This window comes from Streptomyces sp. NPDC045899, from assembly GCF_056431485.1.
Window position 1 is genome coordinate 103255 of record NZ_JBWKKP010000006.1, and the last position, 115343, is coordinate 218597.

A 115343-nucleotide genomic window follows, 5' to 3' on the forward strand; every position below is an offset into this window, starting at 1 on the left:
GGAACAGCAGGAGCAGCTTCAGAAACAGCAGCAGGAGCAGCAGGAGCAGCTGGCACAGCAGCAGGCCCAGCAGATCAAGGAACAGACGCAGGCGCAGGAGGAGGCGCAGGAGCAGCAGGAGCAGTTGGCGAAGGAGCAGCAGAGGCAGCAGGAGCAGCTTCAGCAGCAGCAGTTGAAGCAGCAGCGGCAGATGCAGCAACAACAGCAGGAACAGCAGGAGCAGCTTCAGAAACAGCAGCAGGAGCAGCAGGAGCAGCTGGCACAGCAGCAGGCCCAGCAGATCAAGGAACAGACGCAGGCGCAGAAGGAGGCGCAGGAGCAGCAGGAGCAGTTGGCGAAGGAGCAGCAGATGCAGCAAGCGCAGCTGCAGCAGCAGCAGTTGGCGGCCCAGCAGCAAATGGAGAAGCAGCGGCGGAAGCAGCAGAAGGAGGTTCAGCAGCAGGTTGAGCAACAGCAGGAGCAGGCTGAGAAGCAGGCCCAGCAGATCGCCGCCCAGCAGGAGCAGCAGGCCGAACAGCTACAGAACCAGCTGGATCACCAGCGGCCACAGACAGAGAGCCCGTTCCCGGAGCAGCAGAACCAGTTGGAGCAACAGCAGGAGCAGCTGGAGCAGCAGGCACAGCAGCAGCAGAAGGAGCTCGAACAGCAGCAGAAAGAGGTGCAGCAGCAGGCCGAGGAGCAGCAGGAGCAGCTGGAGCAACAGCAACAGGAGGTCGAGCAGCAGGCGCAGCAGCAGGCGGAACAACAGCAGGAGCAGCTGGAACAGCAACAGCAGCAGATCCAGCAGCAGGCCGAGCAGCAACAGCAGCAGCTGGAACAACAGCAACAGCAGCAACAAGAGCAGTTGGAAGAGCAGCAACAGCAATTGGTCGATCAGGCGCAGCAGCAGGCCGAGCAGATCGGCATCGACGGCGGTGACGACGGACTGCCCGACCCGAACAGCGGCACGACCACGTTCAACCCCGACGGATCGGTCACCACCGACTTCCCGGACGGCAGCTCCACCACCGTCGATCTGCCCGGTGGCGACGTCACCACGACCCACCCCGACGGCACGACCGACCTCGCCAGCCTGAACCCCGGCGAGCCGATCACCAATGGCGACGGCAGCATCACGACCTTGAACCAGGACGGCACCCTCACCACCGAGTTCCCCGACGGCAGCAGCAGCGTCCTGGACCCGGACAACGGCACCGTTACCTATCACCAGCCGGACGGCAGCACCCTCACCACACCGATCGAGCAGGGCCAGGCCGTACCCAATGAACTCGGCGGTGGGTCGGGAGGCGGGGACCCCTCCAGCCACGGCGGCTCGCAGTACTCGCCCGAGTACACCCCCGGGAGCGAGGAGGAAGAGCTGTACGACCAGAACCCGGGTTCCGGAGACTCGACCGGATCCGGTTCGGGCCACGGTTCGGGCAGCGGGATGCCGATGCTGCCCCAGGGCACCCGCATCAACGGCATGACCTCGGGCGGTGGTTCGAACGACGGCGAGCGCGTCCGCGCCGTGATGGACGACGGCCAGAGCACCTCTCGTATGCCCGCCGCGCGCAGGAGCAACGGCTCCGGATACCAGGACGAGGAAGAGCGGATCCCCGTCGCCCGGCCCGGCGGTGCGACCACCGCCAGTGGAATGCCCTTCATGACGCCGATGGGCGGCGCCGGGGGAGGGGGGCAGCAGCAGACCCAGAGTGCCGACCGTGAACGCGCCTCCTGGATGGGCGACGACGAGGACGTCTGGGGCACGGACGAGGGCGGCGCGCCGGCCGTGATCGGGCGTTGAGCGACACGAGGGGAGTCGAGCGATGAGTGATCAGCACATGGGAAGCCCCGGCATGGGAAGCCCCGGCAAGCGGGAAGCGATCGGCGAAAGGCTGGCCAAGGCGAGGGCCGACCTGGAGGAGACACAGAAGGCCGCGGCCCGTGCACAAGAACAGCTGAGCACGGCATCGGCCACGGCCCGGTCCCGGGACGGCAGTGTGGAGATCCTGGTCAACGCCCAGGGGCAGCTCGGCGAGGTGAAGTTCCTCGGTGGCAAGTACCGCACGATGGGTGCCGCTCAGCTGTCGGCGTCGCTGCTGGAAGCCGCCGGACACGCCTATGCGCAGATGGCTCGACTGGTACTGGACACCTTCCAGCCGCTGGCCGACAAGACCCAGGACGGCAGGCCCGCCATGGAGGGTGTGGATATCGACTGGGACAGGATCTTCGGTCCGCTGGTCAGCACGGTGGAGCGGGGTACGGCGACTCGTCGCAAGGCGGGCGACGGGCTGCGTGACGAGATCCACGAGGATGAGGAAAGGAGGTAGCGGCGGTGGCCTTCAACTACCGTAGGGATCGGCTTGAAGCATTCAAGTCCGATATGGAAGCCGCATCCGACGAGATCTCCTCCATCCTCGACGACTTTCTCGGCTCCATCACCAACTGGTATGGGTTCACGGATGACTTCGCAGAAACCGTGGGTCCACAGTGGCAGAGTTCCATCGGTGACATTCAGGGATTGCTGGGATCCGTTTCAGAGGCACTGTACGGAATCGTTGGGGGACGGACCCAGGAACAGCAGCACGTGGACAAGACGCAGTCAGGCATCATGGACGACATCCGAGCGGGGCAGGCGGCGACGGACCAGGGCTTCGACGGCGGGATCTCTACGTAATGCAGTTGCCGGACTTTGTTTCGTTCACTGAGGAAGAACGTGCTCTGAACTGGGTGCTGACGGGTGAGTGGCCGCTTGAGGCCTCGTCGGACCTCGCGTACGAGATGAACCTCCGGCTGAATGACCTGGCCGACCAGATATATGGCGTCCGTGACTGGTTGTTCGATCTGGCGTACCAGGCGCAGGACGCATTGCCCACCACGGTCGCGGAGCGGTCCGGGCAGGTCATAGAGGGCCTCGCCGACATGCTGACCGAGCTGGGCGACACGCTGACGACCGAGCACGCGGCGAATCAGACCAAGCACGCCTCGAATATCGGGGTGGCCAAGGTCGAGAGCATGTTTGAACTCGCCTTGCTGATCGCGCAGCTCGCCATCATCAGCGCCATGTCCTTCTTCACCGGCGGTCTGTCCCTCAGCGAGGCTGCCGTGGCGAAGGCCCGCACCACGGTGGCGTTGCTGACGATCGCCGGGCGGCTGTTCGGGTCAACCCCGCTGGCGCCTCTCACGGAGGCACTGGAGGAGGCGCTGACGAGCATCGCGGCGCAGCTGACATATATGGGTATCACCGACGGCGGCCGCCGCCCGTCGGGTATCAACTGGTCGGATGTCGGCCGGGCCGCCCTGGTCGGTGCCCTGGCCGGACTCTTCGCCGGGGGCCTTTCCGACGTCATCGGGAAGGCATTCAAGAGCGCCTTCAAGAACCTCGGCGACAATAAGTGGCGGGAATTCGGCGAGGATCTGTTCCGGGCCTTCACCAGTGAGGGGCTGGGCGAGGGCAGTGCGGTCGTCCTCACCAATGGCCTTCTGGACGGCAACTGGCAAGTCGATTGGAATGACTTTGTGGGTGCCGGTGTCAGCGCCGTCTCGGAAGAGGTGCTGGGCAAGGGCGGCCAAGGGATCGGAAAGGGTCTGAACAAGGGCTTCCTTGGCGGTGGGGGCGGGGTCAACGTCTTCAACTCGCTGTCCGACCCCGACTCGCCGCGGGGCGGCAGCGGCAACTCCGCGGACTCCACCGGGACATCCGGCCCGTCCGAGGGCACGGGATCGCCCGTCCCTCCTCCGCCCGTGGACGTGGGCCCGGAGGGGCTCCCAGTGAGCACCCCGCCCCCGGTCACCGGAGGTACGGGCCCCACACCTTTCACCCTCCCCACATCGACACCACCCACCACAACGCCCCGCACCTCGACCCCGAACCTCTCCTCGACACCGCCTCCGCTGGCGGGTCCCCCGACGACCGTCGGCCTCTCGACCCCGGATACTCCCGACGCCCCGTCCACGCGCAGCACCCCGCCCCCCGCCCCCATGCCTGTTCCGGCCCCTCCGACCACGCCCATCACGGCCGTCCCGCCGCCCGTCTCCGGCACCCCCCTTCCCGTTCCGTACGCCGACCCGAACACCGATCACTCGGATGTCGCGGACATCAGAGATCTATCGGACTTGGGGCCGGACGAGGAGACCGGGCAGAACACACACATCAACTCCGACGGGACACCGCTGTCCACGCCCAAGTCCGGCGGTTTCGATCCCCTCTCACTGCCCACGCCTTCTCCCATCCCAGGGATCAGTCCGTTCCAGGACGCGGACACGGAGCACATCGCTCCCGATGTGGTTGATCAGAACACCACCGGGACACCGCACGTGTCACCGCAGACCGGCCCGCTGCCCCAGCTCCCCAAGGCGTCGGCACTGCCGGACCTGGACACCACTCCGTTGCCGGAGTGGGGGGCCGAGACCCTCCAGGCCGCCCAGGACCAACAGACAGCCGCCCACATCCCCTCCAGCCATGTCACCACCCCTTCCTCCGGCAGCGTTGACCCCGCGGCCGGGCCGCACACCCGGGCCACCGTGGCCCCCGGCCCGGAGCCCGCAACCGTCCCCTCGGAGGGGGCAGCGCACACCCCGCCGGAGGCCGCCACCGCCCCGCCCCGGTCCGCCGACCAGGCGGCACCGCCCGTCGCGCACCACCTGCCGACGGCAGAGCCGGTCCGGGATCCCGTCCACCCCGAACGGTGGCTGCCCCAGCGGCAGCACACACCCCCGATATCGGTCCATGCGCAGCTCCCTGCCGCGCCCAACCCGGTTCAGCACACCCCGGACGGCACACCCACACCCCAGCCCCAGCAGGACACGGTGGTCCGCACCGAGGTCCGGTACCTCCCCACCGACGACGGCCGTGCGGTGCGGGACCTGTCCCTGGACCTGCCGGTGCGGTTCGGTGAGGGGTTCTCCGCCGACCAGCTCCCGGGGCTCCAGGAACGGATACACGGTCTGCTGGACAGCCAGGTCAACCATGGGCTCTGGCTGCCGGGTTCCAACGACCAGCTCCACATCGGTCTGAACCTCGTGCACGACCCCGGCCACCCCGAGTCGGTCGAGCTGACCGCCATCGCGTCGGCCAACCCTGTCCCATCGGATCAGTTCCATATCCGGCTGACCTCCGAGGACCCGGCGCTGGGCGCGCCCGAGCGGAACCGTCGCCAGGCCCGGAACGATGCCACCGCCCTGCGTCAGATACTGCGTTACGCGGGGATCGACGTGGACCCCGAGGCCGTGAACGGCCCACTCCTGTCGCCGGAACACCTCCGGACCATCGAGGGACTGACCGACACCGACCCCCGCACCACCCCGCCCACCGCGGTCACGACCACATCGGCGGACCCCACCTCCAGCACTCCGGATCCGCGGACCACCGACCCCACGCCGTCCCCGGAGCAGCACACCCTGGCCTCCGGGGATCCGGACCAGCCGTCCCCGCCCCCCGGGAATGTCCCGGCACAGTCCCCGGCCGTCCCCCCGGCGGCCACCACCTCGGCCGCGCCCCAGCCCTCCGCCGCGTTGCCGGGCGTCGGACCCTCCGACGCACCGAAGCTGGAGGTGGGCCGGCGGTTCAGCGCGCTCATGCGGGACCTCGGCCATCCCGTGGTCCTCGCCGGCCGGGCGCGGGGCAAGGTTCAGTTCATGAACCCGCGTGCCCTCGACCGCATGGACTTCCACCTGCCGACGCCCGCCGGGCGGTACGCCGACACCATCAACGCCGCCATCGCCCAGGGGTTCCCCGGAACGCAGGATGGGGCTCTGCGCGCGGGCCCGGACGGCCGGGTGCTGACCGGGATGATCCAGGGGGTGGAGATCACCGTCGGCACCGCGGTCGCCCCCTATGTCACCACGACCGACGTCCATGGCTTCACCGTCCCCGGCCGTACCGAGTCGCTGGCGGACACCGCCTATTCACTGGCCCTGGGCACCGGTCCGGAGCAGCGCGAGGCGGACCTGTTCGACTTGGTCTGGGGTCTGTCGGAAACACCGCTCACCGATGAACTTCCGGTCGATGAGCTGGAGATGCTGCGCGGCGAGGCGTACCGGCAGGTGGCCTCGCCCGGAGACGTACCGTGGCTCAGCGCCCGGATCCACCAGATCGTGAGCGAGCTGACGGGGGACCCGGACCTTCTGGAGGCGCACCAGGAGGCGTGGGAGGACGTGTTCGGCGTCGAGGACTACGAAGTCGACGAGCTGGACGCCGCCCTCACCAGGCTGAACGGTTCCTTGAACGCGGCCCGGCCGTTCGGGACCGACCCGCTCAGGGCACTGGCATGGCGACTGCCCGCCATGACACCCGCTGACCGGACCCTGGAACTGTCCCACGTGTCATCCGCCGAACGTGAGCGGCTCGCGTCCAACCGTGCGCTGGTGGATGTGTTGCGCGAGACGCTGCCCTCCGCGGAGTTCGCCGAGACCGCCGCTCAGCTGATGGTGCAGCTGCCGGTCGGGGTGAACCAGCCGGTTGCGGCGCGTTCCGAGGTGCTGGCGCGGGTGGCGCGGATGCTGAGCGACCCGGAGGTGGCGGCCAAGCTGCTCAAGGGCGGATCGCGGGTGGTGGTCGTGCCCAAGGACGAGGCGATGACCTCCCTGGACGCCTTCCGCACGATGAAGGGGGCGGTGACCAGCCTCGACGGCCGGTCGTGGGACAAGGTCCGGGGCAGTGGGGGCCGGAAGACGGCCGTCACCGAGGAGAACCTCATCGGTGAGGTCACCAGCGTGGCCAGTGACACTTCCGCGTATCCGGACGGGTACTCCACGACCACCCACGAGTTCGCGCACACCATCCACAGGTACGGGCTGGGCGAGGCGGACGAGCGGCTCATCGAGGCGGCGTATCGGGCCAACGTGGCGAAGGGTGCCCAGGGAATCTGGCCTGACGGCCCGTTGTACGGCTTCGATGCCAACGGCGATCGCACGGGAGCCAATTACTCGTCCAGCGACGTACGGGAGTTCTTCGCTCAGCTCACCAACACTTATCTGGGGACGAACCGGGGGAGGGACGCGTACACAAAGCAGCCGCGGAACAACGGGGCGGACTGGGTTCGCAGGAACGAGCCGGAGCTGCTGCCGCTCCTTGAGCGGTTGTACGGCGGCGACCCACGGGCCGAGCACACCGGGCAGGCCAACCCGGTCGAGGCCATCCGGGGGGAGAACGAGATCTACGAGGGCTTCCGGGCGCTGTGGGACCGGGCGGAACGTGTCCACATCCCTCAACCGCACACTCCCGCCCCTTTCATGACGTCCGTCGCACCCACGGACACGGCGGGGCTCCTGTCCTCGCTGCTGGAGCCGCAGCCCGGCGCCGGGGGCCCGAGGGAAACCGGGAACTCGCTGGGGCAGATGCTCCACCAGGCTTGGACCGGGAGCCCGTCCCACCGTGACGCGACGGGCCGAGACTCTGCCCCGCCTGCCCCACTCCCCGCCCCGCCGCCTCCCGGTCAGTGGCCCGGATCCCTTCGGGCGCGTCTGGAGGCAGTGTTGCGTCAGGCGTTCGGTCCCGATGTGGAACGCCAGCCGACCTACGAACCCATGCTTCAGTCGCTCGCGGTGCTGGAAACGGCGCGCGTGGGTGACCCCCGATTCGGTTCGGGGCCGATGGACCTGGAGGGGATCGCTCGCTGGATGCTGCATCTGGATCCCTCGGCGTCGCTGACGCCCGAGCTGTACTTCAACGCGCTGTCGGTGGTGGGGAGCGCCGCGCGCCGTGGCCGGGCGGGAAACCTGGCGAAGGTCGCGGCGTACGGGTTGCAGATCGGGGGCGCGGTGTCGGACCCGACGGCGTTGCGCAGTTCGGCCGATGACCGGTTCATGGGCCGGAACTGGACGGCTCGGACGGGTGTGGACCTGCTGGTGGACCGGCTGGCGGTGGCGGGAGCGAGTGAGCTGCCGCCCGCGCCCTGGGGTGCGGAGCCGTATGTGGTGCTGGCGGAGCGGGCGGAATCGGGCCGGATCGTGGTCCGTGATGGCCACGGGAATCCGGTGGAGGTGGACGACGAGGAGTTCGCGGAACTGGTCGCCCATGACCCCGAGCGTCCGGCACGTGCTCATGTGCTGTTGCTCGTCCCGGGTTCGGGCCAGGGGACGGAACCGAGGCTGGTGGCGGACCGGGCCGGGGTGAGGGTGTGGGCCACCGACGGTGAGTTCAGGTTGAATCCGATGCCCGATGGCAGTGGCAGGCGCGCGCTGTTCTTGACGGAGAGCCGTCATCCGGGCTCGGTCCCGAACGGAACCTGGATTCCGAGCGATCCGGGTCTGGTCGCGGATGATCCCTCGGCTGAGGTGACGGCGAATGACGGAGTGGTGTTCCCGGATGCGGATGTCCAGTCGTTCACGCTGCTCACGGCTGATGGCCGGGAGCTGACGGGGCGGGCCTTCCTGAACGAGGTGGACATGGCCATCCGGGAGGATGACCTGCGTCCGTTGTCGGCGGTGGAGTTCTACTCCGACCTGTATGAGGGGCTGCCAGGGGTCGACCGCAACCGTGAGAGTCCGCTGCGGCCGTTGCCGCGACCGCTCCGCGACGCCTATCTGATTGTTGGCCACGGTCAGCATGGGCGTGCCGTGCTGCCGCGGAGGAGCACGGGCCTCAATCAGACGGTGCGGCCCAAGGAGATCGGCCGGATGCTCGCGCGGCGCAAGAGTCTTCGGCGTATGCGGCGGGAGGCGCCGGTCTGGGCGCTCTGGTGTGAGCTGGGCGGACTGGCCCCGGGGAAGGACCCGTTCGAGGCGGTTCCCGGTGCACAGGACATCGCGAACGAGACGGGTCGTACGGTGTTCTCGACCGATGCTGAGCAGGGGTCGAGCAAGGCGGAGGGCCAGTGGCCGCCGCGGTTGATCAAGTTTGACGACCCGGACCGGCCGGCGTTCCGCTGGCTGGAGTTCCGTCCCGAGCCGCGGGCGGAGGTACTCACCGCACTGGCCGATATGGCGGGGCTGCCCCCGCAGCTGGAGCGCAGGACCACCCGGGTGCTGCGATGGGTGCGCGCGCTGCGGCAGACCCATGGCGTCGACATCGACACCAACCCCGACCGGGCAGCACAGTTCCAGGAGCTGATACGAGGGTTCGCGGCTCTGGAGCGGCTGCGGTTGACCGCTCCGGGGAACCCGGACACGGGACCGCTGACCAGGCGGGTGCTGGAGCCGCTCGTGGGTGCATTCGCCCGGCAGCGGGGCTGGGACCCGACGGTGTCCGAGAACTCGTTGGGACAGGTGCTCCACGCCGCGCGGACCGGGGATCTGTCCCACGATGGTGTGACCGTGGACGAACCGGCCTCGCCACCCCCGCCCGGCGCGGCGAAGGACCACCCGCCCGGTGGGCGCTGGCACAACGGTGTGCGGCTCCCCGACGATCCCTCCACCGACAACCAGGACCAGGACCAGGATCGGGATCGGGATCGGGATCGGGAAGAGCTGACCACGGCGCCGCCGTTGTCGGAGTTCATCAAGACCTACGGCGCGTGCCACGACGGACACATCGGCCTGGTCCGGACCGAGCCCACCCCCGACTCCGTCCTGGAGGGGCTGTACCGACAGATCATCGAGTCCCTCGGGGCCGACGTGGACAGCGAGGGCGGCCGGTCCCTGCGGACCCAGCTCGACGATGTTCTCAGCGCGGCCGACATCGAGTTGAACCGGCCGTATCTGCGCAGCAGCCAGGGACACCGGATCACCGTGCGGCACGCGGGCCGCACCCGGACCGTCGACGTGCGGCTGACCTTCGCGAACGGTCAGAGGTCGGCGAAGTACCCGCCGGACGCGGTGGGGTTCCCCGAGGTGCAGATGGAGCACCGTCCCGCCGGAAGCCAGTCGTTCTCGGCCAGTGACGGGTCATCGAATGTGCGCAGTGTCGCCGTGCCATGGACGCTGATCAAGCTGAGGAACGATCCGGGGACCGTGCGCTGGGGCGATGTCACGGTCGTGGTGTCCGCGACGCACAATCAGCTGTCCCGGTCCACTTCCGTCGGTGAGACGCTTACGGTCACGGGGTGGCAGCATGCCCAGGATCCGGCGCACCCGGTGGACTTCGAGGGGCGATGGCAGGTCCGGGTGGACGCCCCCCGCGAGGACCACGGCAACTGGCTGCCGGAGCGGTCACACGGCCCGGTCACGGTGTGGGTGCCGGAACACCTGGCCCTCGACGACGGCACCGACCCGGCCGATCTGCCCGAGTCGGCGGACGTGGACGACGACGTCCCGCTGTGGGGCGTGGAGAGCGTGGGGGAGCCGCGGCGGCTGCTGACCGAGCTCCTCGCGCATGAGGACTTCAGCCCGCTGGCCAGGCTCGGCACCGGCTCGGCACAGGAGCTGGAGGAGTTCCTGTCCGAGCAGATGCTGCGTGGCGCCGCGCAGCTCCAGGCCGGTGGCGGGGTGTTCTCGCCGACCCTGACGGATGCCGGCGGCGACGCGATCGGCGTGCTCGAACTCGCCGTGGACATCGAGCAGGACCTTCCGACGTCGAAGACCCCGGAGGGCAGGTTCAGCCTGGGAACGTGGCCGTCGCGTGGCGTGGACGTGGGCCAGTCGGCGGAGTACACCAGCGGGATCGATGTCACCGGCTCGGGCGGGCCGGCGTTCACCGTCGACCACCGCGAGGGCCACCCGGATGCCACGGCCAGGTTCGGCGGCAACCTCTTCGGTGAGGTGGGCATCAGCCGGTGGATGACCGACGGGCTGAGCGGATCGAGCAGCGCCGCGCTGATGCAGGGCATCTACACCGACAGCAGCAGCCTGCGCACGCCGGGCCGGGTCACGTACCAGGTGACCCTCCACCTCGCCGGGGGCGGGAGGACCAGCGGCAGCTTCGGGCCCTGGGACGACGGCCTGCGCCTGCTGGCGGCTCAGCGCGAGACCGTGCGGGGCCACCGGCCGCGCCCCGATGAACTGCGGGAACTGCCCGACCATCTGGAGACCCTGACCGCCATCGGACACGGCGAGACGCCCCTGAGGATCGAAGGCGCCGATCCGCTCTTCGACGAGGCGACACAGTGGCTGCGGGCGGAGGGCTTCCTGCCGCCCGCCGAGCACCGTGCGCCGTCTTTCCCCATCCGGCTCGACGAGCGACTGCGCAAGGCGCAGTTGGCGAATCTGCGGAAGCTGGGGACCTTGCGTACCCGGTTCGGCCTGGCCACCTCGTTGCCGGACGCCTCGGACGGGAAGCGTTCCCTCTGGCTGGAGAAGCCCAGCACCATCACCGGAAGGGTCCGGCGGTTGCGGCTGGTCTTCTCGGTCGCCCGTGACACGGACCAGCCGTCCGAGCACACCCGTGTGCTGCCGGAGGTCAACACCATGAGCTACAGCTCGGCCGGGGCCGGTGGCAGCAGGCAGCACGGTACGTCATGGGGCGGTGGCGGCGGAGCCGGTGGTGGCTTCACCATTCCCGCCCCGGACGACACCACGGTGAATGTCGGCCCTGGCTTCGGGGGTTCGGGCCAGAAGTCGTCCAGTGAGACGGCTGGTACGGCGGTCGGCCTCGACGAACTCATCATCGCGAATGGCGGCAGCGGGCTCTGGACCGTGCCGGCCCGGTACTCCCTGACCGCCTACGAGGGCGTGCCCCGTCCCGACGACCGTACGGACGACGGTCAGGCACCCCCGGACACGAGCACTGACACGGACGCCGACACGGAGGTCGGGACCGGCACCGCCAGGGTGCTGTGGAATCCGGCCGGCGCCCCGCTCACCGCGCGCGGCACCGTCAAGCTCCTCGTTCCGCTCTACCGCACCCGGACACCCGACCCGGACCGGACACCTGTCGCGCCCGCGCCCAGGCATGTGATCCGCCCGGCGGCGGAGGACGACTTCCGCAAGCTGGGCCTGGTCGACGAGGACGGCCGCCCACTGCCGGGGGTGACCCGGCTGCCGGAAGGCGCGACGGTGGACACCTTCCGGGCCAGGGAGGCGCTGGTCGACGCGCTGGAGCAGGTCTACACGGGTACCCATCCGGGCGCCCCGGGGCCTGGAGCGCTCACCCGGACCGCACGTGGTGCCGCGGGCCTGATCGCCAGTGGCACCCAACGGACCGCGGCCGCGGCCAAGAGTGTCGTCCCCGGGGCATTCGCCGGTGCCCTGAACCGGGCCGGGGTGTTCGCCCATGGAGCGGGCGGCCCTGTGGCACGTGCCGCACGCCGGCCATACACCTGGATGGCCACTGCCTACAAGTGGAGTTCGACGTTTGTCGCGGGCGCGTCGCCCAACGACCCGAAGACTCTCGCTCCCGAGGTGCAGGACGCCGGGTTCAGCCCGGCCCAGCTCGTCTCCTGGGCGTGGGACATGTTCCGCGGGGGCAGGAGGGTCATCGAGGGTCTGCCGCTGTCCGGCATGCTGGCGGACCAGATCGTGAAGATCGACATGCGGGGCTATCTGGCAAACCCGGCGCTTGTGGTCGACGACCCCGTCAGCATCTACACCGACCGCTTCGTGAGCCCGGCGGACACCTCGAGCCGGCAACGGCAGGTGGGCCGTACCGGGCAGGCCGGCTTCAACGTCACCGCGCTGCAATGGCAGCCCAACGAGTCTGGCTACCAGGCGAATCCGAGCGGACAGCGCGTCTATCGGCGGCGTACGGACAGCTCTGGCACCAACGCCGCCGGTACGAAGATCACCCATGTCAGCTACCACGACGGGGACCACTTCGTGGTGACCGCCGATGGCGTGCTGGTGGTCGACGTCCACCGTGGCTCGGGCAATCTGTTCCTCAACTCGCTCGGACTGGGCGGCCACAAGCCGGTGACGCTCGCGATCGACCTGCCCGGTGCGGTGACCTACCTGGTCCCTGTCGAGTCGCTGGCCCGTAACGCCCAGTGGTACCGGAACATGGCGGGCCTGCCGCCCCTGACACTGCCGGAGCTGAGCGTTCCGCCGCCCGACCGGTTCGCCCGCACCCGCGAACTCGGCGTCGGCAGTGTGCTGTCGGTCCGTCAGTTCAGCGACCCGGCCAAGCTCCGGGAGCAGCCGGACCGGCTGCACGAGGAGCTCACCGCGCTGGTGGAGAGGGAGGCGCCGGGTGCCACCCGGCCCGGACACCGTTCGTACCTGCCCGGAGTGGCGTCCGAGATCGCCCGACTCACCAACCCCACGACGCTGTACGCGCTGCCCGGACGTGGCGCGGGCGGTTTCACCTTCCACTTCCTGCATGTCGCCGACGGCGGTGCGCGGCTTGTCGAGGTGACCGTGCGGGCCGAACTCACGATGCACCCCGAAGCATTGCGCCGGATGCGAGGCCGCCAGACCACCGACGGTGGTCTGGAAATGATCCATGAGCGCACCAACACGCGGTCGACGGCCCTCACCCGCAGACGGACACATCAGACGGCGGTCAACCCCAACTCCCGGTACACCCGCCCTTCGGCCCCCGGTACGGACCAACAGGGCCTGCGGCTGATGTGGACCGATGAGCAGGCCGTCTCGGGCAAGTCCAGCCACACCGTCGGCGATGTCTCCCGGATCAAGGCGGGGAGCGCCGCCGACTTCGACAACGTCGACTACGACCTGGTCGCCTCGGCCACCTCCGCGCTGAGCACCGACTGGCCCATGAACGCCCCCGGCGGGCTCATCCAGGCCGGGTTGCTCAACCTGTCCGGTCTGGAGGGTAATCCGGCCGAGCGGCTGACCGGCTGGATACGCCGTGTCCTGCACGGCCGGCCGCAGAGTTCGGCCACCGTGCCGGCCACGATGGAGTTGCGGTTCTCCGGTTCCGAGTCCGTCGAACCGCAGCCGTACGACCCTCCTCGTCCACCCGCGCTGCTCACCCGGGACCCCTTGGCGATATCACCCCACGAAGCGGCAGAGCAGGGCATTCCGCCGTTCCCCGGCGGTCCGCGTCTGATGCCGACGGGGACGACACTGGTCTACGACTTCAATGCCTTCCCTCAGCTCACACAGGCCCTGCACAGGGTCGCCCCCGGCCTGGCCTCGCTCTGGGGGCTGCCCGCCAACGCCTCCGCGGAGGCGGTCGCCGCCCGACTGGGCGAGCTGATCCGGACTGGTGACATCAGTGTGGGCGAATCGTCCGCGGAGGCGGATGCCATTCTCCGGATGCCCGGCGGCTGGCCGGAGAAGACCGTCGGTCCCGTACCCACTCTGGGAATCCGGCTGTACAACCCGCGGCCGGTCACGCAGGGCGATGACCACGCCATGCATCATCTGCGTACGGCTGCCAACAGCGCGTCCTCGTCCTCCGAAGCAGGCACGTCCTTCTCCGTGGAGGAGCGGGACATCCACAGCCTTGATGCCGAGAACCTGAATCGGCTCGGCCTGAACTTCCCCCTGGGTGTCCTCCAGTCGCACCCCTCCGCCCCCGTCGGCAGCGTGGCGGGCTCCCGGTACGACCGTATGCGGTGGGGCAGTACGGACACCTCCGAGACGCTTGTCGACGTGGTCTTCCCGGTCACCGGCGCCAAGGGGACCGTGTATGTCACCGGCACCGTGACCATGCGGCTGGGAATGCGGGACCTGCTCGGCTTCGGAGCCACCGCGGCGCGGCCGAAGTCCGGTGTGTACGACATGCCGTCGATGCTTTCCGGACAGGACGCGGACGACTTGCGCGACTGGGCGCGGCACCCGGTCACGGATCTGCCGGAGGTGCTGACGGACGGCATCGACAACGAGGACACCTCGGCGCAACTGTGGCTCGCCCTCGGTTCCGACCCGGACGGGACGCGGCTGGCCCGCGCGCTGTTCGTGGCTTCCCGTATCGCCGCCCGGGCGGGGAAGCCGGTGGAGCTGGTGGTGCGCACGGACGAGGGGCAGGTGCGCCACTGGCCCTTCACCGCTGACGGCGAACCGGCGGACGCCACGGACGCCACCGGCGAGACGTGGCGGATATTCGCGGAGACGGCCCAGGCGTATACGACGGCGCTGGCGGCCGAGGCACAGGCGGTCGCGACCGAGCAGGATCTGCGGGCGGACCATGCCGTGGCGGAGTATTCCCTCGGTGAGTCGAGGGCCGCGGCGGCGGCTGCCACCGTCGACCACCAGTCGGCTGAGACGGCCCACCACGAGGCCGTACGGCAGGCCGAGCTGGCGCGCGAGGGGGCGAACACCGCGGTTGGCGTGGCCCAGGCGGAACTCGCCCGGGTCGAAGGGGCCATCCGTGAGGCCGAAACCGCTCTGCCGGCCGAGGGGCAGGTGCGCCAGGCACAGCTGGTATGGCGGCAGGCGCACGGCGAGGTCCAGGGCATCGAGCGGATGGCCGCGGTCAACGGGGCCCAGCCGGACCTGACGGCCGCCCAGGAGCGGGCCACGGCCGCTGAGGCGCGGTGCAACGACCTCCAGCGGCGGTACACCGACGGCGAAGCGGCACTGAGCACCGCACGGGCCGCCCTGCTTCCGGCACGGAACGCGGTGGGCGTGGCGCACGAGGAGCAAGCCCGGGTTGGGCTGGAGACCGGCCGTAGCGTGGCCGAGGCCCGGCAGGTGGAACGAGACGCGGCCGGTGTGCTGACGCAGCGGACCAGGTTCCGTGATCTCGACCTCACCCGGCTGCGGGATGTCGAGCAGTCCCTCCAGCGTGTCCTGGCGGAGCGGCAGAACCATAGACACGCCCGTACCCGCGCCTGGCACAGATTGACCGAGCTGACCGCCACCCTCGACACCCTGCGCCGTGCGGAGGACACCACCCAGTCCGGGTCGCTTCAGGGCTCCCGGGTCTCGGCGCCCGCCGGGATCCCAGGGGGCACGGGCGCGCGCCCGGTCACGGAGAGGGTCGGCCCGGCGTTCGGCCCGCTGGCGCCGCGGGGGCCGCTTCCGGTGCTGAGCCGGGCGCGGTTGGAGCGGCTGGTGGATGAGGTGGCCGGTCGTGGTCCGGCGGTGGATGTGCCGGTGGAGCGGTGTCTCGAGCTGTTGGCGGATCTGCGGAGCGAGTGGTATCCGCAGGGCGTTGGTGCGGCGGTCGCGCTGGATGCCGAGGAGGGTGGCCGCTCGTCAGCCGCGCCTTCGCTGGCGGCGGGGCCGGGGTGGCGTGGGGTGCGGTCGTGGGATGCGGTTGCGGAGGCGGTGGAGCAGGCGGGGCCGGGTGCTTCGGCTTTCGTGCTGGCGCGGCGTCAGGGTGGTGTGCTGGGGCATGCGTGGGCGGCGTACCACCTGGATGGGGCGGGTGTGGTGTGGGTGGATGCGTCGAAGCCCGCTGGGAGCCGGGTGTCGGACTTTGCGCCGGACGAGGCGCCCTCCGATGCGCGGGCGGTGGTGATCGGTCCATCGGGCCAGGTGGTGGCAGACGCGCTGCCGGAGTTCACGCAGTCGTCCTCCACGGCGCACGCGGTGGCCGACGCGGCGACCGAGCACCGCTACGGCGCGCCTGCCGGGACCGGCTCGGAGGAGGGAGAGTCCTCTTCCGCTCCGTCGTGGCCGCCCGAGACCTTGATGGCCGGTCCGTCCGGTGCGCCGCGTGGGCGCAACCTGACGGGGGAGAAGGTGCGGCGGCTGCGGGTCGGACAGGTGCGCGTCTTCGAGGAACGGCCGGGTGTGCCGTTGAACGAGGTACCGGGCTCGGAGGAGAAGGCGCCGTGGGGTGACACGGCGTATGTGGTGTGGGCCGGTCGTGATGATGAGCGAATGCTGGACACCGAGTGGCTGGCGACCGAGTTGGCGGCGGACCCGGAGCTGGCCAGGCTGCCGAAGGATGTGCCGGTGGTGCTGGCGGTGCCGGACACGGCACTGGTGGGATACCTGGATCTGATGAGGGTGGTGGGGAACCGTCTGGGGCGGACGGTGTGGGCTCCCAGTGGCGAAGCACGGCTGGTGCGTAACAAGCGCGGTGATCACACACTTGCGATGATCGACCGTGATCCCGAGGAGCCGGTGGGTCTGTGGGTGCCGTTCGTGCCGAGGACGTCGACGACGTCAACGACGACGGTGTCGCCCGCTGAGCACACTGACCGTGAGTGGACGGCGCTGGACGGCACGACGTTCCGGGACAGCGATGTGGCCACTCGGCCTCTGGTCTCCACGGGGCATGAGCGCTTCGGCCGGATGTCGCTCGGGGAGGACGTACGCGACCGGGAACGTGTCCTGCGGACTCACCTCCATGCCCGGAAGCTGGTGCACCTGATGGCTTCGGGCGACCGGACGGTGCTGGTCAGCGAGGGGGAGCGGGCCGCGGATCCGGCGGTCTACCACTTCGTCGCACACGGCCTGCCGGGAGGGCTGCAGCTTGTCCTGCGGGACGGGCGGACGGTGTGGCTGGGTGCCGAGGACGGTGGACAGTACATCGGTGGCCTGCCCGAGGTGCGTGAGCTGCCCGTGGGGGCGAAGGGGCACAAGATTGGCCTGGAGGTCTGCTGGGGCGGCTCGGCGGGCAATCCGACGCGGCCGCAGCTGGACAACAGGACGGCGCCTCCGGGGCAGGACCCCCTGGATGAGGTGTCCCTCGGCCAGGCCACGGCGAACGCGAGCCGACGCCGGGTGAAGGCGTCGTCCATGAGCAGGGGATACGACGTCGACACACACATCCTCTGGGACACACCCGGTGGTGTGGCCGGGGTCGAGGAGGAGTTCGTCCCTGAGCCGCTGGACGAGGAGTTGGACCAGCTGGCCCGGGATGCGGGTCTGCACACGGAGCCGGGTGAGGCGCCGGCGGAGGTACGGAAGGTCACGCTGCGGCTGGTGCGGGCGCTGCGGCAGGTATACGGCACCGCCATCGAGGACGAGGGCCGCCGCACCGAGCGCGGACAACTTCTGGCGAGCATAGGTGCGTTGGAGCGCTACCGGGCGAACGATCCGGCACTGAGCCGGCTGACGCCGTTCCGGATGGAGCTGTGGACCGCCTTCGCGCAGCGCTTCGGGAACATGCGGCCGGGCGAGGCCGAGTACCGCAAGGCGCTGGACTTCGCGGTGGCGCGGCTGAAGCAGGACCCGGACGCCCGGCTGAGCGAGGACATCAAGGACCCGCAGATCCAGCATGCGATGACTCAGCTCAACCGGATTGGTGAGGCACTGGTGCGGCAGGTGCTGAGGCTGCCGCCGGGCATGCCGGTGGGTGAGCGAGAGCAGGCGCGGACTCTGTGGGCGCTGGTCGCCGCCGGCCGGAGGCTGGCCGGTATGAACCCGGATTTCCAGGCCAGGATGGGGCGCACGGTGCTCCACATGTCTCCCGAGCGGGAGTGGACCCCGACGGAGAAGATGGAGCTGCTGGGCCGGGTGGCGCAGGTTGTCGCGGCGGGGCTGGATCCATCGGACTATGCGACGCTGGCCGCCTTCGACCTCATGACCAAGGGAGCGTTCGGGCCGGCGCATCTGCTGCGCGAAGGGAACACGGTCCGTGGCTACAACTGGAGCGGTATTCCGGCGACTGACGGTGTGGACCTGCGCGTGGTGGAGCGGCAGGTGGAGGGACCCGACGGAGACTCCTCTCAGCAGTCCCCCGCGAGATGGACGGCCGATGGTGAGCCCGAGAACGTCATGGCGGTGGCGACCGACACCGACGGACACGGCTTCGTGGTCATGCACCTGGCCGGGCTGCATCCGATCCGGGTAGCCGATCTGGAGTTCCTGGCGCTGCTGGACCTCGCCCCGCTGCTGCGTGCCACCCCTCTCGGTATCCCGTTGCTGTTCCTGACGTCCGGGCTGGCGGACACGGGACGGAAGGTGCAGGTGCCGCAGCTCTTCTCCAATCGAACGAGCCGGCACAGCTGGTCCTACAGCGCGTCCTTGTCCCTGGCCCCGACCACCCCGGCGCCGGGTGCCACGTCCGCCCCGCTGCGGATCGTCACCAGGCCCCACCCGGGCACCCGGGCCACCTGGCGCAAGACGGCGCTGGAGGTTCCGAACCCCGCCACCTCCTCGGGACACAAGTCCGCACCCGGGTACCCGGTGTTCTCTCCGGAGGAGGCTGCCGGGTCGTATACGGCCGCGCACGTCGGCGAGTGGCACCCCGCCCCACCCGCCACGCGAACGGACCTCAAGGGTCATTGCGTCTCCGGCTATCTGCGTACGGGCCCGGCCACCGCGCGGCTCCATGGCACAGCCTTCGGTCTCCATACCGTCGAGGCCGCCGGAAACGGGGAGGCACTGGCGCATGCCCTGGAGGGAGCCGGGGTGCAGCTGCCGGTGGCCCCCGGCGAGCTGCGTGGCTGGGCGCTTGCGAGGGTGACCGAGACAGATCTTCCGGACACCCTGCCGCCACTGGGGGGCGACCGGCGGGTCCCGGTCGGGCAACTGGACAAGGCCGGTGTCGAGCTGAGCGCTGACCAGCGTGTCGAGGCGGCGCTGCTCGGTGGAGATGAACTGCTGCTTGAACGCTTCGAGTTCACCCCGGTGCAGCACTTCCGGTTGGCGGCCGGGCTCGGTGAGCTCCCGGAGACGGTCGACGCGGTGGTCGCGGCCGTCATCGCCCGGGAACTGGGCGTCGCACTCACCGTCGTCGGCCGTGACGGAACGCCGAACGGTCACGGCTCGCCCACCGGCCCCACCGTGCTGGTGGTCCACGACGGCGACGACAGCGACCGGTATCTGGCCGGGTGGCGGAGGCGATGAGCGACGTCATGGAGCCCAACGTCGATCCGGGCGCCCGGAGCGCGCCCGACCACTGGTTCGGCATGGTCGACCCGAGGTGGCACGGCGAGGATCCGCCCCCGGTGGGCCGTCGTCGGCCAGTGGCGGTCGGGCCGGAAACGGCGGTGTTCGCCACCTTCGACAGTGCTTCGCTGGCCGCCACCGCGGCGGACGGCCCGACCGCGGTCGCGCCGCGTTCACCTCGCAGGTCCCTCTGCACACCGCGGGCCGGCCGGCGTTCGAGCTGATGTCCGTTGCGGAGGTGGTCGACCGGCCGGCGGTCGTGCATCCGCACATCCCACCCACACACCAATGGAGTTGCCTCCTATGACGCGTTCATCCGGAACTCCGGACGACAGCCCCGAGAACACCGCTGAGGAGGAAGCCGGCGACCAGCAGGCCGGTGAGGTCGCGGACGCTTCCCGGATCCAGGGTGGCCCGTCCGCCGTACTGAAGGGCGAGCCCGGTTTCCGCGAGCCGCCCGAGGACTTCGTCTCGGCGGCCCAAGTGGCACCACGCCAGTGGCTGTCGGTGATCGACCGGCATTGGGAGGGTGAAGAGGGCGAACCCCCGCCGTGCTGGGCGATACTCGGACGCTGGCGCAGCGACGAGCACGGGGAGATCGTCGAATGGGAGGAGAACACCGAGTACCGGCCCTCACCGGACGCGTACGGCTGGGCCGCGCCGGTCAGCCCCAGCGACGCCGCGGTACGCCTCGTCGCCACCGGCTACGGCTCACAAGAGCTGTTCGCCCTGGTCCTCGCGGACGCCGAAGTGGCCGTGTGTGTCGACGACGGCGGAGAGCCGACAGTCACCGAGGCCCCCGACGGCTCGTCCGCCGTACCCGTCTTCTCTCCGGCACCGAATCTGGAGGGGAACAAGCTGCCTCCGCACGAGGTGATGTTCGTCCCCGACCTCCTGGACCGGTTGCCTGAGGGAAAGGAGGTGCTGTTCCTCAGCTCCTCCGCTCCGGTGGGACAGCTCATCACGATGAGCGATCTGCGGTCGGCCATGGCCGACCTGAAGCGCTACGAAGCGGAGGGCGAGGGGGAGCGGCCCCCACCGGATCTGCTCGGCATCGGAGCACCGAAGTCCGGTGGTGCGCAGAGCTGTCTGTGAAGCGTCGGGGACGCGACACCGTTCGGGGCCGCCAGATCCGCAGCGGCCCCGAACGGGAGGTGGACACAGAAGATTCGCGGGTGAAGTCCACGCGGCGGCCTGGTCGCGTCCGTGGACGGCATCGCCCCCGGGCACCGAGCCGGGCGACTACTGCAACGAACCCTTCGCCGAGTTCCCTCACCACCCCCCGCATCCACCTCGCCGGGGGATCAGCGATCAGCCTCGACTCGCGAAGCGCAACAGGGTCACCGAATGCGCCTTGAAGGCCCAGTCCAATGTCTTTCCCTTTACCTTGGCCTGTGACTTCTCGATCTTGACGGCGTCCGGTCGCTGCTCACTGTTGAAGTCGTAGTACGTCCTCCCGGCGACCACGGACACGTCGACCGTTTCGGCAGGTGTGAAGTCATCCGGAGCGATGTGTGCCGTGACGTCCTTGTCCGGTGAGCGATTCACCACCAGGACGTTGAGGGCCCCGTCCCGGTCGATGGTGGCAGTTGTCACCAGCGCCTCGTAGGCGGAGCCCAGCGGGGTCTCGCGCGTGGCCACGCCGACGTTGTCGTTCACCTTGCTGTCAACGACCTTGCCGCCCCCCTGGAAGACATCCTTGAGCTGCTCGCGCAGCACGGCTTCCGGCATACGCGCGAATTCCGGAGCACCTCCGAAGATGGTGCGCGATGGGCCCGGCTTATGGCTGATCAGGTCATTGCTTGCCGTCCAGGGCACACCGACGTTGCTGAATCGCGCCCACTGAGATGCGATGTAGAGGACATGCGACATCGCATACGGATACTCGGGGTAGCCTTCCGTGCTGCGTTCCTCGCCGAAGAAGAGCGCACCGCATTCGGAGACCGCCACATATGCCTTCTTCTTGCCGTACTTGTGCACCTCATGGATGAGGTCGGTGACCATCTTTCCGGCGGCCGCCTCTCCCAGCATCTGGTAGTCGTGGCCGGCTCGCTTGTCGGGGAAGCTGGTGACATGAAGGTCCCGCGAGAAATTCGTGTAGGGATGAATGGTCATACCGTCGTAGTCGTCGGCATGGCCGTGCTCGGCCATGAGTCGAGGGAAGCTCATCTTTCCGGTCACGAGTTTTCCGTCATCGATGGGCGCCCAGACGGCCAGTACGTCGATCGTGGGGTCGACGGCCTTCATCGCCCTGTAGTAGTCGACGAAACCGGCATGCGGCCCGGAGACATAGTCGGCGGTGATCTTCGCCCCTTTCGGGGGGACTGCGCCGTGCCGGCCGTTGCCGAACCGGATCGTGCCGCTCTTCGGCTCGAACGTGTAGACCTCGGCTTTCGCGTCCGCTGAGGACAAGTCGCTGACCTCACGCCACTTGGCGCCGGCGACATGGATCGCCTGGCTCCTGGGTACCACGGGCGGATACCACACGGTGAAGGTCTGGCTCGGTCGGCCGCTGCTGACCGAGGCTGCGGAACTGTGATCAGTCGGTTGTCCGACGCGCTGACCTCGCTGCCGCTGCTTACCACCGAACGCGTACTGTTTGATGGCCTTCTCGTCATTTGAGCTCATCCAGTAGCGCTGGTGCTTCCCGAAGAGTTCGTTGCCGATCTCCCAGCGACGCACACCGTAGGGCTCGGGATGACCGTTCGCCGCCCGCACCTTCCCCCACTTGGTTCCTTGCGGGGCATTCATGTACGCCACCCAGTCGGCGATTTCCTGGGGGGTCGAATTCGCGAACGGCGCCATGATCTGCGGCGTACCGTCGATCTCCTTGATGACGGACATGTACTCGTCCGGGCCGTACCTGCTGTCCACCTGCTCCCCGTGCTGCCCCTCGACCTGGTGGGTCCGGCCCGATTGGGGCCCCACGGCCCCCTTCCAGTGGTACAGGTTGGACGAGGTTCCGCCCGGATACCGTACGAGGGTGATACCACTCTCCTTCATCTTCTTGACGGCATCCGGTACGGGAGCGTCGGCCTCTGGATCCCACAGGCCGTAGGCGTTCCTGTACCACTTGGCGCCGTTGACCCCGGTCATCAGCCGACTCACCTCGGAGAGGACGTGCTGAGTGCTGACGGCGATGACCGGACCGGCACTGTCCGGTCCGTTGCCCTCATCCGGGGAGCCGTCCGGGTCGCATCCCGCGAGGGCGACGCCGACCGAGAGGGCCGCCGCACCGTGCAGGAAGTCGCGCCGATTGACTCCGTTCATGTATGCCTCCTGAGGAATCGCCAAGGTCCTGCGCCGTCACTTCTGGACACGGGCCGCGGCCTGGCAGCTCTTCGCGCCCTTGCAGTTCTTGAGCGCGGTGAGGGTCTTGTGCAGGGAAGCGCGCTTCTCGGCCGGAAGGGACGCCTCCAGGTTCTTGAGCTGGTACGGGTCGGACCGGGTGTCGTAGTACTCCCGCTCCCCGTCGCCGTATTCGACGTAGAGGGCGTCCGCGGTCCTGATGGCCTCGTAGCTGGGCGGGTTGCCGGCGTCGTCCGGGCCCGCGTCCGGGTCGTTCTTCTTGGACTTCGTGTGGTGGTGTTCGATGAGCACGGCATCGCGCCAGTCATCCGTCCGCCGGCCGTGCAGCAGCCCGCTGAGGCTCCGTCCGTCGACGGTCGACGGCGGCTTCACTCCGGCGAGTTCCAGGAAGGTGGGGTTGAGGTCGATGTTCTCGGCCAGTTGGGAGACGCGCCCCCCGGCCGGCACGCCGGGTCCCGTGACCACCATCGGCACCCTGATGTCCGTGTCGTAGGGGGTCTGCTTGCCCGGGCGGAGCCGGTGCTCACCCATGTGGAAGCCGTTGTCCGATCCGAACACCAGATAGGTGTTGTCCGCCAGGCCCTTCTCCTTGAGCCGGCTCTTCAGACGGCCGATCATCTCGTCCACCGCCTGCACGGAGCGCACCCGCTGGCGGAACTTCCGGTCGATCTGCTTTTCGTCCTTGACCGTCAGGGGCTTGAGGGTGCGCTGCCATCCCGGCGGCGACTGGGAGATCTTGTCGTAGGCGGGTGTGCGGGGGGCCTTGAGGGTGGGGAACGTGTCGGCGTGGCGCGGTGCCGGGGTGGCGGGGGCGTGGGGAGCGAACGTCGCCACCGTCAGCATGAACGGCTTGTCCGCCTTCGCGGAGGAGTCGACGAAGGACGTCGCCTTCTTCGCGAGCACATCCGTCAGATAGTCCTGGGGGTCCTCCCCGTAGGACCTGACGTGGCCGTTCTCATTCAGTTCGTAGTCGTAGTTGCGGTAGCCGTCGCCGGCGACGTCCCACTCGTCCCAGCCGGGCGGGACGTACTTGTCCTTCGGCCGGTAGCCGTTCAGGTACTTCCCCATGAATCCGGTCCGATAGCCGACGTGTTGCAGAGCGGGAGCGAAGCACTTGTCTTCGTTGCCGTTCTTCATGAAGGCGCCGTAGCCGCCGTCATCGCCGTTGTTGGTGAAGACACCGGTGTTGTGCGGGTGCTGACCGGTGAAGATGGACGAGCGTGACGGGCAGCACAATGAGTCGGTGGTGAAGAGATTGGGGAACGAGGTACCGCTCTTCTCCATCTCCTTCACATGCGGCATGTACTGCATGAGGTTGGATGAGAGGTCGTCGGCGAGCACATAGACGATGTTGGGCTTGTGCGCCGCGGACGTGGTGCTGTCGGCTGCCGCATGGCTGCTGCCGGTCTGAGCGGTGTCCGCCCTTCCCAGGCACGATGTCAGCAATGTGGCGATCACTGCCATGCACAATCCGGCTGTGGCCGTACGGCGGTGTCGGATGCCGCGCATGAGTAGTCCTCCTCGGGATCTGGTATCGCCGGAAACGGTAGGACCCGACTTTGTGGAATGCTTGTGGCCCATCTGCGGACGCCCATATTCCGTTCTGCCGAGCACGATTGAATGGGCGGCGGCAGCCCGGAGTGCAGTAATTCGTTCGGCACTGGAAAGATGATGTGCGGCCAGGCCGATCCCGCGCGTTGGCGTGGGCGACTCATGGGCGTGTGGAGTAGGTGGTCCGTCCGTAGTGGACCTCGATGCGCATGGCCGCCCGGAAGGCGGTGGCATAGGACATCAGGCGGAGCACCCGAGCGTGCAGGGTCGGTCTGCTGAGAGGACGTTCCGCGGATCCCAACAGCACGCGCAGTTCGTGACAGCACCAGGGGCCGGTGCCGCTCAGGAGCATTCTGAGGAGCAGCTTCTGTGAGTCGCGATGCGGTGGCGACAGGGGAGAAAGGCGAACGCGCTCTGGTGTTGAAGTGGCCGCCGCTGTCCCCAGCCGGCGCCGGTCGGCGGCGAGTCTGGCGGCCAATTCCCTCGCCGGGAGGCCGCGGTCGAGGACGTTGTGAGCGTTGGCGCCGAAGAGGGGCAGGGTGTTGGTGCCCGCCGGCACCAGGACGCTGACCGGTGCGAGTCGGCTCAGAGCACGAACACGGCGCTCCAGGTCTACGGTCGACCGTGCGCTGGGGACGTCCAGGACCGCCATGGGGCATCCGCTGTCCAGCAGGCGTACGTAGGCCGGCACCGAGCCCCAGCGGTGCAGCTGTGCCGGGAAGGGCCGTGCGCTCCGCAGCCCGCCCAGCAAGGGCGCGGTGGCGGTGTGGTTCAGCGAAAGGACCGTCGGTGCCACAGCCGGGGTGTGTGTGACGAGGTGTTCCATGACGAGCGATCCAGAGGAGAGGGACATGCGTTGACCAGCGCTTGGTTGAGGTATGACCGTCACCGTCAGGTGGGGAGGTCGTCCCTGCCCTGGGCAGGTGCCCGGTGGTGAGCGGTATGTGTCCTGTGCGTTGGTGTACGGCGGATCGCGGAGCCCTCGACCATGGGGAGCCGCAGTTGGAGCGTGTGCTCGCGCCTCTGTCCATATGGCGACACATCAGAAGACCGCATACGCAGCGTGTGCTCGAGGTTCTGACGTGGTGGCAGCGTGGCTTGGAACACCGGTACCACGGCCGGTGGTGGCGGAGATCCCGCTGACTGCCGTGAACGCCAGACCAGCGACCGCGGAGCCCTCCAGCGGAAGTGCAGTGCGAGCAGCCGGATGACAAACGCGGCGATGCCCACCCACACCGCGGTGGGGATGGTCAGCATCCGCATCCAGTGAAGAGCCGCCACCCCGCCGGCCCCCGTCACCGCGGGCAGCGCGTACAGGTCCTGGTCCCAGCGCAGCACCGGGGGAATCTCACGCGCGAGCACACTGCTGAAGGTGCCCCCGCCGACGGCCGTGGCGATACCCAGTGCCACGGAAGCAAGCGGCCCGAATCCATGTGCCAGCCCCTTTATCGTTCCGGTGACGCTGAACAGGCCGAGGGCCGCCGCGTCGAGAACCTGGCACACCATCGGGTGGCGTTGGGTGGTGAGGCTGAAAAAGACGATGCCCGCCGCAGGGACAGGAGCGAGGGCGTAGCCCAGGTCGGTGAAGGCGATGGGAGTGACACCGAGCACGATGTCGCGGAACAGCCCACCACCCACTCCGGTGACTTCGGCGAGGACCACTGTGCCGAAGAGGCCGAAGTCCCTGCGGACGGCGAGCAGTGCCCCGCACAGGGCGAAGGCGAAAATGCCTGCCAGGTCCAGCGGGTAATGGATGACGGCCGTAAATTGATACATGGAAAACTTCCGGTGAGTCTGTTCCCTGTTTCGACGCAGAGGGCAAATCAGATCGGGCGGTGTCAGCCGGCGGAGATCCGCAGATCGGTCACATACCAGCGACCGTCCATCTTGGTGGCCACGATCTTGAGGCTGGTCTGGTCCTCCGTCACTCCGGTGGAATGCGAGAGCATGATGGCCTTGAGTGTCTGGCCGTCAACGGTCACCTGCTCCCCGTCTACCGTCGCGGCCCCGTCCGACGCCGGGACCTTGGCGACCTCCACCTCCGGGGGGTTCTTCGGCTGCTCGGGGGTGAACGACGTGTGGAGGGAGTGGAGCTGCTTCTTCGCCTGCCGCGTCTGCGGCGACTTACTTCCGCACATCGCCGCGGTGTTGGGCTTCGGGGGTGCGGAGTCCTTGGCCGGTGCGGCCATGAGCAAGCACGCCTTCTGGGAGCGGTCCTGGACGATCGCGGTGACCCACTCGGCAACCGCTCCCTGCGCTGTGGACTGATCACCAGAACTCCCCTTCGCGGGCGGAGAGCCCTGGGAAGACGGGGTGCCCTCGGAGGCCGAGTGATCCGCGGAGGAGCCTCCTGCGCCCTTCGCCTTCGTGGAACTGCTTGAACATGCCGTGACAGCGGGAGCCACCGCCACCAAACATACGCCGACGATCCAGTTGACGGGTATCCACTTCGAGCTTCCGAATCTCATCACGCGTAAATGCCTCTCTCGACAGTGCCTCCTCGGCACACACCTCAGGGGTGTATCGCCGCCTTTCTTCCAGCCGAATACGCACCGGATATGCGGCCGATCGCCCTCACTGTAACCTCTCGAAGGCCCGCGCTTTGTCTCTCATCCCCGGAATAAATACGGAGGAATTCCGAGCATCCCAGACACAGGCTGAGCCGGGCTCATCAGTAGGACAGGGTAGCCGCAGTGTTCACGCGGCCAACGGCTCGAAACATTTAATCCGCGATCAGGACCGTTTTTTCCGGACTCACATGTCTTGTGTGTAGGGCGGTGTTGCCCGCACATTTGACGAGGCATCCGCTGTCGATGGTGTCTGGTCAGTCGTCAGCCGGGGAGCGCCGTTGTACCGGCGAGGTGGCGGCCCCCATTCGAGCCCGGTTGCCGGTGAGCAGCCGCGGGGACATCCGGCACGCCGCCGGCCCACGGCCCCGCAGGACACTGCGGCCCACCGTCGTACCGACCCCTGTCAACACCACCCCAGCGCCATGGGTCTCGTCTTCATGGCCGGGAGGAGAAACGCATGTCCGATCAGCACCAGGCCGGTGGTTCCACGACGTCCAGCGGTCTGTCGGCCGCGGGGTCGGCGTCGTATGGGCCGGAGTCGACCTCGGTGCGCGGTGACCCGCCCGCCGTCGGCGAAACCTCCGCTGTCGGCGGTACGTCGGCCGCACCCGACTCATCTCCCGGCCCCTCCACCGGACCACGACGCACCCGGACGGCCACCGGCGAGCGAGGGGAAGGTGACTCCGCGGGCGGGGCGGCACCGGCTGTGCGCCGCTGGATGGCCACGAGCGGCGGTCCGGCCACCGTCGCCACCGCCGAGCCGGACGGCGGCGCCCGCACGGGCCGGAATCCGGCGGCACCTGAGGCACGCGGCGGAGGCGAGGACGAGGCCGCGGCCGGGGAGGAACCGACGACCGGCCAGCGGTCCAACGGCGGTATCCGCGCCTGGGCCTCCCGTATCGGCCTGAGCGCGAGCACCGCCGCGTTCGCTGAGACTCGGGCCGGTGGAGAAACCGCGGCGGCCGCCACGGTCGCGGCCCCGGGTCATGGTCCCCGGGGCGGAGACGTCGGTTCCCCCGGCCATCCCAAGAAGCCCATGCTCGCCGGCGCCGCCATGGCGGGGGCGATCCTCATCGTCGTGCCCCTGATCGTCATGGTGACCAGCCAGGATGAGGACGACAGAAAGAAGGTGGCCTCCTCCGCCGACACGGTTCTGGGTGACGACGGCTCGAAGCAGGGCGAGTTCGTGGCCGAATCCCCCGCCGCCGGGGAAACGAAGGACGGGAAGAAGAGGTCTGCTCCGCCGTCGGAGGGGGAGGACGACTCGGACCCGGCGGGGTCCGGCCCGCCGACGGGGGAAGAGGGCGAAGGGGAGGACGCGGGGCACCAGGAAGGCGGGAAGACCGAGGGCGGAATGGATGACAGGGAGGGGAGGCCACGAACGGGGGGAGGGAAGACGGACGGAGGGAAGACGGACGGAGGGAACGGGACACACTCCCACGCGCTCCCCGCGGTACTGTCCCGGACATTGATCAAGAACAATGCGAACAAGACCTGCGTGGACATCCCCGGATACGGCAAGGGGGCCGACGGCGGCCGGATCATCCAGGCCAAGTGCAACAACCGTACCCACGACAACCAGCTGTGGACCGTGCAGAAGAAGTCCCAAGGCGGTGGCTCCGGCGGAGCACCGCTGTTCGTCATCCGCAACGTCAAGGCCGGGAAGTGCCTGGACCTGCCCGGAGGCGGGGCTGCCAAGAAGGGGGAGAAGGTCAAGGAGGCTCCGTGCCAGGGCACCACCGCTGACAATCAGCTGTGGTGGCTGGACAAGCGGCACGACGGCCGCTTCTGGATCCGCAACGCCGCCAGTCACCACATGTGCCTGGACTCCCACGCGGCCAAGAGCAAGATCCGCGATCTGCTCATCTCGCCCTGTGCGCCGGAGAAGCGGAACAACCACGAGTGGATCTTCACCCGCGGGTGAGGCGGGGCCCCGGCCGCAGCGCGGGTGGCCCCGGTGTGCTCCGCCGGGGCCACCCGCTGTCCGGCGCCTGGTCGACGACAGCCTTCGGACACCCGCGCTTCTCCTGCGTGGCCGTGACGAGCGCGCCGAAGCTGTCGAAGGGCGTGGACCGGCCTCCTCCTTCGCCGACCGCGGCACAGGCAGGACCTACGTGATCACCATCGCAGGGTGTTGTCCGGGGCTCGCGCCGCCTCGTACGCGAATCCCCAGAAGTCCGAGTGCCCGATGGCCAGGTTCACATGCGTGAGATGGACCAGCGACGGCAGCAGGCGGAACTCACGTCCCAGCTCTTCCGCATCGTCTCCTTCGTCCTCGTCGTCCAGCTCCTCGCATCTGGTGGAGACGGCGAGAAGGGTATGGTCCTTCATCGTGGCGGCATCGGCCAGGAACACCACTTCGAGTCTCTGGTCGCCGGCCAGGGCGGACAGCGCCACCTCATCCGGGCCCGCCCCGGAGAACGCGCGATCGTCGACGATATGGGTGTGTACCTCGAACTCGCCCTCGGGCCGGCTGAGCAGGTCGACGACGGCCCGCCATGCTTCGTCGTCCGAGTGGTCCGTGCGCACGACGAGGGCCTCGGTCTCGAAGTCGCGCCTCCCGCGGCTGATGGCCGGTCGCGTGGGGCGCGCATCTCCGGGTAGACGTACGCCGTGCCAGGCCCAGACTGCGAACCCGTCGCGGTAGACGATGGCCGGGCCGCGTTCGCAGTGCGGTCGGCCCTGGTCATCACGGTGCAGTACGGTGGGGCGCTCGGTGAGGATGACGGCGTGTTCGAAGGGCCACCACCGCCCGGCCGACCGCGCGACACGCATGATGCCGGTGAGTCGGTCAGCCTCCGCCACGGACCAGTGGCAACGGAAGTAGTCCCAGAGCGCCAGCCATTCGGCGCCGTGCTGGCCAGGTATCGACCTGGGGATCTCCACCCCGAGCCGATCCCGGACCTGGGCCCGTACAAGGTCTCGGATCTGCTCCCCGAACTTGAGGCCGTGGACACGATCCCAGAAGTGGGCCCAGACCTGACCCTCGTCCATGGCCCCGGTCCCAGCCCCGAACTCCTCCTGGAGCAAGGCCCGGACCCGGCGTACGACATGGCCTGGGATCTGATCCCGCACCCGGTCCCGGACCTGCTCCCCGACGTGATCCCGGATCCGGGCCCACACTTGCCGGTCGGCTTCGGCCTGGCCCTGGATCTGGAGCCGGGCTCGGATGAGAGCCTCGACCGGGCCCCGGATCCGTGCCTCCACTGGGGGCCGGGGGCCCTCCGCGCCCGCCAGCAGCCAGGCTCCGACGGCTCCGGCCAAGGGGGAGTCGAGCCAGATGAACACGGTCGGAGGCTCCAGGCCCGCCGCGCGATAGGCGTCGGCCACGCCGGCCTCGGCCTCGCCGCGGTCGGCGTGGCCGGTCGCGAAGCCGTGGTCGAGCCAGTGGTCCCTGACTCCGTCCAGGGTGTGAAGGTGGGTGTCGGACACCTTGTTGCCTTTCACGCGGTCCTGCCCCCGTGGCTCGAGTAGTGGGCTGGTAGGTCCGGTTCATGGCTCGTCCCCCGAGGAGCACACCGAGTTGGAGCCGCTCGACTGCGGCCGCGGGGGGCTTGGCCTGAAGGATGCCGGAACCGACGCACCATGGTGCGGACCACGTGCTGGTGACCACAAGATGAGAAGTGCGGATTATTTCCCTTCCCGCCGGAAGAAGTCACCGCACACCGCGGAGGCAGGTGACGCCGGGTGTGGGCGCCGGTTCGCTGCGCGTCGCCCCCTTCGCCGCTCCAGCCATGAACGATGTCTTGTCGCCCTGACGTAGTGTCACAGGAATCACACAAGGTCATCTCCTACGGTCTCGGCTCCGGAGTTCCACAACGCGCCGCGGTCGAGCTGAGCGCTCGTCGAGAGGCACGGCAGTCCCGGAAGCGACATGAGCCAGAAGAGGCCAACCTCATGGAATTGATAAGAGAAGTGATGCGATCTCCCAGGCATCCGGAGGCGATCCGGCAGCAAGCTGGCGTGTCACAGTCGAGGAGCAAGCACGAAAGTCTGGTCATGGGGCTGTTGCGCCGACACGGCCCGCTGACCCGGAGCGAGTTGGGGGATCTCTGCGGCTTGTCGCGTACCACGCTCTACGACGTGGTCGGCGTGCTCATGGACAGTGGGGCTGTGAACGCCTCGGTGCCGAAGGTCGACGGGCGGAGGCGTGGCCGCCCGGCGGAGACGCTGTCCTTGAACTCCCGGCCCGCCGATCTGCTCGGTATCGACTTCGCCCGGCAGGCCGTACGGGTGGCGGCCATGACCTCGGTGCACGGGAGCATCAGCAGTGCGAGCGAGCCACACGCTCCCGACGCATCGTGGGAGGAGCGTGTCGACGTCGCGCGACGGCTGACCCGCACCCTGACGGGTGGAACTCCGCGGCTGGACGCGATCGACGGCATCGGTGTGGGGGTGACCGGCCCGGTCGGCCCCCTCGAGGACGACGCACCCGGCTCGATCCGTCGGAACGCCGTGTCGGCACTGGTGAGCGAGCGGTTCGGTATCCCGGCGTACCTCGACAGCAACACGCGACTGGCTACCTTGGCCGAACGTACCTGGGGCGCGGCCATCGATGAGCAGGACGTCCTGTACCTGTGCCTGTCGCACACGGTCGGAGGTGGCCTCGTGGTGGGAGGAACCCTGCACCGAGGGGCCCACGGATTGTCGGGACAGTTCGGCCACATCACCGTCGGCCCCGAAGGCGGTCCCTGCACATGTGGGCGGGTGGGATGCCTGGAGACCGTGGCGTCGATCGGTGCCGTGCTCGATGCTCACGGATCCGCCACGGATGTGCCGCAGTTGATGGCCGCGCTGGAAGCGGGCGACCAGGCCGCGTACTCGGCGCTGGCACGTGCCGGTGCGTATGTCGGCAAGGTCTTGGCCGACCTGTGCAACGCATTCGGCCCCAGCCTCGTCGTCCTGGGCGGTGAGCTGACCGACACCGGTCCGGCTCTGATGGAGCCGCTGCGGCGCGAACTGGACGCGCACGTGACCTGCTGGGGTTCGCGGACGCCACTCCGTGTCCGTCCGGCCAAGCTCGGTGACGTGGGCGCCGCTCTCGGTGGTCTCGCCCTGCTGCTGCACCGACGATCCGCGGATATCGGCCGCCTGGCAGCGCTGTCGCCGACGGTTCCCTGAGTTCGTCAGGAGTCCGGGGGCGCGTAGCATGACGGCCCCGGAAGCCGGGCTGGGGTATCACCCACGACGATCGCGGAGGTACGCATGACCGGCAGTGCCGGACGGGTGCTCGTGGCCGATGACGACGATGCCACCCGGCGCTCGCTGAAGAGAGGGCTCCAGCTGAGCGGTTACGAGGTGACGCTGGCCGGTGGCGGCCATGCCGCGCTGGAGGTGGCGCGGGCCGACCAGCCCGATGTCGTGGTACTGGACATCTGCATGCCTGATGTGAGCGGTATCGACGTGTGCCGCACTCTGCGCGAGGCCGGCGACGACGTGCCGGTGCTGATGCTCTCCGCTCTCGACGAGCTCGACGACCGGATCGCCGGGCTGCAAGCCGGGGGAGACGACTACCTGGTCAAGCCTTTCGCCCTCCAGGAGCTGGAACTGCGGGTGCGTGCCCTGCTGCGCCGTCGCCCGCTCACCGCGGTCGACCGGGTGCGGGTCGGCGGCCTGGTGCTCGAACCGGCCACCCGCGAGGCGTCCGTGGACGGGCGGTTGCTGAACCTGACACGGCGGGAGTTCGAGCTGCTCGAGGTCCTGGCCCGCAACGCCGAGGTCGTGCTGACCCGCGATCAGTTGATGGATCGGGTGTGGGGTTACGACTTCCAGGTGCGCTCCGATGTGGTGGACACCTTCGTCAGCTATCTGAGGCGCAAGTTGGAAGCCGACGGACGTCCCCGGATGCTGCACACCGTTCGTGGATTCGGCTTCGTCCTGCGTGAGCAGCGTCCGCATCACATGGACCGGTCGGCTGGAGGTGGAGCGTGAGGCTGTCCACGCGCCTTGCCCTCGGAGTGGGTGTGAGCGTGCCTCTGCTGGTCCTCGCCACCGGTTGGCTGCTGCTGCGTCTGGTCGCCGATGACCTGCGCGTGCACCAGGACGCACAACTGAGCGCCCGGGCCACGGCCGTGTCCCAGAACGCCAACAGGTACCTGCACGCGAGAGAAGACGATCAGCCGGTCATCGCCGAGAAGTCGCGGCGGCGGCTGGAGGGGGCTGCACGTGACATGGGGATCCGGCTGTCCGGCCCGGACGGTACGATATCGGCTGGTCCGCAGCCCGACGGTGACATCCGGTTGCCCGCCCGTGCCCCGAATCCCGTCACCGTGCGTTCCGGTGGCGAGACCTGGCATGTCCTGTCGCGACGTGTGTACACCGCAGGGCGGGGAAGCACCCCGAATCTATGGATCTTCGCCCCGGACAGTGCCTACCAGGCGGAGATCTCCTTGGTGCGCAAGCGGGTCGTGACGGTCACCCTGTTGGCCGCGCCCTTGGCCGGGCTCATCACCTGGGCGATCTCCGCCCGCGCGGTCCTGCCGCTACGGCGACTGCAACGCCGGACGAGCGGGCTGGACCCCAGGAACCGCACCACACGCCTGGAGCACACACCGACCCGCATCACCGAGGTCGACGAACTGGCCCGTACCGTGCAGAGCGTGTTCGCCCGCTACGACGAACAGGCGGCCCGCACCGACGAGGCCCTCGCCACGGCACGTTCGTTCACCACGGCCGCTTCCCACGAGCTGCGCACTCCGTTGATGAGCATGCGGACCAATCTTGACATCCTCACCATGCACACCGAGCTCGACGTCATCGACCGGACCGAGGTGCTGGAGGATCTGGGGCGTGAGCACACCCGGTTGCTCGGACTGCTGGTGATGCTCAAGACACTGGGCCAGGGCGACCTGGTCGAGGCGGACGCGTTCACGCCCGTGGACCTGGCCGAGGTGGTGGAGGACTCGGCCGCTGACCTGCGCCGCGCGTACCCGGACGCGGCGGTGTCCGTACAAGCCTCCGCGGGACTGCTGGTACACGGCTGGGAGCAGGGGTTGCGCTCAGCCGTCGGCAACCTGCTGACCAACGCGTGGACACACGGACGCACGGACGGAGGTCACGCTCGCATCGATGTGGCACTGCACCCGTCCCGCGGGCAGGATCGTCCGGCGGCGCTGCTCACGGTGGACGATCTCGGGCCAGGTGTCCCGGACGCGCGGCGCGAAGAGATCTTCGAACGTTTCCGGCGGGGTCCGAACAGTCCCGGCTCAGGTCTCGGCCTGACTCTGGTCGCCCAGCAGATCGCCTTGCACCAAGGCAGGGTCACCGTGCAGGACCGCCCCGACGGGCGTTCCGGAGCACGCTTCGAGGTATGGCTGCCCGTCAATGACGTCTCTGCTGTGGAGGACACACTGCCACTGGTGCGGCGGGATTGGCTGACGGATACCACGGGGCGCCACGACCCTCGTACAGCCGTTGGCCCACACCGCCGCTGACCCGGTGACCGGGCCGACGATGGGCCGGACGTTCCCTCACTCGACCAGGCGCAGCCAGGCCGCCGCGAGTGCGTCGTGTCCGGCCGGTGTCGGGTGCACGCCGTCCGCGGCCCAGTACTCCGGCCCGGTCTTCGCGACACGCGCGGCGAACATGCCGTCGGCGTCGAGGAGTTGTGCGCTGTACTTACGGGCGAGGTTGCGCACGGCCTGGATCTTCGGGTCCAGGTCGGTGCGCCACAGCTTTCGCTCCTCTTCTCCGATGAGTGTGTCCCCGGCCTCGATGACACCGTGGATCGGCAGGAGGAACGGCTCGATGAGGATCAGTTCGGTGCCCGCCTCGGCGAGGGGCGCGAGGAGGCGGTCATAGCCTGCTGCGAACCCCTCCGCCGGGATCACGTACCCCTCCGGGTCCAGCGTGTGCCAGCCCATGTCGTTGACCCCGACGAGGATCGACACCACGTCCGGGTGCGCATCGAGTACGTCTGCCTGCCAGCGGGCTTCGAGGTCCATCACCTTGTTGCCGCTGATTCCGGTGTTCAGCCAGGTCACGGGGCGGTCCGGATGTCGGAGTCCCCATTCGCCCGCCACGCGCAGCGGGTAGCCGAACCCGAGGCCGTCTTCACTGGCCAGCCGTTGGCAGTCGGTGATCGAATCGCCCGTGAACATCACGGTGCTTCCGGGTCGGACGGTGATCGTCATATGTCCTCCGTGACTTCGGGTGGGGAGTGGAAACGGCCTTCCACAGCCGGATGAGTACCCCGCAGGACCTCTTGAAAGGTCCCAGGTCCCAGGTCCCACCGACATGGGACCGACAACCCCTGACACGCCACCGACACCACCGCTTCGCCACCCGATCACCAGGTCGAAGCGCCGATCGGCCAGGAGGAGGCTTCCGGGCGGTGCACCTGCCGCGGAGATCAGCCGTCCAGTGAGAGTGCGTTCTTGGCGTGCGCCACGGATTCCTCCGGGGCGGGTCCGCCGGGATTCTCGGTGGCCAGGGCCTGGTTGAGGGTGACGAAGGGGCGCATCCGCTTCTCGTAGTCGGCGTACCCGGTGCGGTGGTCGCCCTGGGCCCGGGCGAGGCAGTCGGCCAGCACATGGGCGCCCACGAGGGCCAGGCTGGTGCCCTGCCCCGAGAGAGGGGAGGGGCAGTAGCCGGCGTCTCCGAGCAGGGCCACCCGACCCCGCGACCACTGGTCCATGCGGATCTGGGCCATGGCGTCGCAGTAGAAGTCGGGTGCCTTCCGTGCGGCCTCGGCCAGGCGGGTCCCTTCCCATCGCAACGACGCGAGCTTGTCCACGACGAGCTGCCGCAGCGTCGCGGCGTCGAGGAGGTCGTGGGCGAGGGGAGCGGACTCGAAGCCGAAGGCGATCCTCAGTTCGGTGTTGTCGCGCACGGGCATGATGCCGAAGCCCGTGTCGCCGTCCCGGAGCCATATCTGCCAGTTGTCCAAGCCGAGGAAGTTGTCCGCGCTGAACACCGAGAGGCAGCTCCCCAGGTGGTGGGTGAAACGCTCCTCCGGACCGAAGGCCAGGCGCCGTACGGTGGAGTGGAGGCCGTCGGCTCCGACCACGAGGTCGAAGGTGCGGGACGGTCCGTGTGCGAAGTCGACGCGCACGCCGGTCCCGTCCTCGTCGAGCGCGGTGACACTGTCACCGAAGAGGTACTCCACGCCCGTGCGCGTGTGCTCGTACACGATCCGGACCAGGTCCTCGCGCAGCACCTCGATGTCTTCGCTGTCGAGCCGGCCGCTGCTGAAGGTCGCCTCGGTGGAACGGTCGGTCTCGTGGCCGTCGGGGTCGAGGATCGACATGCCGCGCATCCGGGTCCGTACGCGGCTCGCGTGCTCCAGCAGGCCCATCCGCTCCACGACGTCGAGCGCGACGCCGCGGATGTCCACCGCCTGGCCGCCGGGGCGTGGGCCCGGGGCGCGTTCGACGACGGTGGGCGCGAAGCCGCGGCGGCGCAGCCAGTAGGCGAGGACGGGTCCCGCGATGCCGCCGCCGGAGATGAGTACGGTCTGCATGAGAAGCTCCTTCAGCGCTCTGTACGGTGTACGTGGATTGAACGTACGTCGTACGTGCAGGCCCTTCAACTGGCCATATGCGCGGCGTGTACTAGGACAGGCGCCGTCCGTTCCGCGTTGCCGCTGCTACTCTCTGCACTAGTACAGGAGGGGAAGGTGGCAGGACGTGACGAAGCCCACGGGAGCTGCCGGTGATCCGCCCTATCTGCGTATCGTCGCCGCGATCCGGCGGCGCATCGCGGAGGGTGAACTCGCCCCCGGGGACCGGGTTCCCTCGACTCGCCGGATCGCCGGGGAATGGGGCGTCGCGCTCGCCACCGCCACCAAGGCCCTGACCACCCTGCGCCTGGAGGGACTTGTCGAGTCCCGGCCCCGGATCGGCACGGTCGTCGCCGGAACCGCCCCCGCCGCTCCGCCCCGCAGGCGCCCGTCACCCGCTCCGGACCCCGAGCAGGAGCTGAGCCTCGCCCGCATCGTCCGTACCGCCATCGAGATCGCCGACGCCGAAGGGCTCTCGGCGCTCTCCATGCGTGGCGTCGCGGCCCGGCTCGGCGTCGCGGCGATGTCGACCTACCGGTACGTCGCGGGCAAGGAAGACCTCGTCCTGCACATGGCCGACGCCGCGTTCGGCGAGGAGACCTACCGTGGGGACGCGCCCGAGGACTGGCGTACCCGTGTAGAGCTGGGTGCCCGGACGCTGTGGGGCCTGTACCGGAAGCACCCATGGCTGGCTCAGCTCGGTTCCCTCACGCGCCCGTTGCTCGTGCCGAACCTGATGGTCCACGGCGAGTGGGTCCTGGGTGCCCTCGACGGCCACGGCCTCGACCCCACGAGACTGTTCGACATCCACGTCCTGCTCTACAGCCATGTCCAGGGCCTGGCGACGCACCTGGAGATGGAAGCGCACGCCGAAGCCGCCACGGGCCAGTCGGAGGACCAGTGGATGGACAGCCGTGCCCCCGCCCTCCAAGAGCTGATGCAATCCGGCCGCTTCCCGACCTTCACCAAGGTCGTCGGAGCCTTCGAGGACGGCTACGACCTACGTCTCGACACGCTCTTCGAATTCGGCCTCAAGGCACTCCTCGACGGCCTGACTGCCATCGTCGAGGGACCTGCGCCGAGGTGACGTGGCGCCGTCTGCCGTGGCGCACGTCGAATTCCGGAAAGTCGGCTATTCCTGGGATCCTCCGGCCCTGAACGGGCGGAGCAAACTCAGCAGCCCGCCCTGGACGGGTCTGGACAGACACCGCAGCGCATGATGTGCAGCTAGGTGCACAACAGCTTGCTGCACGCCCCACGGGTAGCGGTCCGGATCGGTGATTGGGCACAGTGTTTCACGTGCTTGCCGGACGGTTGAATGCGGCGTCTTCACCGCCACGTCTGCTCAACCGAGCCTGAGGGATGGATAGTCGGAAGTCACTGGGCCGCCTGACTGATTCGTTGTCGACGCGGCGGTATTGCGCTGCCAAGAACGAATTGAGGAATGATGCAGAGTCTTGACACGCTGATTGAAGAGAGCCTTGATTCCGCCGCCGAACGATTTCCGCTGGACGATATCGGTGGGCGGTACCGGACACACTTCGCAAGCACCCCCGCCGAGCTCTTGAGCGAGCTGCCGCTCACCGAGGCCGCGGACCGTTCCGTGAGTGCCGGCCGCCGGATGACCCGCCGGGTGCTGAACGGAGAGGACGACCGTCTGCTGGTCGTCGTCGGCCCGTGCTCGATCCACGACGTGAACGCCGGACTGGCATACGCGAGATTACTGGGCGAGCTGGCCGCCAGGATGGCAGACGACTTGGCGGTCGTCATGCGCGTCTACGTGGAGAAGCCCCGTACCACGGTCGGTTGGACCGGGCTGCTCACCGATCCGATGCTGGACGGCAGTCTGGACCTCGACCGGGGACTCCGTACGTCACGGACTCTCATGCTGGCGATTGCCGACCTGGGATTGCCCATCGCAACGGAGTGGCTGAGCCCGACGGTTCCCGCATACCTGGCCGACCTGATCTCCTGGGGAGCCATCGGAGCACGGACGGTGGAGAGCCAGGTTCACCGGCAGCTGGCGAGTGGCCTGCCCATGCCGGTGGGCATGAAGAACGGCAGCGCCGGTTCCGTGGGGGTCGCCGTCGATGCCATCCGGTCCGCCGCCACATCCCACGCCTACCTCGGCCTGGGCCCGGAAGGCCGGGCGGCAACGCTGCGGACGAGCGGGAACCCTGATTGCCATGTCGTCCTCCGGGGCGCGTCAGGCAGTCCCAACTACCGCGCGGAGAACGTGCGCGAGACGGTGGGACTGCTGTCAGCGGTCGGGCTGACGACCGGCCTGGTGATCGACGCCAGCCATGGGAACAGCGGCAAGGATCACGAACAACAGGCCGTGGTGGCCCGGGAGATCGGAACGCAGATCACGGCGGGCAATACCGACATCCGCGGTGTGATGCTGGAGGGTTTCCTGGCGCCCGGGCGTCAGGAGCTCGGCGCGGACGAGCCCCGGTTCGGTCAGAGCGTCACCGACGCCTGCATGGGGTGGGACGCCACCGTGGACGTTCTGGAGGACCTCGCGGCAGCGACCCGTCAGCGCCGGGAGCTGCGAGCGGCCGCGCATTGACCGTCCCTCCGCTGTTTCGCCCGCACACCACGTCAGCCGCTGGAACGAGCAGGAGAGCGAGCATGCTGGAGATTCCCGCGCTGGGTCCGGCCGGGCCGTACCGGACACGGAACCGCACCGCCGTTGCGGACGCCTCGGGTCTGACGGCCCTTGACCTGGCCGCCGTCCCCGATCTGGTCGTCTCCCATTGGATCGATCAGCTCCGGGCACACCCGCCCCTGCCTGTCGCCGAGGTGGCGCCGGTGCTCCACAAGGCGGCTGATGTCTTCGAGACCGAGGAGATCCTGGGAGACGACCTGGCAGCCCACGAGCGGCGGGTGTCGTCGTTGACGGGTACGCCCCTGCCCGTCGTCCGTGCATGCGGCGCGCTCATCACGCGGACCCTGCGCGATGTGGGACGCGCGCCGTCGGCGGCCCGGCCCACGGGCTGCGCCCCGGTCGGTACCGAGGTGTCGGCGGCTCCGTCGGTCGGCGCCATGTGGCGCCGTGTCGGAGACGTCTTCGCCGTGCACGCGGCGGGCAACAGCCCGGGGGTCCACGCCATGTGGCCGGAGGCGCTCGCTCTGGGTTACCGGGTCGTCGTACGCCCCTCCACCCGGGACCCGCTCACCCCCTTCCGTCTCGTCACGGCGCTGTGGCGGGCGGGGATCCCGGCGGGCCAGCTGGTCATGGCACCCTGCAGGCACTCCACGGCGGATCTGATCATCGAGCGCTCGGACCGTGCCCTGGTGTACGGCGGTCAGGACGTCGTCGACACCTACGGCAGCCGCGGGGACGTCCTGCTCCAAGGACCGGGCCGCTCGAAGCTGGTCGTGGCCGCCGACGCGGACCGGGACACCGGACTCGGTATCGCTCTCGACGGCGCGCTGTATCACGCGGGCACCGCGTGCACCGCGACCACGGGCGTGCTGGTCGAACACGATCCGGCGGGATTCGCCGGTGCTCTCGCCGCCGCGCTGAAGGAGACCCGACGCACTGGGCCGCTCGACGACGGGTCTCTTCTGCCGTGCATGCCACAGGCCGAAGCGGAACGGCTCGTGGAGGCGGTCCTGGACCGGGCGAAGGGCGCGACCGTGCACCTGGAACCGCGGGTCGAACGGCTGGGCGGCTCGGGCTCGTTGGCGACGATCACACCTGCGGTCATGGAACTGGCATCGGCGCGCGACCCCTCGTTGTCGTACGAGGTGCCCTTCCCGTGTGTGTGGGTCGCCCCGTTCGAGCGCGACGCCCTGGACGTCCTCGACGGCTCGCTGGTGCTGTCGCTGCACACCACGGACCACGCACTGGTCACCGCGGCCACCGAACTCACCGCCGTCTCCAACGTGTACCAGGGCAGGCCGACGTCCTGGGTCCATCCGGATGTACCGCACGACGGGTTCCTCGGTGAGTTCCTGATGCGCGCCAAGGGGCTGGCCCATGGTTCCTAGGCCCGGTCGAAGGGGGCGCGCCGGCGCTCCGGCTCACCCGTCGCAAACAAGGAGTGGAATATGAAGATCAACTCCAGGAGTGACCTCGACTTCATGGAGCGGATCCAGCGGGAGGTGACCGCTGACCACCACGAAGCCGGTTCCGACGAGGCCCATTACGCGTCGAAGCTCCCCGAGGCCTGGCACCGTGCGGAGCAGGTGTCCGCCTACGCCTCACTCGGCACGTTCTCGGCGCGGGCGTTCGAGAGCCTGCCGACGACGTCCAAGGACGACCTCAAGGCACGCCCTCTGGACTACCTGCGTGTTCCGGTCGGCGCGGGGCTGAAGTACTACCAGACCACGGGGACGACGGGGACTCCCACGCCCACGCCCCGCACGGCCAAGGACATGATCGCCAACACCGTGTCCGTGGCCGAGGCCTGGCGCCCCATGCTGTCCGGCGGTGACCACCGCGCGTTGATCCTGCTGCCCTCGGACATCGTGCCCGTGGCCGATCTGATGGTCGGTGTCTGCGAGTTCCTGGGCATTCCTCACGTCAAGGCGTATCCGTACACCACCGGGATCTCCGACTGGGACCGGATCGTCGGCCTGTGGGAGACCTTCCGGCCGACGGTGCTGTTCGTAGCCCCGGGTGTGCTTCTGGAGTTCTCCCAGGTCCTCAAGCGGCGCGGTCTGCTGGACCGTATGCGGGAGTCCGTCCGGCTCCTCATGCTGCTCGGGGAGGTGAGCACTCCGGAACTGCGTGAGATGGCCGGCCAGTGGTGGGATGCGCGAGCCTACGATGCCAGCTACGGCAGCACGGAGAGCGGCACACTGGCCGCCTGCTGCGGTCAGGACCGGCTGCACCTGTTGCGCCGGGCGAACTATTTCGAGATCGGCAACGAGAACGGCATAGAGCCCGCCGAGGCCGGCCGTGCGGGCCGGCTCGTCGTCACCCCGCTCAACAACGACGCCCGCCCCCTTCTGCGCCTGGACATGGGTGACGAGGTGTCGCTGACCGACGGCTGCCCCTGCGGGGCGCGGACCCCGGTGGTGACGGTCCATGGCCGGGGCAGTGACGGAACCGCGATCAAGGGCAGCCGGGTGCGTACCCGCGACCTCGAGGGCATCGTCTACGCCCACCACGATGTGATGGGCTACCTGATAGAGATCGACTCGGGCGGCACTTGGGCCAGGCTGCTGCTGGAGCGGGATCCCAGCGGCGACCGGGATGCCGAACCGGTGAGGAACGACCTCATCCAGCGGAGCACGGACGAGCACCTCGGCTTCCGGTGGGACGAGGTCCGGTTCGTCAACCGGCTGCCGGTGACCACGAAGAGCGGCGGCTCCCAGAAGAGCTGGAAGCGCTCCAACTTCCGGGTCGTCGACGAGGTGGTACCGGCATGACGTACGACACGCTGCTGGATTCGTCCGGGGTCGTCTCCGGGGAGTCCGACCTGTGGTGCACCTACGCCGCCGTACGCACCCTCTCCTGGCTGGACCGTGTCGACGACCTGCCTTCCCCCGACGGCGTCGTCGGCTTCCTCGCCTCGCGGCAGAACTCCGACGGCGGGTTCGCGTGGTCGGCAGGGATGAGCTCCGACGCCTGGGCCACGTACTACTGCACCCAGACGCTGGCCGACCTGTCGGCCGACCCCCAGGGAGCGGTGGGCCGATCGAGCTCCGCATGGGTGTGGAGCGCCGCCCACGCGGACGGCGGTTTCGCGATGACGCCAGGCCAGGCTTCGGATGTCTGGGCCACCTACTACGCCGTACGCACGCTCGTGGAGATCTACGACGAGCGTCCGCCGCGGACACTGATCGACTGGCTTGCCGCGCTGCAGGCCGAGGACGGTGGGCTGGCGTGGAGTCCGGCCCACGCGAAGAACGGCACGTCCGATGTACGGGCCTGCTACTACGGCCTCACCGCGTGGAGCACGGCCACCGGGGGAGAAGGCCCGCTGCCGTGGGACCGTGAGCGACTCACGGACTGGCTCAGGGACCGGCAGAGCGAGGACGGCGGATTCACCTTCCAGGCGGGTGACGAGACGGACTGTCTGTGGGCCACGTTCCGCGCCTGCAACGCACTGGACCGCCTGGGGGAGGCCCCGAGGGATCCCGGAGGCTGTGTCGCCTGGATCCGCGCCCGGCTGGGCGCGGACGGGGCTTTCACCCGCTGGCCCGGCTATCCCGTGCCGGACGTGTGGGCCGCGTTCTGCGCGGTGGGAGCGCTCAGGGCGCTGGGCGCCGGGCTCGACGACCTGGCGGACGGGGTGGTCAGGACGCTGCTGTCCTTCCGTACCGCCCAGGGCGGGTTCACCTACCGTGCCCCGGAGTTCGCCTCGGACGTCCTGACGACGTCCGCCCAGGTGATCGCCGGTCGCTTCGCGGACTCCGCGGCGAGCGAGGCCGTGCGCTGGATGGAGAGCTGCATGCTGCCGAACGAAGACGGCATCATGTACATGCCTGGGCGCGGCAGTGAGGTGCGCTGCACCCTCTGGGCCCTGTCCGCGGGGGCGTTCGAGGAGGACGCCGCCGCCCGCGGCAGGATCACCAGGTGGCTCGGCGGCGCCATCCAGAACCCCGACGGTGGATTCGGGTACTGGGAGGGCCGTGCGTCGGACATGGTGTCGACCTGCGCGGCCGCGGAGATGCTGCACCGCACGGGCGGGAGCTCCGGCACCGCCCCGCTGCGTGGTGTCGCCGCGTTCGTGACCTCCTGTGAGACGTCGCCCGGCCGGTACGCCAACGTGCCCGGCGGCCGGCCCACGCTGCGGGCCACCCTCCAGGCGCGCAGGGCACTGCACCGGGCGGGCACCGCCGACAGCGCGCCCGTGGTCGCCGCACTCGCAGCGCACCGGGTCCGCGGCGGCGGCTTCGCGAACGAGGGCAACCGGGTGCCCGACCTGCTGAGCACCTATGAGGCCGTACTGGCGGCGGACGTGTTCGGGCTCACCTGGGACACCGGACATCTGGCGAAGTTCCTCGACAGCGTGCGCACCGTGGACGGCGGGTTCGCCTGGACCCCCTTGATGGCCACCAGCGGCGGCCCCCTCGCCGACTGCCTGGGGCGGCGCCTGGAGCTGCGACTGACCTCCGATCAGCACCCCCTGCCGCCCCTGGCCCTCTCGTGAAAGGCACGGAAACTTGCCCACCGTCGATGTGACCAGTACCCCGCTGACCCCCTCCGCCCGGCTGAAGGCCACACTGCGCCTCACCCGGTGGCTGGCCGAGCACGGATCGGACGCCGCGCATGTCGTGGTCTCCTTCCGCACCGCGGAACCCATGGCGTACTTCGCCGGGGGAGTGCCGTTGACGAAGTACGAGGACGGCACGGACGCGGGCCGACAGCCTCGATGGGCGTCGGTCGTGTGCCACATACACCCCGACCGCGACCACACGTACCGGTCCGAGCTGGCCGGGGAGATCAGGGAGGCCCTCGGCCTCGACCCGGTGAGCGCCCACCTGATGGTGCGGTTCGAACCCACCCATCCCGACCGGGTGTTCTACCTGGATTCGGGGTCACTGACGAGCGGCGACCCCCTGCCGGTCACCCGCGATCACGAGAAAGGTCTCCATCATGCCCGCCACTGACCGCGGCGAGATCAGCACCCGTGTCCTGACGGTCCTCGAGAAGCGCTTCGGCGACGCCGCGCGCGCCCTGGCTCCGGACGCCGACCTGTCCGATGCGCTGCCGGGCTTCGACAGCCTGGCAGCCCTCGAATACGTCACCGCGGTGGAAGGCGAGTTCGGTATCGAGGTCGATTTCGTCGGCGACGACGTCCGCTACTGGTTCAGCACGCTGGACCGGACCGCCTTGTACGTCCATGAACGTGTCGAGGACCAGGCGGCGTGACCACGCCGCCGGCACGCGCGGAGGGCTCCCGGGCCTGGGCCCTCGACGAGATCTGGTTCGACACGTCCGGCAGCACGGGAGCCGCACGCCGCTGGTTCCGGCTCCCTCATCAGATGGAGCGCGAGGTGCGGCTGATCGGCGAGAGCCTGATCGGCCCGGTCGACCATGTGGTCAACTACGCCCCGCCACGGCATCTGTTCGGCGCCCTGTTCGGCCAGTGGCTGCCGCGCATGGCGCAGGTCCGCGTCCACCAGGCGTGGGCCGCCCCGTACGAACCTCTGCCCATCTCGCCCGGGGAGCGGGTCCTGGCCGTCTGCGTCCCGATGGCCTGGGACCTGTTGCGCCGGAACTGGTCGACACTGCGACGCGCGGGCTCCGTCGTCGCCCTGCATTCTTCGGCGGCGCCCCCGCCCGTGGCCCGTGATCTCGTGCGCCGCGCCGCTCCCTTGCTCCGGGCCCACGAGATCCTGGGGTCGACCGAGACCGGGGGTATCGCCCACCGGCCGCTGGTTCCCGGAGAGAACGGTGAAGGCCGCTGGCAGGCCTTCCCCGATGTGTCCTTCGTCCATGAGGCCCGTGCGATGGCCGATACGTCGGCGGAGAGGGCTCAGGAACTGGTCGTCAGCGGCCCCCGGCTGGCCCGCCCGGAGAGCAGGACGCGACCACCCGCCCACTGGGCCACCGGAGACCTGGTGGAGTTCACCGGTCCCCGTGCTTTCCGACTGGTCGGGCGCACCACTTCGCTGCTCAAGGTCAACGGGGTCAAAGTGCATCTCGCCCGGGTCAGCGAGCGGCTGAGTGCCCGTTTGCCACAGGCCGAATGTGTGGTGCTGCCCGTGTCGGACGCCCCGCTCACGGGAGAGGGATACATGATCTTCTGGTCCGACCGGGGCCGTGGAACCGGTGTGACGGACATCAGAGAGGCTCTCGGGGAATTCCCGAGCCCGGCACGGATAGTGCACTTGACCGACCTGCCGAGAACGGCCACGGGAAAGCCGGACCGGAAGGCTCTCCTGGCGGCCCTCTGACTGCCGTCGGCCGTCCGTGCCCACCGCCGTAGTTCATCAAAGGAAATTCGATGGTGCCCAGGTTGATCGTGGTGACCGGCGCGAGCGCCGGCATCGGCAAGGCCACGGCGAAGCGGTTCGCCGAGAACGAGGACAAGGTGCTGCTGGTCGCCAGAGGGCAGCAGCGGCTCACCCGAACGGCCGAGGACATCAGGTCGAGCGTGCCCGGAGCGGACCTCGACACGCTCGCCCTCGACATGTCCGATGTCGAGTCGGCGCAACACCTTCAGCAGCATGTCCGGTCGACCGGGCTGCCGGTCAGCGGGCTGGTGTGCTGCGCGGGCTCGGTGCCCGCGTCCGAGGACGAGGGCATGCGGGCGGTCGCGACGGAATGGCAGGACGCGTACCGCTCGAACGTCATGACCGCCGTCATCGCCGTGGAAGGTCTGACCCCTCTGATGGCTGACGGCGGAAGCATCGTGCTGTACAGCTCCATCGCCGCCTACCGCGGGTCCGGAGGGACGGGCGGCTACGGTGCCGCGAAGGCGGCCCTCCACTCGTACGTCCACGTCCTCGCGACCCGCCTGGGAAAGCGCGGCATCAGCGCCAACGCCATCGCGCCGGGATACATCGCGGGTACCGAACTGTTCGGTGACGGTCTCCCCGCGGCGCGGGAGCGCATGCTCGTCGGCCAGACCGCTCTGGGGCGTGCGGGAGACCCGGCGGATGTCGCGGAGCTGGGTTTCTACCTGTGCTCGGAGCCGGGCGGCTACGTCACCTCACAGATCCTTCAGATCAACGGTGGCTCCTACCACGGGGTGTGAGCTGTTTCCCCTTTCGTTCTTCGAACTCCACCCTTCCCTCAAGAAAGTGCGGTGACCGGTTATGAATGCCCGTGAACAGGCGGACGCCCACGTCCGAGCGATGATGCGCTGGCACTTCGATCCCGCGACAGGTTCCCGGTTCTGGCTGGAGCGCCGGAGCCGGCTGGGGTTCGACCCGGTCGAGGACGTGCGGTGCGTCGACGACCTGCTGCGGTTCCCCAATCTGGTGGACGAACTCCGCGACGCTCCGGTCGAGGCGCTGATTCCGCGGGGTCTCGGCACGGACGAGAAGGTCTTCGCCGTGTACGAGAGCGGTGGTACGTCAGGAGCGCCCAAGCGCTTCGTGATGTTCGAGAACTGGTTCGACCAATACATGGCGTGGGAGAACTCCCACTACGCCGAGGACGGCGAAGGACACACCCTGGCCGTGGCGCCCAGCGGCCCCCACATGCTCGGGGAGTACTCCAGGCGGATCGCTCAGGCGAGGGGCGGGATCCGGTTCTCCATCGACCTGGATCCCCGCTGGGTGAAGCGCCTCATCGCCGTCGGCGACAAGGCGGGCGCCGCCGCCTATGTCGACCACCTCGTCGACCAGGCCGAGCTGGTCCTGCAGTCGCAGGACATCGCCTTCCTGATCACCACACCGCCGCTGCTGGCCCGGATGGCCGAGCGGTCCTCGGTCCGTGCGCTGATCCAGGAGAAGGTCCGCCTGGTGATCTGGACCGGAGCCCACATGGACGTCGACACACTGGACTTCCTGGCCACGGAGCTCTTCCCCAAGACGCGGTTCCGGGGCTCGTACGGCAGCACCTCCGTCCTCAGCGGCACGGTCCAGCGCCCCGCCCCGGACGGCGCGGACGACGTGGTCTTCGATTCGTACGCCCCCTACGTCTTCTACCGCGTGGTCGACCCCTCCTCACACCGACCGGTGGAGTTCGGCTCGGAAGGCGCCGTGGTCATGAACTACCTCACCAGGTACGGCCTCGTGCCCAACAGCCTCGAACGCGACCTGGCCACTCGGGTTCCCAGCCCCACGCGGGTCGGGGACTCCCTGCGGAACATCCGCCCGGTCGCCGAGATGGACGGGCAGAAGATGATCGAAGGCGTCTACTGACCCATGCCTGCTGCCCCCTCCATCGAACTCGACGGAACCAGCCTCTCGCCTCGCGCGGTTGCCGCGGCGGTCCGCGGCCGGGACGGCGCCCGGGTGACCCTCAGCCCTTCGGCCGTCGAACGGATGCGCGCATCGGTCGGCCTCAAGGAGACGCTGCTGACCCAGGAAGTCCCGATCTACGCCGTGACCACGGGCTTCGGGGACAGCTGCGTACGCCAGATCTCACCCGACAAGGCGCACCGGCTCCAGCGCGGCCTGATCCTCTATCACCTCAACGGCGTGGGCCCGAAGGCCGTACCCGAGGTCGCTCGGGCAACCATGCTCATCAGGGCGAACGCACTGGCCAGGGGTGTCTCGGGGGTCCGACCCGAGACAGTGTCGACCTTGCTCGAATGCCTGGCCCGGGACATCCTGCCGTTGATCCCCGAACGCGGGTCGGTCGGCGCCAGTGGTGATCTGGTACCGCTGTGCTACCTGGCCGCGGCCCTGATGGGCGAAGGCCAGGTCCTGCACCGCGGCACCGTGCGTCCGGCACGGGACGCCCTGAGCGACGAGGGCATCCTGCCGCTGCGGCTCGAGCCGAAAGAGGGCATCGCGCTCATCAACGGGACCTCGTTCGCCGCCGCGTACGCGGTCCTCGCCGCCGCGGACGCACGGGAGCTGACGTTCGTGGCCGAACTCGCGACGGCCATGACGCTGGAGGCACTGCACGGCAACGCCTCCGCGCTGCACCCTTTCGTCCATGCGAACAAGCCGCACCCCGGACAGGTCGCGTCGGCACAGGTCATCCGGACCCTGCTGGAAGGGTCGCGGCTGGCCACGTCGTTCGAGGACATCCTGGTACGCCGCGAAAGACTGGCCGGGCGGGGCTATCTCCGCTTGAACGAGAAGGTACAGGACACGTATTCCGTGCGCTGCGCCCCGCAGATCATCGGCATCGTCCGGGACACGCTGGAGTGGACGGACCGGTGGCTGGGCACTGAGATCAACTCCGCCACGGACAACCCGCTGTTCGACGTCGAGGAGTCCGGACTGCATCTCGGTGGCAACTTCTACGCCGGCCATGTCGGACAGGCGATGGACAGCCTGAAGACCACGGTGGCCGGCTTGGCCAATCTGCTCGACCGGCAACTCGCACTCGTCGTGGACGAGAAGTCCAACGCGGGGCTGCCGCCCAACCTGATCGTCGCGCGCCCTCCGGACGATCCCGAGGCGGGGCTGCACCACGGCTTCAAGGGGATGCAGATAGCGGCCTCGGCCGTCACCGCCGAAGCCCTCAAACAGACCGGACCGGTATCGGTGTTCTCGCGCTCCACGGAGGCGCACAACCAGGACATCGTCAGTATGGGCACCATCTCGGCCCGCGACGCGCGCACCGTCAACGGACTGGTCCGCGAAGTGGCGGCCATACATCTGCTCGCCCTCGCCCAGGCCATCGAACTGCGAGGGGTCGAGGCAGCCTCACCGGCGGTCCGGGCGGTGCACCGGCTCATCAGGAAGCACAGCGCTTTCGTCACCCACGACCGCCGGCTGGATCACGACATCGAGGCGGTGATCGGCCTGATCGAGACCGGAGCCCTGCGGCGTGCCACGGGCATCGACGACATCGACGACGACACCACCGCCTGACGACAACGAGGAGACTCAGCCCATGATCAACAAGAAGACCCGCCTGTCCGGCCTGGCGGGAACCGGCGTGCTGGCCCTGGGCATAGCCGCGGTGTTCGCCTTCCCCGCGCAGGCCACGTCCCAGCGGGTCATCGATCTGGAGATCGGGAACGACGGAGTGGTGCATACGGATGTCGGCGCACGCGGCTTGAGTGTCGGGGACGAGTTCGTCTACTCCGACAAGCTGTTCCAGAACGGGAAGCAGGTCGGGGAGGACGGCAGTTCCTGCCAGGTGACCAAGCTGGTCGGCGAGAAGATCACCACCAACTGCGTGCTGTCCGTCCAGCTGCCGGACGGACAGCTCACCGCGCAGTCGTTGTGGATCAAGGGCACCGATACGGTCCGGATGGCCGTCACCGGTGGCACGGGCGCCTACCGCGGTGCCACCGGCGAGTTGACCTGCAATGACATCCAGACACCGCACGAGACCTACCGCATCACGCTGGACAGGTGACTCTGCCCGGCTCTGCCCGGGAACTACCTCTCGCCCAGCTCCGGGTGTCCGGTGAGTTCAGCTTCCTGGGGACTGGCCATGTCCAGCAGCAGCATCGCGTCGTAGTCCGGGGTGCCGGGCGTCGCCTGATAGGTGACCAGGCGCTGCCCGTCGGTGCGGAAGATCGCCATCACCTCGAAGTCCAGGCACATCGCACCGACCTCCGGGTGCTGGAAATGCTTCTGGCCGCCACCACGCGCCTGCACGTCGTACCGCTCCCACAGCCGGGCGAACTCGGGGTTCTTCAGGACCAGTTCACCGACGAGCCGGACCAGCTCCGGCTCGTCCGGATCCGCGCCCGCGATCGCACGCAGGTGGGCCGCGCTGTGCGCGGCCATCTTCTCCCAGTCGCGGTACAGCGTCCGGGCCGTCGGGTGCAGGAACATATAGCGGGTGAGGTTGCGGCGCTCCCGCGGCCAGTCGGTGATGCCCGGGAAGAGACGCAGCCCCGGCCTGTTGGCGGCCAGCAGGTCGTTGGCACGGCTGACGACGTACGCGGGTGCGGGACGCAGAGTCTCCAGCAGGTTGCGGACCGATTCCCGCACCGCGCGCGCGGGCCCCGTGGACGGGGTGGGTGTCTGGCCAGCGGCGAGCGCCACCAGTTCCTGTAACCGGCGCGTCGCGTCGGCGGAGAGCCGGAGCGCCTCGCCGAGGGCGGTGACGACGGCAGGTGAAGGTCTGGTCTCCCGGCCCCGCTCCAGCCGCGTGTAGTAGTCGACGCTGACTCCGGCCAGTGTCGCCAGCTCCTCACGGCGCAGTCCCGGGGTACGTCGAAGACCCGTGCCCACGGGCAGACCCACGTCCTGCGGATGAATCCGCGCGCGGCGAGCACGAAGGAAGCGACCGAGTTCCGTACCTTCACTCATCCCTCCATTGTTCCCGGAAGTCACCCGTTCAGAGGGGCCCTATCAGGGCCAGGAACGCTGGTGCCCCTAACGCTTCGGCCTGTCAGCGGCCGCGCGCACCGGCCACGCTGGCCTTCCACGTCGTGATCAAGATCCGATGTCCGCATTCGAATCCGTTGCCCGTATCCGATGCCGCGCCCGGCAGGGGCGGTGCAGTGAGGAGTAGTGCACGATGGGCGTGCAGCAGTCCGAGACAGACACCGCCGCCGAAGAGGCCGCGGTCTCCCGGGACGAGTCAGGGGGTACGGGCTCCGCCACGGCGGCTCTGGTCGCCGCCGTCCTCGGCTTCTTCGTGATCACACTGGACGTCTCCGGCGTCAACGTCGCGCTGCCCGCCGTAGGCCGGGACCTGGGCGGTTCCTTGTCCGGGCTCCAGTGGGTCGCCGACAGTTACACCCTGATGTTCGCGGCCCTGATGCTCTCGGCCGGCGCGCTCTCGGACGCGGTGGGCGCGCGGCGCGCGTACGGCTGGGGGCTCGGGCTCTTCGTCCTGGCCTCGCTGGCCTGTGGGGCGGCGCCGACGCTCGGGGCGCTGACAGCGGCGCGGGTGGTGCAGGGGAGCGCGGCGGCGGTGATGGTGCCCGCCTCGCTGGCGCTGATCCGACAAGCTTTCCCGGACCCGCAGGCGCGGGCGCGAGGCATCGCTCTGTGGACGGTCGGCGGTGCGGTGGCGATCGCCGCGGGGCCGGTCCTGGGCGGGCTCCTCACCACGGAGTGGAACTGGCGCGCCGTGTTCTTCCTCAATGTGCCCGCCGGGCTGGCCAGTGTCCTGATGCTGACCCGAGCGGGACGTTCGCCACGCCATCCTGCCGTGTTCGACCTGCCGGGGCAGCTGACGGCTGTGCTGGCGCTGGCCTCGCTGACCTTCGCCGTCATCGAGGGCGGGCACGACGGGTTCACCGTCACCGTGCTGGTCGCGATCGGACTCGCGGTCGTGGCCGGGTCCTGCTTCGTGGCCGTCGAGGCACGACGGCGCATGCCGATGCTGCCACTGGAGCTGTTCCGGCTGCGCGGGGTCAGTGTGCCGGTCGTCGCGGGCTTCGCCCTCAACGCCGCTTTCTACGGTGGGGTGTTCGTGCTGAGCCTCTTCTTCCAGGAGCAGCGGGGGCAGTCGGCGTTCTCAGCCGGGCTGATGTTCGTACCCATGGCGGCGATCACCGCCAACTTCAACTACCTCTCCCCGCGACTGGTCACCCGCTACGGCCCGCGGGCGGTGGTCGTCGCAGGGCTGGTGACCGGCGCATCGGGCAGCGGCAGCCTCATCGCCGTCGACACCGGCACGCCGCCGTGGGTCACGGCCCTGCTGATGATCCCGCTGGGCATCGGCGGATCCCTCGCGATGCCGGCGCTGACGTCCCTGATGCTCGACAGTGTCGCCGCGGAACGGGCCGGTACCGCGGCAGCGCTGCTCAACACCAGCAGGCAGATGGGCGGAGCGCTGAGCATCGCTGTCTTCGGCGCACTCCTGGCGGGAAACTTCGCCACGGGCATGCGCGAGAGTCTTCTGATCACCACCTGCCTGCTGTTGGCCAACGCTGTGGGTGCGACGGCGCTGTTGCCGCGGAAATGAGAACGTGAACGAGCGACGGGCCATCCGAGTACTGCCGCCGCCCCGCGACACGCGCCGCTCACCGGACTCGCAGGTTGGCGAGGTACGACGTGACGTTGCGCCGGGTCTCCGGCCCGCTGTCGCCGCCGAACTTCTCCGCGACCGCGTCCGCCAGGACCAGCGCGACCATCGCCTCGGCGACGATCCCCGCCGCCGGGACCGCGCACACGTCGGAGCGCTGGTGGTGTGCCGTGGTGGTCTCACCGGTGGTGATGTCGATGGTGGCCAGGGCGCGCGGCACGGTCGCGATCGGCTTCATCGCGGCGCGGACGCGCAGCAGCTCACCGGTGGTCAGCCCGCCCTCGGTGCCGCCGGAGCGGCCGGAGGCGCGCCGGATGCCGTCCTCGGTGGCGAGGATCTCGTCGTGCGCCTGGGTCCCCGGCACCCGCGCCAGCTCGAAACCGTCGCCGACCTCGACGCCCTTGATGGCCTGGATGCCCATGAGGGCCGCCGCCAGCCGGGCGTCCAGCCGCCGGTCCCAGTGCACATGCGAGCCGAGGCCCACCGGCACCCCGTAGGCCAGCACCTCGACAACACCGCCGAGCGTGTCGCCGTCCCGGTGGGCCTGGTCGATCTCGGCCACCATCGCCTCGCTCGCGCCGGAGTCCAGGCAGCGCACCGGGTCGGCGTCCAGCTTCTCCACATCGGAGGGCTTGGGATACACCCCGTGTGGCGCCTTCGCCCCGGCCAGCTCCACGACGTGCGAGACGATCTCGATCCCCGCGGTCTCCTCGAGGTACGACCGGGCGATGGCGCCCAGCGCGACACGGGCGGCCGTCTCACGGGCGGAGGCCCGCTCCAGGATCGGCCGGGCCTCGTCGAAGCCGTACTTCTGCATGCCCGCGAGGTCGGCGTGGCCCGGGCGCGGCCGGGTCAGCGGAGCGTTGCGCGCGAGGCCCCTGAGCACCTCAGGGCCGACCGGGTCGGCCGCCATGACCTGCTCCCACTTCGGCCACTCGGTGTTGCCCACCATGACCGTCACGGGGGAACCGAGCGTCAGCCCGTGCCGGACACCGCCGAGGAAGGTCACCTCGTCACGCTCGAACGTCATCCGTGCCCCGCGTCCATGGCCGAGGCGTCGCCGTACCAGGTGGTCCGCCACCCTCTCCGTGGTGATCGGGACACCGGCGGGAAGTCCCTCCAATGTCGCGACGAGTGCGGGGCCATGCGATTCCCCGGCGGTCAGCCAGCGCAACCTGCTCAAGGGTGCTCCTTCGCCATCCTTGCCGTTGTCCCGCGGATCGCAGGACAACCGAGCAAGCATCTGTGAATGCGGTGTCTCCATTACCAGGCACTGAGTCCGGGATAGTTGACCGATCTCCATGTATGCGACTGTGACACTAGCCGCATATGCGCGGCCCATGAGGTGCAACAACCTGCACTACAGGTTTCTGCACGCCGCTGCGACGAGGAACCCCTGTGATTCATGCGGGATTTCCGCTTCAGTTGACGTGTTCTCCGGTGCACGCAATAAGAGATGGGGGATCATCATGCCCAGTACCGTCGCACTGTCGCTGCCCGCCAAAGGAGCGTCTTTCACACTGACCGAGATCGAGCGCCGCCCGTTGCGCGATGATGATGTCCGCATCGACATCAGGTTCTGCGGGGTCTGTCACACCGATCTGCACTTCGGTCATGACGACTGGGGTGGGACGTTCTTCCCTCTCGTACCCGGACACGAGATGACCGGGGTGGTATCGGAAGTGGGCCCTTCCGTCACCGCGTTCTCGGTCGGCGACCGCGTAGGGGTGGGCTGCATGGTCGACTCCTGTGGAAAGTGTGCTCCCTGCAGGTCGGGCGAGGAGCAGTACTGCACCGAGGGCTTCGTCAAGACCTACTCCGCCCTTGACCACGACGGGGAAGTGACCTTGGGCGGCTACAGCCAGTCCATCGTCGTCGCGGAGTCCTTCGTTCTCCACATCCCCGAAGCGCTGGACCTCGACAGCGCCGCCCCGCTGCTGTGCGCGGGCGTCACGGTCTACTCGCCGCTCCGGAAGTGGCGGGCGGGACCGGGCAAGCGGGTCGGTGTGATCGGCATGGGCGGGCTCGGACACCTCGGCATCAAGATCGCCGCGGCGATGGGAGCCGAGGTCACGCTGCTCGGCCGGTCACCGGACAAGAAGGCAGACGCCCTGGGCTTCGGCGCCGCCCGGTTCGTGGACACCCGCGCGAGCGCGGACCTCGCCGGACTCGAGGGGTATTTCGACCTGCTCATCAACACGGTGCCGGCGCGGGTGGACGTGGATGCGTATCTGGGACTGCTCGGCCTCGGAGGCACTCTCGTCAACGTGGGCGCACCGGGCGATCCGGTCGCGTCGTACAACGTGTTCTCGCTTCTGGGTGCCCGTCGTTGTATCGCCGGATCCTCGATAGGAGGAATACGCGAGACGCAGGACATGCTCGACTTCTGTGCGACGCACCAGATCACCGCGGCGGTCGAGAAGATCTCGGCGGCCCAGGTATCAGAAGCCTGGGAAAATTTGTCGGACGTCCGTTACCGGTACGTCATCGATATCGCCACGCTCACCATGGCCTGACCCATGGGATCACCCGAAGAGCGATTCCCGGACCACTTCCTGTCGTTTTCCGGCACTAAGGAAGAAAGCTGTTCACGCCGGACCCGACTTCGCACGAAAGAAGTTACGGAGGCAGATGCCATGTCAGTAGAGCGGGTTCCCGTCCTCGTCGTCGGTGGCGCCTATACCGGGCTCACCACCGCGCTGAGCCTGGCAGCGCGCGGTGTACGCCCCGTTCTGGTGGAGCGGCGGACGGCCATCTCCACGCTGCCGAAGGCATGGGGTCTCAATACACGTTCCCAGGAACTGCTCAATACCCTGCCAGGTGTGGCAGAGCGCATCCGCGCCGCCATCGCCGACGCACAGTGGCCGCGGATGAGCCACGGCATGTCTCTGTCCGACCCCGAGCGACGTTATCTCGACCCACCGCTGGAGCCCGACCCGCAAGAGCTCTCGTCGGTGCCGCCGCTCGCCTGGATCTCTCAGGCACGGGTCGAGGAGATCCTCCGCACCAGCGCGGAGGAAGCCGGCGCGGACCTGCGCCTGGGTACCGAGATGATCTCTCTTGTCCAGGACGACGAGAAGGTCACCGCGACGCTGCGCGAGGCATCCACCGGTCGTGAGTATGTGGCCGAGGCGGACTACCTGGTGGCAGCCGACGGAAACATGAGCCCCACGCGGCACATGGTCGGGATCGGTGTCCAGGGCAGCGGAGTGATCGGCCATATGTACGTCATCACCTTCGAAGCCGATCTGACACGGTACGTGGAGGGCGCGGTCGAGGTCATCGGCATGCCCGGCAGCGGATGCAGCTTCATCCTGGACGGCTCCGAGCGGCACACCCTGTGGGTCGACTACTTCCCCGAGCGCGGTGAGACACCGGAGGACTTCACGGAGCAGCGGTGTGTGGACCGGATCCGCCGGGCGATCGGCGATCCGGACATCGACATCACCTTTGTCAACGCCCGCTTCTTTCCCATCAACCACAAGATGGCGGACCGCTTCCGCGAAGGCCGGGTCTTCCTGGCGGGCGACGCCGCGCACGCCTGCCCACCCAACGGCGGCCAGGGCGGCAACCTCGCCATCCAGGACGCCTACGATCTGTCCTGGCGGCTGGCGCTGGTGCTCACCGGGCAGGCCGGGCCCGACCTGCTGGACATGTATGAGATCGAACGGCGCCCTGTCATCGACCTCACGCTCAAGCGCGAGGTCGAGCTCGCCAAGGTCTCGGAGGGCCGGGTGCCCGCCAGCTACAACCCGGCCGATCCCGATGCCCCCATTCCCACGCCCAAGGAGTTCCTCGGCTTCCGCTACCGTTCTCCGGCGATAGGCGCGGAGGCCGACGACGACGGCAGTGTGCAGGAGGATCCGTGGCACCCCACCGGACGGCCTGGAGGGCGCGCCCCGCACGTCGCCCTCACGGATGGCCCGGGGGAGATCTCCACCCATGACCTGTTCGGTCAGGGCTTCGTGCTGCTGGCCGGTCGCGAGGCGCCCGGCTGGGTCGCCGCCGCGGAAAGGGTCGCCCGCAAGCTGGGGGTCACCCTGGCCGCGCATCGGATCGGCGACCGCTATGCCGATAGTGACGACCTCTGGTGCCGTCGCTACGGCATAGCGGCGGACGGGGCCACGCTGATCCGTCCTGATGCCGTGGTGACCTGGCGTGCCAAGACAGCTGCGGACGACATCGAGGGTGCCCTCACGGCGGCCCTCAGCCACGCCCTCACCCGCTGACGGGAGCGTTGTCGCATCCGGATCGGCTGCGGCAACGCTCATCGGCTTCCTGTCGGTGCAGTGCGGCGCCGCGGTGTTCCGCGTCCTGGCCGAAGCCGGACGAGAGCATGTGGTCGCGCATGATCCAGCCGGCCTGGAAGCGGCTTTGCGCTCCCAGGTCGCCGAACATCTCAGCGATGTACTTCCGGCAGGTGCGCACTCCGATGCCCAGCCGTCTGGCCACGACCTCATCCTTGTAGCCGGCGGCCAGGAGTTGGAGGATCGCGCTCTTTGTCTCCTGGGTGAGGCACTCGGGGATTCTGTTGTTCCCGCCGGTCGGCCGGAAGGCCACACTGGTTGCCCAGGCGCTCACCACCATGTGCACGATGAACTCCACCAGCGCTCCGTGCCTGACGATGTGGGCCCTTCCGGTGTCCGCGCCGTCCAGCAGGATGGCAACCGAGCGGTCGAAGACGATGAGGGCGGGCAGGGTCGCCGCGGCGGTCCGGACCTCGCCTCCCGCTGCCAGGACGTGCTCCACGCAGTTGCGCACCTCCGCGTCGTAGCGTGATAAGTGCGGGAGCAGTACCCGTACGTTGACCGCCGGGTTCACCAGCCCGGTGTCCCGGCAGGCCACGTCCTGGGCGATCGCGGACACTCCCCGCCCCAGCGGCTGCACCGCGAACAGCTCCTCCGCGCACCGTGCCGCGTAGTTCGCCACCATGTCGCGGATGTCCGACGCGCCCTCGACCGTGACCACCGGGCTGACGCCGACGTTCTCCGCGTCGTCGGCGCAGAGCCCCGAGATCATGTCGAGCTGCTCGCGGATCTCGTTGAGTTGTGTCTGCCACGCGTCGAGGGCACCCGAGAGAGGCTTGGCGTACTGCAGTCTGATCGTTTCCGGGTGCACCGCGGTCCAGGCGCCGTACCCGTCCGTGTCGTGGCGCGCCAACCGCATCCTCTTCAATCGGGACAGCACGCCCTGCGCGTGTCCCGCGCCCCACCCAAGGCTCCTCGACAGCCCCTCCAGGGTGGCTCCGCCCTTGGTGACGAGGAACTGGTAAGCCGTCAGTTCCTCATCGCTGATCAACGGAATGATGTGACCGAGGTCCACAGCCTTCTCCCATACTCGCCCCGAACCTACTCTGGCGACTCCGACGCAAGAATAGACACGCAGTCATGTATGGACGCAAGTACAGACTTTGACTCGAGTGCGCGACGCAAATCCCCAAAGGTCTGTACAAGCGCCTGTGTAAGTCAAATCTCCCTAAAGAGATAGTCGGGCTTCAGGCAAAAAATGTTCCGCGGTGTATTTTTGCATCCCTCTTTAACGATCACCGACTCACCCCACACACCCATTTGGAGTCGTCCGTGTGCGTAGCAGAACTGATGCCTTACACACCTGTCGCGATCGTCGGCATGGGGTGCCGGTTACCCGGAGCCGAGAGCGTCGACGAACTGTGGGACGTGCTCTTGGCCAACACCGGCACCGTGGTCCCGGTACCGCGCGACCGCTTCGACATCGGCGACTGTTACGACCCCACCCCCATGACCCCTGGCCGAACGGTGTCCCGACACGGTGGCTTCCTCACCGATCCCTTCGGCTTCGACGCGGCGTTCTTCGGTGTCTCACCGGTGGAAGCACGCGAGATGGATCCGCAACAACGACTGCTGCTGCACGTCGTGTGGGAAGCCCTGGAGTCGGCGGGGATACGCCCCTCGCTGCTCGCGGGAAGCCAGGGCGGTGTGTTCGTCGGACAGGCGACGGCGGAGTACGCGGAGACCGCCCCCCGAGCCCACGACCCCGATGTCCGCGGCATGGTCGCCAGTCGGCTGCGTTCGGTGACGGCCGGCCGGGTCTCCCACGCCCTCGATCTGCGCGGGCCCAGCGTGGTGCTGGACACCGCGTGCTCCTCATCCCTGGTGGCCGTGCACACCGCGCGACAGAGTCTGCTGACCGGCGAGAGTGACCTGTGCATCGCCGCCGGAGTCAACGTCATCATGTCCGCGCACGACTCCATCGCCTACTCCCAGGGCGGCATGCTCTCACCCAGCGGATCCTGCCGGTTCGCGGACGCTCGCGCCGACGGCTTCGTCCGCAGCGAAGGGGTGGGCGCGGTCGTGCTCAAACGGCTGGACGACGCGCTCAGGGACGGCGACCCCGTACGCGCCGTGCTGCTCGGCAGCGCGATATCCAACGACGGCGCGGCGAGCGGACTGCTGGTGCGCCCCTCGGTGGAGGGCCAGGCCGAAGCCGTGCGCCGGGCCTGTGCCGGCGCCGGCGTCAAGCCCTCCGAACTCGACTACATCGAGGCACACGGCACGGGAACGCACATCGGAGACGAGGTGGAACTCCGCGCGCTCGCGGAGACCGCGGGCCTGGGCCGGACGTCGGACCGGCCGTTGCTCACCGGGTCGGTCAAGACCAACCTCGGACACCCCGAGGCCGCGGCCGGTATCGCCGGACTGATCAAGACCGTGCTCATTCTCCAGCACGGTGTCATTCCCGCGTCGCTGCACCTCGACAGGGCACATGAACTGCTCGCGCAGGACGACTTCCCGGTGCGTGTGGTGACCCGGAACCAACCATTGGACACGGCCGGTTCCGGCGCCCTGCTCGGTGTCACCTCCTTGGGGCTGTCCGGGACGAACGCGCACGTCGTTGTCGGCACGCACACTCCCGAGCCCATGCCCACGGCCCACCTCACCGCCACGGACACCGGCCCCCATCTCCTGGTACTCAGCGCGCGAACGACCGACTCACTCCGCCGCCTGGCACGGGACTACGCGGACTACCTCGGGCCCTCGGGTCCCGGGCGTCATCACCGGCTGGGCGACATCTGCTCCGCCGCGGCCATGGGACGCGATGCCCATCCTCAGCGGCTGTGGGTCGTGGGCGACGACCACGACTCCCTGGCGCAGCGGCTGCTGGCCCTCGCCGACGGAGAGACCCTTCCCGACGGCGGCATCGCGGAGGCGGGCCTGTCGGGGGACAAGCGCGTCGTCTTCGTCTTCTCGGGTCAGGGGTCCCAGTGGGAGGGCATGAGCCGCACGCTGTATCGCTCTTCGCACGCGTTCCGGGCCACGTTGGACGCGTGTGACCAGGTCGTGCACAGGGAACTCGGCTGGTCGGTCCTGGACCGTCTGATGTCCGACGACTCCGATCTCCCCACCGATGTGAGCGTTGTCCAGCCCGTTCTGTGGGCAGTGCAGGTGGCCCTCGCCGCCGCCTGGCGCGAACGCGGCGTGGAACCGGATATGTGCCTGGGGCACAGCATGGGAGAGGTCGCCGCCGCCCATGTCAGCGGCGCCCTGTCGGTCGAGGACGCGGCCGCGGTGATCTGCCGCCGCAGCCGGCTGATGCAGCGCACGGCGGGGCAGGGCGCGATGCTGGTGGTCGAGCTGTCGGCCGCCCAGGCGCGGCAGCACATCGAGGGCCACGGCCGAGCCATCTGTATAGCGGCGGAGAACGCGCCCACCACCACCGTGCTCACGGGCGATCCGGTCGCCCTCGACACCCTGCGGGCCGAACTGGAGGAGAGTGACATCCTCTGCCGTCCCGTGAAGGTGAACGTGGCCTCGCATTCGCCACAGATGGACGCCCTGCGGGACGACCTGCTCCACGAGCTGGCCGAGCTCTCCCCGCGGCCCTCCACGAAGGGAATGCTCTCCACCGTGTCCGGCACCGAGGTCGGCGGCCAGGAGCTGGACGCCGCCTACTGGATGGACAACCTGCGCCGGCCCGTCCGGTTCGCCGACACGGTGCGGAAAGTGGTCCGCGCGGAAGAGAGCGTCCTGCTCGAGGTGAGTCCGCACCCGGTCCTCCTCGCCGCTCTTGACGACACGTCGGATGGTGATGCCGCCGCGGTGGCGTCGCTGCACCGTATGTCCGACGAGCCCACCGAGCTGGCACGGGCGGCCGGCCGGCTCTTCGTCCACGGTGGGCGACTCGACTGGAAACGCTGGTACGGCGGCCACGCCCCGCGGCATGTGCCGTCGCTTCCCACCTACTCCTGGGACGTGGTGCCGTTCCGGCGCGAGTCGGCCGGCCCCGTGGCCGCACATCGATCCGGTGACGCCCGACTTCGGCACATCGATCTGGCGTCGTGGAGCGAGACCGCTGACTGGGGTGACGGCATAGCAGTCCACGGGTTCACTCCCGTGCCCCCCGTCGTCTATCTCTCGGCGATGCTGGAAACAGTGCAAGAGGCCGATCGCTCCGCGGCGTTCGAGCTGCGCGACGTGATGCTGGGCGACGAGCCCGTACCCGCCGAAACGGCCAGGGACACCATCCTCCACGTAGCCCTGCGCGAGCACCACGAAGGTGCGGGACAGGCCCACGACGTGACGGTGCGAGCCGCTCTCCGGGACTCCTCCGCCACGGTCTTCTGTGCTTCCGGACGGGGCGTCAGGAGAGACACCGCGGATGCCGTTCCGGACGCCTCGGGCGTGCTCGATGCGGCACTCGCACGGTGCCGCAACTACGTGAGCGCCCAGGGCTACTTGTCGCTCGCCGAGCGTCACGGATACGACATCCGTGAGCCCTTCCGGGTCATCGAGCACCTGTGGCGAGGGAAAGGCGAGGCCGTGGCCCGGATCCGGCTGGGGAAGCCGTTGCCCCGAGTCGGGTGGGAAGCGGGACTGCTGCCGCTTCTGGCGGCGAGACCGGAAGGGGTGTCCGCCGATGACAACACCTACGTCCCTGTCGCCATCGACGCGGTCCGGTTCTACGGCGAGCCGGAGTCGGAGTTCTGGAGTCTGAGCACCGTACGGGCCGGCAGCGGTGACGGCTCACTGCTGGCAGACGTCGTCCTGCTCTCCTCGGACCAACGCCCCCTGGCGCGATTCTCCGGGATCCGCATGCAGAGCCTCGCTCGGCGGGCCGGGACGAGCGCACCACTGACCTCCGTGTTCACCCGTGTGTCGGCACTGACCGAACGGTACGTGGCACCGGTGGCCGACGTGGTCAAGAAGGTCACCCAGCCTCTTGTGGGCGGACTCCTCACCGCCCTGCTGCGTTCCGCCACGGCTCCCGCCACCGACCGGGCAGACACATCAGGCACGACGCGTACCGGCGCCCCCGAGGCGGCGACTACGGAGCCCACTTCTTCCCCACCTCCCCAGCCGGGAGACGCCTCGGCAGCACTGCTCGAACACTCCGCGAGGCTGCTGGGCATGCCGCAGTCGGAAATCGACGAGCGGAGGTCGTTACGTGACCTCGGACTCGACTCCCTCATGGCATCCCAGCTCCGTCAACGCCTGCGCCAGAGCGACGGCATCGACGTCCCCGCCGGACGTCTGCTGAGCCAGGAGAGCCTGGCCACCCTGAGGGAGAGTCTCGCCGCGCAGCACTCGGATCCCGAACCGGCCAAGCGCGCGGGGCCACATCACGTGACCTGATGTCGGGTTTCGTGTCCGTTCCTGTCGGACTTCGGTGGCACAAGCACCCAACCAAACTTGCACTGTGGTATAAAAAGTTGGAGGTTGGCCCGATGAGAGCGTCACGGAGATAGGCAGCATCGCTCCCGGCGGAGCCGCAGCCCTCAGCTTCACAAGCTCAGCAATGGGGAGGGACGGAATGGACGTGCGCGCAACGCCGCCGCCGGTCAGCCGCCGGGAACGCAACAAACAGCGAGTCAGGGAACGCCTCTACTCCGCGGCGCTCGAGCTCTTCCTGGAGAAGGGGTACGACCAGACTTCCATCGGTGAGATCGCGGAGCGGGCTGATGTGGCACGCGGGACGTTCTTCAACTACTTCCAGCGCAAGGAAGACATCATCAGCGCGTGGGGGGAAAGGAGACGTGCCGCGCTTGTGACTGGTATCGGCGCATCCGACACGTTCACACCGAGCTCGATCACGCAGCTGAAGGAGTGCATGGCGATCCTCGTCCGCATCAACGACGAGGAACCGCAGCTCACGGCGGCCATGCTCACGGCCTGGGTCAAGGCAGGGCGGCCGATCCTTGAGGAGCCGTATGTCGCGGAAGTGTTCGGAAAGATCATTGACGGTGGTGTGCACCGGGGTGAGCTGCGCCCGGGAATGTCGCCGAGCGGAGTCGGCAACGTCCTGCGCGACGTCTATCTCGGAGCCCTCTACCGATGGGCCAGCCAACCAGCCGACGCGACCAGTCCATCGCTCGCCGAAGAACTCCAGCAGATACTGCGGCTCCTCCTGGAGGGCATGGCCCCGGCGACGACGCCACCTGCTGAATAGACAACCGCGCTTTGGCCGAACGCCGCGGAGGACATCACCGTCGCGTGAGCACCGCCGTCTATGCTGCCGGGATGATCAAGCCCATTGAACTCGTCATCTTCGACTGCGACGGCGTGTTGGTCGACAGCGAGCGCATCGCCGCGCGTGTTCAGGTCACCCTCGGAGCCGAGTTGGGTTGGCCGCTGACCGAGGACGAGGTCGTGGACCGGTTCATCGGACGCTCGCACGCCGCCATCCACGAGCAGGTCGCTGCTCAGCTCGGCCCGGAGACGGCCGCGCTCTGGTCGAAGAGGTTCGAGCAACTGCACCGCGAGGCCGTGGACACAGGACTTGCTCCCGTGGACGGCTTGCCGGAAGCACTCGACGCGATCACTCTGCCGACATGCGTCGCCTCCAGCGGCTCCCACGACAAGATGCGGCACACCCTGGGCCGTACCGGGCTCTACGAACACTTCGCAGGCCGCATCTACAGCGCAACCGAAGTCTCTCGCGGCAAACCCGCCCCCGACCTGTTCTTGCACGCCGCTCAGCAGATGGGCGTCGATCCCGAAGCCTGCGTGGTGATCGAGGACAGCCGGCCAGGTGTCCAGGCTGCCCGCGCCGCGGGCATGCGAGCCTTCGGGTACGCCGGCGGACTGACCCCGGCCGAACGCATCGAGGGCCGTGACACCGTCGTCTTCCATGACATGCGCCAGTTGCCCGGCCTCATAGCCGAACGGTAGCCATCTCTCCGCGCGACGGCGTGCGAGCGGGGCACAGCCAGGACTCCGTTCTCTGTAGTGTGCGGAAATGACAAGAAGCGAGCGACTCGCGGAGCAGTTGGACTGGTACTGGCGCAAGAACCTGCGGCCGCGGCTCGAGGGTCTTACCGATGAGGAGTACCTCTGGGAGCCGGTGCGCGGCTGCTGGAGTATCCGCCCACGTGGCACGTCGGCCGCACCGATGTCGGAGGGTTCGGGGGAATGGACGATGGACTCCGCGTCCCCCGACACGGTGCCGACGCCGGCGCCGGTGACCACGATCGCCTGGCGGCTGGCGCACATCATCGTCTCCTGCCTGGGCTATCGGGTCGGATGGCACTTCGGCGGCCAGGACGTCGACTCCGAGACATTCGCCTACGCGGGGACCGCTGACGAGGCGCTGAAACAGCTCGATGAGGTGTATGGGAGATGGAACGCGGGGGTCCGTCGGCTCTCGGACGCTGACCTGGAGAATCCGCCCGCGGTGGGTCCTGAGCGGCGTCCCATGGAGGGCATCGTCCTGCACGTCAACAGGGAACTGATCCATCATGGCGCCGAGATTTCCCTGCTGCGCGACCTCTACCGCTGGCAGGACGGAGCCGTACCGCGCCGCATATGACTCTCCGGTGACGCCGAGGTGATGTGTACCCGTCTCCCGTCCTGGAGAAGGAGGATCAGCGGCCGGTCGTGCCGTCGACGAGTTCGCGGAGGATGTCCGCGTGGCCCGCGTGTCGGCCGGTCTCCTCGATCATATGGGTGAGTGCCCAGCGGACGCTGGGAGCGGGACGGTCCGGCCTCGGTCGGGGGACGGGTGCGCCGAGATCGGTGCACCCGTCGAGAACGTCGTTCGCCCGTGTGACCGCGTCCCGGTAGCGGGCGAGGACGTCGGCCACGCTGTCCGCCGGTGCGGCCTGGAACGTCGCCTGCCAGTCGGTGACGTCGTCCCCGAGGAACATCGAGCGCTCGACGAACGTCAGGTGGTTCAGCAGGCCGAGCAGATTGGTGCCCGACGGTACCGCGGCGGTGCGCACCCGTGGTTCGGGTGTCCCGTCGACCTTCGCGGCGACCGAGGCCCTGAGATGGTCGAGGAATCCACGCAGGACCTCGATCTCGCTGTTGCCGGTCCGGGGCGGTGGGGTGTCGCCGCGGCGGTCGCGGCGCGTGGTGCTGGGCAACTGTGGTCGCCTCTCTTCGTCGGGGGGCGGTTGCTGCCACCGTGTCAGGCGGTGCGGCGGATGAGGAGAACGTGGTCGGTGACTTCGGCGGTGCGCCCGTCCGGTCCGGTTGCGATCCGGCGGGGTGTGCCGGCCCGCTCGACGGTCCATGTCTCCGGGGCCAGGTCGATGTCGGCGGCGACCTCCTGCGGGCTCGGGTATCGGGTGTCGGGGTCCTGGTTCCACGACCACGGTGCTGCCGAGCCGTGGTCGACGACCAGCAGCCGCCCGCCCGGGCGCAGTGCGTGCGCGGCCGAGCGCAGTACGGTCGCCCGGTCCAGTGCACAGGGGGTGTGCAGGTAGTGGGCGCAGACCAGGTCGAATGCGCCGGGCGGGAACGACGTGTGCAAGTCGGCCCGCACGGTGGTGACGCGGTCGCCCAGGCCGTGTGAGCGGGCGAGGACGGCGAGCCGCTCGACCGCCACGGCCGAGATGTCGGTGGCGGTGACCTGCCACCCCTGGCCGGCGAGCCACAGTGCGTCGCCGCCGTCACCGCATCCGAGATCCAGCGCGTCACCGGAGGGCAGGCCCGCCACCATCTCGGTGAGGCGTGCGTTCGGCCGCGGGTTGTCGGCTGCCGGCCGCGCCGCGTAGACGCCGTCCCAGAACGCGAGCGCATCAGTGGTGTTCATCGAGACTCCTTGTGTCGGGATTGGTGTCCGGATGCGCACAGTCTTGCCAGGCATCCCACGACCTGGCACGGAATCTTGCGGTTCCGGCAAGATGGCCTGATGGATCGCACGATGGACGATGACGTGCTCGACGCGGTGGGACCGCGGCTTCGTGCGCTGCGTCGTGGCCGCGGCATCACCCTGGCCGACCTCGCGTCGACGACCGGCGTGTCGGAGAGCACCCTGTCCCGGCTGGAGAGCGGGCAGCGCCGGCCGAGCCTGGAACTGCTGCTGCCGCTGGCCCGTATCTACGACGTTCCGCTGGACGACCTCGTCGGTGCCCCGCGCACCGGCGACCCCCGGATCCACCTCAAGCCGATCAGGCGGTTCGGGATGACCTTCGTGCCCCTGTCCCGGCGACCGGGCGGGATGCACGCGTTCAAGATGATCATCCCCGCCCGGTCGGAACCACTCGAGCCGACCCCGCAGACCCACGAAGGCTTCGAATGGCTCTATGTGCTCAACGGACACCTGCGGCTCGTGATCGGTGAGCGCGACCTGACGCTGCCGCCAGGTGAGGCGGCCGAATTCAACACGTCCTCGCCCCACTGGCTGGGCAGCGCCGACGGCGGCGTGGTCGAGCTCCTCATCCTGTTCGGTCCGCAAGGGGTGCGTGCCCACGTGCGCACCGACCCTCATCGCTCCGACCAGACCGGGGGACGCCGGTGAACTCGAAGGGGGATCTCCATGACGTGGGAGACACGTATCCGGCAGGACACTCACATGCCGCACCGCGCACCGGTGCGGAGGGAAGACACGCCAGGCCCGGCTGGCTCCCCGCCGTAGGATTGCGCCGGTCCGTCGTGCCGGAAGAGCCCTGCGAGCAAACCGGCTTGTGCGAGGAGGCTGTATGAGTCCGGTGGTGATGACCTCCGGCGGGCGGGTTCGGGGCACTGACCGCGGCGGGGTGGCGTGTTTCCAGGGGGTGCCCTTCGCCGCTCCGCCTGAGGGGCGGCTGAGGTTCCAGCCTCCAGTGCCGGCTCCGGTGTGGGACGGGATCCGCGATGCCCGTGCCTTCGGGGCCGTGCCCCCGCAGTCGGCCCCGGCGCCCGGTGCTCCGGCGATGTGGCGGCCCGGCGACGGACTGGACTGCCTCACGGCGAACGTCTGGACCCCTGACCCCGGTGGGGCGGGCCTGCCCGTCATGGTGTGGTTCCACGGAGGGCTGTGGAAGCACGGCTCGGCGAGCATGCCCCACTACGACGCCACCGTGCTCGCCGGATCGGGCGTCGTCGTGGTGACCTTCAACTACCGGGTCGGCTTCGAGGGCTTCGGACATCTGCCCGGCGTTCCTGACAACCGCGGGCTGCGCGACCAGGTCGCCGCTCTGGAGTGGGTGAGGGACAACATCGCCGCCTTCGGTGGCGACTGCGGCAATGTGACGGTCTTCGGCCAGTCGGCCGGCGCCGCCTCCGCTGTCCTGTTGATGGCGGCTCCCGCGGCGCGGGGGCTGTTTCGGCGTGTGATCGCCCAGAGCATCCCGGCAGGGGTCCGAACCCGGGCCGAGGCGGAGACGGTCACTGCCACGATCGCACGGGCCGCAGGTGTCCCGGCGACGTGGGAGGCGCTGGCCGGCCTGCCGCCGGAGGCGATCCTGGCAGTCCAGGACGCGCCACTGCGCACCCGCGAGGACGGCTTCACGGCGTTCGGGCCCGTTGTCGACGGTGAGCTGGTGACCGGCCGGCCCTGGACTGCCCTCGACGGGGGCGCGGGCCGCGATGTCGACCTGGTCTGCGGATTCACCCACGCGGAGTTCCGGGGCATGGGCCCGCCACCCCCCGGAGGGGTCGACCTGGAACAGGTCGCCGAGGCGGTCGGCCTGGACAAGGCGGCGGCAACCGCCTACCGCCAGGTCCACCCTGAACTCACCGACACCGACCTCTTCACGGAGATCCTGTCCGACGCGCTCGTCCGGATGCCCACCACCCGGGTCGCCAGGGCCCACGCACGCGCAGGCGGGCACACCTGGCTGTACGACTTCACCTGGCAAGGCCCCACCCTGGGCGCGGCCCACGGCGTCGACATCCCGTTCGTCTTCGGGAACGCCACCAGCCGCTACGCGTCCCGGTTCCTGGGCTCACCGCCGCCTGACGGGTTCGATGAGCTGTCCGGACAGTTGCGAACCGCCTGGACCTCGTTCGCGGCAACCGGCGAACCGGGCTGGCCACGCTTCGGCCTGGACCGGCCGACCACCAGAATCTGGGACCTCCCGCCCGCCGACGCCTCCTATCCGCTGGAAGCATCCCGACAGATCTGGGCACGCACCGACCTTGGCCGGTGACCCCTCACAACGAGGGCCACCGCGCCATCCACCGACTCGCTGATGGGGCCTTCCGTTGTGCGTGCGTCGTTTCGAATGATGAGGTGGCGCGGTGACCGACCGCGATGAGACGGCAGCCATCCGACCGTTGACACTGGCCTGGGTGAACCGGCACCTGGAGGTCGGGGAACGGATCGTCAGAACCGAGACGCTGCACGGGGGCATCACCGCCGAGATGCGGAGGCTGACCCTCGGCACGCGGGACGGAGGCAGCCGTGACCTGGTGCTGCGGGCCTTCGTCGACCCGTTCTCCATGGAGTGTGCCGAGGACTGGCTGAGCAGGGAGGCCGGCGCCCTGACCCTGCTCACGGGGACCGGCGTGCCGGCTCCTGGACTGGTCGCCGTTGATCCGACCGCCGCGCATTGCGAGTATCCATCGCTCCTCATGACACATCTGCCGGGCCGGACGGTTCTCGACGATGAGGGACTGGAGGCGCGCGTCCCTCTGCTGGCCCGTCAACTCGTGGCGATCCACGCGTTGCGACCCACCGAGCGGCCCCGGAAGTATGCGGCATGGAGCACCGCCGACACCGTCGTGACTCCGAAGGGCGCCGACGCGGCGGCATGGGCCGCGGCGATCGACGTGATCCGCAGGCCCGCGCCGGTCCATGAAGGGCGCTTCCTGCACCGGGACTTCCACCCCGGCAACGTGCTGTTCGACGATGCGCTGTCCCCAGGGTCGGCTGTTGCCCGGATCACCGGGGTCGTCGACTGGGCAGCGACTTCCTGGGGCCCGGCGGATCTCGATGTGGCGCACTGCTCCACCAATCTCGCCCTGCTGCACGGCCCGGTGTGGGGGTTGCGGTTCGCTGAGGCATATGAGGAGGCCGGCGGGGTGCTGGCGGCGGCCGCGAGCGAGCGGCTGTACTGGCAGGTGCGGGACGGGCTGGCGTTCTCGGAAGAAGTGCGGTTGGTGGCACGGTCGTGGCGGGAGGCGGGGAGGGCGGAGCTGACGACGCGAGCCGTGGAGGAGCGGCTGGATGGCTATGTCATCGCCCTGATGGACGCCCTGGGCTGAAGCCAGGGCGGTCCCGGGGCGCCGGCCGGGGCCTTGGCCTTCAGGGCCACGCCGGAGCTGCCCGCCACCCGGCGCAGGTTCGAACCGCGCTTCGTCGGGACCTCGGCAGGGCCCGTCAACCACCACACTCGCCTGCTGCCTCATCACCCACGGACAACTCGGCTCACTCCACGGCAGGAATGCGACATCAACCTCGGAGTGTCAGGGTGCTGTCGCAGTTCTGCCAGCCGACCGGGGACACCGCCTGCTGAGCTGTTCGCCAACGCACTGCTCATCACTCATCACAGGCCGGAGCTCATGTCCCCCACCACTGCCAACCCCGTCGACGGCACAGTTCTGCCGACTCCATCGCCCCTGACCGGCTGGCTGGCGGTGGTCTCGGTGATGCTGGGAATCTTCGCCATTGTCACCACTGAGATCCTGCCCATCGGGCTGCTGACCTCGATCGGCTCCAGTTTCACCATCTCAGATGGTGCGGCCGGGCTGATGATGACCATGCCGGGTTTCCTCGCGGCGGTCTCGGCTCCTCTGGTCACCTTGGCCACGGCACGCATCGACCGTCGCCTGATGCTGTGCGTCTTCATGCTCCTGCTGGCCCTGGCGAATTTCCTTGCTGCCGCGGCACCCGACTACTGGCTCGTGCTGGTCTCCCGGGTCATGGTGGGGATCACGATCGGTGGGTTCTGGTCGATAGGCGCTGGGCTGGCCGAACGGCTGGTGCCCCCGGCCTACGTCAGCAGGGCGACCGCCGTGATCTTCTCCGCCGTCCCGTTGGGATCCGTCCTCGGGGTACCGGCCGGCACCCTCCTCGGGGATCTCGCTGGGTGGCGTACGGCATTCGTGGTCATGGGCGCGCTGACGGTCGGGGTGCTGATCATGCTGCTCCTGGTCGTGCCCCCGCTGCCTCCCGTCCAGGCCACCCGGTTGAGCGTTCTCAGAGCCATGCTCCGCAGGAGCAACACCCGCTTCGCGCTCCTGCTGACGTTCCTGATCGTGCTCGCCCACTTCGGGACCTACACCTATGTGACGCCGTTCCTGGAACAGGTCACTCATGCCGACGACGGCCTGACCACCATGTTCCTGCTGATCTACGGCGCTGCCGGTATCCTCGGCAACTTCCTCGGGGGTGCTCGGGTGGCACGGTATCCGCGTACCGTCTTCGGACTTGCGGCCGGACTCATCGCAGCCGCGACTCTTCTGCTTCCCATGGTGGGCCACCGGGAGGCCGGTGCTGTTGCCCTGCTGATCGTGTGGGGCCTCGGCTACGGCGCGGTGCCGGTCGCATCGCAGACCTGGTTCTCCATGGCGGCGCCGTCTGTCCCCGAAGGCGCATCGGTTCTGTTCACGGCTTCCTTCCAAGCCACGATCTCCATCGGCGCGCTGCTGGGGGGAATGGCCCTGGACCGGACCTCTCCCTCCACGGTCATGGTGCTCGGCGGTTGCACTGCGGTACTCATGGCCCTGACAGCGGCAGTCCAGGGGTCGCGAAACACCAACTGAAACGTCAATCCGCGGCAGCCTCTGCCCACCGTCGTCGTCGACGTGCCGCACCCGCACGCGTTGAGTCACACGATCGTTGTGGCCGTCCGGCACCGGCGAACATGGCAACCGGACGGCACGTCACAACAGGGTCAGCAGTGTCTGATGCGGCACCAGGACGCCGGAGCCGTGTATTCCGGGTCGGGCGCCGCGCCGGGGCCTCAGCCGGTGGTCAGGGTGCGGTCCAGGAGCGGGATCAGGCGATCCCAGTGGTGTTTCAGCCCGGAGGCGCTGAAGGCGTCGGTGTCGGACATGGTGAAGCCGTGGATGGTGCCGGGGTAGATCTCGGAGGTGTAGCTGACACCTGCGGCATCCAGAGCCCGGTTGAGTTCGTCCAGTGCTTCAGGTGTGAGGTCGCCTTCGGCGTGGCCGAGGTGGACCTGGGCGGTGAGTTCGGAGAAGAGGTCGGGCCCATCGATGCCCACGGGGCCGTGGAACGCGGCGACCGCGGCCACGGGTCCGGGGTGGGCCGCGGCGGTACGCATCGCCAGGAGGCCACCTATGCAGTAGCCGGTCACCGCGACCGGACCGGCGGCGACCTCGGGCTGGGTGGTGAGGAACCGGAGGTAGGCGTCGGCGTCGCTCAGGGCACGTTCGGCGGTGTGCGCCTCGATCAAGGGCATCAGCCGGGCGAAGACCGCGGGCCGGGCCTCTTCTCCGATGTGCTCGGGAAGCTCGACCACCGGTGCGCGGCCGTCCCGGTAGAAGATATTGGGGACGAGTACGTAGTACCCGTGCCCGGCCAGTTCACGGGCCAGCTCCCGCAGTACGGGCCGGATACCGAAGCCGTCCGGGTACATCAGTACCCCTGGGTGCCGCTCACCGTGGTCGGGAAAGGCGGCGAACGCGTCGGCCTGACCGTCCGCGGTCGGAATCTGCAGTGTCTTGATGGGCATGAATGCTCCTGTCGTGTCTGATGTGTCGAACCCGTGATCAACACGACAGGGGCGGAGCTCGAGCCGCGGCGACAGATCCTCGCGTGAAAAGCGAGCCTGCACCGGCCGCTACGGCGCTCAGAAGAGCACCGGGTCACCAATCCGTGTGTGGCGTGAAGCCGTCCCGGTAGTCATGGTTGCGCAGCGTAGCCCACCCGGCCAACTCAACGCCAGAAAGCGTGTCTTCTCGGCCTACACCTCACGCGAAACACGGGTGTGTGGTCAACGACGGGCCGGGGGCGTCCGCTCGTGGAGTGAGGGGGCCATGCCGAGGGTCGTGGTCCGCCGCGTGGTGTGGGCCGTGAACATCTCTGCGGTGATCCGGTACAGCACACACCGGCGGAGCGGTCCTTCGGGCACGCTCGGATCCTCGAAGTCGTCGGCCGGGTCCCGGGTCATACCGATCCGGCGCATCACTGCCTGAGAGCGAAGGTTGTTGACGGTCGTCGACGCGATCACCTGCGGCAACCGGAGGGTCTCGAAGCCGAAGACCAGGCAGGCCAGGGCAGCCTCCGTGGCGTACCCCCGACCCCACGCCGAACGCTTCAACCGCCACCCGATGTCCACTCCGGGGAACGGCATGTCCTCGCCGATCAGGTCCAGTCCGGCACGGCCGACGAACTCACCGGTCTCCCGTGCTTCGAGTGCCCACCACCCGAAGCCTCGCTCGTCGAACTCGGCGTGCATGAGCGCCACCGCGGCGTCGCTCTGCTCCCGTGTCAGCAGATCTCCCAGGTGTTCCCGGACTTCGGGGTCGGCGTTCATGGCCGCCCATGGTTCGAGGTCGGACTCCCGCCACGGGCGAAGCAGAAGACGATCGGTTCGCAGCTCTGGCATGCCTTCCAGCGAAACCGATCGCGACCGGGGTGTCGATCGCTTTTGCCGAGCCCTGCGGTGCCCGACCACGCCCCAGACCCACGGCAACGTCAGCGAGTACCCGCGGCGGCGGGCATCCCGCACACGGTCCTGGAGAAGGCCGAGCGCCTTGCCGGCGCCCCCACCGTCGCCACGACACGGAGGCGGTGGCGGTGGCGGGGCAACACCGTGGCCGACCACACCGGGAGACAGTAGCGGCCACTAGGACCGTGTCGCCCGCCTGCACCCGTCCCCAGAGGACTCGTTCCGCACGATCGGCTCGCTGCGGTCATACGGGTCGACCTCCGTACCGGTCTCGTCCGCCCGGCGGTCCGTGCCGAAGGGCGGGGTGAAGTAGCCCGTGGGGGCGCCGCAGCCGCCGTTGGTCATGTCGTACTTGTACGAGACGATCGAGAACGTGCCCGGCTCGGTGATCACCTTGTCAGGGTCGTCCCAGCTCAGGATCAGCTCGCGCCGGACGATGGTGCGCACGATCTCGTCGTCGCCGCCCGCGTTCGCGCGGGTGACCGGGTAGACGAACGTGACATCGGCGGTCACCTGGAGCGCGCCGCGTTTGCCCTCCCGGTAGGTGAGCCTGCCCCGGGTCTTCACGACGTCGCCGACCAGGTCGGTACGGGAGGGCTGGAAGCGGCTGAAGAGGAGGAGAGGATCACTCTTCTCGCTCGGGGTCCGGAAAGCGGTTCTCAGGAGGCCCTGGACGTCCTTCTGGTGGGGGTTGATCAGTGCGATGGCCTTCTCTGGGCGCTTGCCCCGCAACACCCCGCGGTCCAGGCTGGACGCGACGAGGAAGTCCCGGCTTCGAGTGAGGGCCCGCTCGACCTCGGCCGCGCTCATCCAGCCGACCGCCCTGGCCTTCGGTACGGTGATCCCCGCCGCTCCACTCGCCCATCTCGCCGCCGGTGAACCACGGAACGGCTCTTTCATGGTGGGGCGTTGGGCCGCCTCCACCGGGGGTGCCTGGGTCGGGCGGGCAGTCTCGGCAGCCGACGTGGGGGAGTCGGAGTCGTCGCCGGCGAGGAGGTCCACCGTCCACCCCGGCGCGAGCGCCACCACCATCAGCACCAGTGAGAGCAGCAGCCCGGCCACGTACCAGCCCGTGCGGCGCTTGGGCCGTGCGGGCGTGTAGCTGCGCCAGCCGTCCGGCTCGCGAGCGGGCTCCGCGCGCAGCCGCTCCGCCACCTCGCGCGCCCGCGCCGACGGCTCCTTGGGCGCGTCGGCGGCACCTGCCACCGACTCGCGCAGAAACCGCTCCCACTCCTCGTCGGATCTGGACGAGCCGTTCGGCTCCGTATCCGCACTCATCCCCAACCCCCTGAAAATCAGCCAACCGCGGCCCACTCCCCGGGGGCGCGTCCGCATAATGACACAGAAGGCCGACAACCGGTGATGAGGTGGCATCCGGCCACGGAGCCGCCACAAAATCCCGTTGGCGGACCGCGGTGACCGTTGCTAGTCTCCCGAGGGCCGTGCGAGAGAACGAGGAGGTGGTACCCGTGAACGCTGTATCGACATGGGTGCTCCCCTCCGGGGTCACGGTCGGGCGATAGGTCGTCCGGGAGCGCCGTTTCAAGCGCACTCCCGAAAGGCACGACCATGCACTTCACTTCTGAACAGCACCTCGACGACGGCGTCCGCGAACGCGCATTCACCCTCGGCGAGATCCCCGGCATTCTGTGGACGCCCGCATCCGCGTCCCCCTCCGCGCCCGCGCCGCTGGTCCTGCTCGGCCACCCTCCGCTCGGGCTGCACACGATGTACCCCCGGCTGGTGGCGCGGGCCCGGCGCGCCGCGGCGGATGGCTTCGCCGCGGCCACCATCGAGCTCCCCGGGAGCGGTGACCGGCCTCGTTGGGCCGCGGTCGAGCAGGCCCGCACCGATCTGCGCCGGGCCATGGAGGCCGGTGAGCCGGTCGGTGACGAGATCGTCGATGCCCTCGTCCTCCCGCTCGTCGAGAAGTCGGTCCCGGAATGGCAGGCTGCCCTCGACGCCCTCCTGCCGCTGCCCGAGATCGGCGGTCCGGTCGGGTACTCGGGGGGAGTGATGTCCATCGGCATCCGGCTCGCCGTGGCCGAGCCGCGTATCTCGGCCGCCGTTCTGTTCGCCGGGAGCCTCGTGCCCGCCGTCATGTTCGAGGAGGCGCGCCGGGTCACCATTCCGCTGCACGTCCTGCTGCAGTGGGACGACGAAGGGAACGACAGGCAGACGGCCCTGGACCTGTTCGACGCGTTCGGGGCCAAGGAGAAGACGCTGCACGCGAACATGGGTGGGCATGCCGGCGTCCCGCAGTTCGCGGGGGACGCCGCGGCCCAGTTCTTCGCCCGGCATCTCCGCTAGCCGCGGGCAGGGGCCGCCAGGCCAGTAGGCGGTGCTGATCAGCGCGCGGCTGATGGCCCGGCCTTCCTGGATGGCGGTCCCCGGCAGACGCACAACCGCCCCGGTCGCGGCGGTACCGGCCGTCGGCGGTATGGCCCGGTCGGGGCGGTACTCGATCGCCGGCGCCTCCCTCGGCCGGGCAGACACCGGGAGGCACTCGACCCGTTCCGTGCTGCTCGCCGGGCGCCCTTGGTCTTGCGGGCCTTGGCTGCAAGCGTCCTTCCTTCCGTCAGGCGGTAGCTACGGATGCCGTCTACCGGACCGGCTCTCCACCGGGTACGGCACATGGGTGCGCCGGTCGGGGTCGATGGCCAGGTGTCCACCGGCCGGAGGCCGGGCCCGTTGCGCGCAGTCGCGGCGTTCGCAGATCCGGCAGCCCAGACCGATCGGGGTGGCGGCGCGAGGGTTGTCCAGGGCGATGCCCTCGGCGTACACCAGTCGGTGGGCGTGGCGCAGTTCGCAGCCGAGGGCCATGGCGAACTCGGCGCGTGGCGCGTGGTGGCCGAAGCCGCCCATGGTGATCGTCCTGGCGATCCAGAAGTACCTTTTCCCGTCGGGCATTTCGGCGACCTGGGTGAGGATCCGGCCCGGTGCGGAGAACGCCTCGTAGACCGTCCACAAGGGGCAGGTGCCGCCCAGGCGGGAGAAGCCCACGCCGAAACGGGTTGGACAGCACCTCGATGTCGTAATGGACCTCTTCGGCGGCCGTGTGGGTCAGCCCGGTGTCCCCGCCGACGAGCGGGTCGAGCAGCGGACCGTGCTCCAGGAACGCCAGTCGGGTGGCGAGCTGGAAGCCGCGCTGGCTGTCGCTGAGCCAGGGGGAGAGGAACAGCAGTCCGGTCTCGGCGTCGAAGCGCCGGGCGTCCGCGGAGCGGCCCTGCGCGGCCTGGACCACCTTGACGCCGTGGCGCTCGGCGAGCCGTGCCGTGAGCGGATCGGCCGACCGGCCCGGGCGCAGGGCGAGGTTTCGCGGATTCACAGCACTCCGCTGTACGGATTCCGCGAATTGGCGACGTGGTCGCGGCGATCGGCAGCGGGCAGGCTCTGTCACACGCCCCATCCGGCACCACGACCGTTCCTCGAGGAGTCCCGTGATCGAGCACCACGTCCGTGTCCACCCCAGCGCCGACCGGCTGCCCCGCGAGGAGCAGCTCGCCTGGAAGCTCGCGGCGGTGGCCACCGGAACCGGGGAACCGGACGCCGACAGCGCCGCCATGGCCGCCAACCGGGTGATCGACAACGCCGCGGTGGCGGTCGCCTCCCTGCTGCGCCGCCCCGTCGCCGTCGCCCGCGCCCAGGCCCTGGCACACCCGGCCGCCACCCCCGGAGCCCGCGTCTTCGGCACCGGCACCCGGGTCTCACCGGAGTGGGCCGCCTGGGCCAACGGCACCGCCGTCCGTGAGCTCGACTTCCATGACACGTATCTGGCGGCCGACTACTCCCACCCCGGGGACAACATCCCGCCACTGCTGGCCGTGGCCCAGCACCCCGGCCGCAATGGCGCCGATCTGCTGCGCGGTGTCATCGCCGCGTACGAGGTCCATGTCGCGCTGGTCAAGGGCATCTGTCTGCACCAGCACCGCATCGACCACGTGGCCCACCTCGGCGCCGCCACCGCCTGCGGGCTGGGAGCGTTGCTGCGGCTTCCGACGGAGACCGTCTACCAGGCGGTCCAGCAGGCGGTGCACACCACCACCGCGACCCGGCAGTCCCGCAAGGGCGAGATCTCCAGCTGGAAGGCGTACGCCCCGGCCTTCGCGGGCAAGGCGGCGATCGAGGCCGTGGACCGGGCGATGCGCGGCGAGAGCTCGCCCTCCCCGGTCTACGAGGGGGAGGACGGGTTCCTGGCCTGGATGCTGGACGGGCCTGACGCCGCGTACACCGTGTCGCTGCCGGAGCCCGGTGAGGCCCGTCGCGCCATCCTCGACACCTACACCAAGGAGCACTCCGCCGAGTACCAGGCACAGGCGATCATCGACCTCGCCCGGCGGCTGCGAGAGAAGACCGGCCCCCTGGAACGGGTGCGCTCGGTGGTGCTGCACACCAGCCACCACACCCACCACGTGATCGGATCCGGGGCGAACGATCCGCAGAAGTACGACCCCACCGCCAGCCGGGAGACCCTCGACCACTCGGTGCCGTACATCTTCGCCGTCGCCCTGGAAGACGGCACCTGGCATCACGAGCGTTCCTACGCCCCGGAGCGGGCCCGTAAGCCGGAGACCGTCGGGTTGTGGCGGAAGATCACCACGGTCGAGGACCCGGAGTGGACCCGCCGCTACCACGACCCCGACCCGGACCGCCGGGCGTTCGGCGGCCGCGCGGTCATCACTCTGGAGGACGGATCGGTCATCGAGGACGAGCTGGGAGTGGCCGACGCCCACCCGGCGGGCGCCCGCCCCTTCGACCGTCCCGCCTACGCGCGCAAGTTCCGCGCCCTCGCCGAGGACATCGTCGCCCCGGCCGACCAGGACCGCTTCCTGGACACGGCCGAGCGCCTGGCCGAGCTCACCGCCACGGACCTGGACGGACTCTTCCCGGCCGTGGACACCGACGCCGTCGCCGCGTACGACGCGCGCCTTCCGAAGGGCCTGTTCTGATGTTGCTGCACACCCGCACCACCCCCGCCGAGCGTCGTCGGGCCTTCCGCGAACAGCTCGCCTCCGGCCGACTGCTGCGCATCCCCGGTGCGATCAACCCGCTCTCCGCCCGGCTGATCCAGGACACCGGCTTCGACGCCGCCTACCTCTCCGGTGCCGTCCTCGCCGCCGACCTCGGTCTGCCCGATATCGGCCTGACCACCTCAGTGGAGATCGCCGCCCGCGCCCAGCAGACCACCCGGGTCACCGACCTGCCCGTCCTGATCGACGCGGACACCGGATTCGGCGAGCCGCTGAACGCCGCCCGCACCGTCCAGCTCCTGGAGGACGCGGGCCTCGCCGGTCTCCACCTCGAGGACCAGGTCAACCCCAAACGCTGTGGTCATCTCGACGGCAAGAGCGTCACGTCCCGCGCGGAGATGGCCCGCCGGATCAAGGGCGCCGTGGACGCCCGACGCGACCCGGACTTCCTGCTCATGGCCCGCACCGACGCCCGTTCGGTGGAGGGCCTGGACGCGGCGATCGACCGTGCGAAGGCGTATGTGGACGCGGGAGCCGACGCGATCTTCCCCGAAGCCCTCGCCGACGTCTCCGAATACGAGGCCTTCCGCGAGGCGGTGGACGTACCGCTGCTGGCGAACCTCACCGAGTTCGGCAAGACCCCCCTACTGGACACCGGGACGCTGGAAAGCCTGGGGTACAACATCGCCCTCTACCCGGTGACCCTGCTGCGCATCGCCATGGGCGCCGTGGAGGAGGGCCTGCGCACCCTCGCCGCCGAGGGAACCCAGGAGTCCCTGCTGCCCCGGATGCAGACCCGCTCCCGGCTCTACGAACTCCTCGGCTATCAGGAGTACTCGGCCTTCGACTCGGCCGTCTCCGACTTCACCCTCCCGCCCGGCGCCTGACCCTCGGAGGCAGACACCATGTCCACCACAGCGCCCGAGATCCACCGCGGCCTCGCCGGTGTCGTCGTCGACACCACAGGGCCCGACGCTCCTTCGACGAGGTCGCCCACCTCCTGTGGTACGGCGAGCTGCCCGACCCCGCGCAGCTGAGGGACTTCCAGGCCCGTGAGCGTGCGCTGCGCCCCCTGGACCGCACCACCTGCGAGCTGCTGGCCCGGCTCCCCGAGACCTGCCACCCGATGGACGTGCTGCGCATGGTGGTTTCGCAAGCGCCGGCCGGCCCGTTACTCGTACCGGTACTTCAGTGAATCCACTTCCGCCTGCTCGATGTCAGCGATCGTCAGCTCCGGCATCCGCAGCTGGGCCAGCGTCACCTCGGCCGAGGTCGGCTGCGCGTCCGCCGGCAGCCACTCCTCCGGCTTCCAGGCCCCGCTGCGCAGCAGCGACTTGGGACAGTGCGGGTAGACCTCCTCGATCCCCAGCACCAGCGCACTGGCCGGGGGCTTGCCCACGGCGGTCAGCTGCGACAGGAGCTCCGGGCGGGTGGAGACACAGGCCCGGCCGTTCATCCTGAGTGTCGTGGTGCGCCCCGGGATGACGAACAGCAGCCCGGCCCGTCCGGTGGCAATGACATTCTGCAGGGTGTCCAGGCGTTTGTTGCCGGTCGCGTCGGGTATCGCCACCGTCCGTGTGTCCAGGACGGCGACGAACCCGGCGGGCCCGCCGCGCGGAGAGACGTCACAGTTGCCCTCGGTGTCCACGCTGGCGACCAGGACCAGCGATGAGCAGCCGATCAATTTGCGCGACTGATCGGTGAGTTCGGTCATCTGCTTGCGCAATGCCGCGGCCTTGGGGAGTTCGTAGACCTGACGCAGTGCCTCCTGGTCGGGCACGGCGTCGAGGCGGAGCGAGTCGAAGGCACTGCTGGCGAGGGGTGTCGTCATGTCTCCGACCTTATGGGGCCGCCCTGCGATTGAGCCCGGTCGGTGAGTGCGGGTACCCGGCGACACCCATGCGGGGAGGGTCAGCCCTTCCCCAGGGCCTCGTCACGCCCGGTCTCGGGCGGTCCTCCGAAGGGCTCTGTGGGCCTGTCGGAAGGGGGCGGTGGTGGAGTGGGGAAGAGGAGGTGTTCGAAGAGGTCGAGCGCGAACACCGCCAGAAGGAACATGACGGGGACGAGCAGAGCAATCACGACCACGATGCCTCCCGATCAGATGGTGATCACGAGTACGGCGCGGCATAAGAGAACCCATCACCAGTCTGGGCTGAATGGGGGAACCCCGCATGACCGTCACCAGAGGATGTAGGCCGTTCGGGTGATGAGTCCGGTGCCTCTGCCGATGGCCTGAACGCCAGGGCGTTTCTGAATCTCAGCGGTCTTCCGGGGTCCTGCGCCAGCATGTGGGTCGCGAGCGGGGACGCCGCGTTCCTCACGTCGTGGTGTGACACTCGTGAGGACGGGCAACCCCACTGCTCGGAGCAGCCGCTGTCCGCGAGGGTCTGCTCGAGCAGCCGGGCAAGGGTGTCCACCGGCTCTTCCCAGCCGCAGTCCGCCGGGGCCCGCGCGAGTTCAGCCTCGTACTGGGAGGCATCGACGTGGAGGTCCGGGGGCACGGCACCGATGTTGCTGGCGTTCTCCCATGCGTCCCCCGGCGGGGTTCTTCCGTGACCGCCGTCGGCCGGCTCTCGGCGCTCCCCTCCGCTCGGGAGTGTCAGCGCGTGGTGTCCGATGTCGCGGCCAGGAGCCGTTCACCGAAGATGCGGCAGGACTCCCCGAAGGGCGTTCCCGGGGCGATGTCGAAGTCCGCGTCCAGGAAGGCGAGATGGAGGATCAGCCACTGCCAGGAGTCCATCGCGAGGCTGACCTTGGTGTGCCGTTCGTCCACGGAGTGGATCTCGGCGTCCTGGAACTTCAGGGCGTCGATGACGTCCGTGGCCGGGGCCTTGATCAGGAGGTCGACGGTCTGCCGGTTCCTGTTGAGGTTCTGCCGCAGATACGCGGAGGCCGAGGATGCGGGGAGTGTCCGTGCGTCGTGGTGGTCGCCGGTGCGGAGCAGGCCGGTGAGACGGTCGAGGCGGAACACACGCCAGTCCTGTCGTTCGATGTCCCAGGCCAGCAGGTACCAGCGCAGGAGGTGGTGTACCTGTCGGTACGGTGCCACCCGCCGGTCCGTCCGCTCTCCGCGGGCGTCGGTGTAGGTGAAGGTCAGCGTCTCCTGGTGGGCGATCGCCTCGGCGATGGTGCCCAGGTCGGGCGCGGCGACGCTCGGCGCCGACTGGGGGCTGGTCTCCAGGCTGGCCCGGATCGACGTCACGCGCGGGCGCAGCCGGGCGGGCAGGAACTGGTCCAGTTTGCCGTAGGCCCGGGTTGCGGCATCGCCGATCCCCCCGTCGGCGGACGGCGCGGTGTCCGTGAGGGATCCGGTGGCCGCGAGAGAGGCGAGAGCGAGCAGGGTGGCCACCGCTTCGTCGTCGTCCAGGACGAGCGGCGGCATGGCCCGGCCGGCGGCGAGGCGGTAGTAGCCGCCGGGCCCTGGCTGCGTCTCAACGGGGTAGCCGTAGCTCCGTAGCCGGTCGACGTCCCGGCGCAGGGTCCGCGGACTGATGCCCAGGCGTCGGCTCAGCTCCTCTCCGCTGAACGCCCGGCCCGTCTGCAGCGTCGACAGCAGGGCCAGCATGCGTTCGGTGACATCTGCCATGCCACGATCCTCCCCGCTATTGCGGTCAGGATATGGCCACATCTGCTCATAGCCTCGCGGTCATGTCAGAGCGAAACATCACCCTTCGCCGGGCTCGCACCAACAACCTGGTCGATATGGACCTCGATGTCCCGCGCAACCGGTTGGTCGTCTTCGTCGGCGTGTCCGGTTCGGGAAAGTCGTCGCTGGTGTTCGACACGATCGCCGCCGAGGCCGGGTACCAGCTCAATGAGACCTTTCCGCCGTTTGCCAGGAACCGGTTGCCGAAGTGGGCCCGTCCCGACGTCGAGCACATCCGGGGGCTGACTCCGGTGATCGTCATCGACCAGCGCCGGATCGGCGGCAACGCCCGCTCGACCGTCGGTACGGCCACGGACACCTGGACCTACCTCCGGCTGCTGTTCTCCCGGCTCAGTCAGCCGCACGTGGGGGAGTCGAACCACTTCTCCTTCAACGAGCCCGCCGGCATGTGCCCGACCTGCTCAGGTCTCGGGGAGACCGTGGTCAGCGCCGTCGAGCGATTCCTCGACCTGGACAAGTCTCTGGCCGACGGCGGGATCCGGCTGCCCGGGTTCGGCAACGGCGGCTACTGGTACTCCCAGTACGCGGACATCGGTACCTTCGACGTCAACACCCCGCTGCGGCAGTGGAGCCCGGCCGAACGCGAGGCGCTGTTGTACGGCGGTGAGGCCGCGGCGCGACTGGGCCGCAAGACACCCGAAGGGTACGAGGGGGTCGTCGAACGGTTCGAGCGGATCCACCTGCACACCTCCGACAACCTCTCCGAGCGCAAGCAGGAGGCCATCCGCCGGTTCACCCGCGCGCAGACCTGTCCGGAGTGCGCCGGCGACCGACTCCGCAAGGCGGCCCGTGAGGCCACCGTGCTCGACCACACGATCGGTGAGATGTCGCGTCTGGAGGTCACCGAGCTGGTCGGTCTCATCCGCGCGATCGAATCTGCCCACGTCGGCCCCGTCGTCGCCGCGCTGACAGCCCGGCTGGAGGCGATGGTCACGATCGGCCTCGGCTACCTCACGCTCTCCCGGGGCACCACGACCCTTTCCGGTGGAGAGTCGCAAAGGATCAAGACGGTCAAGCACCTCGGATCCAGTCTCACCGAGATGACCTATGTCGTCGACGAACCCACCGTGGGGCTGCACCCGGCCGACGTGGCATCCACGATCACACTTCTGGAGCGGCTACGCGACAATGGCAACAACGTCCTCGTCGTCGAGCACGACCCCGCCGTCATGGCCCACGCGGACCAGGTCATCGAGATCGGACCCGGGGCAGGCGCCGCGGGCGGGCAACTCGTGTTCCAGGGAACGTTCACCCGGCTCCAGGGCACCGACACCCCGACCGGCCGCGCCCTGGGCAGGCGGCGACCACTGAAATCCGCCCCGCGTCCCGCCACGGGACACCTCACCGTGGAGGGAGCCGACCGCAACAACCTGCGCCACCTCACCGTGCGGTTCCCCGCGGGCGTGATGACCGTCCTCACCGGCGTGGCCGGCTCCGGTAAATCCAGTCTCGCCGGGGAGTTGGTGGCCCAGCACCGCGCAGTCGTGGTCGACCAGAAGCCGGTCAGTACCAACCGCCGCTCCACTCCGGTCACCTACACCGGCATCGCACCGGCGATCCGGAAACTGTTCGCCCGCCACAATGGCGTCCCCGCAGGCCTGTTCAGCGCCAATTCCGAAGGCGCCTGCCCCGACTGCAGGGGCCTCGGCGCCATCCACACCGACCTCGCCTTCATGGACGGCCAGGAAGTCACGTGCGAATCCTGCCGAGGCCGCCGATTCACCCCGGAAGTCCTCGCCCACACCGTGAACGGACTGTCGATCGCCGACGTCGGAGACCTCACCATCGACCAGGCCATCGCCCGACTGCCGGACAAGAGCATCTCCGACGCCTTGCGGCAGCTCGCCGCCGTCGGGCTGGGCTACCTGCGTCTCGAGCAGTCCCTGAACACGCTGTCAGGAGGGGAGTGCCAACGAGTCAAGATCGCCAAGGAGCTGCGCACAACACGGCAACCCACCACCTATGTGCTCGACGAGCCCACGACGGGGCTGCATATGAACGACATCGACACGCTCCTGCACGTGCTCGACAGCCTCGTCGAGCAGGGCCACACGGTCGTTGTCATCGAGCACAACCTCGACATCATCCGGCAGGCCGACTGGCTGATCGACCTCGGCCCCGGGCCTGGGCGGCACGGTGGAACCATCCTCTTCGAAGGCCATGTGGCCGACTACGCGGACCGCACGACGCCCACCTGCCGCGCCTTGAGCCATCGATGAGAGAGAACGGGGCGGATCGGTGCTGTCGTCATCTGGACCGGACCACCTCGTGCCGCGCGATCGGCCCTGAGAAGAGTTGACCACGACCGGACAGCGGGTGTCTGAACAAGCGCGAGCGTGTTGAACTGGGCCCGCGGCGCCGGTCTCCGGTGCCCGCCGCTACACAGTCACTCGTCGAAGACGGCAGTTTCGGGAGAGGAAGGTGGTGTCGGCGGTTACACATTCCATGGGCGGTTGCGAAAGGGGGCTCGACGGGCGGGGAGCCGGTCCGGCTACTGGCCGTGCAGCCATATCCGCAGCGGACCGACCGGCCCGAAGCCATGGCGGACGGCTGCCGCCAGGTCGTCGCCCTGCTCGTAGCCGACCACCGACAGGGTGGGGAACAGCCGGTTCACCGTATTCAGTACGCCTGGCCAGGCCGCGTCAGGGCCGCCGTCCAGTGCGAAGACATTGGAGATTCCGACCACATGGTCGCTGCGGCTCGCCACCGCTCCGGCGACGGTTCGGCCGTCGCCGGTCTGCCCGGCGAGCACGAAGGTGGCGGGGTCGTCGAGCAGTTCGGGTCGGAAGAGGCCCGCGTTGCCGTGCCCATCGTCCCAGGCGAGTGCCCAGCGCCGCAGGGCGTCCGGGGTGTCCGTCACGTCCCAGACGAGATCTGACGCGGGGGCGGGTGCACCTGGTGGGCGGTGGACCCACTGTGCCTCGAACAGCAGCTGGAAGCCGAACTCCGTCAGGTCGAGGTCGGCGAAGCTGTCCTTGATGGAAGCGCCTGGTGTGGCGGTGTCGATCCGGGCCGCGAGCGCCGCCGGGTCGGCGTCTCGCACCAGGGTCACCGCATCGGGGTAGTAGAGCGGGGTGCGAGACGGAGCGGTCCACGCCTGTGCCCCGAACTCGCCCACCCTGCCGTGCGATCGGTTCATTGCCGCGCACCAGTCGGCGTTGTTGCGGGCTGCTGCCCGGACCAGGATCCGCTGCGGAGTCGTCACGGTGCGGATCATGACGATTCCGATCCGGCCCGTCGAACGGTTTTCCGCTGAGCGCCCGAGGACGCTCCGTCCGAAGGCCCGTCAGCCGACCCTTGAACCGGAGCAGGCACTCGGCTTCTTTGACCGTCTCGCCCTGTGCTCCGGAGGAGATGGTGGGCGGGGCCTCCCGGTCGTCGTAGCGGAAGTAGACGGTGCCGGTGGCGGCCGCGGCAGGTCCTGTGGCCACCCCGCTGGTGGCCATGGCGAGCGCGGTCGTCACCAGCGTGGCGGCTGTCAATCGGCGGGCAGGGTGCATGTCATCGCCCTTCGGCCGGCGGAATCGGTGCGGCGGGCAGATCCCGGGCGTCGGAGCCCAGGCACCCGTGTGCGGTCGGATCCGCGATGTCCAGCTGGGCCCCACTCCACCGATTCCAGCGCCCGCCTGATTGTCCGGCAACCTGCTCCGCCACCTGAACAATCTTCAGACGACGATGACCCGGCGTCCGCGTGTGTGGCCCGCTTGGCTGTCGATGTGCGCTGTGGCGGCCTCGGCGAGCGTGTACGACTTCTCGACGGGGATATGGAGCTTTCCCCGCGAGATGAGGTCGCAGGCGACGGCGAGCGCTTCCGGCACGCTCCCGGCCACGCCGGAGAATCGGACACCGAGCTCCGGTGCACCGAGATCGGCGATGGAGATGACCTTCTGCGGACTCCCGGTCAGTTCGACGAGTTCGCGGATCACGCCCGAGCCGGCCAGGTCCAGGGCCGCGTCGACATCGCCGAGCTGCCGCACTCGCTCGACCCAGCCCTCGCCGTACGTCGTGGCGAGGGCGCCCAGGCCGCGCAGATAGTGCTGGTTCGCGGCCCCAGCCGTGCCGATCACTGTGATCCCGCGGTCGCGGGCGATCTGCAGCACCGCTGAACCGACTCCTCCGGACGCCCCGCTGACCAGCAGCGTCTGCCCGGATTGCACACCGACCTCGCGGATGATGCGCAGTGCGGTCTCCACCACCGACGGGTATCCGGCCGCGCTTTCGAACGTCACACCCTCGGGCATACGCGCCCAGGCCGACAGCACGGCGAACTCGGCATAGGTGCTGGAACCTTCGCCGAACACATGGTCGCCGACCTCGACTCCCTCGACGCCCTCGCCGACTTCGTCCACCACCCCGGCGGCGTCCAGCCCGATTCCGGAGGGCAATTCGATGGGATGGGCTCCCAGCTTCTGGCCTTCGCGGATCCTCCAGTCGACGGGGTTCACGCCCGCCGCCCGCACGGCGATACGTATGTGGCCGGGGCCCGTGTGGGGCTCCTCGGCGTCCACGAGGTGCAGAACGTCCGGACCGCCGAACTCGGCGAAGCTCACTTTCTTCATGCGGTGACCGTAGCACTAACGGTTAGCATTTTGGAGCTGATGCAGTTTCGTATCTGATAGTGTCAGGGCATGACCGTGCCGCCCGGACGCCGTGAGCGCAAGAAGGCCGCGACCCGCCAGAAGATCGCCGACACCGCCCTCCGGCTCTTCCTGGAACACGGGTACGACGCAGTGGGTATCCGTGACGTGGCCGCTGAGGCCGATGTGGCCGTCACCACGCTCTTCTCCCACTTCGCCTCGAAAGAGGCCCTGGTGTTCGAGCAGGACGACGACTTCGAGCGACGCCTCACCCGGGCGGTCACCGACCGGGTGCAGGATGAGCCCCTCATCCCCGCGCTACGCCGTGAGATCCAGGCCCTGGTCCGACATTGCACGGCGGACAGCGCCACCCCGATCTGGCGCATGATCGACGAATCTCCCGCCCTGCGGGAGTACGAGGAGTCGATGAGGCTGCGCCACGCGGAGTCGCTGGCGATGGCCATCGCCGCCGATCCCGACCTGTCACAGAGCACCACGGCGAGCCGGACGATCGCGAGGTTCGTGATCGACGCCTACTCACTGGCCCGCGAGGCGCCCAGTCCGGACGCCGCGTTGGACGAGATCTTCCGGATGATCGAAGCAGCCTGGGCCGTCACCTGCCCCTCCAACGACTCCGCCGGCCCGGCCGGGCACTAGTTCAGGGCTCCACCCCGCCCGACGCTCACCCATCCGGGACGCCATCGCCAGGGCCTGCGGCGTCACGTCGGCGTACTGCCGCACGGCTCACACCTGGCTGATCCGCGTGCGGGCCGGTTCGAGTGCGCCGTCACGCGGACTCGACAACCATGGTGTTGCCATCCTCTGAGGGTGCGTCGCCGCCCCGGGAGGGCGCGGGCCGTGCGATCGAAGAGCTGCCGGAAGGCCGTCTCGTGGGCGACGACGATGGCGGCTCACCCGAGTTCGGCGGAACAGGGGAGTTCAGTCGGCCATGCGGGTGTCGCGGGCGAGCTCATCCGAGGCGGCGATCTCCGCGCGCACAACGTCGAGGTGGCCGAGGATCGCTCGGCGGCGTCGTCGCCAAGGGGGAGGCGCAGCGGAGCTGCGTAGCTACTGGCTTGCCCTCGACGCCCGCGATGGGCGGCCGCCCCCGCATCGGCGCTGAGATCGCCACCACCGACGAAACGTACGAGGCCCTTCTGGGCGGACGCGGTGTCTGTCCGCTGGCTACCGGCAACGCCCTCCTGGTCACCCTGGGGGTGTGGTGACCCGTCCCGTCCGCGGCGTCTCACACAGTCAACTCGCCCTCGCCTGGAGAGCGGACGACCGCCGGCCCCTGGTGGACGGCTACGCCCGGGCGTGCCGCGAGGCGACAGCGCACTGAGTCCCCAAGGGGGCTGACCGAGCGGACGTGGCTCCCCCAGCCCTGCAGGCGACGATGACGGCCTGGACACTGTCCGCATCCGTGAGCGTGTCCGTCGCCGTCAATCACGGGACCGAGCTGCTCGCACTCGGCGATCTGCTCATCGCCACGCTGGCTGCGCTGCTGCCCGCCGGCCGGGCTGCCAGGTCCCGAACCGCCACGGTCCTGCGCACCGAACAGAACGTCAGATTCCGGGGGCATGCCGGTTGTTCCCACCGCATGGAACGGTCCGTATCCGGTGGTCAGCCCGTATTCGGCAGAGCGTGATCGAGGAGAACCTCCGCCGCCGCCCGTGCGTGTCGGCCGTAATCCGGTTCGTCCAGCACCATGGCGCGGCTGGCCGCCCCGTCCGCGAGGGTGGCCAGTTGTTCGGCAACGGAAAGAGGGTCCCGGCAGCCCAGCTCCGGTCGGCGTTCGGCGCCGAACTGTACGGGGCGCTGGGCATCGGCCCTGACGATCACACGGCACGTGCGGCCTACGACTCGGAGAGCCTGCGCTTCTACGGCGCGCCGCACGCGGCGTTCCTCTTCGTCCACGGTGACGGACAGGCGCGGCTGGCCGCGGATGTCGGCGCCTACATGCAGACACTGCTCCTGGCGATGGCCGCCTACGGTGTGGACAGCTGCCCGCAGGGGCTGTTGAGCTTCTATGCCGACACCGTCCGCACCGAACTCGCTGTCACCGGCGGAAAGCTGCTCGTCAGTATCTCCTTCGGTTACGCCGACGAGGCCGCGCCGGTGAATCGAGTGAGGACCGAGCGGGCTCCGGTCGAGTCGACTGTGGCCTTCCACGACTAGTGCCGCATCAAGCGGCGTTCGCCCTCAGTGGTGCCGACCCCGCCCACCGCAAGGGCGGCATGATCCGCCGCTACATCATCTGGCGGAATAAGCACCCGCCGACAAGCGCCTCCGTCGAGTCGTCCCCGGGGTGAACGACGCCTGGCGCGGTGCTGGAGAGCCTGTCTCGCTGATGCGACGGGCTGCGAGCCAGACAGTGCGTAAACTTTAGTTTCCATCTACTAGTTCGGAAACTATAGTTGTCGCATGGCGATGTGTGAGATCACCCCGGAAGAGCAGGCAGAGCTCGACAAGGCGCTGTACGACGCCTTGAATCCGCTGGCCTCGGCGATTCGCTCTCGGCAGACCGGGCTGCCCGCGGACCGTATGTGGGATGCGGATCCCATCGAAGTGGCACTGTCCGTCCTGGCCACGTGGAAGGTGATGGATGCCGAGGTCAGGCGGTTGACCGCGCACGCGGCAGCAACCGCTGGCTCCTACGGCGCCAGTTACGAGCAGATGGGGGCGGTCTGGGGCATCACACGGCAGGGCGCCCGTAAGAAATGGCCCGACGCCGTCAGCCGCTCAGCGCCCGCGACAGCGGGCAGGAGTGCGCTCGCGCTCTTCGGGGGGACCGCCGAACTGGTGCAGACGTCTTCCGGCGACTGGAGTTGGACAGGAGTGGGCGCCGATGGAGCATCCGCCGCGGTCACCGATGGGACGTGCTACGCGACGGCGGAAGAAGCAGCAGCCCACGCGGGCGTTTTCCTCAAGGAACACGCCCTGGATGCCGTCGACCGTTCCTAGCGTCAGGCAGCGTTCGCTCTGTTCACGACCTCGCGGACTGCCTGCCGGGGGCGGTCGACACGATGAGGGCACTGGCCGGCCCTCACCTCGGTCCGGCCCTGCCTCGGCCATGATCCGCCGGACGAGCCCTAGTCGTCGAACCCGAAGTTCGAAGTCTCCGCACGGGTGATGATGTCGCGGACCGCCTCGGGACTCGTGATGACGGATTCAACGGCCGCCTTGAGTCGCGCGAGGTCACTCGGACTCCCGACCGCGCAGAACATGTCGGCCTCGCTGTCGAAATCGAGGCGCTCGGCAATGTCCGACCAGGCAAACCGCACGAGACTTTCCCAGAAGTAGCCGTTCGGCTCGTGTCCGGTGGCAGCTATCGCGGCATCGGCGGCCAGGCCACCGGCATTCAACGTCAGCGAGTGCTCGCCGTCGAAGTCATGCAGCTTGATGGTCACGGCGCGATCTTCTCATGCACAGTGCACGGGCTGCCCGCCGGACGCCTGTGTGCAGGAGTGGGCTCCTCCTGGCAGGAGGAGCCCACTTCGGGGGGAGCGGTGAGGTGCTACTCCGTGCGCAGGCCGTCCGGGCGCATCATCCGCAGCAGCGGCGGCAGACTGAGCAGCGTGACCACGCCGACCACGGCCGCGCCCACGCCGGTCATGGTCAGGACGCTCGTCCAGTCCATGGCCACCGGGGTACGGGTCATCTTCAGCAGTACCGAGCCGAGGGTGATACCCACCGTCGTGGCCAGTACGAGGCCGAGTCCTACCGGGAGGGCCGTTTGCCACAGCACCGACAGGCTCAGCGTGCGGCGCCGAGTGCCGAAGGCGACCAGTGAGGAGAGCAGCTTCCTGCGCTCGCGGAGCTGCTCCAGCTGGGAGACCAGCAGACTCGCGCCGATCAGTGCCAGCACGAAGAAGGAGCCGACGAACAGGCCGGTGCGGATGGAGGCGTACTTGATGTCCTCCTGGGTCGACGACCAGCCGTAGGTGTGTGCCAGCGGGTCGATCCGGGCGACGGCGTTGCGGATGTACTCCCGTGAGTCCGGCACCGACGGGTCCAGACGCAGGTAGACCCCGTCCGAGAACAATGCCGGCGTGGCCTTGGCGGGCAGGGCGGCAGGGGTGACCAGCAGACTGTTGGAGTCGTTCAGCGCGTCTTTGCGCGCTTCCACCACCCGCACGTTCGCCGGAACGGTCCAGGGCGCCTCGATGCCGCGCTCGGAGGCGTCGCCGTACGACGGGCCGATGTAGAGCTGCCGACCGGGCTTCACCAGGGCGATTTCGGCGGCGTTACTGGAAGAGGTGTAGTGGCTCCTCGTTCGCGTGACGAACACGTCGCCGTCCTTGCAGGAGGGGAGCGTGGCGAGTTCGCGCAGGGCGGTGCAGTTGCCCACGGTCAGGCCGTTGCTGTTCTCCGGGTCGCGACGCGTGTCCCCGTACTCCGAGGAGGCCAGGGCCACCGCGGACCGCACTCCCTTGGTGCCGGCGAAATCGCGCTCGACACCGGACAGCGGCTTGCGGTTGCTGAAGTTGACCTCCATCTGGACCCGGCTGGGGTCCTTGCCGGTGTCCTTGGTGTACTGGCTCTGCGTTCCCGTGAACAGCATCTGCAGGGCGATGGCTCCGGCGACGGCGACGGCGATGCCGTTGACCATGCGTGCGGCGGTTCCGCTGCTCAGCTGTAGTCGTCGTACCGCGAGCTGCCAGGACAGCGCGCCCTTGCCGAGGCGGACGACGACCGCCTCCACGGCCCAGGGGAGCAGCGCGGTGATGCCGATCAGCAGCAGCAGTACGCCGCCGATGACGAGGTACTGGTTGAACTCGCCGTTCTTGCGGCCCTTGCCGATCAACGGGTAGAGCATCGCGAGGCCGGCCAACGGTGGCACCAGCCGCCACCACAGCCGGCGGCGGCGCTGCTTGGCCGCGCGTACGACGCCAAGCGGTTCCACCACCACGCCGCGCATCGCGAGCAGTGTGACGAGTACGGCGGCGAGCGGGATCGCCACCGCGACCAGGGCGGCGAGCGCGGGGGAGGGGTCGAGGTAGCTGGGCCAGACGCTCACGCCCAGCAACTCGGTGGAGCCCAGCGTCTGACGGCCGAGGAGGAAGAAGCCGGTGCCGACGACCAGGCCGAGCAGGGCTCCGGCGAGTGCTTCGCCCGCCGCGACCCGCCGGGTCATATGGCTGTCCGAGCCGACCAGGCGCAGCGCGGCCAGTCGGCGGTCGCGGCGCTCGCCGCCGAAGCGGACGGCGGCGGCGATGAACACGGCCACCGGTGTCAGCAGCACCACGAACACGACCAGGATCATGAGGAGCAGCACCGGGTCGGTCTTCTCGGGTTTCTCGTCCGGCATGCCATACGTGGTCAGCCGGTTCACCGGGGAGACGTCCGTGAGTTTCAGCCCCGAAGCGCCCGCGTAGTAGGCCAGTTCGTGGGAGCCGATGAGTCCGCTCTCGCCGATCGTGCCGGAGATCTTGTAGGGCAGCCGCTCCCGCAACAGCTTGGCGTCGTCCGAGGCGAGCAGGTCCTTGAGCGCGGGCGAGACCACCATCTCGCCTTTGGCCGGGTAGCTGTCGACCCCCGGGGGCAACGGTGCCCGCTTGCCCTCGGGTTCGACGAGCCGGCCGCGGATGTCGTCGTCGTGCCAGCTGGTGTCGGTGTCGGCGATCAGGAAGGTGTTGTCCGCCTTCGGCGGGACCTTTGCGGAGTAGGTGTTGTCGTAGCGGGCGTCCTCCACCTTCCCGCGGGCGGCGAACACACTGGGCAGGGCGGTGCACAGCAGCAGCAGAGCCACCCCGAGGCCGACGCCGACGGCGGTGAGCGTCATCCGGATCCAGCCCTCGCGTCCCCCGGTGACGGCGAAGCGGGCCCCCATGGCCAGGTCTCTGGCCCACTGGCGAGGACTCATACGGCGCGCTCCATATCGCGGGACTTGCCGTCGCGGACGACGACCTCGCGGTCGGCGTAGGCGGCCACGTGTGTTTCGTGGGTGACGAGGATGACGGCGGCGTTGGTCGCGCGGGCCGCTTCGGTCAGCAGCCCCATCACGCGTTCGCCGTTGGAGGAGTCGAGCGCGCCGGTGGGTTCGTCGGCGAACAGCAGGCGCGGTCCGGTGACCAGCGCGCGGGCCACGGCGACGCGCTGGCCCTGGCCGCCGGAGACCTCGCCGGGACGCTTGGCCTTGAGGTCGTCGACCTCCAGGCGTTCCATCCAGCCGAGTGCGGTCCGCAGGGCGTCCTTGCGGGAGGTGCCGTTCAGCCGCAACGGGAGGGCGACGTTCTCCACGCAGGTCAGCTCCGGAACCAGCTGACCGAACTGGAACACGAACCCGAATTCCGAGCGTCGCAGAGCGCTGCGCTGGGCATCGTTCATCTTCGTCAGTTCACGCCCGTTGTAGGTGATCGACCCGGAGTCGGGCTGCACGATCCCCGCGAGGCAGTGCAGCAGCGTGGACTTGCCGGACCCGGAGGGGCCCATGATGGCGACGACCTCGCCGGGGCATATGGAGAACTCGGCACCGTCCAGCGCGTGGGTCGGGCCGTAGGCCTTGCGCAGGTCGTGCGCGGTGAGCAGCGGATCGGGGGGCGAAGTGGTCATAGGGTCACAGCCTCACGGAGTTTGTCGAATCGGGCGGCGGTCAGCTCCGGCCAGCACAGGTCGGCTTCCAGGTGGAACAGGGCGTGGTCGCAGATCAGCTGGTCGGCCAGGTCGCCATTGCGTTTGCGGTCGGTGAGGATCCGCAGGCTGCGCAGATGCTCGGAGCGCTGGACGTCGGTGATCGCGTAGCGCTTACGCTCGGGACCGTCGCCCGCCTCGATCCCGTCGACCTCGACGAGACCGTTCCTCAGCAGCCGGGACATCGTCGAGTAGACCTGGCCGTAGTGCAGTGGCCGGTCGTGACCGAACCTCTCGTCGAAAGCCCGCTTGAGGTCGTAGCCGTGGCGCGGGCCGGCCTCCAGGAGCCCTGGAAGGGTGTGACCGATGGACATGATCGGAACTATACATGCCAGGTATACATGGCGTGTATACGCGACGTGTATACATCGCTGTGCGGGTCATGACCGGGTGTACGACCGTGCAGGTGAGGGAAGCGCGAAGGCCGATCGTCTTGATGCGGGAGTGGGGGGGGGGGGGGGGGGGGGGGGGGGGGGGGGGGGAGGGGGGGGGGGGGGGAGGGGGGAGGTCGGGTTTTTGGGGGGGGGGGTTCCCCCGTGCCCCGGCATATGCCGGGGCACGGGGCACGGCTCACACGCGCCGTCAGTGCAGCGGCGGCGGGCCGTCCTGCGCCGTGGTTCCCCACCCGGACGGCTTCGGGCCGACGGCGAAGGAAAGCGACCGCATGTCCCGCAGGTCATCTGTCGTCAGGTAGGTGCGGCCGTAGGAAGAGCCGTCCACGTGGACCGATTGGACGTAGCGGCGGTCGGCCGAGGTGCCGGGTGCCGTCACCGTCAGGGAGCCGCGCGGGTAGTAACGACGGTCGAGGGTGAGGTCGACGCGGTCGAAGACGGGGGTGGACAGGCCCCAGGTGGGGTAGCCGGGTTGCACCGGGAAGATGCCGATGGAGGACAGCACCATCCAGGAGGACATGGTGCCGAGGTCGTCGTTGCCGGTCATGCCGGTCGGGGTGTCCGTGAAGAGCGTCAGAGCGGCGTGGACGACATCGGTCGTCTTCCACGGCTGGCCGGTCGACAAGTAGGTGTACGGGGCGATGAGGTCGGGCTCGTTCTGCGGGTTGTACTTGTCCGCGTTGTAGTAGTCGTACGGTCCGTTCACCCACACTTCGCGAGCGGTCTTCGCAGGGTCCTTCACGAGCCGGTCGTAGGCGAAGAAGGAGTCCAGCCGGTCGTTCGCCGCCTGCCTGCCGCCGATCAGGCCGATCACGCCCGGGATGTCCTGCGGCACGAGCCACTGGTACTGCCAGGCCGTGCCCTCGTGGAATCCCTCGCTCTTGGCGGGGTCGCTCGGACCGGTGAAGGCGCCTGAGGCATCGCGCGCGCGGAAGAAGCCGGTCGAGCCATCGAAGATCTTGCGGTAGTTCTGGGCCCGCGCGGCGTAACGCTCCGCGTCGGCACGGTGCCCGAGGCTGCGGGCCATCGCGCCGAGCGTCGCGTCCGACAGGGCGTACTCGAGCGTCGCGGACGCGCCGTGGCCGTAGTCCGAATCACCGGGCTTGGGATGCGGGCGGGGTTTCTGGTGGGGGACGAAGCCGCTCGCGATGTAGTCCTGGTTGGCCTCGCGGCCTGCGGCCGGGGAGCCGGCGGGCGGGACCCCGTCGGCATTCCTCTTCAGGGCGCGATAGGCCCGCTCCTCGTACCCCTTGAGCAAACCCTGCTGGTAGGCATGGGTGAGGAACGGGGTGACCGGGTCGCCGGTCATGATGTTCGTCTCGACCGGCCCGTAGCCCCACTTGGGCAGCCAGCCGCCTTCCTCATCGATCTTGATGACGGATATCGCCATGTCCCGGGCCTCACGCGGCGCGAGCAGCGAGAGGAGCTGGTTCTGGCTGCGATAGGTGTCCCACAGCGACCAGTTCTGGTAGTACCCATGGCCCTTCGCGCGGTGGATTCTCCCGTCCCAGCCCGTGTACCGGTGGTCGGCGTCGCTGCCGATGTTGGGCGCCAGGAATGACCGGTACAGGGACGAATAGAACGTGCGGCGGAGAGTGTCGCTGCCGCCCTGTACGCGCACGGCGCTGAGCCGGCTCTCCCACGCCGTCTGTGCGGAACGGCGGACCTGCTCGAAGGGGCGGCCGCCCTCGGAGCGGAGGTTCCCCTTCGCGCCACGGGCATCGACGTAGGAAAGAGCCGTCGTCGCCTCCACGGTACGGTCCTCGGTCGCGTCGAAGCGGACGTACGCGCCGCCCCGACCCGTCTTCGACCCATCGGTGACCGTGGCGCCGTCCCAGGTGCCGTACGTGGTGAACGGCCGGTCGAAGCGTGTGATGGTGTAGACGGTGTACGGCTGGGTGTCCTGGCAGAAGCCCCTGCCCGTGATGGCGGTGCGCACGGTCCGGTTGTCGAGGACCTCGACCTTGCTGGAGACCGTCTTGTGCAGTGACTGGCCCGCGTTGAGCAGGACATTGGCCTTGTCGGTCGTGGGGAAGGTGTAGCGCTGCACCCCGGTGCGCGAGGTCGCGGTCAGTTCGGCGTCGATACCGTTCTCGAGTCCGACCTTGTAGTAGCCGGGGCTTGCCTCTTCGGTGTCATGGCTGAACCCGGTCTCGTACTTGGTGTAATCGGTCTCGGTGACATCGCCGACGGTGGGCAGGACGGGCAGATCACCTCCCAGGCGGCAACCGACGCCCGAGAGGTGGACGAGGGAGAAGCCCCGGATGTGGGTGTCGGAGTGGTCGTAGCCGGTGTCGTGTCCGGTGTCCGGAGAGAGCTGCACCATCCCGAAGGGCGCGGCCGCGCCGGGGAAGGTATTGCCTTCGTTCTCGGTTCCGATGAACGGGTTGACGAGATCGGTGAGTTGCTCGCCCTGTGTTCCGGCCGCCTGGGCCGCGGGGGCGACAAGGGCTGCTCCGAGGAGTGCGACCGCCGCGGCCACCGTGCCCGCGCCGCGTAGACGCTGAAACCGTCTCATGGGTACCGCCCCTTTGCGGATCTAGACAACGTTGTCATCCGGTGGGCGATCATTTTTGGTGCTGCACGGGAGGTCGTCAAGGGACTACACAAGAGAATGTGTTGGGGCTCGAGGTATCTCGTGCCAGGCCCGTTACCGGTCCCTGGCGCACCGCGGCTGGAAACCGCGTTTCGTCGGCAGGCCGGACTGTATACGCGTGGCCGGCTCCACCGAGAGGTCGCGAACGGCGCGGTGCGGGAGGGCAAGCGCATAGCCGGGCGCACCGGTGGGCACTCCTTCGAGGGTTGCGTCCCTTCCGACCCTCACCACGATCTGTGGTGGCGCACACCGGTGGAGGCGGCCGGTGGCCGCGGCGGTCCACCGACATGTGCCGGGCCTCGGCTTGTGCCACTCACCGCCGGTTCCGCGGCACCCCCGCCGTAGGGAGCCGGCCTGCCCGCGCGCCGGGCAACCACGACCCCGCCACGTGATCACATCCGGAGGCAGGAGACCTCTCTCGCCAGACATGGTGTCGGCTGTTCCTCGGACGGGGGCGCACGGCAGTCACTCCTCCTCTGGCCCCAGCGATGCCGCATCGCGCAGATCGATCGTGGCCAGACTGGGGACGGCGTGCAGTTCGAGGAGGACGATCTCATTGCGGCCGGTGCGCAGGACTGGGCCGGGGACGTACAGGGAGCGCTGGGGTCCCCGGGACCAGTACCGGCCCAGGGCGAAGCCGTTGATCCAGACGTTGCCCTTCGTCCACCCTGTGGTGTCGAGGAAGGTGTCGACGGGCTCCTCGATGTCCACGGTGCCGCGCCGGAACGTGGGGCCGGTGGAGTGGGCTGTGGGCACGGCGAAGGTGAGGGCCTCCGGTGAGGCGAGTGGCAGTGGCCGGCTCGTCCAGCTGGTCAGCCGGGTGCCGTTGAGCGTCACCCGCCCGATCAGCCCCTTGCGATCGTGGATGGCGGGACCGTAGTTGACCCTGCCCTGGTTCTCCACCAGGATCCGGAGGACCGCTCCCGGCCGGGGGATGTGGAACGCGAGGGCGTGTTCGTGTCGTTCGCGTTCCAGGACGCCCACCGGCTGGCCGTCCAGGAAGACCTGAGCACGATCGCGGACGGCTTCGACCTCCAGGAGTGCGGCGCCGGACTGGGCGAGAGCTGTCTCGTAGAGGATGAAGCCGAAGTCCTGACCGAGTTCTTCCATGGTGTGCGGACGCTCTGCGGTGACCGGCGTGCCCAGGGTGTCCAGGTGGTCGAACAGCGGTGCCGCGTGGCCGAGTTCGATACCCAGGTGACAAATCTTCTTGGACGGTGGGGGCACCGGGGTGTCCGGTACCGGGGCGTAGCAGGAGATGACGTCGCGGAAGGCGCGGAACTTCTCCGTCGGATCGCCTGCCTCATCGAGCGGAGCGTCGTAGTCGTAGGAGGTGACGGTGGGGTGGTAGGTGTGCTTGTCGTTGGCGCCGTTGATGAAGCCGAAGTTGGTGCCGCCGTGCAGCATGTAGAAGTTCACCGATGCGCCGGCCGCCAGGAGTTCGTCCAGTGCCTCCGCCGCGGTTTCGGCGTCCCGGACGACGTGGATCCCGCCCCATCGGTCGAACCATCCGATCCAGAATTCCGTGCACATCAGTGGGCCGGTCGGCTGGGCCTCCCGGAGTGCCGAGAGGCCCGCACCCACCCTGCTGCCGAAGTTGACGGTCCTCAGCACACCCGGGAGACCGCCGCGGGCGAGATCCTGTGGCTGGTCGCAGGTGAACAGCGGAACACCCGCGAGGTGGGGCGTCATCGTCTCAGCCAGGTGACGCAGGTAGTCGGTCTCGTCGCCGTAGGCACCGTACTCGTTCTCGAGCTGGACGGCGATGATCGGACCGCCGCGGGTGCCGAGGTACGGTGCCACGACAGGCAGCAGCAGATCGAAGTACTGGTCGACCGCGCGGAGGAAGAGGGGGTCGGTCGAGCGCAGCCGGATGTCCTCGTGGGCGAGCAGCCATGAGGGAAGCCCGCCTCCGTCGAGTTCCGCGCAGATGAAGGGTCCGGGGCGCAGCAGCACATGCAGGCCCTCCGCCGCCGCGAGTTCCAGGAAGCGGGGCAGGTCCAGCTGTCCCTCCATCAGCAGTCCGTCGCCGGGACGGGGCTGGTGGAGGTTCCAGGGAACGTAGGTCTCGATGGTGTTCAGGCCCATGGCCCGGGCCTTGCCGAGGCGGTCGGCCCACTGCGCGGGGTGCACCCGGAAGTAGTGGAGTCCTCCGGAGAGGATCCGGAACGGTGTGCCGTCCAGGAGGAATTGCTGGTCGTCGGTCTGCAGAACAGGCATGTCGGGGTCCTCCGTGACGGGGTTGGATGCCTTGAGGTGGTTCGGGAAGCGGCGGTGCGCACAGTGGTGCCGCCGCGGGTGTGCGGAGGCGTTGTGGGTGCCCTGCCGGTCCACACCGTGGTCGGGGGCGGCAGCGGACCGGCAGGGTGGTGGGCGCACCGGGGAGGCCCGGACGCGTGTGGCAGCACGCGAGGGCAGCACCGGTGGCCCGGTCCGGGGCTCGTGCACCGGCCGGGTGGCCTTGGCGGCCTGGTGGTGCCCGGTGTCCAGTGCACGGCGTGGAGCTGGGGTGGGGCGGCTATTCGATGGTGAAGCCCTGCTCCTTGCCGTACTTCACTGACGCCTTCCGCCAGTCGGCCAAGCCCTTTTCCAGCGGGGTGCCCGAGGTGTACGCCTTGCCGACGGAGTCGTTGAAGATGGAGTTGGCGTACACCTGGAAGGGCAGGTAGCTCCAGTCGTCGGGCACATCGGCGGCGGCCTTGGAGAAGATGACGTTGGCCTTCTGGCCGCCGAAGTACGGGTACCCGCGGTTGAGGAACTCCTTGGACTCCAAGGTGGCTTTGGTGGCCGGGAAGGCGCCGTCGTGCACGCGGGTCTGCACCCCCTTCCCGGCGTTGGCGTACTTCACGAACGCGTAGGCCAGTGCCTTGTTGCCGCTCTTCGCGGGAACGGCCAGGGAACTGCCGCCGTTCTCGGCGCTCACCGGCTTTCCGGTCTTCCACTGCGGCAGTGGTGCCACCCGCCAGGAGCCCTTGCCCTTGGGCGCTCCGGACATCAGGTTGGCGGGCATCCAGGCACCGATGGGGAGTGTCGCAATCTTTCCGTCGGAGAGGCCCTTGTACCACTCGTCGCTCCAGCCGACGGTGGGGGCCAGCAACTTGTCGTCGATGAGCTTCTGCCAGGTGCGGGTGTAGGTGGCGCTGCCCTGGTCGGAGAAGTCGATGGACACCTTGGTGCCGTCCACGGAGTAGGGACGGCCGCCCGCCTGCCAGATGAGGCTGGTGGTGAGCCCGGCGTCGCCGGTGTCGCTCGTGATGTAGACCTCGGGGTCGGCCTTGTGGAGTTCTCTGGCCGCCTCCGCGTACTCGTCCCAGGTCTTGGGCACGGCGATGTGGTGCTTGTCGAATACGTCCTTGTTGTAGAAGAGCGCCATCGGTCCGGAATCCATCGGCAGGGCGTGTATGCCGTCGCTGGAGGACACCGCGTTCCACGGTCCCGGTGAGTAGGTGTCACCCAGTTCGTCCGCGCCGAATCCGGCGAGGTCGGTGAGGGACTCGGTCAGGGTGAACTGGCCGAGCGCGTAGTACTCGATCTGTGTCACGTCCGGGACTCCGGATCCAGCCGAAATGGCGTTCTGGAGTGCGGTGTACTCGTCCTTGTTGGTCCCGGCGTTGACGAGTTTCACCTTCACGTTGGGGTGCTCGTCCTCGAAGTCCTTCGCCACCTGCTTCAAGGTGGGCTCCCAGGCCCACACCTTGATGGTGCCGCCCTTCTCCAGTGCCGCTGTCACATCGGCCGGACCACCGCCGTCACCCCCTTCGTCGTCAGCGGAGCCACAGGCGGTCAGGGCCGTCGCGAGGGAAAGGGCGAGTACGCAGGCCAGCCCGGTACGTCGCGGTGCGTTGGTCATGGTGTCATCTCACTTTGCGTGTCGGTACGTCGGCGCGGTGCGTCCGGGGCGGACTGTGGGGTGTGGGTCGCGGTCATTCCTTGACGCTTCCGGCCGCGAGTCCTGACTGCCAGTACCGCTGGAGCAGCAGGAAGGCGGCGATGAGCGGCAGGATGGTGAGCAGTGAACCGGTGAGGACCAGATGCGGAACGGCGTGGCCACCTGCGGTGCCGGCTTGCGCGTTCCAGGAATCGAGCCCGAGGGTGAGCGGGTACCATTCCGGGTCCTTGAGCATGATCAGGGGCAGGAAGTAGTTGTTCCAGGTGGACACCATGGTGAACAGCAGGACGGTGACGATGCCGGGGGCGAGCAGTGGCAGGCTCACCCGGAAGAAGGTGCGCACCTCCCCGGCGCCGTCGATGCGCGCGGCCTCCAGCAGTTCGGCAGGAATGGCCTCGGCGGCGAAGACCGTCATGAGGTAGAGGCCGAAGGGCGAGATGAGCGAGGGGATGATGACTGCCCAGGGGGTGTCGGTCAGTCCCAGTTCGCTGAACATCAGGAAGGTGGGGATGGCCAGCGCCGTCCCGGGCACGGCGACCGCTCCGATGACGACGGCGAACACGCCGCGCTTGCCGGGGAAGTCGAACCGGGCCAGCGCGTAGCCGCCGAGCACGGCGAGGAAGGTGGCGCCACCGGCCCCCGCCACCACGTAGAGCAGGGTGTTCAGGAGCCATCGGAGGTAGACACCGTCGTCGTAGGTGAGGGTGTCGGCGATGTTGCTCCAGAGCGCGAAGTCCCCGTCGAACCACAGGCCGGGCGAGCTGGTCAGTCCGGCGGGTGTCTTGGTGGCGCTGATGAGCAGCCAGACCAGCGGCAGTAGGGCGTAGACCACCACCAGGCCGGTCAGCACGGTCAGGACGGCGCTGCGGCGGGGGCGGTCGGCCCGGTGGGCCCGGCGCCGAGTCGTCCGGGGGAGGGGCGCATGGCGTGGCGGGTGTTCCGTGGAGTGTGGGGACGAAGTGGTCGGGGCGATGGCCATGGTCGTCAGGCCTCCTTCCGCATGCCGCGGAGCTGCACCAGATAGGCGATGACCATGGTGAGCAGGCCCATCACGATCGCCACGGTGGCGGCGGAGTTGTGCTGCTGACCGGAGAAGGCCAGTGAGTAGGTGTAGAGGTTGGGTGTGAAGTGGGTGGTGATCGCGTTCGGGGCGAGCTTCTTGAGGATGCTCGGCTCGTTGAACAGCTGGAAGCTGCCGATGATGGAGAAGATGGTGGCGATGGCGAGGGCCCCGCGGATGGCGGGGAGCTTGATCGAGGTGATGACCCGCAACTGCCCGGCCCCGTCGATCTCCGCGGCCTCGTAGAGCGCATGGGGTACGACCCGGAGGGCCGAATAGAAGATGAGCATGTTGTAGCCGACGAATTCCCAGGTCACGATGTTGCCGATGGAGGCGAGCACGAGGTCGGCGGAGAGCGGGTCGGGCAGTGCGACGCCGAAGGCGTCATTGATGTCGCCGACCAGGCCGAAGCGCGTGCCGTACATGAAGCCCCACATGAGTGTCGCCACCACGGCGGGCACCGCGTACGGAAGGAAGACGGCGACCCGGAAGAAGTTCCGGCCGTAGAGGCGTCCGCTGTCGATCGCCAGCGCCACCAGCAGGGCGATGCCGAGCATGATGGGCACCTGGATGACGAGGAACAATCCGACCCGGCGGAGTGCCGACCAGAACTGTGCATCGTCCAGAGCCTGTTGATAGTTGTCCAGGCCGACGAAGGAGGTGCCCCCGATCAACTTCTCCTGGAAGAGGCTCAGATAGATGGAGTATCCGATGGGGGCGAGGAATACCAGGGCGAAGACCGCCATGAAGGGGCCGATGAAGCCCCAGCCGATCCACGCTCGTCGTCGTCCGAGCCACGCCCGCGGAGCGGATCGCGACGCGGGCGTGTGCGTTGGGCATGTCGTCATGACTGCTTCCCCGCCTGTTGTGGTTCTCGTATCAGCCGTACGGCGGCCCACCGGGCGATGGGCACCGCCTTGGAATGCGGCAGCGCGCGCTGGTGTACACGGGAGACCGAAGAGTTGCGCGACGCAGAGTGACGAGTCGGCTGCGCCCCACGATGTTTACGTAAACATCCTGTGGGTGAGATGCTTGCACTGCGCCCTCAGAGCCGTCAAGGGTGGAGAATCGCGGTGGTCGCGGAATCCGGGGAGTCGCGGACGACAGGCGGCCGACGGCGAACGGCGGGAGTGCTGAGGGTGCAGAGGGACGGCGTCACGGGTGAGGCGGACATGGAGGGCTCGGCGCAGCGACGGGTCGCGGCCGGGAGCCGCGGGCGGCGCCGGGTGTCCATGGCGGACGTGGCCCGGCGGGCCGGAGTCTCGTCGCAGACCGTGTCGCGGGTGTCCAACGGTCATCCCAGCGTGGTCGAGTCGACCCGGAACCAGGTCCTCGCCGCGATGAAGGAGCTCGGCTACCGGCCCAACAGCGCGGCCCGTGCCCTCAAGAGCGGTCAGTTCCGCACGCTGGGCATCATCCTGTTCACCCTCTCGACCACCGGAAACGTCCGGACGCTGGAGGCGATCGCCACGTCGGCGGCGGCCGAGGGGTACGCGACCACCCTGCTCCCGGTCGCCGTACCCACCCAGGGCGAGGTCCGCGGAGCCTTCACCCGGCTCGGCGAGCTGGCCGTGGACGCGATCATCGTGATCATGGAAGTGCATCTGCTGGACGCCGCCGCGGTGTCGCTTCCGCCCGGCGTGGGCGTCGTCGTCGCGGACTCCGACGCCGGTGACCGCTACAGCGTGGTGGACACCGACCAGAAGGGCGGAGCCTCCGACGCCGTGCGGCACCTCCTCGACCTGGGGCACACCACCGTCTGGCATGTGGCCGGGCCGGAGGAGTCATACGCCGCGCAGCGCAGGGCCGACGCCTGGCGGGCGGAGCTGCGGCGGGCGGGACGGGACGTACCGCCATTGCTGCGCGGTGACTGGTCGGCCGAGTCCGGCTACCGGGCCGGGTTGCGGCTGGCTCAGGAGCCGGGCTGCACGGCGGTGTTCGTCGCGAACGACCAGATGGCGCTGGGTGTGCTCCGCGCGTTGCACGACCATGGCCGTGCCGTGCCGGGCGAGGTCAGCGTGGTCGGCTTCGACGACATCCCGGACGCGGGCTCCTTCATCCCGCCCCTCACCACGGTCCACCAGGATTTCGCCGAGGTGGGCCGCCGCTGTGTGGAGAGTGCGCTGCGTCAGATCGGTGACGCACAGGGGGAGCACGGCACCACACTGGTGCCGACCCGCATCGTGATCCGGGAGAGCACCGCACCGCCGCCCACCTCCTGACATCGGCGGAGGGGCCCTTGCGCCGTCGTGGTGCGGTGCGAGGGCACCGTATGGTGGTTGTTATGGAGATCAGGGAGCTGCAGTGGTTTGTGGCTCTCGCCGAGTGCGAACACGTCACGGCCGCGGCGGAGCGGCTCAACGTCGCCCAGCCCACGCTCTCCCGGGCCATCGCCAGGCTGGAGCGGCAGATCGGCGCGCCACTGTTCGACCGTCACCACAACCGGCTGCGGCTCAACAAGTACGGAGAGGTGTTCCGGGCTCATGCCCTGCGGGCCATCAACGAGATCGAGCACGCGGAGCAGCGCATCGCCACCCTGATCGACCCCGACACCGGGACGGTCGCGCTGGGGTTTCTCCACTCCTACGGCACCTGGCTGATCCCCGAACTGCTCGCCGGATACCGTGACATCGCCCCGGCAACCACTTTCGAGCTGCGCGGTAGCGCGGCCGATACGGTGGTCGACGACGTACGGCGCGGCCGGCTCGACCTCGGGGTGGCCAGTCCGCCGCCGACGGGTGAGGATCTGCGGTGGACACCTCTCCAGGACGAGCGGCTGTGCCTGCTCGTTCCCGCCGGGCACCGGCTGGCGCGCCGTCGCAGGCTGGAGATGCGGGAGCTGGCGGAAGAGGGCTTCGTGGCCCTGAAGCCCGATTACGGGCTACGCCAGGTCGCCGACCGGCTGTGCGGGGCGGCCGGGTTCACCCCGCGGATCGTCATGGAGTGCACCGAGCTCAGCACATTGCGCAACCTGGTGGCGTCCGGGCTCGGGGTGGCCGTGGTGCCGACCACCGGCAGTCCGCTCTCGCACGAGCACCGGGTCGTCCCGGTGGCCCTGGTCGATCCGCGTGCCCACCGGACCATCGGCGTGGTCGTCCTCAGCGGTGGCCCACGCGCTCCGGTCGCGGAACGGTTCTACCGCTACGTGTGCTCCACCGCCCAGCCGCCCTACACGTGAGGGGCAAGCGGTCCGCTGGTCGGCCGGGCCGGGGGCCGCAGCCGCCTACCACTCCGTTCCGCCATTCCCATTGGTATGACCTGGGGCGATGCACCCGGCGTATGCGGCGGCCGACAATTCGATATTTCACAAGGGCGACAAACGCTCTGAAGATGGCCCTATGGGCAGTAATACCTCCACCGTCATGACGCGACCGGCCGACCCGCCTGTGGACGTCCCGCATGCTGTGCTGGACCTCCCCGCGGAGGCACACATGGTCCGCAGAGCACGCCTCTTCGCCTCCGACCTGCTGGGCGGATGGCAGGTCGCCGAGTCCGACCGGGACGCGGCCATTCTGATCATCGGTGAGCTGGGCGCCAACGCTGCCCGGCACGGGGGAACCGAGATGTCCGTCAGACTCTCCCTTCGGGGGACGGCCCTGCGGATCGAGGTGTCCGATTCGGACGCGATCCCACGGCAGCGAACGACCTCCGCCCCGGACGGCGCCGAGCGGCTGCGCACGCTCGCGCCGGCCGGCGCGGAGCACGGTCGGGGCCTGGACATCGTGCGGGCCCTGGCGGTCCGGGTCGAGATCGCGACCGTGGGCCGCCGCCACACCGTGTGGGCGGACCTGGACGTCACCGTGGCCCTCGCCCGCTGACGTCAGGGGACGGCCTGCGGGCGTCCCGGGGACCCTCGGCGAGCACCCGGGCCCCGCTGTGGTGCAAGAACTCCAGGAACCGCCGGACCACGTGCGGCAGATGGCGCTGCCGCGGCCATACGGCGCCGACCGTACGCCGGGACACCGGACTGCGCACCGGCACCTGGACCGCGGCCGGGCCGAGCGAAACCCCCGCGGGCAGTACGGCCAGCCCCTGGCCGGTGCCGACGAGGCCGCGCAAGGTGGCGACGTCCTCGCCCTGGAACTCCAGCCGCGGTGTGAAGCCCGCCTGTGCACACAGCCCGTCGAAGATCGTGCGCAGCCCGTGTCCTTCGGTCAGCGCGACGAAGGGCTCCTCTGCTGCCTCCCGCAGATCCACCCGCTTCCGGCCCGCGAACCGGTGATCCGGCGGCACCGTCAGGAACAGCTGCTCCTCGCGCAGCGGAAGGACGCCGAGCGCGGGGTCGTCCACGGGCAGTGGTGCGGTGATCACGACATCGGTCTCGCCGGAGCGCAGCCGTTCCAGGATGGTGGCCGCCGGTCCCTGCGCGAGACTGAAGTGCACATCGGGCCAGGAGGCGCGGAACGCGTCGATGAGCAGCGGTACGTCCCAGGCGCCCAGGGTGTGCAGAAAGGCCAGGTGAACCCTGCCGCACTCGGGGTCGATGGTGTCGGCCAGCTCGCCGCGCGCGTCACTCAGCGCGGCCAGCGCCCGCGTTGCCGGTCCCAACAGAGCGCGCCCCGCCGGGGTGAGGGTGATGCCGCGGCCGGTCTGCTGCACCAGGGCCACGTCCAGTTCGCGTTCCACCCGTCGCAGTGCCCGGCTCACCGTGGGCTGTGGCATGCCCAGCCGGGCCGCGGCACGGGTGACATGGCCCTCCTCCAGTACGGCCACCACGACCGCCAGGTTCGGTGCCATCAGACCCAACCAATGCGCATCGGTATCGATCACAGGTCCAATCTACATTGGACGCATGAATTCCGGGTGGGCAGGCTGAGCGGCCACACCGTGGTGCACCGCGGGACCCCAGGCGACAGCCACGAGAAGGGACACCACCATGACGGACCCCCAGGAACGATCGGGCGAACGACTCGTCCCCGGCTGGGACGGCCGCTATTTCGAGGACTTCACCGTCGGAGACATCTACCGCCACCCCCTTGGCCGGACTGTCACCACCACCGACAACAGCTGGATGACACTGCTCACCCAGAACACCGCCCCGCTCCACTTCGACGCGCACTACTCCGCCCAGACGACCTGGGGCAGACCGCTGGTCGACTCCACCTTCACCCTCGCCCTGGTCACCGGTCAGTCGGTGACCGATGTCAGCCAGCACGTCTTCGCCAACCTCGGATGGGACGAAGTGCGGCTGCCCGCGCCGGTCTTCGAGGGCGACACGCTGTACTCCCAATCCACCGTCGTCCTGGTCCGCCCCAGCAGGTCGCACCCTGAAGCCGGCATCGTGCGGGTCAAGACCGTCGGTTACAACCAGGACGGCGTGATCGTCATCTCCTTCCTGCGCACCATCATGGTCTTCCGCCGCGGCCACGGCCCCTCGCCCACTCCCGCCCCGCGGGAGCGGGACCAGAACACCAAGACGGTGTGATGGGAATCGAAGCCCGCCATGCCCGCTCATGGCTGTTCACACCGGCCGACCGGCCGGAGCGCTACCCCCGTCGTGGGCGCCACGGTGCCGACGCGGTCATCCTCGACCTGGAGGACGCCATCGCGCCGGGAGCCAAGGACACCGCACGCGGCCACCTCGCCCGCCACACCGTGCCGGACGTTCCCGTGTGGGTCCGGGTCAACGGCCGCACCACACCTCAGTGGCGTGATGACCTGCACACCGCGGCCCGGTTGCCCGCCCTTGCCGGTGTGGTACTGCCCAAAGCCGAGAACCCCGACGATCTGGCCGCGACCGCTGCCCTGCTGCCCCGGGGGACTCCGCTGATCGCGCTCGTCGAAAGCTCCCTCGGCATCGAGAACGCCTTCCTCCTCGCCTCCGCGCCCGCCACCCTCGCGCTCGCATTCGGCAGCGTCGACTTCCAGAGGGAAACCGGCCTGGCCGACAGCCCCGGAGCCTGGGACTATCCACGCTCCAGGCTGGTCGTCGCCAGCCGCGCCGCCGGACGGCGTGGCCCGCTCGACGGCCCCACCACCCGCCTCGACGATCCCGCCGTGACCCGCGACGACGCCATCCGCGGCCGGCACCAGGGCTTCACCGGAAAACTCTGTGTCCACCCCGCACAGATCGCCCCGGTCAACGCCGCGCACACCCCCGGCGCGGCAGAGCTGGACTGGGCCCGACGCGTTCTGGACCAGGCCGCCGCGAGCGACGGCGCGGCCGTCCGCGTCGACGGCGAAATGATCGACCGACCCCGGCTCGAGTACGCAAGCGACCTCCTGGACGCGGCGGCCGGGTACGCCACCACCTCCGGCGCCTGAACTCTCGGTCACCGCCCCCGGCACGGCCGCGCCGACCCCTCGCGCGACCCTGCCGCGGCCCCCTCTGCCTGCGACGATGCGCCGCAGGTATGGAACGGCGGCCAATCCGTCATTTCACTTCGGCTGATCCCCGGCGGACAGTGTCCCCACAGCCGATCAGGACTCCCATGGGAGGGACCCCATGCCCGAGCCGCACGCCCGGCACATGCCTGTTGCCGAACCGGCCGACGGCCCCGTTACCGAACCGGCCGACGGCCCGCTTGCCAACCTCGTCGTCGTCTCCCTCGAACAGGCCGTCGCCGCGCCGTTCGCCACCCGTCAACTCGCCGATCTCGGCGCCCGCGTCATCAAGATTGAAAGGCCCGGCAGCGGTGATCTGGCCCGTGGCTACGACCACACGGTGCGCGGTATGTCCAGCCACTTCGTCTGGCTCAACCGGGGCAAGGAGAGCGTCCAGCTCGATGTGCGCTCCAAGGAGGGCAACCGCCGGCTGCACCAGCTCCTCGACCGTGCCGACGTTTTCGTGCAGAACCTCGCACCAGGGGCGGCGGCCCGGCTGGGCGCCGGCCACGCGGCCCTCGCGATCAGCCATCCGACCCTGATCACCTGTGACATCTCCGGCTACGGCGGCAGCGGTGAATACCGTGACCGCAAGGCGTACGATCTTCTTGTGCAGAGCGAGGCCGGACTGGTGTCGATCACGGGCACGCCGCAGACGCCCTCGAAGGTGGGCCTGTCCATCGCCGACATCTGCGCAGGGATGTACGCCTACTCCGGAATCCTCACCGCCCTGCTGAGCCGGTCCCGCACCGGTCGCGGATCCCAGCTGGAGATATCCATGCTGGAGGCGCTGGGGGAGTGGATGGGGTACGCCGAGTACTTCACCCGGTACGGCGGCACCGCCCCGGGCCGCGCCGGGTCCAGCCACGCCACCATCGCCCCCTACGGCCCGTTCCCCACTCGTGACCAGCGGACCGTGATCCTGGGCCTGCAGAACGATCACGAGTGGACCGCCTTCTGTGAAACGGTGCTCCACCGCCCCCGGCTCCGGGACGACGCACGGTTCGCCAGCAACGCCGCGCGGGTGGCGAACCGGGCCGAACTCGACGAGCTCATCAGGGAGGTCACGCTCGGCCTGACCGCCCGGGAACTGCTGGACCGGCTGGAGGACGCGCGTATCGCCTACGCCCACCAGCGCACGATGCGGGAGTTCAGCGAACACCCGCAGCTGGTGGCGCGGGACCGCTGGGCCTCCTTCGGCAGCCCGGTCGGTGAGCTGAGCGGCCTCGTGCCGCCGGTCACCGTCCGCGGACGGGCCATATCGCGCCTCCGGCCGGTACCCGCCCTGGGCGAGCACACCGGCTCCGTACTGAGCTGGCTCGACGAAGCGGTGCGGAACGTTCCCGCACGCGGCGAGGGTGTCCAGGACGGAGGGATGTCATGTCCCCAGAACTGACCGGAGTGCTCATCCTGGTCGCCGTCTTCATCCTCGCCGGGCTGCGCGGCCTCAACATGGGGATCCTCGCCCTGGTCGCCGCCTTCCTCTTCGGCACCGGATGGCTCGGCCACCCCGCCAAGGAGGTACTGGCGGGCTTCCCGGCGGATATGTTCGTGGTGTTGGTCGCCGTCACCTTCCTCTTCGGTATCGCCCGGGTCAACGGGACGGTGGACTGGCTCGTCCACGCCGCGGTCCGGGTGGCCGGCAACCGCGCCGCCGTGGTGCCCTGGATCCTGTTCCTCGTGGCCGCCGCGCTGTGTGCCACCGGTGCGGCCTCCCCGGCGGCCGTCGCCATCGTCGCGCCACTGGGCATCACCTTCGCCATGCGGCACGGACTCAACCCGCTCTACACCGGGCTCATGGCCGTCAACGGAGCGGCGGCGGGGAGCTTTGCCCCCACCGGGATCCTGGGTGGCATCGTCAACTCCTCGCTGCACGGCAACCATCTCGAGGTGGACGGCGGGTTGCTCTTCGCGGGGACCTTCGCCGTCAATCTGGCCGCGGCGGTCGTCACCTGGCTGGTCTTCGGCCAACGCCGGGCCACAGCGGCGCACGCGCCAGCGGAGGACACCACCGCTGCACACATCCCCGCGCTGGGGGCAGAACAGCTCGCCACCCTCGCCGCCATGGTGCTGCTGATCGTCGGCACTGCCGGGTTCGAGCTGGACACCGGGCTGTTCGCGCTCACCCTCGCCGCGGCCCTGGCTCTGGTGTTCCGGCAGACGGCACAGCGGGCCACCAAGGAGATCGCCTGGCCGGTGGTGCTGCTCGTGTGCGGAATCGTCACCTACGTCGCCCTGCTGCAGAGCCTGGGCATCGTCGACTCGCTCGGGGAGAAGATCGCGGCGATCGGCGCTCCCCTGCTCGCCGCGCTGCTGATCTGCTACGTCGGCGGGGTGGTGTCGGCGTTCGCCTCCACCACCGGGATCCTGGGGGCCTTGATGCCCCTCGCGGCACCCTTCCTGGCCTCGGGTGCCATCACCACCACCGGACTGGTCATCGCGCTGACCTCCGCCGCCACCGTGGTCGATGCCAGTCCGTTCTCCACCAACGGAGCCCTCGTGGTCGCCAACACTCCGGAGGCCGAGCGTTTGCGGACTTACCGTGGTCTGCTGCGGTGGGGCGCGGGGGTGTGCGCGTTCGCTCCGGCCGCCGTCTGGGTCGCCTTCGTGGTGATCTAGGCCCTACTGCTCCCGTCTCGGACAGGGCGCCCTGTCCGAGACGGGACCGCTCATGCGACCGGTACCTCGCTGAGGCGCACGAGGTGGATCGGTTCCGCCAGCAGGTCGTCGAACCGGTCGGCGAAAGCCACGAAATGGGGTGTCGCCCTGTGGATGTCCAGCGCCTCCTGGTCGGCCCAGGTCTCGCGGACGTAGAAGGTCCCGGGTTCGTCCGTCAGCTCGAACAGGGTGTAGTCGGAGCAGCCCGGTTCGGCGCGGGAGGGTTCCACGAGTCCCGCCAGGGTCTCCCGCAGCTGTTCCCGTCGAGAGGGTTTTGCCTTCACCACCGCGAGGGCGGTGATCGACTGTGTTGGGGTGGCCTCGGACATGGGACTCTCCTTGATGTTCCGTCAGAATCACTGGCACGCCGTGCCGTTGCGTGTCGGCCCGATCGATGGCGCCCAGGTCCGGGCACCGCGGTATTCGTCGTCTACGACGCGGCCCTCGGCGGGCGAGAGCACCGTATGCGAGCCCCCTTGGTTACCCGCAAGGGGGCTTGGTATCCATCGGATACCACGGGAGCACCGGCAGGCGCGTCATCGCGGCCCCCACCCGCGGTGGCGGGGGGGGGGGGGGGGGGGGGGGGGGAGAGGGGGGGGTTTGGGTGCCGGGGGGGAAAGGGGGGGGAGCGGGGGGGGGTGTAGTCGTGTCCCCCCGCCGGGGCGGCGGCGCCACAAGGGGAGCGGGCCCCCCCCGCCGCGGGCGGGGCGATCGCCGGCCGGCGGCGGTCGCGTGCCGAGGGTGGACCGGTGGTCAGAAGGTGAGCCCCCAGTGGTCGATGTAGCCGGTGTCACCGCCCACGACGTCCTGGACCCTGAGTTTCCACGTGCCGTTGGCGGTCTCGCCGGACGCGTCCACCGGGTAGGAAGCGATCAGGTTGACACCCCGGTCGGCGCTGGTGCTCTCCTTCAGCCGGTGGGACGTGCCGTCGGGGGCGACCAGGTCAACCGTCAGGTCACCGCGGTAGGGGTGCTTGATGTCGATGTCCACCCGCAGGTCCTTGGGGGCATGGCCGGGGACACCGGTGACGTCGATGTCCGAGGACACCGGGGAGGCCCAGTCGGGAATGTGCACATCGTCGTCGTTTTGGAAGACGTTGGGGAAGCTGCGGACCCTCCAGGTGAAGCGGGTACTGTCGGTAGCGCCGGTGGAGTCGGTGACCGTGAGGGTGACCTCGCTGGTGGTCTCCGCGGTGGGGGCGCCGGAGATGAGGCCGGTGGAGGCGTTGACGGTCACGCCCGGGGGCAGTCCGGTGGCCTCGTGGCGCACTGGCCCCGGGTTGGTGCTCGCCGCCTGGATCCGGAGTTTCACGGGTGTGTCGAGCAACGAGTTCTGTGCTCCCGGATTGTGCACCAGGGCGCCTTCGACGCGGCGACCGACGTTGACGGCCGCCCAGGCGGCCGCGGTGTTCAGATACGTGGCGCTGGCCCGGCCGTACAGGTCGGCGGCGGCGCGCAGGGTGGCGTCGCGGGCGGCGGCGTAATCGGTGCCGGAAGTCATGTAGGTGGTCAGCGCCCGGTACCAGATCAGCGACGCGGCGCCGCGGCCGATGGGAGTGACGGACCGGCCGTCGTGGGTCGGCGAGTCGTAGTGCACACCGTTGATCGTCTTGCTCCCGCTGCCCTCGGAGGCCAGGTAGAACCAGTGGTTGCCGATACCGGAGGAATCATGGACGTCGAGGTCGCCCACGCCGCGGTACCAGAAGTCGGCCGAGTTGCCGTCCCTGGACGGCCGGTCCATAGAGCGAGCGGGGGTGCCATCGCCATGGATATCGGCCTTCTCGGCGACCAGGTAGTCACCGGGGTCGGCGGGATTGTCCGCCCAGAACTCCACTGCCGCGGCCATGATGTCCGACGTGGCCTCGTTCAGACCGCCTGCCTCGTCGCTGTACCGCAATCCCGCGGTGTTTTCGGTGATGCCGTGCGTCAGCTCGTGGGCGGCCACGTCGATCTGGGTGAGCGGCTTGATGTTGCCCTTGCCGTCGCCGTAGGTCATGCAGAAGCAGCCGTTCCACCAGAAGGCGTTGGCATAGCCGTCGCCGAAGTGCACACGGCTGTTGGCGGCGACACCGTCATTGCGGATGCCGTTCCGCTCGTGCACCTTCTTGAAGTAGTCCCAGGAGAGCTGAGCGCCGTAGTGGGCGTCCACACCCGCTGTCTGCGGGTTGGCCGGGGTGCCGTCGCCCCAGGTGTCGTCGGCGTCGGTGAACGGTTTTCCCGTGCCGGTGTCGTCCGAGCCGTGTGCCATGTCGTACGTGCCGTGGCCACCCCGTGTGCGGTCCGTGAGGGTGTACCCCTCGTCGGTGTGACCGGTGCCGATGGTCACCCGGCCGCTGTACTGACTGTGACCGGTGCCGTTCCTGACCGCCTGGTACGTGAAGAGTTCCTTGCCGGTCCTGGCATCGGTGATGACGTGCAGTTCCGAGGGAGTGCCGTCGTGCTGCACACCTCCCACCACCGTCTCCCAGGCCAGCGCCGGTCTGCCCGAGGCGGCCCAGACCACCTTGTGCACCGAATCGGCCTTCGGCGCCTCGATGTCCTCGGCGCCCGCCAGGTTCAGTGCGGACCCCTTCGCGTTCGCCGCGCTCCTGCCGGGGGTGGTGGAGTCGACGGTGATGGGGACGTCGGTGGCTTTGGTGACGCTTTCGGTGGTGCCCTCCGGGGCTGTGTGGACGACCAGGTCACCGCCCAGCACCGGCAGTTTCGCGAAGGTGCGCTCGTATCGGGTGTGCAGGGTGCCGTCGGCGTCCTTCTGCACCGACCTCGCCACCAGAGCCTCATCGGTGCCGAGGTCCAACGCCTTGGCCGTGGCTTCCTGTCGTGTTCGGGCATCGGCCAGGAGATTTCTGCGCTCGGCCGGGCTGAGCGGGTCCGGCAGCGCGCCCTGACGTGGTGCCGCGCCGGCGGGTGCCGTGGTGCGGGGGGCACGGGACTCGTCGGAGGCGAAGGCGACGCCGACGGGAAGCGCGATGGCGGTGAGTGCGAGGCTCGTCAGGAGAGCACTTGGCGGGACCGTCTTGCGGGCGAATCGTCTCATCGTGATTCCTCATGGAGGTGGCCGAGGAACTCTCGGCCACTGCGGCACGGCCGGGCGCGGTTGCGTCCGCCGGGCAGAACCGATGGAGCGGGGAGGTACTGGACGATGTGCCGGACCGGTGAGATGTGCTGAGGACCGCGCGCATCATTCGGGCAGGAGGGAAGCCTGCCATGTTTACGTAAACATGACGGGTCGCTCTCGTGAAATGGCGCAACGTCGGCCATTGGGCGATGTGTTGGGGCGGGTTTCGGTGCGGGTGTCGAGTGAATGGGCCGGTCCGCGCGGAGCTTCTCCGGCGCCTTCCCGTGGGTGAGCGGTCACAGGGTCGCCTGGTGCGCCGCTCGCGCGGAGAGAGGTGGTACCACCGTGATTCACCTCGCTGTATGGGCGTGTGAAAGCCGAGTAGGCCAGGCGCATTTGGCGCCACTGCCCACTCTTCGAGGGGACGCATCGGGGTCGGCTGGAGCGAGGCTCGGCCCTCGAAGAAGAGTTGATTATTGTTCGATTATGTTAAATAAGTTGTCCAAATGTCGTTCCTGGGTTAGGTTTTAAGGCATCGCTGATCGGTGGCGCGTTTTCCGCGTTGTTCATGCTGCGCCACGACCTTGCCGGCCCATCACGAGTGGGGCCGAGCTCCTCCGGTGCGTCGATGTGGCCTGACCGTGGCCCCTCGTGTGCCAGGGCGGTCAGGCGGCGGGGTCTCGAGTCGTGCACATCATCGCCGCAGCATTTTCGCCACTACCTCCGGGGGATTTCTCCCGCTCACACCATGTATGGCCGTGAGCGGGAGGTCGAACCCTGGCCAGAAATACGAGCTTGTGTGACTCCGTGGGCGGACAACGACGTAACTGCACGGACCGGACGAAGTGTGCCCGGAAGGCAGTTGACAGGAGAGCAGTGAGTACGACCTCTTGCCACAGAGGTGGCGACAACTCCACGTCCCCCTGCGAATGTGGTGCGGGGGCGGGCAATCAGGTGGATGCCTTCCCCGGAAACGGGGAGCGCGAGGAGTGCGGCCCGCAGCGGGTCCGGCCTTACATCTCCGCCGAGATCTCGGGGCCCGGTGTCGAGCGAGCGTCATCGGGAAACCATCTGAGGATCGCTCAGCCGGATCCACCGGAAGACACCGGGTCTTCCGCGACGGCCGGGCACGGCGACACCCTCGTCCTGCCCCGTGTCGCTCGGACGGCCTCCCGCCGTCAGCGCCGTGCACGCCCGGGAACCGCCCGACTGGCCACCGCCGTAGCAGCGGCCACCGTCACGGCCACGCTGGCGGGCATGGTCGCGCTCTCGGATTCCGCCGGTGAGGAGAAGGCACCCATCGCCGCATCGACACGCGAGGCCGTCGAGCCGTCCGGAGCGCCACCAAGCAGTGCGGCCGATCCCTCGCCGACGACCGCCGGTCCGCCGCCCGACCTCGCCCCCACACCCCGTCCGTCACGGCCGTCGCATGGTGTGTCAACCAGCCCCGCGCCCGCCTTTCCACGCTCCGCGACCACCGAGAAGACCGACCCCGCAGCGACAACCTCGCGTGAGAAGCCCGCACCGGACCCCGGCCGCACCGCCCCGCCCATGCCCTCGGGGCCGACGCTCCGTCAGGGTGACACCGGCCCCGAAGTCGCCGAACTCGAAAACCGCCTGAAGCGGCTCGGACGCTGGCCGCGCATCACACGAGGCAAGTTCACCGCGGCCCTCTTCCGCTCCGTCCGCTCCTTCCAGGAGGGCAACCGGATCACGGACGACCCGCCAGGTGTGTACGGTCCGGCCACCCGCAAGAAGCTGGAAGCCATGACGCCCTAGGCGAGGCCGGACAAGCGCCGGATTGCAGCCAGCCCGGTCAGCATTCCCCCTCATCACCCACTGGACGGCGTCGTGGCGACGCCGCGCCCAGCGGACCTCATGGCCCGTCAGCACCTCGATCGACCTTCGGAGCGACGAGTGCCGACCCCGCTCACCATCCATCACCATCCCCGAGGAACGTCATGCCCCACCGCCACTTCTCCCGACGGCTGGCCGGCGCCGCTCTTGTCGCCGCCTTTGCAACAGGGGCCACACCGAGCTGGACCGCTGTCGCGCAGCAGTCCACCACCGTCCCCTTCTCAGAAGGCTTCGAATCCGGCAGCATCGCGACCTGGCCGCGCAAGGGCATCAACGGTGGCGGAAACGTCGCCGTCACGGCCGCGCCCGGCGGCAGCGGGAAGGCCGCCCGGTTCACCATGCCCGACGACGGACAGTCCTACCGCTCCGAGATAGCCACCAGCCGGATCCCCTACGGCAGCTACCAGTACTCGTTCTCCAACTACCTCCCGAGCGATTGGACGCGGTACCCGAACATGACGATCGTCTCCCAGTGGCACGGCGGAGGGGGCACCATTCCCGCCATCGCCCTCGCGGTCAAGAGGGACCGGTGGGTCATGAGAGTGCACTGGAAGGTCGGCTCGCGGCCCGTACAGGAGGCCAGACGCGATCTCGGTCCCGTGCGGTTCGGCCACTGGAACCGGTGGTCCTTCGACATCACCTGGTCCACCGCCGCCACTCCGGGGGCCATCACCGTACGGCGCGACGGTGTCACGGTCGGATCCCACCGTGGACCCAACAGCTACCACCAGCAGACCGCTCCTTACCACAAGATCGGTCTGTACCGACCCAACTGGAAGGCGGAGAAGGGGCATGTGAAGGGAGGGACGCCCGACGTGGTGATCTACTACGACGACATCCGCATCACCAAGGGCTTTACGAAGGCCGATACGCCGAAGGCGACACCGGTCCCCTCCGCGTCCGGCAAGGCGAGCAGTCCGGCCCGTCCGGTCAAGCCATCGACCTCGGCATCAGCCACCGAACGAACCGCATCGGCCTCGCCCAGCCCTCGGGCCGGCGATGACGTGCTGTCCGCCACCGGGGCGGGCGCCGAGAAGAAGGACTCCGGCAACCTGGCTCAGAGCGGCGCCTCCAGCGACATCCGGCGCATCCTCGCCGCCGGCGGTGTGCTTCTCGCCGTGGGCTCCTTCATCGTCGTACGTCACCGGATACGGCACCGGCACGGGTCGGGCCGCTGACACACCGCCCCAGCTTCCTCGCTCGCCACCCGGGGCCCTTCCCCGCCTCGGTCATCCCACCCAGGTGACGGGGGCCGGATCGCTGACGCACGCCATCCTCCAGGGCTTTCGGGACGATTCCGCGAACGTGGGTGCTCCACCGCTCGGGCCTGGCGGCGAAGCACCCACCGGGCGGGCCACACGGTCGCCCGCTGCGCACCCCGGGAGCGGTGGAATCCAGGTGCCGTGAAGGACTGGGCGCGGGGGAGTTGAGGGCACACCGGGAGCGCACGAAGAACAGTGGAGAGGAGACCAGTGAGCACACAGTGCTGCCTGCGGTGCGGTGACGGCTTCCCATGCCGTTGCCTGTTCGGTACGGAACCGCCCGAGGAAGAGGAGACGGCGGGCGGACATCATGTCGAAGGGGAGGAGGAGTTTCATCTCCAGTGGATCCGGCCCTACGTCGGTGTGGAGGTGGCGGAGGCCACCGCTGCTGAGGCCACGCCCATGAATGTGGCGTCGTCTGCCGGGAGTTCGACCGGTGACGGGCACGTCACCGACCAGGACACGCTCGTGATTCCTGTGGTACCGGCCGGGGACCGTCGGCGTGCGAGTCCGGGACGACCGGCCGGGCATCGGCATCCGGACACCCTCGCGATCCCCGTGGTGGCGGTAGGGGGCCGGCGGGGGAGCCGGCAACACCTGACCCGGAATTACCCAGGGGGCTGGACGGCGGCTGCGACGGCCACGATCGGCCGTGGTCGTCGGGGAGGTCGTAGGCGGCCGGTCCGGCGGCAGCTTCCGGTTTGGCTCGTGGCCGCGCTGGCGGTAGGGAACCGGCAGGGGGGAGGTCGTAGG

At 69.1% G+C, this 115343-nt stretch carries 85 protein-coding genes and 4 pseudogenes; 52 read left to right on the plus strand and 37 right to left on the minus strand.

What is annotated here, in order from left to right:
- Positions 1-451: hypothetical protein (locus AC07FT_RS11255; protein WP_479175842.1), on the minus strand; the 451-nt coding region annotated here is incomplete at its 3' end.
- A 66-nt stretch (positions 452-517) separates the two neighbouring features.
- The gene (locus AC07FT_RS11260; protein WP_479175844.1) at positions 518-859 is read right to left on the minus strand and encodes a hypothetical protein; all 342 of its coding nucleotides are present in this window, start codon (positions 857-859) and stop codon (positions 518-520) included.
- On the opposite strand from AC07FT_RS11260, the gene AC07FT_RS11265 reads away from it, so the two are divergent.
- The 6 genes from AC07FT_RS11265 to AC07FT_RS11290 all read left to right on the plus strand — a co-directional run bounded on the left by AC07FT_RS11265 (position 845) and on the right by AC07FT_RS11290 (position 20583).
- A complete protein-coding gene (locus tag AC07FT_RS11265) occupies positions 845-1783 on the plus strand; it encodes a hypothetical protein (RefSeq protein WP_479175845.1) in 939 nt (312 codons plus the stop codon). The two genes, AC07FT_RS11260 and AC07FT_RS11265, sit on opposite strands and share 15 nt — an antisense overlap.
- A gap of 22 nt (positions 1784-1805) precedes the next feature.
- Complete coding sequence (locus AC07FT_RS11270) at positions 1806-2309, plus strand: YbaB/EbfC family nucleoid-associated protein (protein WP_479175847.1); 504 nt, start codon at positions 1806-1808, stop codon at positions 2307-2309.
- A gap of 5 nt (positions 2310-2314) precedes the next feature.
- A complete protein-coding gene (locus AC07FT_RS11275; protein WP_479175849.1) occupies positions 2315-2656 on the plus strand; it encodes a hypothetical protein in 342 nt (113 codons plus the stop codon).
- A gap of 53 nt (positions 2657-2709) precedes the next feature.
- On the plus strand, positions 2710-19446 hold the full coding sequence (locus AC07FT_RS11280; protein WP_479175851.1) for a lonely Cys domain-containing protein: 16737 nt from the start codon (positions 2710-2712) through the stop codon (positions 19444-19446).
- Positions 19443-19712, plus strand: a complete 270-nt coding sequence (locus AC07FT_RS11285) for a hypothetical protein (RefSeq protein ID WP_479175852.1) — start codon at positions 19443-19445, stop codon at positions 19710-19712. The genes AC07FT_RS11280 and AC07FT_RS11285 overlap by 4 nt, the downstream gene beginning before the upstream one ends.
- A 79-nt stretch (positions 19713-19791) precedes the next feature.
- Complete coding sequence (locus tag AC07FT_RS11290) at positions 19792-20583, plus strand: type VII secretion system-associated protein (protein WP_479175854.1); 792 nt, start codon at positions 19792-19794, stop codon at positions 20581-20583.
- A gap of 216 nt (positions 20584-20799) precedes the next feature.
- Here AC07FT_RS11290 and AC07FT_RS11295 read toward each other — a convergent pair whose 3' ends face one another.
- The 5 genes from AC07FT_RS11295 to AC07FT_RS11315 form a co-directional block, all read right to left on the minus strand.
- Positions 20800-22758 carry a twin-arginine translocation signal domain-containing protein gene (locus AC07FT_RS11295; protein ID WP_479175856.1) on the minus strand — a complete coding sequence of 653 codons (1959 nt, stop codon included), beginning with the start codon at positions 22756-22758 and terminating at the stop codon, positions 20800-20802.
- A gap of 36 nt (positions 22759-22794) precedes the next feature.
- A complete protein-coding gene (locus AC07FT_RS11300) occupies positions 22795-24306 on the minus strand; it encodes a sulfatase family protein (protein ID WP_479175857.1) in 1512 nt (503 codons plus the stop codon).
- A gap of 202 nt (positions 24307-24508) precedes the next feature.
- Complete coding sequence (locus tag AC07FT_RS11305) at positions 24509-25144, minus strand: hypothetical protein (RefSeq protein WP_479175859.1); 636 nt, start codon at positions 25142-25144, stop codon at positions 24509-24511.
- A gap of 95 nt (positions 25145-25239) precedes the next feature.
- Entirely contained in the window at positions 25240-26124 is an 885-nt protein-coding gene (locus tag AC07FT_RS11310) for a trimeric intracellular cation channel family protein (protein ID WP_479175861.1), read from the minus strand.
- Between the two features lie 62 nt (positions 26125-26186).
- The gene (locus AC07FT_RS11315) at positions 26187-26537 is read right to left on the minus strand and encodes a hypothetical protein (RefSeq protein ID WP_479175863.1); all 351 of its coding nucleotides are present in this window, start codon (positions 26535-26537) and stop codon (positions 26187-26189) included.
- A gap of 838 nt (positions 26538-27375) precedes the next feature.
- On the opposite strand from AC07FT_RS11315, the gene AC07FT_RS11320 reads away from it, so the two are divergent.
- Positions 27376-28842, plus strand: coding sequence for an RICIN domain-containing protein (locus AC07FT_RS11320; RefSeq protein WP_479175864.1), 1467 nt, complete (start codon positions 27376-27378; stop codon positions 28840-28842).
- A gap of 194 nt (positions 28843-29036) precedes the next feature.
- Here AC07FT_RS11320 and AC07FT_RS11325 read toward each other — a convergent pair whose 3' ends face one another.
- Positions 29037-30365, minus strand: a complete 1329-nt coding sequence (locus AC07FT_RS11325; RefSeq protein WP_479175866.1) for a DUF6924 domain-containing protein — start codon at positions 30363-30365, stop codon at positions 29037-29039.
- A 612-nt stretch (positions 30366-30977) separates the two neighbouring features.
- Here AC07FT_RS11325 and AC07FT_RS11330 point away from each other — a divergent pair.
- The 3 genes from AC07FT_RS11330 (at position 30978) to AC07FT_RS11340 (ending at position 34351) form a co-directional block, all read left to right on the plus strand.
- Positions 30978-32039 (plus strand): ROK family protein, encoded by a 1062-nt coding sequence (locus AC07FT_RS11330; RefSeq protein ID WP_479175868.1) that lies wholly within the window; start codon positions 30978-30980, stop codon positions 32037-32039.
- 84 nt (positions 32040-32123) lie between these two features.
- Entirely contained in the window at positions 32124-32849 is a 726-nt protein-coding gene (locus tag AC07FT_RS11335; RefSeq protein WP_479175870.1) for a response regulator transcription factor, read from the plus strand.
- A 32-nt stretch (positions 32850-32881) separates the two neighbouring features.
- The gene (locus AC07FT_RS11340) at positions 32882-34351 is read left to right on the plus strand and encodes a sensor histidine kinase (protein WP_479175872.1); all 1470 of its coding nucleotides are present in this window, start codon (positions 32882-32884) and stop codon (positions 34349-34351) included.
- A gap of 36 nt (positions 34352-34387) precedes the next feature.
- Here AC07FT_RS11340 and AC07FT_RS11345 read toward each other — a convergent pair whose 3' ends face one another.
- Positions 34388-35050, minus strand: coding sequence for an SGNH/GDSL hydrolase family protein (locus tag AC07FT_RS11345; protein ID WP_479175873.1), 663 nt, complete (start codon positions 35048-35050; stop codon positions 34388-34390).
- A 218-nt stretch (positions 35051-35268) separates the two neighbouring features.
- Positions 35269-36378: an FAD-dependent monooxygenase gene (locus AC07FT_RS11350; protein WP_479175874.1), complete on the minus strand. Its 1110-nt coding sequence runs from the start codon at positions 36376-36378 to the stop codon at positions 35269-35271.
- A 166-nt stretch (positions 36379-36544) separates the two neighbouring features.
- Here AC07FT_RS11350 and AC07FT_RS11355 point away from each other — a divergent pair, with 166 nt between their 5' ends.
- From AC07FT_RS11355 to AC07FT_RS11410, 12 genes are all read left to right on the plus strand, one after another.
- Positions 36545-37504 (plus strand): TetR/AcrR family transcriptional regulator C-terminal domain-containing protein, encoded by a 960-nt coding sequence (locus tag AC07FT_RS11355; protein ID WP_479175876.1) that lies wholly within the window; start codon positions 36545-36547, stop codon positions 37502-37504.
- A 360-nt stretch (positions 37505-37864) separates the two neighbouring features.
- Positions 37865-38986, plus strand: a complete 1122-nt coding sequence (locus AC07FT_RS11360) for a 3-deoxy-7-phosphoheptulonate synthase (protein WP_479175878.1) — start codon at positions 37865-37867, stop codon at positions 38984-38986.
- A 62-nt stretch (positions 38987-39048) separates the two neighbouring features.
- On the plus strand, positions 39049-40413 hold the full coding sequence (locus tag AC07FT_RS11365) for an aldehyde dehydrogenase family protein (RefSeq protein ID WP_479175879.1): 1365 nt from the start codon (positions 39049-39051) through the stop codon (positions 40411-40413).
- A gap of 60 nt (positions 40414-40473) precedes the next feature.
- The gene (locus tag AC07FT_RS11370; RefSeq protein WP_479175880.1) at positions 40474-41799 is read left to right on the plus strand and encodes an AMP-binding protein; all 1326 of its coding nucleotides are present in this window, start codon (positions 40474-40476) and stop codon (positions 41797-41799) included.
- Positions 41796-43526: a prenyltransferase/squalene oxidase repeat-containing protein gene (locus AC07FT_RS11375; RefSeq protein WP_479175881.1), complete on the plus strand. Its 1731-nt coding sequence runs from the start codon at positions 41796-41798 to the stop codon at positions 43524-43526. The genes AC07FT_RS11370 and AC07FT_RS11375 overlap by 4 nt, the downstream gene beginning before the upstream one ends.
- A gap of 13 nt (positions 43527-43539) precedes the next feature.
- Entirely contained in the window at positions 43540-43986 is a 447-nt protein-coding gene (locus tag AC07FT_RS11380) for a hypothetical protein (RefSeq protein ID WP_479175883.1), read from the plus strand.
- The gene (locus AC07FT_RS11385; RefSeq protein ID WP_471201648.1) at positions 43973-44248 is read left to right on the plus strand and encodes an acyl carrier protein; all 276 of its coding nucleotides are present in this window, start codon (positions 43973-43975) and stop codon (positions 44246-44248) included. Before AC07FT_RS11380 ends, AC07FT_RS11385 begins: the two co-directional genes overlap by 14 nt.
- A complete protein-coding gene (locus tag AC07FT_RS11390) occupies positions 44245-45276 on the plus strand; it encodes a class I adenylate-forming enzyme family protein (RefSeq protein WP_479175884.1) in 1032 nt (343 codons plus the stop codon). The genes AC07FT_RS11385 and AC07FT_RS11390 overlap by 4 nt, the downstream gene beginning before the upstream one ends.
- Positions 45277-45326: 50 nt before the next feature.
- Positions 45327-46079, plus strand: coding sequence for an SDR family NAD(P)-dependent oxidoreductase (locus tag AC07FT_RS11395; RefSeq protein WP_479175886.1), 753 nt, complete (start codon positions 45327-45329; stop codon positions 46077-46079).
- A gap of 61 nt (positions 46080-46140) precedes the next feature.
- Positions 46141-47193: a phenazine antibiotic biosynthesis protein gene (locus AC07FT_RS11400; RefSeq protein WP_479175888.1), complete on the plus strand. Its 1053-nt coding sequence runs from the start codon at positions 46141-46143 to the stop codon at positions 47191-47193.
- Between the two features lie 3 nt (positions 47194-47196).
- Positions 47197-48822, plus strand: coding sequence for an HAL/PAL/TAL family ammonia-lyase (locus AC07FT_RS11405; protein WP_479175890.1), 1626 nt, complete (start codon positions 47197-47199; stop codon positions 48820-48822).
- A gap of 22 nt (positions 48823-48844) precedes the next feature.
- Positions 48845-49315: an allene oxide cyclase barrel-like domain-containing protein gene (locus AC07FT_RS11410; RefSeq protein WP_479175892.1), complete on the plus strand. Its 471-nt coding sequence runs from the start codon at positions 48845-48847 to the stop codon at positions 49313-49315.
- A gap of 23 nt (positions 49316-49338) precedes the next feature.
- On the opposite strand, the gene AC07FT_RS11415 is transcribed toward AC07FT_RS11410, so the two are convergent.
- On the minus strand, positions 49339-50220 hold the full coding sequence (locus AC07FT_RS11415) for a helix-turn-helix transcriptional regulator (protein WP_479175894.1): 882 nt from the start codon (positions 50218-50220) through the stop codon (positions 49339-49341).
- 211 nt (positions 50221-50431) lie between these two features.
- Here AC07FT_RS11415 and AC07FT_RS11420 point away from each other — a divergent pair, with 211 nt between their 5' ends.
- Positions 50432-51829 (plus strand): MFS transporter, encoded by a 1398-nt coding sequence (locus AC07FT_RS11420; RefSeq protein ID WP_479175895.1) that lies wholly within the window; start codon positions 50432-50434, stop codon positions 51827-51829.
- Positions 51830-51887: 58 nt separating this feature from the next.
- Here AC07FT_RS11420 and aroC read toward each other — a convergent pair whose 3' ends face one another.
- On the minus strand, positions 51888-53072 hold the full coding sequence (aroC, locus tag AC07FT_RS11425; RefSeq protein WP_479175896.1) for a chorismate synthase: 1185 nt from the start codon (positions 53070-53072) through the stop codon (positions 51888-51890).
- Positions 53073-53358: 286 nt separating this feature from the next.
- Between aroC and AC07FT_RS11430 the strand changes: the two genes are divergently transcribed.
- Entirely contained in the window at positions 53359-54405 is a 1047-nt protein-coding gene (locus AC07FT_RS11430) for an NAD(P)-dependent alcohol dehydrogenase (protein WP_479175898.1), read from the plus strand.
- A gap of 3 nt (positions 54406-54408) precedes the next feature.
- Positions 54409-56118, plus strand: a complete 1710-nt coding sequence (locus AC07FT_RS11435) for an FAD-dependent monooxygenase (RefSeq protein ID WP_479175899.1) — start codon at positions 54409-54411, stop codon at positions 56116-56118.
- Here AC07FT_RS11435 and AC07FT_RS11440 read toward each other — a convergent pair.
- Positions 56108-57211: a hypothetical protein gene (locus AC07FT_RS11440; protein WP_479175900.1), complete on the minus strand. Its 1104-nt coding sequence runs from the start codon at positions 57209-57211 to the stop codon at positions 56108-56110. The genes AC07FT_RS11435 and AC07FT_RS11440 overlap by 11 nt on opposite strands.
- 275 nt (positions 57212-57486) lie before the next feature.
- Between AC07FT_RS11440 and AC07FT_RS11445 the strand changes: the two genes are divergently transcribed.
- The 4 genes from AC07FT_RS11445 (at position 57487) to AC07FT_RS11460 (ending at position 63670) form a co-directional block, all read left to right on the plus strand.
- Complete coding sequence (locus AC07FT_RS11445) at positions 57487-61497, plus strand: type I polyketide synthase (protein ID WP_479175902.1); 4011 nt, start codon at positions 57487-57489, stop codon at positions 61495-61497.
- Between the two features lie 178 nt (positions 61498-61675).
- Positions 61676-62311 (plus strand): TetR/AcrR family transcriptional regulator, encoded by a 636-nt coding sequence (locus AC07FT_RS11450; protein WP_479175903.1) that lies wholly within the window; start codon positions 61676-61678, stop codon positions 62309-62311.
- Between the two features lie 71 nt (positions 62312-62382).
- Positions 62383-63033: an HAD family hydrolase gene (locus AC07FT_RS11455; protein ID WP_479176207.1), complete on the plus strand. Its 651-nt coding sequence runs from the start codon at positions 62383-62385 to the stop codon at positions 63031-63033.
- Positions 63034-63100: 67 nt separating this feature from the next.
- Positions 63101-63670, plus strand: coding sequence for a DinB family protein (locus AC07FT_RS11460; RefSeq protein WP_479175904.1), 570 nt, complete (start codon positions 63101-63103; stop codon positions 63668-63670).
- A gap of 55 nt (positions 63671-63725) precedes the next feature.
- On the opposite strand, the gene AC07FT_RS11465 is transcribed toward AC07FT_RS11460, so the two are convergent.
- Positions 63726-64226 (minus strand): DinB family protein, encoded by a 501-nt coding sequence (locus AC07FT_RS11465; RefSeq protein WP_479175906.1) that lies wholly within the window; start codon positions 64224-64226, stop codon positions 63726-63728.
- Positions 64227-64270: 44 nt separating this feature from the next.
- Positions 64271-64897 (minus strand): class I SAM-dependent methyltransferase, encoded by a 627-nt coding sequence (locus AC07FT_RS11470; protein WP_479175907.1) that lies wholly within the window; start codon positions 64895-64897, stop codon positions 64271-64273.
- Between the two features lie 99 nt (positions 64898-64996).
- On the opposite strand from AC07FT_RS11470, the gene AC07FT_RS11475 reads away from it, so the two are divergent.
- From AC07FT_RS11475 to AC07FT_RS11490, 4 genes are all read left to right on the plus strand, one after another.
- Positions 64997-65605: a helix-turn-helix domain-containing protein gene (locus AC07FT_RS11475; protein WP_479175909.1), complete on the plus strand. Its 609-nt coding sequence runs from the start codon at positions 64997-64999 to the stop codon at positions 65603-65605.
- A gap of 196 nt (positions 65606-65801) precedes the next feature.
- The gene (locus AC07FT_RS11480) at positions 65802-67217 is read left to right on the plus strand and encodes a carboxylesterase/lipase family protein (protein ID WP_479176208.1); all 1416 of its coding nucleotides are present in this window, start codon (positions 65802-65804) and stop codon (positions 67215-67217) included.
- A gap of 91 nt (positions 67218-67308) precedes the next feature.
- Positions 67309-68274, plus strand: coding sequence for a phosphotransferase family protein (locus AC07FT_RS11485; RefSeq protein ID WP_479175910.1), 966 nt, complete (start codon positions 67309-67311; stop codon positions 68272-68274).
- 297 nt (positions 68275-68571) lie between these two features.
- Positions 68572-69774 (plus strand): MFS transporter, encoded by a 1203-nt coding sequence (locus AC07FT_RS11490; RefSeq protein WP_479175912.1) that lies wholly within the window; start codon positions 68572-68574, stop codon positions 69772-69774.
- Between the two features lie 200 nt (positions 69775-69974).
- Here the strand turns inward: AC07FT_RS11490 and AC07FT_RS11495 are convergent, their stop codons facing one another.
- From AC07FT_RS11495 to AC07FT_RS11505, 3 genes are all read right to left on the minus strand, one after another.
- Positions 69975-70709, minus strand: a complete 735-nt coding sequence (locus AC07FT_RS11495; protein ID WP_479175914.1) for a dienelactone hydrolase family protein — start codon at positions 70707-70709, stop codon at positions 69975-69977.
- Between the two features lie 261 nt (positions 70710-70970).
- Complete coding sequence (locus tag AC07FT_RS11500) at positions 70971-71585, minus strand: GNAT family N-acetyltransferase (RefSeq protein WP_479175915.1); 615 nt, start codon at positions 71583-71585, stop codon at positions 70971-70973.
- A 240-nt stretch (positions 71586-71825) separates the two neighbouring features.
- The gene (locus tag AC07FT_RS11505; protein ID WP_479175917.1) at positions 71826-72926 is read right to left on the minus strand and encodes a hypothetical protein; all 1101 of its coding nucleotides are present in this window, start codon (positions 72924-72926) and stop codon (positions 71826-71828) included.
- A 291-nt stretch (positions 72927-73217) separates the two neighbouring features.
- Here AC07FT_RS11505 and AC07FT_RS11510 point away from each other — a divergent pair, with 291 nt between their 5' ends.
- A complete protein-coding gene (locus tag AC07FT_RS11510) occupies positions 73218-73958 on the plus strand; it encodes a dienelactone hydrolase family protein (RefSeq protein ID WP_479175918.1) in 741 nt (246 codons plus the stop codon).
- A 279-nt stretch (positions 73959-74237) separates the two neighbouring features.
- Here the strand turns inward: AC07FT_RS11510 and AC07FT_RS11515 are convergent.
- Positions 74238-74961: pseudogene (locus AC07FT_RS11515) on the minus strand (helix-turn-helix domain-containing protein); the annotation flags it as partial.
- Between the two features lie 127 nt (positions 74962-75088).
- Between AC07FT_RS11515 and AC07FT_RS11520 the strand changes: the two are divergent.
- From AC07FT_RS11520 to AC07FT_RS11530, 3 genes and pseudogenes are all read left to right on the plus strand, one after another.
- Complete coding sequence (locus AC07FT_RS11520) at positions 75089-76597, plus strand: MmgE/PrpD family protein (protein WP_479175920.1); 1509 nt, start codon at positions 75089-75091, stop codon at positions 76595-76597.
- Positions 76597-77505, plus strand: coding sequence for a methylisocitrate lyase (prpB, locus tag AC07FT_RS11525; RefSeq protein WP_479175921.1), 909 nt, complete (start codon positions 76597-76599; stop codon positions 77503-77505). Before AC07FT_RS11520 ends, prpB begins: the two co-directional genes overlap by 1 nt.
- Positions 77506-77523: 18 nt before the next feature.
- Positions 77524-77771 (plus strand): annotated as a pseudogene (locus AC07FT_RS11530) (citrate/2-methylcitrate synthase); the annotation flags it as partial.
- Positions 77772-77789: 18 nt separating this feature from the next.
- Here the strand turns inward: AC07FT_RS11530 and AC07FT_RS11535 are convergent.
- From AC07FT_RS11535 to AC07FT_RS11550, 4 genes and pseudogenes are all read right to left on the minus strand, one after another.
- Complete coding sequence (locus AC07FT_RS11535) at positions 77790-78449, minus strand: MSMEG_1061 family FMN-dependent PPOX-type flavoprotein (RefSeq protein ID WP_479175923.1); 660 nt, start codon at positions 78447-78449, stop codon at positions 77790-77792.
- An 80-nt stretch (positions 78450-78529) separates the two neighbouring features.
- Positions 78530-78703, minus strand: coding sequence for a hypothetical protein (locus AC07FT_RS11540; RefSeq protein ID WP_479175924.1), 174 nt, complete (start codon positions 78701-78703; stop codon positions 78530-78532).
- A 216-nt stretch (positions 78704-78919) separates the two neighbouring features.
- A pseudogene (locus AC07FT_RS11545) lies at positions 78920-79152 on the minus strand (hypothetical protein); the annotation flags it as partial.
- A gap of 65 nt (positions 79153-79217) precedes the next feature.
- Positions 79218-80204 (minus strand): helix-turn-helix transcriptional regulator, encoded by a 987-nt coding sequence (locus tag AC07FT_RS11550; RefSeq protein WP_479175926.1) that lies wholly within the window; start codon positions 80202-80204, stop codon positions 79218-79220.
- A 62-nt stretch (positions 80205-80266) separates the two neighbouring features.
- Between AC07FT_RS11550 and AC07FT_RS11555 the strand changes: the two genes are divergently transcribed.
- Complete coding sequence (locus AC07FT_RS11555; RefSeq protein ID WP_479175928.1) at positions 80267-82504, plus strand: ATP-binding cassette domain-containing protein; 2238 nt, start codon at positions 80267-80269, stop codon at positions 82502-82504.
- A gap of 272 nt (positions 82505-82776) precedes the next feature.
- Here AC07FT_RS11555 and AC07FT_RS11560 read toward each other — a convergent pair whose 3' ends face one another.
- Positions 82777-83490 carry a hypothetical protein gene (locus AC07FT_RS11560; RefSeq protein ID WP_479175930.1) on the minus strand — a complete coding sequence of 238 codons (714 nt, stop codon included), beginning with the start codon at positions 83488-83490 and terminating at the stop codon, positions 82777-82779.
- Between the two features lie 460 nt (positions 83491-83950).
- Complete coding sequence (locus AC07FT_RS11565) at positions 83951-84844, minus strand: NADP-dependent oxidoreductase (RefSeq protein WP_479175932.1); 894 nt, start codon at positions 84842-84844, stop codon at positions 83951-83953.
- A gap of 69 nt (positions 84845-84913) precedes the next feature.
- On the opposite strand from AC07FT_RS11565, the gene AC07FT_RS11570 reads away from it, so the two are divergent.
- The 5 genes and pseudogenes from AC07FT_RS11570 to AC07FT_RS11590 all read left to right on the plus strand — a co-directional run bounded on the left by AC07FT_RS11570 (position 84914) and on the right by AC07FT_RS11590 (position 87826).
- On the plus strand, positions 84914-85519 hold the full coding sequence (locus tag AC07FT_RS11570; protein ID WP_479175933.1) for a TetR/AcrR family transcriptional regulator: 606 nt from the start codon (positions 84914-84916) through the stop codon (positions 85517-85519).
- A 394-nt stretch (positions 85520-85913) separates the two neighbouring features.
- Positions 85914-86204: pseudogene (locus tag AC07FT_RS11575) on the plus strand (LysR substrate-binding domain-containing protein); the annotation flags it as partial.
- A gap of 81 nt (positions 86205-86285) precedes the next feature.
- Positions 86286-86510 (plus strand): hypothetical protein, encoded by a 225-nt coding sequence (locus AC07FT_RS11580; RefSeq protein ID WP_479175934.1) that lies wholly within the window; start codon positions 86286-86288, stop codon positions 86508-86510.
- Between the two features lie 98 nt (positions 86511-86608).
- Positions 86609-87040: a nitroreductase family protein gene (locus AC07FT_RS11585; RefSeq protein ID WP_479175936.1), complete on the plus strand. Its 432-nt coding sequence runs from the start codon at positions 86609-86611 to the stop codon at positions 87038-87040.
- Positions 87041-87286: 246 nt separating this feature from the next.
- A complete protein-coding gene (locus AC07FT_RS11590) occupies positions 87287-87826 on the plus strand; it encodes a hypothetical protein (protein WP_479175938.1) in 540 nt (179 codons plus the stop codon).
- Between the two features lie 128 nt (positions 87827-87954).
- Here the strand turns inward: AC07FT_RS11590 and AC07FT_RS11595 are convergent, their stop codons facing one another.
- The 9 genes from AC07FT_RS11595 to AC07FT_RS11635 form a co-directional block, all read right to left on the minus strand.
- Positions 87955-88272: an Imm51 family immunity protein gene (locus tag AC07FT_RS11595; protein WP_479175939.1), complete on the minus strand. Its 318-nt coding sequence runs from the start codon at positions 88270-88272 to the stop codon at positions 87955-87957.
- Between the two features lie 107 nt (positions 88273-88379).
- Positions 88380-90728, minus strand: coding sequence for an ABC transporter permease (locus AC07FT_RS11600; RefSeq protein ID WP_479175941.1), 2349 nt, complete (start codon positions 90726-90728; stop codon positions 88380-88382).
- Positions 90725-91417: an ABC transporter ATP-binding protein gene (locus AC07FT_RS11605; RefSeq protein ID WP_479175943.1), complete on the minus strand. Its 693-nt coding sequence runs from the start codon at positions 91415-91417 to the stop codon at positions 90725-90727. The genes AC07FT_RS11600 and AC07FT_RS11605 overlap by 4 nt, the downstream gene beginning before the upstream one ends.
- Positions 91414-91809 (minus strand): PadR family transcriptional regulator, encoded by a 396-nt coding sequence (locus AC07FT_RS11610; RefSeq protein WP_479175945.1) that lies wholly within the window; start codon positions 91807-91809, stop codon positions 91414-91416. Before AC07FT_RS11610 ends, AC07FT_RS11605 begins: the two co-directional genes overlap by 4 nt.
- A 268-nt stretch (positions 91810-92077) precedes the next feature.
- Positions 92078-94405, minus strand: a complete 2328-nt coding sequence (locus AC07FT_RS11615) for a GH92 family glycosyl hydrolase (RefSeq protein WP_479175947.1) — start codon at positions 94403-94405, stop codon at positions 92078-92080.
- Positions 94406-94948: 543 nt separating this feature from the next.
- Positions 94949-96703, minus strand: coding sequence for a glycoside hydrolase family 35 protein (locus AC07FT_RS11620; protein WP_479175949.1), 1755 nt, complete (start codon positions 96701-96703; stop codon positions 94949-94951).
- 298 nt (positions 96704-97001) lie between these two features.
- On the minus strand, positions 97002-98333 hold the full coding sequence (locus AC07FT_RS11625) for an ABC transporter substrate-binding protein (protein WP_479175951.1): 1332 nt from the start codon (positions 98331-98333) through the stop codon (positions 97002-97004).
- Positions 98334-98406: 73 nt separating this feature from the next.
- Entirely contained in the window at positions 98407-99351 is a 945-nt protein-coding gene (locus tag AC07FT_RS11630) for a carbohydrate ABC transporter permease (protein ID WP_479175952.1), read from the minus strand.
- 5 nt (positions 99352-99356) lie between these two features.
- Positions 99357-100280 carry a carbohydrate ABC transporter permease gene (locus AC07FT_RS11635; RefSeq protein WP_479175954.1) on the minus strand — a complete coding sequence of 308 codons (924 nt, stop codon included), beginning with the start codon at positions 100278-100280 and terminating at the stop codon, positions 99357-99359.
- A gap of 324 nt (positions 100281-100604) precedes the next feature.
- Between AC07FT_RS11635 and AC07FT_RS11640 the strand changes: the two genes are divergently transcribed.
- From AC07FT_RS11640 to AC07FT_RS11650, 3 genes are all read left to right on the plus strand, one after another.
- Entirely contained in the window at positions 100605-101654 is a 1050-nt protein-coding gene (locus AC07FT_RS11640; RefSeq protein WP_479176210.1) for a LacI family DNA-binding transcriptional regulator, read from the plus strand.
- A 62-nt stretch (positions 101655-101716) separates the two neighbouring features.
- Positions 101717-102610 carry a LysR family transcriptional regulator gene (locus AC07FT_RS11645; RefSeq protein ID WP_479175955.1) on the plus strand — a complete coding sequence of 298 codons (894 nt, stop codon included), beginning with the start codon at positions 101717-101719 and terminating at the stop codon, positions 102608-102610.
- Between the two features lie 184 nt (positions 102611-102794).
- A complete protein-coding gene (locus AC07FT_RS11650; protein WP_479176212.1) occupies positions 102795-103250 on the plus strand; it encodes an ATP-binding protein in 456 nt (151 codons plus the stop codon).
- Here the strand turns inward: AC07FT_RS11650 and AC07FT_RS11655 are convergent.
- Entirely contained in the window at positions 103228-104169 is a 942-nt protein-coding gene (locus tag AC07FT_RS11655) for a LysR family transcriptional regulator (protein ID WP_479175957.1), read from the minus strand. The two genes, AC07FT_RS11650 and AC07FT_RS11655, sit on opposite strands and share 23 nt — an antisense overlap.
- Before the next feature lie 139 nt (positions 104170-104308).
- On the opposite strand from AC07FT_RS11655, the gene AC07FT_RS11660 reads away from it, so the two are divergent.
- The 4 genes from AC07FT_RS11660 to AC07FT_RS11675 all read left to right on the plus strand — a co-directional run bounded on the left by AC07FT_RS11660 (position 104309) and on the right by AC07FT_RS11675 (position 108375).
- Entirely contained in the window at positions 104309-104857 is a 549-nt protein-coding gene (locus tag AC07FT_RS11660) for a MaoC family dehydratase (protein WP_479175959.1), read from the plus strand.
- Positions 104857-105696: an HpcH/HpaI aldolase/citrate lyase family protein gene (locus tag AC07FT_RS11665; RefSeq protein ID WP_479175960.1), complete on the plus strand. Its 840-nt coding sequence runs from the start codon at positions 104857-104859 to the stop codon at positions 105694-105696. Before AC07FT_RS11660 ends, AC07FT_RS11665 begins: the two co-directional genes overlap by 1 nt.
- A gap of 181 nt (positions 105697-105877) precedes the next feature.
- Positions 105878-107152 carry a CaiB/BaiF CoA transferase family protein gene (locus AC07FT_RS11670; protein ID WP_479175962.1) on the plus strand — a complete coding sequence of 425 codons (1275 nt, stop codon included), beginning with the start codon at positions 105878-105880 and terminating at the stop codon, positions 107150-107152.
- A complete protein-coding gene (locus tag AC07FT_RS11675; RefSeq protein WP_479175964.1) occupies positions 107137-108375 on the plus strand; it encodes an SLC13 family permease in 1239 nt (412 codons plus the stop codon). The genes AC07FT_RS11670 and AC07FT_RS11675 overlap by 16 nt, the downstream gene beginning before the upstream one ends.
- Positions 108376-108425: 50 nt before the next feature.
- On the opposite strand, the gene AC07FT_RS11680 is transcribed toward AC07FT_RS11675, so the two are convergent.
- Both AC07FT_RS11680 and AC07FT_RS11685 read right to left on the minus strand, forming a co-directional pair.
- Positions 108426-108743, minus strand: a complete 318-nt coding sequence (locus AC07FT_RS11680; RefSeq protein ID WP_479175966.1) for a putative quinol monooxygenase — start codon at positions 108741-108743, stop codon at positions 108426-108428.
- 424 nt (positions 108744-109167) lie between these two features.
- Positions 109168-111450 (minus strand): M4 family metallopeptidase, encoded by a 2283-nt coding sequence (locus AC07FT_RS11685; RefSeq protein WP_479175968.1) that lies wholly within the window; start codon positions 111448-111450, stop codon positions 109168-109170.
- 1572 nt (positions 111451-113022) lie between these two features.
- Between AC07FT_RS11685 and AC07FT_RS11690 the strand changes: the two genes are divergently transcribed.
- Both AC07FT_RS11690 and AC07FT_RS11695 read left to right on the plus strand, forming a co-directional pair.
- Positions 113023-113250: a peptidoglycan-binding domain-containing protein gene (locus tag AC07FT_RS11690; protein ID WP_479175970.1), complete on the plus strand. Its 228-nt coding sequence runs from the start codon at positions 113023-113025 to the stop codon at positions 113248-113250.
- Positions 113251-113432: 182 nt separating this feature from the next.
- Positions 113433-114506: a polysaccharide lyase family 20 protein gene (locus tag AC07FT_RS11695; protein ID WP_479175972.1), complete on the plus strand. Its 1074-nt coding sequence runs from the start codon at positions 113433-113435 to the stop codon at positions 114504-114506.
- The last annotated feature ends 837 nt before the right edge of the window (positions 114507-115343 follow it).

What these genes read in the sequence shown, in the direction of transcription:
- AC07FT_RS11270 (WP_479175847.1), top strand. Translation starts at nt 1,806, where the DNA reads ATGAGTGATCAGCACATGGGAAGCCCCGGCATGGGAAGCCCCGGCAAG.
- AC07FT_RS11285 (WP_479175852.1), top strand. Translation starts at nt 19,443, where the DNA reads ATGAGCGACGTCATGGAGCCCAACGTCGATCCGGGCGCCCGGAGCGCG.
- AC07FT_RS11290 (WP_479175854.1), top strand. Translation starts at nt 19,792, where the DNA reads ATGACGCGTTCATCCGGAACTCCGGACGACAGCCCCGAGAACACCGCT.
- AC07FT_RS11295 (WP_479175856.1), bottom strand. Translation starts at nt 22,758, where the DNA reads ATGAACGGAGTCAATCGGCGCGACTTCCTGCACGGTGCGGCGGCCCTC.
- AC07FT_RS11300 (WP_479175857.1), bottom strand. Translation starts at nt 24,306, where the DNA reads ATGCGCGGCATCCGACACCGCCGTACGGCCACAGCCGGATTGTGCATG.
- AC07FT_RS11310 (WP_479175861.1), bottom strand. Translation starts at nt 26,124, where the DNA reads ATGTATCAATTTACGGCCGTCATCCATTACCCGCTGGACCTGGCAGGC.
- AC07FT_RS11315 (WP_479175863.1), bottom strand. Translation starts at nt 26,537, where the DNA reads ATGGCCGCACCGGCCAAGGACTCCGCACCCCCGAAGCCCAACACCGCG.
- AC07FT_RS11320 (WP_479175864.1), top strand. Translation starts at nt 27,376, where the DNA reads ATGTCCGATCAGCACCAGGCCGGTGGTTCCACGACGTCCAGCGGTCTG.
- AC07FT_RS11335 (WP_479175870.1), top strand. Translation starts at nt 32,124, where the DNA reads ATGACCGGCAGTGCCGGACGGGTGCTCGTGGCCGATGACGACGATGCC.
- AC07FT_RS11345 (WP_479175873.1), bottom strand. Translation starts at nt 35,050, where the DNA reads ATGACGATCACCGTCCGACCCGGAAGCACCGTGATGTTCACGGGCGAT.
- AC07FT_RS11350 (WP_479175874.1), bottom strand. Translation starts at nt 36,378, where the DNA reads ATGCAGACCGTACTCATCTCCGGCGGCGGCATCGCGGGACCCGTCCTC.
- AC07FT_RS11360 (WP_479175878.1), top strand. Translation starts at nt 37,865, where the DNA reads ATGCAGAGTCTTGACACGCTGATTGAAGAGAGCCTTGATTCCGCCGCC.
- AC07FT_RS11365 (WP_479175879.1), top strand. Translation starts at nt 39,049, where the DNA reads ATGCTGGAGATTCCCGCGCTGGGTCCGGCCGGGCCGTACCGGACACGG.
- AC07FT_RS11370 (WP_479175880.1), top strand. Translation starts at nt 40,474, where the DNA reads ATGAAGATCAACTCCAGGAGTGACCTCGACTTCATGGAGCGGATCCAG.
- AC07FT_RS11375 (WP_479175881.1), top strand. Translation starts at nt 41,796, where the DNA reads ATGACGTACGACACGCTGCTGGATTCGTCCGGGGTCGTCTCCGGGGAG.
- AC07FT_RS11385 (WP_471201648.1), top strand. Translation starts at nt 43,973, where the DNA reads ATGCCCGCCACTGACCGCGGCGAGATCAGCACCCGTGTCCTGACGGTC.
- AC07FT_RS11395 (WP_479175886.1), top strand. Translation starts at nt 45,327, where the DNA reads ATGGTGCCCAGGTTGATCGTGGTGACCGGCGCGAGCGCCGGCATCGGC.
- AC07FT_RS11400 (WP_479175888.1), top strand. Translation starts at nt 46,141, where the DNA reads ATGAATGCCCGTGAACAGGCGGACGCCCACGTCCGAGCGATGATGCGC.
- AC07FT_RS11405 (WP_479175890.1), top strand. Translation starts at nt 47,197, where the DNA reads ATGCCTGCTGCCCCCTCCATCGAACTCGACGGAACCAGCCTCTCGCCT.
- AC07FT_RS11410 (WP_479175892.1), top strand. Translation starts at nt 48,845, where the DNA reads ATGATCAACAAGAAGACCCGCCTGTCCGGCCTGGCGGGAACCGGCGTG.
- AC07FT_RS11415 (WP_479175894.1), bottom strand. Translation starts at nt 50,220, where the DNA reads ATGAGTGAAGGTACGGAACTCGGTCGCTTCCTTCGTGCTCGCCGCGCG.
- AC07FT_RS11420 (WP_479175895.1), top strand. Translation starts at nt 50,432, where the DNA reads ATGGGCGTGCAGCAGTCCGAGACAGACACCGCCGCCGAAGAGGCCGCG.
- AC07FT_RS11430 (WP_479175898.1), top strand. Translation starts at nt 53,359, where the DNA reads ATGCCCAGTACCGTCGCACTGTCGCTGCCCGCCAAAGGAGCGTCTTTC.
- AC07FT_RS11435 (WP_479175899.1), top strand. Translation starts at nt 54,409, where the DNA reads ATGGGATCACCCGAAGAGCGATTCCCGGACCACTTCCTGTCGTTTTCC.
- AC07FT_RS11445 (WP_479175902.1), top strand. Translation starts at nt 57,487, where the DNA reads ATGCCTTACACACCTGTCGCGATCGTCGGCATGGGGTGCCGGTTACCC.
- AC07FT_RS11450 (WP_479175903.1), top strand. Translation starts at nt 61,676, where the DNA reads ATGGACGTGCGCGCAACGCCGCCGCCGGTCAGCCGCCGGGAACGCAAC.
- AC07FT_RS11455 (WP_479176207.1), top strand. Translation starts at nt 62,383, where the DNA reads ATGATCAAGCCCATTGAACTCGTCATCTTCGACTGCGACGGCGTGTTG.
- AC07FT_RS11460 (WP_479175904.1), top strand. Translation starts at nt 63,101, where the DNA reads ATGACAAGAAGCGAGCGACTCGCGGAGCAGTTGGACTGGTACTGGCGC.
- AC07FT_RS11470 (WP_479175907.1), bottom strand. Translation starts at nt 64,897, where the DNA reads ATGAACACCACTGATGCGCTCGCGTTCTGGGACGGCGTCTACGCGGCG.
- AC07FT_RS11475 (WP_479175909.1), top strand. Translation starts at nt 64,997, where the DNA reads ATGGATCGCACGATGGACGATGACGTGCTCGACGCGGTGGGACCGCGG.
- AC07FT_RS11480 (WP_479176208.1), top strand. Translation starts at nt 65,802, where the DNA reads ATGACCTCCGGCGGGCGGGTTCGGGGCACTGACCGCGGCGGGGTGGCG.
- AC07FT_RS11490 (WP_479175912.1), top strand. Translation starts at nt 68,572, where the DNA reads ATGTCCCCCACCACTGCCAACCCCGTCGACGGCACAGTTCTGCCGACT.
- AC07FT_RS11495 (WP_479175914.1), bottom strand. Translation starts at nt 70,709, where the DNA reads ATGCCCATCAAGACACTGCAGATTCCGACCGCGGACGGTCAGGCCGAC.
- AC07FT_RS11500 (WP_479175915.1), bottom strand. Translation starts at nt 71,585, where the DNA reads ATGCCAGAGCTGCGAACCGATCGTCTTCTGCTTCGCCCGTGGCGGGAG.
- AC07FT_RS11505 (WP_479175917.1), bottom strand. Translation starts at nt 72,926, where the DNA reads ATGAGTGCGGATACGGAGCCGAACGGCTCGTCCAGATCCGACGAGGAG.
- AC07FT_RS11510 (WP_479175918.1), top strand. Translation starts at nt 73,218, where the DNA reads ATGCACTTCACTTCTGAACAGCACCTCGACGACGGCGTCCGCGAACGC.
- prpB (WP_479175921.1), top strand. Translation starts at nt 76,597, where the DNA reads ATGTTGCTGCACACCCGCACCACCCCCGCCGAGCGTCGTCGGGCCTTC.
- AC07FT_RS11535 (WP_479175923.1), bottom strand. Translation starts at nt 78,449, where the DNA reads ATGACGACACCCCTCGCCAGCAGTGCCTTCGACTCGCTCCGCCTCGAC.
- AC07FT_RS11550 (WP_479175926.1), bottom strand. Translation starts at nt 80,204, where the DNA reads ATGGCAGATGTCACCGAACGCATGCTGGCCCTGCTGTCGACGCTGCAG.
- AC07FT_RS11555 (WP_479175928.1), top strand. Translation starts at nt 80,267, where the DNA reads ATGTCAGAGCGAAACATCACCCTTCGCCGGGCTCGCACCAACAACCTG.
- AC07FT_RS11565 (WP_479175932.1), bottom strand. Translation starts at nt 84,844, where the DNA reads ATGAAGAAAGTGAGCTTCGCCGAGTTCGGCGGTCCGGACGTTCTGCAC.
- AC07FT_RS11570 (WP_479175933.1), top strand. Translation starts at nt 84,914, where the DNA reads ATGACCGTGCCGCCCGGACGCCGTGAGCGCAAGAAGGCCGCGACCCGC.
- AC07FT_RS11590 (WP_479175938.1), top strand. Translation starts at nt 87,287, where the DNA reads ATGGCGATGTGTGAGATCACCCCGGAAGAGCAGGCAGAGCTCGACAAG.
- AC07FT_RS11600 (WP_479175941.1), bottom strand. Translation starts at nt 90,728, where the DNA reads ATGAGTCCTCGCCAGTGGGCCAGAGACCTGGCCATGGGGGCCCGCTTC.
- AC07FT_RS11605 (WP_479175943.1), bottom strand. Translation starts at nt 91,417, where the DNA reads ATGACCACTTCGCCCCCCGATCCGCTGCTCACCGCGCACGACCTGCGC.
- AC07FT_RS11610 (WP_479175945.1), bottom strand. Translation starts at nt 91,809, where the DNA reads ATGTCCATCGGTCACACCCTTCCAGGGCTCCTGGAGGCCGGCCCGCGC.
- AC07FT_RS11615 (WP_479175947.1), bottom strand. Translation starts at nt 94,405, where the DNA reads ATGAGACGGTTTCAGCGTCTACGCGGCGCGGGCACGGTGGCCGCGGCG.
- AC07FT_RS11620 (WP_479175949.1), bottom strand. Translation starts at nt 96,703, where the DNA reads ATGCCTGTTCTGCAGACCGACGACCAGCAATTCCTCCTGGACGGCACA.
- AC07FT_RS11625 (WP_479175951.1), bottom strand. Translation starts at nt 98,333, where the DNA reads ATGACCAACGCACCGCGACGTACCGGGCTGGCCTGCGTACTCGCCCTT.
- AC07FT_RS11630 (WP_479175952.1), bottom strand. Translation starts at nt 99,351, where the DNA reads ATGGCCATCGCCCCGACCACTTCGTCCCCACACTCCACGGAACACCCG.
- AC07FT_RS11635 (WP_479175954.1), bottom strand. Translation starts at nt 100,280, where the DNA reads ATGACGACATGCCCAACGCACACGCCCGCGTCGCGATCCGCTCCGCGG.
- AC07FT_RS11640 (WP_479176210.1), top strand. Translation starts at nt 100,605, where the DNA reads ATGGAGGGCTCGGCGCAGCGACGGGTCGCGGCCGGGAGCCGCGGGCGG.
- AC07FT_RS11645 (WP_479175955.1), top strand. Translation starts at nt 101,717, where the DNA reads ATGGAGATCAGGGAGCTGCAGTGGTTTGTGGCTCTCGCCGAGTGCGAA.
- AC07FT_RS11650 (WP_479176212.1), top strand. Translation starts at nt 102,795, where the DNA reads ATGACGCGACCGGCCGACCCGCCTGTGGACGTCCCGCATGCTGTGCTG.
- AC07FT_RS11655 (WP_479175957.1), bottom strand. Translation starts at nt 104,169, where the DNA reads ATGGCACCGAACCTGGCGGTCGTGGTGGCCGTACTGGAGGAGGGCCAT.
- AC07FT_RS11660 (WP_479175959.1), top strand. Translation starts at nt 104,309, where the DNA reads ATGACGGACCCCCAGGAACGATCGGGCGAACGACTCGTCCCCGGCTGG.
- AC07FT_RS11665 (WP_479175960.1), top strand. Translation starts at nt 104,857, where the DNA reads ATGGGAATCGAAGCCCGCCATGCCCGCTCATGGCTGTTCACACCGGCC.
- AC07FT_RS11670 (WP_479175962.1), top strand. Translation starts at nt 105,878, where the DNA reads ATGCCCGAGCCGCACGCCCGGCACATGCCTGTTGCCGAACCGGCCGAC.
- AC07FT_RS11675 (WP_479175964.1), top strand. Translation starts at nt 107,137, where the DNA reads ATGTCCCCAGAACTGACCGGAGTGCTCATCCTGGTCGCCGTCTTCATC.
- AC07FT_RS11680 (WP_479175966.1), bottom strand. Translation starts at nt 108,743, where the DNA reads ATGTCCGAGGCCACCCCAACACAGTCGATCACCGCCCTCGCGGTGGTG.
- AC07FT_RS11685 (WP_479175968.1), bottom strand. Translation starts at nt 111,450, where the DNA reads ATGAGACGATTCGCCCGCAAGACGGTCCCGCCAAGTGCTCTCCTGACG.
- AC07FT_RS11690 (WP_479175970.1), top strand. Translation starts at nt 113,023, where the DNA reads ATGCCCTCGGGGCCGACGCTCCGTCAGGGTGACACCGGCCCCGAAGTC.
- AC07FT_RS11695 (WP_479175972.1), top strand. Translation starts at nt 113,433, where the DNA reads ATGCCCCACCGCCACTTCTCCCGACGGCTGGCCGGCGCCGCTCTTGTC.